The sequence below is a fragment of the Micromonospora sp. NPDC049171 genome (genome assembly GCF_040648275.1).
Lineage (GTDB): Bacteria > Actinomycetota > Actinomycetes > Mycobacteriales > Micromonosporaceae > Micromonospora.
Genome location: NZ_JBEZDJ010000014.1, coordinates 1 through 113,624 on the forward strand (window position 1 = coordinate 1; position 113,624 = coordinate 113,624).

Below are 113,624 nucleotides of genomic sequence, written 5' to 3' on the forward strand. Positions count from 1 at the left end.
CGCCGGTGCGCGCCGCGGTCGTCCGCGCGGGCGCGTGGTTTGTTTCTTTTTTCCCCCCCCCCGCGGGGGGGGGCTCAAAATAACACACACCCAACGGGGGGTGGCCGGGTGGGGTGGGTGGGAGGGGGTTGGGGTGGGGTGGGGGCGGGGGTGGGGGCGTTGTTAGGGGGTTAGGGCTTGGTCTACCAGGTTTTTGGCTTCTTCTTGGATCTGCTTGAGGTGGTCGGGGCCCTGGAAGGATTCGGCGTAGATCTTGTAGACGTCCTCCGTGCCAGACGGGCGCGCGGCGAACCAGCCGGACTTCGTGCTCACCTTCAGGCCGCCGATCGGGGCGTTGTTGCCGGGCGCGGTGGTCAACGTCGCGGTGATCGGCTCGCCGGCCAGCTCGGTCGCCGTCACCTGCTCCGGGGAGAGCTTGGCGAGCACGGCCTTCTGCTCCCGGGTGGCCGGTGCGTCGATCCGGGCGTACGCGGGTGCGCCGAACCGCTCGGCCAGCTCGGCCCAGTGCTCGCTCGGGCTGCGCCCGGTGGTCGCCAGGATCTCGGCGGCGAGCAGGCAGAGCAGCAGACCGTCCTTGTCGGTGGTCCAGGTGGAGCCGTCCCGGCGCAGGAACGACGCCCCCGCGCTCTCCTCACCGCCGAAGCCGACCGCGCCGTCCAGCAGGCCGGGCACGAACCACTTGAAGCCGACCGGCACCTCCAGCAACGGCCGACCCAGGTCAGCGGCGACCCGGTCGATCATCGACGAGGAGACGAGCGTCTTGCCCACGGCGGCGTCCGGACCCCATGCGGTACGCGTCCGGAACAGGTGCCCGATCGCCACCGCCAGGTAGTGGTTGGGGTTCATCAGGCCGGCGTCGGGGGTGACAATGCCGTGCCGGTCGGCGTCCGCGTCGTTGCCGGTGGAGATCTGGTAGTCGGCGCGGGCGGCGATCAGGGACGCCATCGCGTTGGGCGAGGAGCAGTCCATCCGGATCTTGCCGTCGCCGTCCAGCGTCATGAACCGCCAGGTCGGGTCGACGTTCGGGTTGACCACGGTCAGGTCCAGTCGGTGCCGTTCGGCGATCTCCCCCCAGTACGCCACGCTCGCCCCGCCCAGCGGGTCCGCGCCGATCCGGATCCCGGCGTCGCGGATCGCGTCGATGTCGATCGCCGCGGGCAGGTCGTCGACGTAGTGCGCGAGGAAGTCGTACTCCCCGGTGGTGTCCGCGGCCCGGGCCCGCGCGTAGGTGATCCGGCGGACCTCCTTGAGCCCGGCGGCGAGGATCGCGTTGGCGCGGTCCTGGATCCACCGGGTGACGTCGGTGTCGGCCGGCCCGCCGTTCGTGGGGTTGTACTTGAAGCCGCCGTCGTCCGGGGGGTTGTGCGACGGGGTGATGACGATGCCGTCGGCGAGCCCGCTGGTCCGCCCCCGGTTGTGGGTGAGGATCGCGTGCGACAGCGCCGGCGTCGGGGTGTAGCCGTCGCGGCTGTCGACGAGCACGGTGACCCCGTTGGCGGCGAGCACCTCCAGGGCGTCCACGGCGGCCGGGGCGGACAGCGCGTGGGTGTCCCGGGCGAGGAACAGCGGCCCGTCCAGGCCCTGCTCGCGGCGGTAGTCGCAGAGCGCCTGGGTGACCGCCAGGATGTGGTCGGAGTTGAACGCGTTGCGCAGGCTGGAGCCGCGGTGGCCGGAGGTGCCGAAGGAGACCTGCTGCGCCGGGTCCGCTGGGTCCGGATGCTCGGCGTAGTAGGCGGTCACCAGGCGCGGCACGTCGACCAGGTCGGCGGGCTCGGCGAGCTGGCCGGCACGGGGGTGGGTCACTGCGGGAACCTCCTCGGGGAGTGCGGCTCGGTCACGGTACGACCTTCTGGCCCTTGCCGATCACCACGATGCCATTGTCGGACACGGTGTAGCGCTGCCGGTCCTTCTCCAGGTCGACGCCGATCTCGGCGCCCTCCGGGACGAACACGTTCTTGTCCAGGATGGCCCGCCGGACGACCGCGTGCCGGCCGATCTCCACACCCTCCATCAACACGGAGCCCTCGACGTGCGCCCAGGAGTGCACCCGCACCTTTGGTGACACGATCGAGTTCTCGACGAGCGAACCGGAGATCACCACACCCGGGGAGACCATCGAGCCGACCGCCCGGCCGACCCGCTCACCCCACTGGTGGACGAACTTCGCCGGTGGCCACGGCGGCTGCTCGGTGTAGATCGGCCATTCGAAGTTGTACATGTTGAACACGGGGTGCACGTTGATCAGATCCATGTGCGCGTCGTAGAACGAGTCGAGGGTCCCCACGTCGCGCCAGTAGCCGCGGTCGCGGTCGTTGCTGCCCGGCACCTCGTTGTCGCGGAAGTCGTAGACGTTCGCCTCGCCCCGCTCGACGAGCATCGGGATGATGCTGCCGCCCATGTCGTGCTTGCTGGTTTTGTCTTCCGCGTCACGCTCGACCGCCTCGCACAGCGCGCGGGTGGTGAACACGTAGTTGCCCATCGAGGCGTAGATCTCGTCGGGGGCGTCCGGCAGACCGACCGCGTCGGTGGGCTTCTCGCGGAACGCCCGGATCCGCTTGCCGTCCTCGCCGACCTCGATGACGCCGAACTGGTCGGCCATCGACAGCGGCTGGCGGATGCCGGCGACGGTGACCGCGGCGCCGGAGGCGATGTGGTCCTCCACCATCTGCCGCGGGTCCATCCGGTAGATGTGGTCGGCGCCGAAGACGATCACGTAGTCGGGCTGCTCGTCGTGGATCAGGTTGAAGCTCTGGTAGATGGCGTCGGCCGAGCCGGCGAACCACCACGGGCCACGCCGCTGCTGCGCGGGCACCGGGGTGACGTAGTTGCCGAGCAGCGTGGACATCCGCCAGGTCTTGGTGATGTGTCGGTCGAGGGAGTGGGACTTGTACTGGGTCAGCACGACGATCTTGAGATAGCCGGCGTTGGCCAGGTTGGAGAGGACGAAGTCGACCATGCGGTACATCCCGCCGAACGGGACGGCCGGCTTGGCCCGGTCCGTGGTGAGTGGCATCAGGCGCTTGCCCTCCCCACCCGCCAGGACGATCGCGAGCACCTTGGCAGCCATGCCCCGACGCTATCCACCCGCGTCGCACTTCACCACTCGTACGGAGACTCTTCTGCATTAGGGTGCGGGGTCATGACGGAACCCACCCCGCTGCGCGTCGATCTGCTCACCCGCGAGTACCCGCCGGAGGTCTACGGCGGTGCCGGGGTGCACGTCGAGTACCTCGCCCGGGAGTTGCGCCGCCGCGCCGACGTGCGGGTGCACTGCTTCGGTCAGCCGCGCACCGAGCCGGGCGTCACCGCGTACCCCGAACCGCCCGGCCTGACCGGCGCGAACGCCGCGCTGCGCACGATGGGCGTCGACCTGGAGATGGCCGCCGGCGCGGCCGGCGCCGACGTCGTGCACAGCCACACCTGGTACGCCAACCTGGCCGGGCACACCGCGAAGCTGCTACACGGGGTGCCGCACGTGGTGACCGCGCACAGCCTGGAGCCGCTGCGGCCGTGGAAGGCCGAGCAGCTCGGCGGCGGCTACGCGCTCTCCTCCTGGATCGAGCGCACCGCGATGGAGGCCGCCGACGCGGTGATCGCGGTCAGTGGCGGGATGCGCAACGACGTGCTCACCGCCTACCCGCAGATCGACCCGGACCGGGTCCGGGTGGTCTACAACGGCATCGACACCATCCAGTACGCCCCGGACGCCGGCACCGACGTGCTGGACCGGCTCGGCGTCGACCCGTCCCGACCCAGCGTCGTTTACGTGGGAAGGATCACTCGGCAGAAGGGGCTGCCCTACCTGTTGCGGGCCGCCCGGGAGCTGCCGGCCGACACCCAGCTCGTGCTCCTCGCCGGAGCGCCGGACACTCCGGAGATCGCCGCCGAGGTGGCGGACCTGGTGGCCGAGTTGCGGGCCACGCGCTCCGGCGTGGTCTGGGTGGCCGAGATGCTGCCCAAGCCCGAGGTGATCCAGGTGCTCACCCACGCCACCGTCTTCGTCTGCCCCTCGGTGTACGAGCCGATGGGCATCGTCAACCTGGAGGCGATGGCCTGCGAGACGGCGGTGGTGGCGACGGCGACCGGCGGCATCCCGGAGGTGGTGGCCGACGGTGAGACCGGCCTGCTGGTCCCCATCGAGCAGGCCACCGACGGCTCCGGGACTCCGCTGGAGCCGGAGAAGTTCGTCGCCGACCTGGCGGCGGCGATCAACACGCTGCTCGCCGATCCGGCACGTACCGAGCGGTTCGGCCTGGCCGGCCGCCAGCGCGCGGTGGACCACTTCTCCTGGGACGCCATCGCCGGTCAGACCCTCGACGTGTACCGCTCCGTCGGCGCGGGCTCCGCTGGCTTCACGGGCTCCGCGGGCTGAGGCGGCCGGCGACATGCGGTACGACGAACTCGAAGCGGCGATCCTCCGTCTGGTAGTCGCGGCCGGTGAGGACGAGCTGCGCGCCTTCGGCCTCGACACGGTCACCCGGCTGGTCCGCAGCGACCTGCTCGACACCGCCGCGGACGACGAGTTGGACGAGGACGCGTGGGCGGCACTGGCCACCGCCCGGGAAAACGTCCGCACGGCCAGCGCGACGGAGCTACGCGCACAGCTGGAGCGGATCGACGCGGGCGTCCTCGCCGACGGCGACCTGGATCAGGGGCTCCTGATCGTCATCACCGCGCTCGAACACTGGACCACCTACCTGGAGGAGGACCAGCGCGGGGAGCTGTACGAGCTGGCCATCCGCTCCGTCGAGGAGGTCGACTTCCAGGTCTCGGCCGATCTCGACGACTTCCTCGCCACCCCGGAGATGACCGCCGAGTTCGCCCGGATCGAACGCCTGCTCACCACCGGCCTCAGATCGCCGTCCCCGGCGGGGACTTGAGTAACGGAGTCGCCTCGGCGGAGTGACCGCCACGCCCGTCGCGGAGCGCGCTCGCCGCGATGCGGATCAGGTCGATGTTGACCCCGGCCGCGCCGCTCGGATCATGCACCTTCAGCTTCACGTCGAGGCTCACCGCCGTCTCACCCCAGCCCTGCGCCTCGATGTTCAGGTGCGCCACCTTCTGCGACGCGAGGTGCGGTAGGTAGCCGAGCGGAGCGACCTCGACCGTGCCGGCGGTCCGTTGTTCCGTGGCGCTTTGGCCGGCGGAGGGTCGGTCGGCGGCGTGGCCGGCGGGGTGGCCTTCCGACAGGGCGTTGAGCTTGGACTGCTTCTTGGTGTTGGGGTTGTCGACCAGGTTGCGGAAGTCCTCGGTGCCGCCCAGATTGACCTGGTAGGAGCTGACCAGGGTGAGGCCCCGCTCCTGAAGGAGCCGCAGCAGCGCGTTGTGCAGCACCGAGGTGCCGAACTGGCTGGCCAGGTCGTCGCCCAGCAGCGGCAGGCCCGCCTCCTCGAACCTGTGCAGCACGTCCGGATCGCGGGCGACCGGGTCGGACGTGGTGTTGATGAAGGCGACACCCGCTGTGCGCGCTGCTTGCGCGTACGCCCGTGCCGTGTGCGGCCGCCCACTCGGCGCCGAGTAGAGCAGCACTTCCGCCCCGGCCAGCGCCGCCGCTACCCGTTCCACCTCCGTCGCGTCGACAAGGCCCTTCGTGACGGGTACGCCTGCTCTGGGTAGGTCGCAGTTGAGCCGGAGGAAATTGTTGGGCGGCAGGAAGATCGCCTCGGTCAGGTCCCGACCGATCTTCTCCTCGGAGGTGGCGAAGGCCGCCACGACGTCGATGTCCCCCACCCCGAGCCCGTCGATCATCGGCCTGCGGATGCCGACCAGACTGCCGCTCTGGCGGTAGAGAGCAAGCCCCTGCACCAATGCCGACGTGTTGTTACCGACGCCAACGACCGCGACCCGCACCCGTTCGACCATGGCCGGAGGCTACGTCACCTCCGATTCGGTGATCCACTGCGACCGCACCATCAACAGCGCCAAAAATGTCGTACACCTGTGCCAGTCTTCCCATCGTGATCGATGCGTTGGAGCAGGCCGAGGCCGCGGTGGCGGCCTGCTTCGACACGCCCGCCTGGGCCGCCTCCGAGCACGACCTCGTGGCGGCGCTGGACGCCACACACCGCGTCGAGCAACGGCTGGCCGCGGTGAAGCTGACCCTGATCCGGGAGCTGGACGGCCGAGGCACCGCGACCGCGCGGGGCGCCTCCTCCACGGCGGTCTGGCTGCGGGATCGGTTGCGGCTCGGGGTCGGCGCGGCCCGTCGTCTGGTCGAGCTGGCCGCTGCACTCGATGCCGCCCCGGCCGGCGTGCGGGACGCTCTGGCCGGTGGTGCGGTCGACGTGGAGCAGGTCCGGGTCATCGCCGGCACCGTCGAGACAGTCCAGGCCAGCGCCGGCCCGGAGGCCGCGGACAAGGCCGTCGGCGTCCTCGTCGACTGGGCAACACAGTTCGACGCCACCCTGCTGCGCAAACTCGGCACCCGCATCCTCGACCACGTCGCCCCGGAGGTCGCCGACGCCGCAGCCGAGGCCGCGTTGCGGGCACAGGAGTCGCGGGCCGCCCGCGACCGGCACGTCACCATCAGCGAGCAGCCCGACGGTCGGCTGCGCCTCGCCGGCATCCTCGACACCGAGGCCGCCGCCGTGCTGCGCGCCGCCATCGACCCGCTCACCGCACCCACCGGCCCCGACGACACCCGCACCCCAGGCCAACGCCGGCACGACGCCCTCGCCGACGTGTGCCGGCTGGCCCTGCGCACCGGCGAGCTACCCGAGAACGGCGGAGACGTCGCCCAGGTCGTCGTCACCACCAGCTACGACGGGTTGGCCCGGCAGTTGGGCACCGGCGCTCTCGACATCGGCGCACACCTCACCCCCGAGGCCGTGCGTCGGCTCGCCTGCGACGCGGCGGTCCTGCCGGCCGTCCTCGGTGGTTCCGGCCAACCCCTCGACGTCGGCCGGCAACGCCGACTCGTCACCGGGCCGCTACGACGAGCCCTGGTGCTCCGAGACCGGGGCTGCGCGTTCCCCGGCTGCGACCGACCACCGCGCTGGTGCGACGGCCACCACATCCGGCACTGGGCCGACGGCGGCCCGACCAGCCTCGACAATGCTGTGCTGCTCTGCGGCCACCACCACCGACACCTGCACCACAGCGACTGGGTCGTGCGAATGGCAGGCGACGGCCACCCCGAATTCATCCCACCGGCGTGGCTCGACCCCGACCAGCTCCCCCGCCGCAACCTCTACCACCGGCGCAACTAAGGCCTGTTTCATCAGGGCGGTCGTGCCGAGGCGGAGTCCAGGCGGCGATCCGGCAAGGCGCGGTTTCGTCCGGATAAAACACCGGTATCCGGATGAAACCGCAACGCCGGTGTCGTTCAGGCCGGCCTGTGGCGGGCCCGGGCGGCGACCGGCCGCGTTGGAGATTGGTCCGGGTAGAACACCGGGATCCGGCCCACTCTCCGCCTCGGCGGGCCACCCGACGGCCGCGTCCCCCAACTCTGGACGGGACACGGACAGCCGACCGGGTGTCAGCCTGGACTGTCGTTGCGGAGGCGGTCCCGGCAGAAGTCCCGGAAGGATCGTGGCGTACGACCTGTCACATCTTCGACGGTCGACGTCGTCCGGTCCTCCGCGCCTGCCGCGATCGCCGTGTCCAGGCTCGCGAGGAAGCGGGCGAAGTCCGGCGGTATGCCGTTCGCGCTGTGGCGTTCGGCCAGTTCCGCCGGGTCGATCGCCCGGTGCCGGACCGGCCGGCCACCGACCTCGGTGAGGACGGCGGCGACAGCGTCGTAGCTCAGCGCCTCTGGTCCGGTGATGATGTGGTCGGTGTTGTGCGGCGTCGGGTCCGTGAGAGCCCGCACCGCCACCTCGGCGATGTCGGCAGGATCGACGAAGCCGACCCGGGCGGTGCCGGTGGCGCTGACGATCTCGCCATGGTCGCGGGCGCTCACCGCGTACGGCTGCTCACCCACGAAGTTCTCCATGAACCAGGACGGCCGCAGTACCGCCCATTCCGCGAACAGCTCACCGAGGCGTGCGTGCACCAGGCCCAGTCCGTGCTCGGCGGGTGGGACGGCCGAGGAGCTGAGCAGCACCACCCGGCGGACACCGGCGCCGCGTGCCCGCTCCAGGAAGGGCAGCATGATCGGTGCCGGGTCGACCTCGCCGACCGGGGGGATGGCGTAGATCGCGCGCACGCCAACCAGAGCGTCCGGGTGGGTGGTCGGGTCGCGCCAGTCGAAGCGGACCCCTCCGGTGGCGGGGCGTCGGCTGGCGATCCGGGTGGGGTGACCGCGCTCGGCAAGCGTGGCGGCGACGATACGGCCGGTGGTCCCGGTGCCACCGATGACCAGGATCATGAGCGCACCAGGCCGCCACCGAGCAGCTCCTGGGCGGCGATCGGATCCCAGTAGTCGCGATAGTGCGCGAGCCGCCCGTCCCGGATGGTCAGGACGGCGATGTAGCGCACCTCGTACGGTCGACCCGTCGCGACGACGAAGCCGGAGGCGACGAACTCGACGACGATGACCTCGGGGTCCATGGTCTCGTGCACGGTTCGATCGCGGATCTCGCGGACGTCGAGCAGGGCGGGGTAATTGATCAGGTACTCGTGCAGCTCGGCGCGGCCGGCTACCCGACGCGGCTGGCCGGGCGGTGCGAACGGGAGCTCCAGCACCGCATCCTCGGCAAACAGCGCGATGAAGCCGGCCATGTCCTTGGCGAGCAGCAGCTCCATGCCGCGATGGAACACGGCGGTGGGGTGGTCCGACATGATCGTCCTTTCGTCGTCCGGGACGGTCGCGATAAGATTCGGACCGCCGGTCCGCTTAAACTATACGGACCGCTAGTCCGTTTGGCGAGAGGGGTGCCCGGTGCGGGCCGATGCGCTACGCAACAGGGAGTCGGTGCTGGCCGCCGCCGGGCGTCTCTTCGACGCCGCCGCCGACCCCGATCAGGTGTCGATGGACGACATCGCCACCGCCGCCGGCGTCGGCAAGGGCACCCTGTTCCGGCGCTTCGGCGACCGCATCGGGCTCATCCGCGCCCTCTACGAGCAACGGGGACTGCGGTTGCGGGATGCGCTCGCGGTGTCACCCGACCGGCCGGCGGCGGAGCAGGCCGTCGACCTGCTGCGGGCCATGCTGCGCTTCAAGCTCGACAACCGGGTGCTCACGCTGGCGCTGGAGAGCGCCGGGGGCGGCAGTCCGTACCGCAATGAGGCGTACGACCACTGGCACGCCCTGCTGGCCGACCTCGTCGCGGAGGCACGCGGCCCGCAGGCGGCGGACTACCTGGCCCACGCCCTGCTCGCCGCCGTCCGCAGCGACCTGGTCGAGCACCTGCGCGACTGGCCCGAAGCGCGGTGGCACGAGGGACTGACCGCACTTGTCGACTCCGTGCTCGGGGACGACGGCCACCGCGCTGACTGATTCCCCCCGGACCGGGCACGCCACCATCGCGCGCCGGCCAGGTGACGCCCGTCAGGCGACGCCGAGGGTGGTGGCGAGCTGGACGATGCCGGCGGGCGCGTCGGCGGACCGCCACACGACGGCGACCAGCTTTCGTACCGCCGGACGGTCGTGCACCTCGCTGTGGGCGGCGCGTTGCGCGTCGAGAAGCGTCCGGCCAGCCCGGAGCATGTCGCCGGCCAGGGCGTACGCGCGGGCCACATCGAGGAGGTACGCGGCACGGTGCTCGGGCGGCAGCCACCGCCACTCCTCGCCTGCCACCAGCCGCTCGTGTCGAGCGGTGGCCGTGGTGACATCGCCAAGGGCCGCCTCGGCCACCACCCGGCCGGCCTCGACCACCGCCCGGCCAAAACCCACGCCGCCAAAACCCGCGCCACCCAAGCCCGCGCCACCCAAGCCCGCGCCGCCAAAACCCGCGCCGCCGAGGCCCGCGCCGCCAAAACCCGCGCCGCCCAAGCCCGCGCCATCGGTACCGCTATCGCCGCCAGCCCCGTTGCCGTCCGCACCGAGCTTCCCAGCGATCTCCGTGGCCTGGTCGAGCGCGCGACGCGTGCCATGGTGGTCTTTGCCGCCGGCAGCGGCGAGCGCGGCCTGGATCAGTAGCGTGCCCCGAAGCGATGAAACGACCGGCGAGTCGTCGCCGGCCCGGAACGCACCGAGGCGGTCAGCGGCGACGAGCGCCGCGTCCAGGGCGGACCGTCGTCGACCACGGGACCGCAGAGCCTGACTCAGTGACACGGTGGCGACGGCGGCCACCTGCGGAGCGTCAGTCGCCTGGGCGGCGGCCATCGCACGGTCGGCGGCCAGCCAGGCCAACTCCCCCTGGTCGACCTTCACCAGCACCAGCGCCGTGAGCGCGTACACCCGAGCCAGCAGCGCGTCGGTCACGCCGGGGTGGGCGGCCTGCGCTTCGCGCGCGGCGTCGAGCAGGCCGGGCAGCAGTGCCAGCAACGCCGGGTACCGGGCGTGCCGATAACTCTGCTCGGCGTGGTCCAGCCGGGCACGCAACTCCTCAACCAACGGCGGCCTGGTCGTGCCCCGTAGGTGATAGCGCGCCAGCGCCGTCCGGATCCCATCCACCCCGGCGGCGACCGGAGTCGGCCGCAGGGGCCGGGTGGCCAGCAGAACCTCCACGTCGATGCGGAGCGTCTCGGCGACCTCCCGAAGGTTGGACACCCGCTCCAGCCGGCGTACCCCACGCTCGACCTTGTCCACCCAACTCTTCGACTTGCCCAGCCGGTCGGCGAACTGCTGCTGGGTCATGTTGCGCCGTACCCGCCACTGCGCGACCCGGCGACCCACCGGCAGCTCGTTCACCGCCGGCCCGTCCCGCTCACCGCAGCACCCCCACCACAAACAACAGGAGTACGACCACCGCGATCGCGATGCCGTAGGAGTACTGCCGCCGGGTCAGCGGCGCCCGCGTCGGCCGGGGCGGACCGGGCACCCGATCTCCGTCCGGCTGCGGAGGCCGAGCACCGGCAATCGGGTACGCGGGCGGCAGCGGCCCCTCCGGCAGACGCTCGTCCAACTATGCCTCCTAGCGGCGCGACGGAGATGGTCGGTGGGTGGTGGTCGTGGTCGGTCGGTGCTGGGCGATGGAAGGTGCAGGTCGGGGCGGGTCGCACGGGGAAGCCGTTGCATGTCCCCGGCGTGGCCGCTCGGGACACTCCGCTGCTGACGAGAGGATCCCTGTCGCCTCCCAACTTAGAAGGCACTGCCTTCACAGTCAACAGAGCATGCACGGTGTGTCACTCATGGTGCGAAGATCGGTGCGCTGACGAGAGGTGGCACCGCCATGCCGCAGGCACCGCTTTACGAGCAGATCATCACTGACGTTTCGGCTTCGATCCGGGCGAGCACGCTGCAGCCCGGCGACAAGCTGCCGTCCATCGCCGAGATGCGCGAGCAGTACCAGTCAAGTGCCTGGCCAGTGCGTTACGCGCTCCGGATTCTGGAGGAGCGAGGCTGGATCGTCACCCGCCAGGGCAAGGGGTCGTTCGTGGCACCGAACCCGCCCGCCTGACTCCGTTCGCGCCCCTCGCCGGCCTAGATCCACTCGGGTTTCAGGAAACCGCCGCATCCGGGTCGCGTCGATGCCGCGCTTTCATTGAACCCGTGTGGATCTCGACGGCGGTCGGCGCCCATGGCCCCGGCCATGGGCCCGGGGGCGGTCAGTCGCCGGGTGTGGTCAGCGTCAGTGTCGGGAAGTACGTGCGGTATCGCGCCCCATCACGGGTCAGCAGGTTGTAACGGCACACGGCCGCATGCGCGCCGATATAGAAGTCGGCAAGCGGCGACCGCTTCGCGCCGCCCAGCCTCCGATATCGCGCATAGGCCTTGCCTGCGAGGAAGCCTGCCAGGTATGGAAGCTCCTCGCGAAGGAAGTCCCCAGCCGGCAGCGCCTCGTCCAATTCCTCAATGCGGTCGAAGCGGACCGACACCTCGGCGTACACGATCGGGTTGATCACCAGATAGCCCGCGTCACGGGCCTCGGCGAGGGCGGTCCCGGACCACTCCGCCCACTTCGGGTCATCGGTCAGGATGTCCAGCAGCACGTTGGTGTCGACCAGGGTCGTCACCGCCTCGGGCGGACGTGGCGGCACCGCGCGGAGCCGATCACTCACCACGCAGCAACTCCATCAGCTCCTCGGTGGACATGTGCTCGGTCTCCTTGGCGCTCCCCCGGCCCCGCATGTGGCGCACGAGGCGCTCCCCCCGGGTGTCGGCACCGTGCACGCGCACGATGCGGAGGGCCCCGCCCTCCTCCACCACATCGACCTCATCACCCTCATGCAGGTTGTATTGGGCCCGCAACGCTGCCGGAATGGTGACTTGGCCCTTGCTATTCAACCGCATACCCGACCCCCTGTCACGTGTCACATATGATACGCGACACTGATCCCTGTGCATCACACATGATGCGTAGCCATCGCCCGGCCTAGATCCACTCGGGTTTCAGGAAACCGCCGCATCCGGGTCGCCTCGATACCGCGGTTTCAAGGAACGCGTGTGGATCTTCACGCGAGACCCCGGGGTGAGGGGCGGACCGGCGGGCTTGGCCGCGCGCGAACTGATCTCGCGCAGTAGGTTGGCGGGGTGACTGGACGGTTCCCGATCGAAGACGTCTCCCCTGTCGTCTCGTGCGGGCGGTACCCGGCCAAGGCGGTGGTCGACGAGCCGGTCCCGGTGTCGGCCCGCGCCTACCGGGAGGGGCACGACGCGCTGGGCTGCAACGTGGTGTGGGCTGGTCCGGACGGCGCGAGCCGGCCGTTCACCCGGATGCGCCCCGGCGAGCCCGGCCAGGACCGCTGGCACGCCACCATCGCGCCGGACGCGGTGGGCGAGTGGACCTTCGCCGTCGAGGCGTTTCAGGACCCGTACCTGACCTGGCAGAACGCGGTGACCAAGAAGATCGCCGCTGGGCAGGGGCCGGAGGATCTGGCGAACGACCTGGCCGAGGGCGCCCGGGTGCTGACTGCCGCCCGGGGCCTCGTGCCGGCCGCCGACCGGCCCCGGGTCGCCGACGCGCTCACCGCGCTCGTCGACACCGACCTGCCGCTGCCGCAGCGGGTCGGCCCGGCGCTGGCCCTGGCCGACCTGCTCTGGGCGCACCCGGTGCGCGAGTTGGTCACCACCGGTGGCACGTACTCGATCTGGGTGGACCGCAAGCGGGCCCTCTACTCGGCCTGGTACGAGTTCTTCCCCCGCTCCGAGGGGGCGACGCAGGACCGGTCCGGGACCTTCGCCACCGCCACCGAGCGGCTGCCGGGGGTGGCCGCGATGGGCTTCGACGTGCTCTACCTGCCGCCGATCCACCCGATCGGCCGGGTCAACCGCAAGGGCCGCAACAACGCGCTCACCGCCGGGCCGACCGACGTGGGCTCGCCGTGGGCGATCGGCGCCGCCGAGGGCGGCCACGACAGGATCCACCCCGATCTGGGTACGCCGGCAGACTTCCGCGCCTTCGTCCAGGCGGCGGCGGCGCAGGGCCTGGAGGTGGCGATGGACCTGGCGTTGCAGTGCGCGCCGGACCACCCGTGGGTGACCGAGCACCCGGAGTGGTTCACCACCCGGGCCGACGGCAGCATCGCGTACGCGGAGAACCCGCCGAAGAAGTACCAGGACATCTACCCGGTCAACTTCGACAACGACCCGGAGGGCATCCGGGCCGAGGTGCTGCGGGTGGTGCTGCACTGGGTGGGCGAGGGCATCCGGATCTTCCGGGTCGACAACCCGCACACCAAGCCGTTCGACTTCTGGCACTGGCTGATCGCCGAGGTGAAGTCCGTCGACCCGGACGTGCTGTTCCTGGCCGAGGCGTTCACCCGGCCGGCCATCATGCACGGGCTCGGCAAGATCGGCTTCACCCAGTCGTACACCTATTTCACCTGGCGCACGACTGCCGCGCAGATGCGGGAGTACTGCGAGGAACTGGTCGCGTCGGCCGACCACATGCGGCCGAACTTCTGGCCGAACACCCCGGACATCCTGCACGAGTCGTTGCAGCACGGCGGCCCGCCGATGTTCAAGATCCGGGCGGTGCTGGCCGCACTGCTCTCCCCCTCCTGGGGCCTGTACGCGGGCTACGAGCTGTTCGAGCACGTGGCCCGGCCGGGCGCGGAGGAATACCTGGACAACGAGAAGTACGAGCTGCGCCCCCGCGACTGGGCCGGCGCCGAGGCGCAGGGCCGCTCGCTGGCGCCGTTCCTGGCGACCCTCAACCGGGTACGCCGCGACAACCCCGCCCTGCACCAGCTCCGCAACCTGGTCTTCCACGAGATCGACAACCCGGCGCTGCTGTGCTGGTCGAAGCACGACCCGGACACCGGCAACACCGTCATCGTGATCTGCTCGTTCGACCCGCGCATCGTGCAGTGGGGCAACACCACCCTCGACATGCCGGCGCTCGGCTTCGACTGGCACGAGCGGTTCACCGTGCACGACGAGCTGACCGGCACCAGCTACGACTGGGGTCAGCGCAACGCGGTGCGGCTCGACCCGTACCTGCAACCGGCGCACGTGTTGACCGTGCGCCGGCCCACCCCGCCGACCGAGCCACAGCCGACGGGCGTCGAACCGGCGGACCTCACCGTCGCCGAGGTACCGGACGACCTGTCCGGCGGCACCGCGCCGACGACTCCGGCCACCACGGCCCCGGCCCCGGCGACCACGACTCCGGCCCCGGCCACCACGGCCCCGGCCACCACGACCCCGGCCCCGGCCCCGGCCACCACGACTCCGGCCACCACGGCCCCGGCCGCCACGACCCCGGCCACTGTGGCGTCCCGGCTGTCCGCCGCCCGCTCGGCTGCCGCCCGCTCGTCCCGTACCGCACCGACCGACGCCGCCCCGAAGGACGACAGATGGACCAGCTGATCACCGGCGCGACGCACGACCCGCACGCGCTGCTCGGCGCGCACCCCGCCGACTCCTCGACGACGATCCGCACGCTGCGTCGGGGCGCCGGGGACGTGGTGCTGCTCGTCGGCGACGAGCGGTACCCGATGAAGCGGGTGCACGACGTGGGCGTCTTCGAAGCCCAGGTCGACGGCACCGTGCTCGACTACCGGGTGGAGGTCGACGGCACCGCCCACGACGACCCGTACCGCTATCCGCCGACCCTCGGTGAGCTGGACCTGCACCTGATCCGGGAGGGCCGGCACGAGCGGCTGTGGGACGCGCTGGGCGCGCGGGTCTTCGACGAGGGTGTGGCGTTCAGCGTGTGGGCGCCCAACGCCCGCGGGGTGCGGGTGGTCGGCGACTTCACCGGCTGGGCCCCCGACGACGGCTGGCCGATGCGGTCACTCGGCTCCAGTGGCGTGTGGGAGCTGTTCGTCCCCAACGCCCGGGTCGGTGCCCGCTACAAGTACCGGGTGCTGGGTGCCGACGGGCAGTGGCGGGACAAGGCCGACCCCCTGGCCGCGTACGCCGAGGTGCCGCCGGCCACCGCCTCGGTGGTGCACCACTCGACGTACCTGTGGAACGACGCGGACTGGCTGGCCCGGCGGGCCGAGCGGCGCCCGCACCAGGAGCCGATGAGCGTCTACGAGGTGCACCTCGGTTCGTGGCGGCCCGGGTTGGGCTACCGCGAGTTGGCCGAGCAGCTCACCGCGTACGTGACCGAGCTGGGCTTCACGCACGTGGAGTTCCTGCCGGTGATGGAGCACCCATTCGGTGGTTCGTGGGGCTACCAGGTCACCGGCTACTACGCGCCGACGTCCCGGTTCGGTGACCCGGACGACTTCCGGTACCTGGTCGACAGGCTGCACGCCACCGGCGTCGGCGTGCTCCTGGACTGGGTGCCCGCGCACTTCCCGAAGGACGAGTGGGCCCTCGCGCGCTTCGACGGCACCCCGCTCTACGAGCACCCCGATCCGCGCCGCGGCGAGCACCCCGACTGGGGTACGTACGTGTTCGACTTCGGCCGCAACGAGGTGCGCAACTTCCTGGTCGCCAACGCGCTCTACTGGTGCGACCAGTTCCACGTCGACGGGCTGCGGGTGGACGCCGTCGCCTCGATGCTCTACCTGGACTACTCCCGGGAGCACGGGCAGTGGGCCCCGAACCAGTACGGCGGTCGGGAGAACCTGGAGGCCATCGCGCTCATGCAGGAGGTGAACGCGACTGTCTACAAGCACCACGCCGGGGTCGTCATGATCGCCGAGGAGTCCACCGCTTGGCCCGGCGTCACCCGCACGACGGCCGAGGGCGGGCTGGGCTTCGGGTTCAAGTGGAACATGGGCTGGATGCACGACACCCTGCTCTACACCTCGAAGGACCCGATCTACCGCCAGCACCACCACCACCAGCTCACCTTCTCCCTGGCGTACGCCTGGAGCGAGAACTACGTGCTGCCGATCAGCCACGACGAGGTGGTGCACGGCAAGGGCTCACTGGCCGGCAAGATGCCCGGCGACACCTGGCAGCGGTTGGCGAACGTGCGCGCGCTGTTGGCGTACATGTGGGCGCACCCGGGCAAGCAACTGCTCTTCATGGGCTCCGAGCTGGCCGACGACCGGGAGTGGAGCGAGGAACGCGGCCTCGACTGGTATTTGCTGCACGACCCGGCCCGCGCCGGCGTGCAGCGCCTCGTCGCCGACCTGAACCGGGTCTACCGGGACACCCCGGCGCTGTGGGCACAGGACACCGACCCGGCCGGGTTCCGGTGGATCGCCGGCGACGACGTCGCCAACAACACCGTGTCGTTCGTCCGGATCGCCCCGGACGGCTCGACGCTGGTGTGCGTGGCGAACTTCTCCGCCCAGCCGCTGCACGACTACCGGATCGGCCTGCCGGCCGGCGGCACGTGGACGGAGGTGCTCAACACCGACGCCCACCACTACGGCGGCTCCGGGGTGGGCAACCTGGGCCAGGTACGCGCCGAGGACGTGCCGTGGCACGGGATGGTCGCCTCGGCCGCCCTCCAGGTGCCGCCGCTCGGCGCCGTCTGGCTGCGCCAGGGCTAATCCGCTGAAGCCGTCCCCACGAGCGCGTGATCCTGAGCAGCTCAACCCGTTACGCCTCGTCGATCATGGAGTTGTGGTGGGTGGCAAAGCGCCCGCACAGCACCGAATCAGGCACCACAACTCCATGATCGACATGGTTCTCCGCGACACCACGGTACGCACCTCGCGACCGTCGCGGGTCTGGACCGTCACCGCGCAGTGCCACCAGTAGCCGAACCCATCGCCGCTCACCGGACCGACCCGGCGGCACTCGTGGACCGTCGCCTCCACCGGCTGCAGGGCAGGGGTGAACTTGAACACTCCCACGCCCGGGTAGCAGCTCCGCACGGTGTCCAGCGCCAGCATCGAGGCGACGAGGCCGGCCGCGAACTGCGTCAGCCGCCCCCCAGAACGGCCCGCGCCGCTCGTACACGGCGGTCTGTTCGCCCGGTAGGCACGCGGCCTCGTCCATGTCGCCGTCGTTCGGCTCGGCCGGGCGTGCCACGCGTCCACCGTCACGCCCAACTCCTGCCCAGGCGGGTCGGATGGGACCGTAGCCCAGCACGGCAACCCGGGCGGCGGCCAGGATCGGCGGTCAGACCAACACCTCACCCCAACCGTTCGCCGGATTCCTGCTGAACATCACCATCATGAAGCCGAACACGGCCCACAGCAGCAGGCCGCCGAACCACGCACCCCAACTCCTCATCGGCATCAGAGCCCTTCGCGAATAGCCTGCCTGATCCGCCGAACTGTCTCGTCCCGATAGGGAACAGCGTCGCGCGCCTGCCAGACGAAGCCCGGACCCGTGGGGAGGATGGCGCAGAAGGAGACGGTGTCGCCGTACCGGGAACTGATCGTCAACCGCGCGCCGGACGCGGGTTCGGCGGCCGTCACGTCCGGAAGGCTCATCGACTTGGCGCGAACCCAGGCCTCTCCAGGGTTGTGGATTTTCCAGATCCGAGCAGGAGCGAAGAGCAGGCGCCTGGTGGTGAGGACGAGGAGAGCACCGTAGGCGCTGAACACCGTTCCACCAAAGGGAAGGTATCCCCGCTGGGTGAACAGGACGGGATCGTCAGGCGCCAACTGTGGCTGCACGTATCGCACCATCGACCCCCGCTCCGGCCGCCCACGGCGGCTGCTCGGGTGGGACCGTAGCGCAGCGCGGCAACCCCGGCGGCGGTCAGGCCGGGCCGGCGTCGGCGGCTGGCCGTCGCGGCCCGTGACCGGCGGTCAGACCAGGTTGGCGTCGCGCAGCAGTTGCCACAGGCCGGCGCCGTCCGGCGCGGAGAGCCACTTCTGCCCCACCGGCCCCGACGACGGGCGGCCGGCCGGGGCGGGCAGGGTGCCGGCCAGCACGGACTGCGTCGGGGAGAGCCGGCGGATCGCCACCCCGGCGACGTTCTCCGGGTGGGCGGCGGCGAACTCCCGGTAGATCTCCTGGTCGTGCTGGCCGTCGTCGCCGACCAGCAGCCAACGCACGTCGGGGAACTCCCGGGCCAGCCGGGCCAGGGTGACCCGTTTGTGTTCCATTCCGCTGCGGAACCAGCGGTCGGCGGTCGGGCCCCAGTCGGTGAGCAGCAGCGGCCCGGCCGGGTAGAGGTGTCGGGACAGGAACCGGGTCAGGGTGGGCGCCACGTTCCACGCGCCGGTGGAGAGGTAGAAGACCGGGGCGCCGGGGTGCGCGGTGACCAGCCGCTCGTAGAGCACGGCCATGCCGGGCACGGCGTTGCGGGCGTGCTCGTCGAGGACGAACGTGTTCCACGCCGCGAGCAGCGGCCGGGGCAGCGCGGTCACCATCACCGTGTCGTCGATGTCGGAGATGATGCCGAACTTGACCTCCGGGTCGAGGATGCGCACCGGCGCGTCGACCGGCTCGGCGTCCGGGACGCTGAGCCGAACCGTGCCCCAGCCGGGTGGCAGGTCGGCCTCGACGAGCGTGTCGACGAAGCCGCTGCGGTCGGCCTGCGTCTCGTGCCGTACCCCGCCGGCCTCGATGGTCACCGTGACGTGCTTGTTGGGCAGGGTGGTGAAGCTGCGCCAGCCACGGACCTTGTCCAGCCGACCCCGCTGCCGGGTGTCCGGTCGGCCCAGCAACACCCGGCACATCACCCGCACCCAGCCCGGGGCGCCATAACCGGTGTACGCGACGATGTTGACCCGCCAGCCGGTGCGCCGCAGCCGGCGCTGGACGAGCTGGTGCACGGCGTCCTCGATCCGCGCAGCCCGGTGCAGGTTCGGAACGGCCAGCTGGCCGGCGGGAGTGGGTGGCACGCGCCAACCCTGCCACACCTCGGCAGACACGGCCACGCGAGCCGATCCCGGCCGCGCCGATCCGCCCCGGCCAGGCGAGCCGATCCCGGCTGCGCCGATCCGGCCCGGCCCGCCCGCCGTCCGTGAAACACTCCGGTCGGGACGACGACGGGGGCGTTGGTCGTGTCGCATCCAGAGCAGCACCGTGGGCGTTGGCGCCCACGACTCGACCGACCGGCGCTCGTCGCGCTGCTGTTCGGGCTGGCCGGCGTCGGTTATCGGCTGGTTCTGACGCTGTTCACGGTGCCGGCCTCGAACAGCGACGAGGCCACCTTCGGCCTCGCCGCGCTGCACATCGGGCAGGGCCGGGAACGCCCGGTCTTCCTGTACGGCCAGCACTACATGGGGATGTTGGAGTCGTACCTGGCCGCGCCCCTGGTGGCGCTGGCCGGGCCGAGCTGGCCGGTGCTGCGGCTGCCGATGCTCGTGCTGTACGCGCTGTTCCTCTATCTGATCCACCGGCTGACCCGCCGGCTCTGCACACCCTGGTTCGCCACAGCCGTCGTCGGCCTGCTCGCGCTCGGCGGCGAGCGGGTGGTTCGCGACCAGCTCACCGTCGTCGGTGGCCGACCGGAGGTGAAGCCGGCGGTGCTGCTGATGCTGCTGATCACAGTGGGGTTGGCGGCCGGCACGGTGCGCCGTCGGCGGCTCGCCGTCGCGCTGTTCGGCCTGCTCGTCGGGCTGGCCGCCTGGTCGGACTGGCTGATCCTGCCGTACCTGGCGGTGGCCGGGCTCGCCCTGGTGTGGGCGGTGCGGCGGGAACTGCTCGGCTGGTCCGGCCTGCTGCTGGTGGCCGGGGTCGTGGTCGGGATCGCGCCGATGGTCCTCGACAACCTGCGCGCCGGGCCGGGTGAGGACTCGCTGACCGTGTTCCGGGAGGTCAGCACCAAGGCCGGTCCGTCGCCGCCGTGGTCCGACCGGATCCGAGGCGGCCTGCTGGAGGGTGTACCGCTGGCACACGGGCTCTGCCCGGTGGAGGGCTGTGGACGCTGGCAGCAGTGGTTCGGGGTGGCGTACCCGGTGCTGCTGGTGGTCGGCGCGGCGCTCGCGGCACTCGCGTACCGCGGGGCGGCCGCGGGGCCACGCGGGGACCGGGTCGGGCCGGTCGTGCAGCTCGCGCTTGTCGCCGGTGCGGCGTTGACCCTGTTGTCGTACGTGCGCAGTCCGCTCGCCGCGACCAGCCCGCTGGACAACGCCCGTTACCTGTCGGTGCTGCAACTGTCGCTGCCGGCGGTGCTCTGGCCGCTCTGGGTGGCGGCGCTGACCGCCTGGCGGGGCACCAGCAGCGTGCTCGGCCGGGTTGCCGGCGCGCTGTCCGCCGCCGTGCTCGTCGCCCTGGCCGCGACCACGCTGGTGATCACCGTGCTCTTCGCGACCACCGGCACCGCCGCGTCGCGCACCGAGGAGCGCCAGGCCCGGGAGTTGGCCGCCGCGCTGCGCGCCAACGGCCCCCACCAGGTGTACGGGGACTACTGGACCTGCAACCGACTGATCTTCAACACGGACGAGACGGTGATCTGCGCGGTGCTCGACGGTGACCTGTCCCCCGGGCAGAACCGCTACCGCCCGTACTGGCGGCAGGTGGGGCGGGCCGAACGGCCGGGCTACGTGGTGGAGGTCGACTCCCCGATGGACCGGCGGCTGCGCCGACTGCTCGCCGACCGGGCCGACACCACGCCGGTCCGGGAGGTCGGCGGCTATCGCGTGTACCACCCCAAGGCCCCGGTGCGGCCCTGGCGGTAACGGCGGGTCGTACGCTGGCCGGGCCGCCGTCCCGCCCGTCGAGGAGACCCCGATGCTCATCCTGCTGCCGCCCTCGGAGGGCAAGGTCGACGCCGGCACCGGGCGGCGCTGGGCCCCGGAGCGGCTCTCGCTGCCCGAGCTGAACCCGGCCCGCGAGCGGGTGCTGGACGCGCTGGTGACGCTGAGCGCCGGACCGGACGAGGCGACGGCGCGGGCGGCGCTCGGCCTCAGCGAGGGCCAGCGGGGCGAGCTGCGCCGCAACGCCCGGCTGCGGGAGGCGGCCACCGCTCCGGCCGAGCGGCTCTACACCGGGGTGCTCTACGAGGCGCTGGAGCTGGCGTCGTTGCCGGTCGCGGCGCAGCGGGCGGCCCGCCGGTCGATCCTGATCAGCTCCGGGCTGTGGGGCGCGGTGCGGCTGGCGGACCGGATCCCCCCGTACCGCTGTCCGATCGGCGCCCGCCTGCCGGGTGTCGGGGCGTTGTCGGCGTACTGGCGTCGGGAGCTGGCACCGGCGGTGGACGCCGCCGCCGGCCGGGGCCCGGTGCTGGACCTGCGCTCCGGCGCGTACGCGGCCACCTGGACGCCGCGCGGGGAGCTGGCCGAACGGACCGTCACCGTGCGGGTGCTGCACGAACGGGAGGTCGACGGCGTGCCGGTCCGCTCGGTGGTCAGCCACTTCAACAAGGCGACCAAGGGCCGGTTGGTCCGTGACCTGCTCGTCGCCGGTGCCCGGCCGCGCTCCGCCAGGGAGTTGGTCGGCACGCTGCGGGAGTTGAAGCACACAGTCGAGGAGCAGGCCACCGCGCCCGGCCGGGTGCGGCAGGTGGACCTGGTGGTCGCCGACCTGTAGCGGCGGGCGGCAGCCGCAAGATTTGCTCAAGGCTGGGCCGGAGGAGTTCCGTAACGGCGGCAAACCGGCCACGGTAGGGGAACCCAGACTCCGACGAGGGAGCCTTCGTTGACCCGCGAACCCGCCCTGCTCGACCGGCCGCGCTCGGCGGCGCCACCCCCGCTGGACTGGCTGACGCTGGGCGACGCGTTCGAGGCCGCCTGCCTGCTGCGCTGCACACCGTCGCCGACCGCCGCCCGACCGAACGCGGCGCTCCCCGCGCACCTGCCCGGGGTGGAGTTCAACCGGGAGGACGCCGCGCAGCGGATGCGGCAGTTGCTCGCCCGGTTGGACATCCCGGTCACCCACGAGGTCGCCGTCGGGGGTCTGCGCCGCCGCTACGAGCTGCACCGGCTCTGGGTGCCCCAGGAGCAGCGCGGCACGTACACCCGGATGTTGGACGCGGGCTGGTGGCAGGGGCGGCGTGAGCTGCTCGGTGGGCCGCTGCCCGGCGCCTCGCCGGCACGCCGGCGGTTGGTGACCCGACTCGCGGCGGCGGCCTGGCGGTCCGCCCTGCTGGCGGCCGGCCGACACGTCCGCCGGCACATCCTCGGTGTGCGGCTCACCGACCGGGAGTTGGCGGCGGTGCTGATCCGCAGCGCCGCCGTGCTCGACGTTCCGGCCCGGCTGAGCGCGGGCACCGGCTGTTTCCTGGTCAGCGTGGCCGACGGCCCGGACCGGACGCGGATCCTGAGCAACGCGAAGCTGGAGCCGGCCCGCCCGGCCTGCTGACCGGCGCGCGGGCCGCACCCGTCCGGCCCACCGCCCGCACGGAGCTTGCGCGCACCGGTCCGACGGCGCACAGTGCATCGCGTGAGACGTACCTCATTCCGCCGGCCCCGGCGCCACCGGGCGAGGCTGGCGGCCCTGTTGACGGTGCTGCTGACCGCGACCGCGAGCTCCGCCGGTTGCCAGGACGCCCCCACCGAGCCGATGTTGATCCGGATCGCCACCGGCAGCCCCACCGCCGTCTACTACGCGTTCGGGCAGTCGCTGGCGACCATCCTCAACCGGGAACTGCCCGACGTCGACGCTCGCGTGGTGATCACCGCCGCCTCCGCGGAGAACGTCCAACTTGTCGAGTCCGGCCGGGCGGAGCTGGGCTTCACCCAGGCCGACGTCCTGCCCACCAGCACCGCGGGAAGCTCCTCGGTCCAGGCGGTCGCCCGGGTGTACGACGACCAACTGCACCTGGTCACCACGGCTGGAGGGCCGGTGCGCAAGCTCGACGACCTGCGCGGCCGGCGAGTCTCCGTCGGCGCACCCCGATCGGGCACCGAGATCACCGCGACCCGGCTGCTGGAGGTGGCCCGCCTCGACGGCGACACGGTACGCCGTACGCGGCTCGGGCTGGACGACTCGGTGACGGCGCTGCGCTCCGGGCAGATCGACGCGTTCTTCTTCTCCGGTGGGCTGCCGGTGTGGGGCATCGAGAACCTGGCCCGGCAGCGTGCCACCCGGATCGTGGACCTCAGCGAGTGGACCGAGCAGCTGAGCTCGTGCTACGGCCAGGTCTACGTCTCCCGGGACATCCCCCGCTCCGTGTACGGGGTGGACGCGGTGACCACGGTGGCCGACCCGAACTATCTGGTCGTCAGCGCCAGCCTGCCGGAACCGTTGGTCCGGGAGGTGACCCGCCTGCTGATGGACGGGCGGGCCGAGCTGGCCGCCGCGCATCCCGCGGCGGGGCGGATGAGCCCCCGCTCGGCGATCGTCACCGCGCCGCTGACGCTGCACCCCGGCGCCGCCGCCTGGTACCGGGAGGCCAAACCCTGACGGCGGGTGCTACCGCGTCAGGGTGGGCCGCCAGTCGGTGACCGGCACGTCGTCCACCGGCTCCGCCGACAGCGCGGGCTCCGGCTCCGGCTCCGGCGCGGGAAACCACAGGGCGGCCACCAGCCCGCGCGTCTCCCCCGGGCGCATGGTGAGCCGACCGTCGGACGCGTCCACCAGCACGGCGGCGATGGTCAGGCCGAGCCCCGCGCCGTCCACGTTCTGCGCGTCCGGCGCCCGCCAGAACCGCTCGGTCGCCTGGCCGAGCTGACTCCCGGTCATGCCCGGGCCGGAGTCGCGCACCTCCAGGGCCACCCCGTCGTCGCGGCGGGCCACGGTCACCGTCACCGCCCCGCCGGCCCCGCTGAACTTCACCGCGTTGTCGATGAGCGCGTCCAGCGCCTGGTCGACGGCGGTCGGCACGGTCTGGGCGTACGCCGGGGCGTCGGTGGTGGTCAGCCGCAACGCGACGGAACGGTGCCGGGCCAGCGGCGCCCACGCGGCCACCCGGGACGCGGCCACCGCGGCGGCGTCCACGGTGACCCGCTCGTTCTCCTCCCGCTCGGCGCGGGCGAGGGTCAGCAGCGCGTCGAGCACCAACGCCAGCCGGTCGGTCTCCTCCAGGGCCAGCCGGTGCTCGGCCCGGCCCTCCGGGTCGGTGAGGCTGGGGCCCAGTTCCTCCACCCGCAGCCGCAGCGCGGTGAGCGGGTTGCGCAGCTGGTGGCTGGCGTGCGCGACGAAGGCACGCTGCCGGTCCATCACGTCGGAGACCACGTCGGCCATGTGGTTGAAGCTGGCCGCCAGGCGACGGAGCTCCGGCGGGCCCGGACGCTGCTGCACCCGGGCACCCCGGTCGCCCTCGGCGATCTCGTGGGTGACCGCGTCCAGCTCGGTGACCGGGCGCAGCACCCAACCGGCCAACCCGAACGCGGTGAGCACGCAGGCCAGCACGGCGAGCAGGCCGGCCAGGGCGAGCAGCAACCACCAGACGGTGACCGCCCGGCGGATCGGGTCGGCGGGGGTCACGATCACCACCGCGCCGAGCACCTCACCACCGTCGTTGATCGGCACCGCCACCACCACCGGGCCGGTCGTCCACGGCCACACCAACTCGGGGGCGCTGGTCTGCTGCCCGGACAGCGCCATGTCCAGCACCGACGCGGCCCCCACACCGGGCTGCCAGCTCGGCGACGCGACAGATGTGCTCCCGTCCCGGTCGACGATCGCCGCACCGATCGCGTAGAGGTTGTCGTAGCTGGTCAGCTCCGACTCGATCGGGCCCGGCCCACCGTCGCGCAGCGCCGGCCCGGCCAGCGAGGCGAACCGGGTCGCGTCGGCGAGCCGGTCGGCACGGACCTGTTCGGTTTCGCGACTGGCCATGGTGACCGCCAACGGCGTCTCCAACGCGATGAGGACGAGCACCATCAGCAGCAGGTAGCTGATCACCAGTCGACGACGCATGTCCGCCCCTCACGCATCGCGCAGCCGGTAGCCGACGCCACGGACGGTCTCCACCAGCCGGGCGTCGCCGAGTTTGCCGCGCAGGGACCCGACGTGCACCTCGACGGTGTGCCGGTCGGCCCAGGTGGTGCCCCAGGCGTCCAGCAGGATGCGGTCGCGGGGCACCGCCACCCCCGGCTGGCGGGCCAGCGAGAGCAACACGTCGAACTCCTTGCGGGTCAACGTGACGGCCCGGCCGTCCACGGTCACCGTCCGCGCGGCCACGTCGATGTGCACCGACCCGGCCTGGATGAGGTGCCGCTGCGGTGCGGCGTTCGCGGCCCGGCGCAGCACCGCCTCGATCCGGGCCTGCAACTCCACCATCGAGAACGGCTTGACGACGTAGTCGTCCGCGCCGAGACGCAGGCCCAGCACCCGATCGCGTTCCTCACCCCGCGCGGTCACCGCGATGATGCCGAGCTGGCTGCTGCGCCGGCGCAACTCCCGGCACAGGTCGGTGCCGTCGCCGTCGGGCAGGGTCAGGTCGAGCAGCACCAGGTCGCACGGGGCGGCGGAGAGCGCGGCGGCGACGGTGGCGGCATGCTCGACCTCGTACCCCCGGCGGGTGAGGGCGGAGGAGAGCGCGGCGGCCACCCGGCGGTCGTCCTCCACCAGCAGGATCCGCACCCGTGCCCCCGTCCGTCGCAGCGCTGTCCTGCGCATGGTGGCAGAAACGCGCACCCGGCGGAAAGCCGCGTGTCGGGTCGGACCTACAGGCCGAAGACGTCGTCGGCGGTGGCGTCCCGGACGCCGTCGGTGAAACCGCGGAAACCCGGGTCCTCGTGGCTGGCCGGCACGCTGGTGACGGTGACCCCGCCCGCCTGGGTGACCGCGTCGACCAGGGGCGGATAGTCGATCTCGGCGTCGTTGAAGGCGTCGTCGTCCGCCTCGGCCAGGTTGATCACGTGCTGTACGTCATCGGACGGGGTGTCCGGGTCCTCGGCCCACTCACCACCGGCCCGGTAGCACTCGTCGTACAGCGCGCGCTGACTGTCGGTCCAGTCGTCGTCGTAGCTCTGCATCGCCCATCCCTCCGCGGCCCTTGACCTGAGCATGCCCGGCCCGGGGCGACGGGCGCGGCGGTACCGAGGAAAACCGGGCGAGTGTGCCGACGGCACCCCCCCGTAGGCTGCGACGGTGATCTACAAACTGTTGTCGAGCGCGGAATGGGACGACGCCCTCGCCGCCGGCGCCTTTCCCGGCTCCGCCGTGGACCTGCAGGACGGCTTCATCCACCTCTCCGGCGCCGACCAGGTGGTGGAGACGGCGCGACGGCACTTCGCCGGCGCGACCGGGTTGACCCTGCTGAGCGTGGCGGAGGACCGGCTGGGTGACACCCTGCGCTGGGAGCCGTCGCGCGGTGGGCAGCTCTTCCCGCACGTGTACGGCCCGCTGCCGGTCGCGGCGGTCATCGCGGCGCGGGCGTTGCCGGCGGACACGCCGGCCGCCGACGCGGTGGCCGCGCTGCTGGGTTGAGCCGGAAGCGCCCGGCCCGAGAGGTGTCGGGTCGGGCGCGCAACGGGGCTCAGCGGCAGAGCCGCGCAACGGGGCTCAGCGGCAGAGGCGGTCGATCTCCTCCTGGAACCGGTCCATCGGGTTCGCCTCGGCCGGGCCGAGCAGGTAGGTCTTCAGCTCACGGCGGGCCTCGGTCATCGGGTCGTCACCGGCCCGGGTCAGCGCCACGATCTTCTCCAACTCGCCGCAGTCCTTCGAGAGCAGGTACGCGGCCCGAGCCGTCGGGTACTCCCGGCGGAAGTCGTCGTCCGACAGGCCGGCCGGGTTGGCCACCACGTACGGCCGCTGACTCTGCACGAAGTCGGAGACCACACTGGACACATCGCTGATCAGCAGGTCGGTCTGGTTGAAGCAGTCGAACAGCGCCGGCGTACGGCCGGTGACCACCAGGTGCGCGGTGCCGTCCAGGGAGGACGCGTTCGGGTCGCCGCCGGCGGCGCGGATGGCCGCCACGACCCGGTCGTGCACCGCCCTGGCCGCCCTGGACCGCGACCCGGTGAGCGGGTGCGGCTTGTAGATCAGACGCAGCCGGGGCGTCGTGGCGAGCAGCCCCTTGACGATCCGCTCACCCATCAGCACCAGGGAGGTGTGGTACGGGTCGTCGTCGAGCCAGCCCTCCCAGGTGGGGGCGTAGAGCACGGTGAACGGCCGGTCCACGAACTCGGCGCCGAAGGTGTGCACGCCGGCGAGCTGCGGGCGGCCGATCTCGACGATGTCCGAGTCGAGCACCCCCACACCGGCGCGCGCGTAGCGCTCCCGGCCGGCCAGGCCGGCGACCCAGACCTCGTCGTACACCTTGCTGTAGGGGTTGACGCTGGCCTGCTTGTCGCTGTCGCCGTGCCCGACGAAGACGTGCTTCGTGCTCGGCTCACGCAGCATGTGGATGTTCGCGCCGACGTTCGCGGAATAGAGCGCGGCGCGGATGCCGGTGAGGTCGAGGTTCATGAAGTCGACACCGGTCGGCACACAGATCACCGGCAGCCGGGTGTCGGCCAACTCCAGGAACGCGTCCCGGTTGCGCAGCAGCACCACCGCGCGCTGCTGGAGCGCCTCGGTCGGGGCGAGCCACATGTTGGCCTGGTAGACGTCCTTGGCCGGCCCGGCGAAGTAGAGCGCCACCTCGGGCCGGTAGGTGTCCAGCCAGCGCTGCACGGCCGGCAGCAGCGGCCCCTCCCCCGTACTCCGGCCCCGGCCGCGCAGCCAGGTCAGCGCGGTGATGGCGCCCACCAGGCCGGTCGCCACGACCGCCACCGCGGCGGCGCCGAAGAACGGCGTCGGGTCGTGCCGCACCGCGGCGGCCACGGCGGCCGGCACCAGCAGCAGGTTGAGCAGGGGCATCCGGTCACCGGTGACCGCCGCCACCCACGCTGGCAGTTGCGGGGCGGAGCGCAGCTCACCCAGCTCGATGTTGCGCACCATGGCGGAGAGCGGGTTACGACGCTCGATCATGATGGAGAGCGCCCCGGCGAACACCGACACGACCCACACCGCGGCCGGCAGCGCCAGCAGCAGGGTCAGCTCACCGCCGCTGAGCCGCACCTCGGCGGCGACCAGCAACACGGCCGCGAGGTCCCGGGTCAGCTGCCGGTACGACCAGTGCAGACCCACCTTCTCCAACAGCAGCTGCGACATCGGCGACCAGCGGGCGGCGGCGAACTCGCCGATCACGGCGGCCAGTCCGGCGACGGCGAACAGGCCCACCCAGCCGAAGACACCCGCGACGAGCATGACCAGGTAGGCCAGCACCAGCAGCGCGGCGCTGACGGCCACTCCGATGCGACCTGAGAACGTGCCGAACAACGAGTTCGCTCCCTACGATTTCCGTATCGGGCTGGGCTCGGTCTGCGCAGACCACAAGCCGGGACCGCAGCGCCTGGTGGACGCTCGTCACGTCACGGCAGCCCCCGGCTGACGAACGTGACTGCGACCCTAACGCGAGACTGCGTGATGGTATCGAGCGGGTATCCGTGCGGAAAACCGACCAAACCGACCGCCAACCCGACCCGCCTCAGGATCCGCCGGTGGGCGAGCCGGGGCGATAGCAGACCATGGCGCCCGGCGCCTTGCGCGACGCGAAGGGTGCCAGCCCCAGGGCGGGGGTCGCCGCCGCGCTGGCGGTGTTGCTCTTCCACAGGCACACCATGCCCACGCCGACCCTGGCCATAGCCTCGGCGACCGCGGGAACGGAGATGGGTTCCGTGCCGTCGGCGAACCTCGCGAGCAGCAGCCTGTCCTGCGCGAACGGCGTCTCGGGTCCGTAGTCGGTGAGATACAGGTCGCGGGGCAGCACCACGCGGACCTCCGAGGTGACCTGCGGGAGCGCCCGCATCACCGACGACGGTGCGAGGACCAGGCCGGCCGGGTGGTCCAGCTTCTCGATCCAGAAGGAGGCGGCCTTGCGGTTCTCCGGCATCCGCCAGGTCGGCTTCGCCTTGATCACCTGCCCCTCCCACATCGGCTTGCCCTGGGTGAAGAAGAGGAACACCAGGACGACGGGGAGGGCGAAGGCGAGGACCCGGCTCGTCCGGGCCAGCCCGGGCAGGCGGATGACCGCGAGGACACCGACGAGCGCCGGCACGGGCAGGATCCACGGCACCCGCCAGAGCACGGCCGTCAGCCCGCTGAGGTCACCGCCGAACTTCAACAGGCCGGGGACCATGAGCACCGTGACCGCCAGTGCGGCGCCGACGGCCAGTTGCTGCGGCACACCACGACGGAGCAGGAGCGGCGACCACCAGACGGCGAGGCCACCGATGACGCCGAGGACGCCGAGCCACAGCGTCAGCTCGTAGATGGTCCGCAGCGGCAACAGCGGAGAGTACGTCGCGGCGGCCTCCTCCACCCCACCGCGCAGAACCTGGACGAGCACCCCGGACAGCAGGGGGTAGACCGAGAGCACCGCGAAGCACACGATGGCCTCCCGGGTGCGCCGCGTGGCGAGCAGCACCGCGCCGGCCGCCGCGGCGAGCAGCGGCAGCAGGAAGACCGCGGTGGTGGTGTAGCCGACAGCAGCGACGGAGAGCAGGGTGAGCAGGAGCAGGGCCCGCCGCGAGCGGTGCTCCAGGTAGTCGGTGAGGTACACCCAGGCGAGTGGGATCAGCGCGTGGACGAAGACGCTCTTGCCCTGGGTCAGCCGGGGCAGGTGGTAGGTGTTCAGGGCGTCGGCGTAGTACGCCACGAGCAGGATGTAGGCCGCCGCGACGCCGAACGCGACGAGCGGGCGTCGCGGGGCCCAGCGCAGCACGAGCCGCCACAGCGCGAAGACCGCGAAGACGGCCAGCACCGGCAGCAGCAGATACCACAACACCGACGCCGTGTGCACGTGCAGGGCGCGGGCGAGCGCCCCGATGAACACCTCGAAGGAGGGCAGCGGCGGGTTCGCCGAACCGCCCGGCAGCACGCCCTCGGTGAACAGGAAGTCCTTGAACGGGATGTTGTCCCGGTCGGCGACCCAGACCGACTTGCCGACGTAGAAGACGTCGTCGAGCGACACCCGGTCGATCAACGTGGCGAAGTAGGCGGCGGCCAGGGACACGACGATGACCACGTACCCCTGCACGGGGGTGGTCCGCTGGCCGGCCGGCGCGGCGACCGCGTCGGTCGCCCCGCCGCGGCGGGGCAGGGTCAGCCAGGCGGAGACGACCGAGACCAGGCCGAGCCCGGCGGCCAACCACCAGCTCACCGTGCCACGACCGAGGGCGGCGAACAACGCCGCGCCGAGGGCGGCACCGACCGGCAGCGCGTACCGACGCAGCAGCGACGCGCGGTCGGCGGGCACGTCGGTCGGGGCGGGGACGGCCTCGTCGTCGGCCTGCCGCGCCACCGGGTCGTGACGACGCAGCCGCCAGGCCGCGTACGCCGCGACCGGCTGCAGGACGACCCAGATGAGGAAGATGACGGACGGGCGCAGGTCGAGGCCGAGGTTGAGGTGGTAGAGCAGCGTCCAGATGGCGAAGCTCACCACCGCCGCGTCGGTGCACACCACGGGTGCGGCCGCCACCGCGGCGTTGAACCGCCCGATCAGACCGCGGCCCCGTGCGGGTCGAGCACCCGCGCTCGGGGTGTCCTTCTGGCTGCCTGCCGCTGAGGCCACAACAGCGTCTTCGACGTGCGTCACGGGGCGTCCTTGTCGTCCGGCGGCGGGTTGAGGGGCGAGAAGCGGATGTCTGACCGGTGACCGGCCGGGGGTCAGGGGGCAGCGTAGCGGAATCGGACAGCGGGACCGCCGCTGCGGGCGACGGAGTGTCGGAGGCTGGTCAACCCGATATCGGGGCTGTTCGGGGACGGGGTAGGGCGCTGTCGGCGCCGAGCCCGGCGGCCACGGATTCGACCAGGTTGTCGAGGTAGCTGTCGGTGAGAGGGAGACGGGCGATGGCCAGCCGCCAGTAGAGCGGGCCCACGATGAGGTCGACCGCCGCGTCCGGGTCGGTGTCGGCGGGCAGTTCGCCGCGCCGCACGGCGTGGGCGACCAGGCGACCGCCGATCTCCTGCTGACGGGCGTGCAACACCTGACGCAGGGTCGCGTCGATGCTGGGGTTGCGGGCCGCCTCGGCCAGCAGGTCCGGGATGATCTGCGACGCCAACGGGTGGCGCAGCGCGTGCGCCACCGCCTGGAACAGCAGCGTGAGGTCACCGCGCAGGGTGCCGGTGTCCAGTGCCGGCAGCTTGCCGTGCGCCGCCGCGGCGACGATCTCCAACACCAGGTCGAGCTTGGAGTTCCACCGTCGGTAGATCGCCGTCTTGCTGACGCCGGCGCGACGAGCCACCGCCTCGATGGAGAGCCGGCCGTAGCCGACCGCGGCCAACTCCTGCGTCAGCGCGCGCCGGATGGCCGTGGTGATCTCGCCACGAAGCACGGCCGCGCCGGCCGGGGCACGCCTCTTCTCGGTCGTCACCAGGAACTCTTATCGCAGGTCACGGGGCCCAGGGTAGCGCAACGACGGTACGGTTGCGTCCCGACGTGTTTCGGACTACTGTCCTCGCAGCGACGAGGCGGCGCCCCGCGCACATCTCCCACTAGGATCCCATCGTCGTGAGCCACCCGTCTGCACGAAAGATCGGAGCGCCATTTCCATGGCCACCACCGCGCTGGTCGACCCCGACACGGGCCTGACCCAGGCGCAGCTGGCCGCTCGGCACGGGCTACGGGTCGCCGGTGAGCGCCCCAGCGTCGTCGAGTACAGCCGCCAATTGTGGGCCTACCGGCACTTCATCGCCGCGTACGCCAACGCCAAGCTGGTCGCCTCCTACAGCAACGCCAAGCTGGGCCAGCTCTGGCAGGTGCTCACCCCGCTGACCAACGCGGCGGTCTACTACCTGATCTTCGGGGTGGTGCTGGCACAGAACGAGATCCCGAACTTCATCGCCTACCTCACCACCGGGCTGTTCATCTTCAACTTCACCCAGAGCGCGGTCCTGGCCGGCACCCAGTCGATCAGCAGCAACCTGGGGCTGATCCGGGCGCTGCACTTCCCCCGGGCCAGCCTGCCGCTGTCCACGACGTTGACGCAGTTCCAGCAACTGCTGGCGTCGATGGTGGTGCTGATCGGCATCGTGCTTGCCACCGGGGAACCGATCACGCTGGAGTGGCTGCTGCTGGTGCCGGCCCTGTTCCTCCAGGCGGTGTTCAACGCCGGCGTCGTCCTCGTGGTGGCGCGGCTGGGCAGCAAGTCCAGCGACCTGAAGCAGGTCATGCCGTTCATCATGCGCACCTGGATGTACGGCTCCGGCGTCCTCTACAGCGTCAGCCTCTTCGAACGGCTGCCGAGCTGGGCGACGACGCTCGTGCAGTACAACCCGCTGCTCGTCTACATCGAGCTCGCGCGGTACACGCTGCTGGAGGAGGCACCGCTGCTCAACGAGTCGCTGGCCCAGCTCTGGCTGGTCGGCGGTGGGTGGGCACTGCTCGCCGGCTTGGGCGGTTTCATCTACTTCTGGCGCGGCGAACAGGAGTACGGCCGTGGTTGAGCACTTCGAGACCCCCACCGAGGCGACCGCGACAATGACCGCGTCGCAGGAGCGCATCCCGACCGTGGTGGTCGACGACGCGCACATCATCTACCGGGTGCACCAGGGTGCCGCCGGTGGCACCACGCCGGTGGCCGCGCTGCGCCGGCTGGTCAAGCGCACCAACGCACCGAACATCCGGGAGGTGCACGCGGTCAAGGGCATCTCCTTCACCGCGTACCGGGGCGAGGCGATCGGGCTGATCGGCAGCAACGGCTCCGGCAAGTCCACCATCCTGCGGGCCATCGCCGGGCTGCTGCCGGTCAACCGGGGCGCGATCCACACCCAGGGGCAGCCGTCGCTGCTGGGCGTGAACGCCGCCCTGCTCAACGACCTCTCCGGCGAGCGCAACGTCACCCTCGGTTGCCTGGCCATGGGCATGCACCCGGACGACGTGGCCCAACAGGCCGCCGGGATCATCGAGTTCTCCGGGATCAACGAGCGGGGCGACTTCGCCAGCCTGCCGATGCGGACGTACTCCTCGGGCATGGCGGCCCGGCTGCGGTTCTCCATCGCCGCCGCGAAGAAGCACGACGTGCTGCTCATCGACGAGGCGCTCGCCACCGGCGACAAGGGCTTCCGCAAGCGCAGCGAGCAGCGGGTGCGCGAGCTGCGGGAGGGCGCCGGCACGGTGTTCCTCGTCAGCCACCAGCTCTCCTCGGTCCGCGACACCTGCGAACGAACGATCTGGCTGGAATCGGGCGTCCTGCGGATGGACGGGCCCACCGACGAGGTCATCCGGGCCTACGAGGCGTACGCGAACAGCAAGTAGGCCGCCGGCATCGACACGGCACCACGGACCGCGTCGCCCACGTTGGGGCGGCGCGGTCCGCGCGTTAAGGTTCATCCCGTCGCCGCTCGGGCGGAACCTTCCGTTAACGCATCCGAAGAGAGTGAGGATCCGGCAATGACGCAGGACCAGACCACTGGCCCGGACGCCGTGGCGGAGACCCCGACGCCGTGGCGGCCCTCGCGGACGGTGGCCGTGGTTCTGGCCGGAGGCACCGGGACGCGGCTGGGCCTCGGCATCCCGAAGCAGCTGCTGAAGATCGCCGGCAAGCCGATCATCGAGCACACCCTGGCGGTCTTCGAGGCGGCACCGGAGATCGACGAGATCATCGTGCTGATGGCGACCGGCCACGTCGACGACGCCCGGCAGATCGTCGAGAAGGCCGGCCTGCGCAAGGTCACCAAGGTGATCGAGGGTGGCGACACCCGCAACGCCACCACCCGGATCGCACTGGACGCGGTCGGCCCGGTGGACTGCAACATCCTCTTCCACGACGCGGTGCGCCCGCTGCTCAGCGGCCGGATCGTGCGCGAGTGCGTCAACGCGCTGTGGACCTACGACGCCGTGGACGTGGCCATCCCGTCCGCGGACACGATCATCCAGGTGGACGACAACGACTGCATCACCGACATCCCGGTGCGCTCCCGGCTGCGCCGTGGGCAGACCCCGCAGGCGTTCCGCTCCCCGACCATCCGCGAGGCGTACCGAATCGCCGAGGACGACCCGGACTTCGCCGCCACCGACGACTGCGGCGTGGTCCTGCGGTACCTGCCCGGCACCCCGATCAAGGTGATCGACGGCTCCGACGAGAACATCAAGGTCACCCACCCGGTCGACGTGCACCTGGCGGACAAGCTCTTCCAGCTCGCCGCGGCGCAGGCACCCCGACTGACCGACCACCGCAGCTACTCCGAGGAGCTGACCGGCCGCACCATCGTGGTGTTCGGCGGCAGCTACGGCATCGGCCACGAGCTGGCCGAGCTGGCCCGACGCTACGGCGCGCAGGTCTTCCCGTTCAGCCGTTCCAGCACCGGCACCCACGTGGAGCGGGCCGCGGACGTCGAGGCCGCGCTGACCACCGCCTTCGAGGCCACCGGCCGGATCGACCACGTGGTGGTCACCGCCGGGGTCCTGGAGAAGGGCGCCCTCGCCGAGATGGACGAGGAGACGATGGACCGGGTGCTCCAGGTCAACTTCGTCGGCCCGGTGACCATCGCCCGACAGGCCCTGCCCTACCTCCAGCAGACCAAGGGCCAACTGCTGCTCTACACGTCCAGCTCCTACACCCGGGGGCGGGCCCGCTACGCGCTGTACTCGGCCACCAAGGCCGCGCTCGTCAACCTGACCCAGGCGCTCGCCGACGAGTGGGCCGACGTCGGCGTCCGCGTCAACTGCATCAACCCGGAGCGGACCGCCACGCCGATGCGCACGCGGGCCTTCGGCGAGGAGCCGGAGCACACCCTGCTCGCCGCGGAGGCCGTCGCCCAGTCGTCACTGGACGTGCTGATCTCCGACCTGACCGGCCAGGTCATCGACGTACGCCGGGCGCCCGGCGACGGGCCCGCGCCGAGCGTGCCGGCCCAGGCCGGGCCGAGTCAGGTCCAGGCGACGGCCGGCGCGGCGCCGACGAGCTGACCCCGACCGGCGGCGGAACCACGAACGGAGCGACATGCGCGGCGACCTGGTCCGAAAGCTGGCCGCCCGGTGCCTGAGCACTGGGTTGGCGGTGCTGGCCTTTGTCGTGCTGGCCCTCACCGGCGCCACCGGCTGGGGGCTGGCGTTGGCTGTCGCCGCGCTGGCCGCCTCGGCCGCCGAGCAGCGGATCCGACCCACCGCCGACCTCGTCGCGGAGACGACGCTGATCGCCGCCGCGATCCTGGTCGGCTACTCCCGACGGCTGGACGACGGGCTCAGCCTCACCCTTGTCGCCACCGCCCTGGTCCTGCTGGGGCTGGTGCTGCTGGTGGGGCCCCTGCGTACCGCCGGCAACCTGGAGATCCGCGCGGCCAACCTGCCGGTCCGCGCCTGGACGCCGCTGGTCGCCGACCGGCTCGGCACCATCCTGCTCGGGTTGCTCGCCGTCCTGGCGTTCGCCGCCGCGCTCACCCTGCCGGCCGGTGTGGCGTTGGCCGCGAGCCTGCTGGTCGGCGTCGGCACCGGTGTGGTCGCCCTGGACCTGGCCCGGCGGCGCTTGCGGCCGGGAGCCGGTGGCGGGCCGGTGGCTCGGGCGCTGCGCCGCCACCAGCCGGAGTTCCTGCTCTACTTCTCCGCGCCGCCCGGCTCGGAATACCAGGTCACCATGTGGCTGCCGTACCTGCAACGGATCGGCCGGCCGTTCCTGGTCGTGCTGCGCGAGCCGGAGTTCCTGGCCCCGATCGCCGCCGCCACCGACGCCCCGGTGGTCTACTGCCCCACCCTGCGGGCGATGGACGAGGCGCTCGTGCCGAGCCTGCGGGCGGCGTTCTACGTCAACCACGGCGCGAAGAACAGCCACTGCATCCGCTTCACCCAGCTCACCCACGTGCAACTGCACCACGGCGACAGCGACAAGGCGCCGAGCGCCAACCCGGTGTCGGGGATCTTCGACCGGATCTTCGTGGCCGGGCCGGCGGCGATCGACAGGTACGCCCGTGCCGGCGTGCGGATCCCGGCGGACAAGTTCGTGGTGGTGGGCCGCCCGCAGGTCGAGTCGATCCAGGTACGCCCGGAGCCGGCTCGGGGGTTGGCGCATCCGACGGTGCTGTACACACCGACGTGGACCGGGCACCACGCCGACGCCGACTACTGCTCGCTGCCGGTGGCCGAAGGGCTGCTGCGGCGGCTGCTGGAGCGCGGCGCGACGGTGATCCTGCGAGCCCACCCGTACACGGCACAGAACCCGGCCTCGGCCCGTCAGTTGGGCCGGCTGACCGAGCTGCTCGTCGCCGATCGGGCCAGCAGCGGTCGCCCGCACGTGGTCGGTGCGGCGGCCCGTGAGCTGAGCCTGACCGAGTGCGTGAACTCCTCGGACGCGCTGGTCTCCGACGTGTCCGGGGTCATCTCGGACTACCTCTACTCCAGCAAGCCGTACGCGGTCACCGACATGGGTGACGAGGGCGACCGGTTCACCGAACGGTTCCCGCTGGCCGCGTCGGGTTACGTACTGCGTCGGGACATGTCCAACCTGGACGGTGTGTTGACCGCGCTGCTGGACACCGATCCGCTGGCCGCGGAACGCTGGGCCACCCGCCGGCGTTACCTGGGTGACTTCCCCGCCGAGTCGTACGCCGAGGCGTTCCTGACCGCCGCTCGTCGGGAGTTGGCGGCGACGGAGACCCCCGCGGCCGAGCGTTCGCCGCAGCTCTCCCCCCTCGCCTGACCCCCGAGACGCGCCCTGGTACTCCAACGTCACTTGGCTTCGGCGTTGGGCGTGGCGCGGGCATGGGGACGGCCACCGCGTTGATCATCGATGGTGTGTGCGGACAACCGAAGATCGTGCGGTCGCCGTGTGCCACAGCGTAGACCCGAGCGGGTGGCGACGAACATCCCAAGCCCGAGCCCGGCGATCCCACTACCAGCGCAGGCTCGGCCACTTAGCTTGAGACTTACTCGTCTAGGGCTCGAGCGTGGCGGGCATGCTGAAGGCGGCGACGTGACGGGCACCGATGAAGGCGTTGCTCTCTACGATCTTCCCGTTCTCGATCCGGAGTACGTCGACGACCAGCGCCTCATAGTGCGGGCTGCCGGGCCGGCGGAGATAGTTGATCAGTGCCGGGCGCCCGTTGGCCGAGGTGGGGAAGGTACGCCAGTCGAGCGGTCGGCCGAGGAACTCCGCGGCCGCGTCGATCCCGACGACCGGCGGCTCGGGCGGCATCGTGATCCGTACGTCCTCGGCGAGCAGTCCCCGGACCGTCTCCGGGTCCTTCGCGTTGGCGTAGCGGCGCAGGATCTCTTCGTCCTCGCTGGTGAGCTGCGGGCGGCGCCAGTCCTGTGGGTCCGACGGAGCGCGCCGCCGGAGGGTGTGGCGGGCCCGCTGGAGGAGGCTGTTGACGGCCGCTACGGCGGTGTCGAGCGCGCCGGCGATCTCCTGCGGCGTCCAGCCGTAGACGTCGCGCAGCACGAAGGCCGCCCGCTGCCGCGGCGGCAGGTACATGAGCGCTGCGATCAGGGCCAGCTCGACGGTCTCCCGGGCGGCGAGACCGGTCTGCGGATCGTCGGCCAACAGGGCGTCTGGATAGGGACCGAGCTCGGTGGACCACTCCAGCGGGTCACCATACGGAATCGTCCGGTGACCGGCCGCCTTGCGGCTGTCGAGGAAGACGTTCGTGGCGATCCGGTAGAACCAGGTGCGCGCCGACGCCCGACCCTCGAAGCGGTCGCGAGCCCGCCAGGCACGCAGGAAGGCCTCCTGCACCAGGTCGTCCGCGTCGGTGACGTTCCCTGCGAGGCGGTAGCAGTGCACGTGTAGCTCGCGCCGGTGCTCGTCGAAGGCGCGCTGCAGCCAGACCGCCTGCTCGTCAGGCGAGTCGGACATGTGATCTCCCCGGGGCTGAGTGGTCCTCACCACCGTACTGACGACCGCGGACCCCATCCGTCATCGGTCACCGATGACGATCGCCGACTCGGTCGTCTGTACCTGTGACCAATCCCCACCCCACGAAGGAGACAGCCATGACGGCAACCCCCGCGTCCAGCGCGGCCACGCCCCCGGTCGTCGACCGGGAGACCTGGCTGCGCGAGCGCAACGAACTGCTGGTCCGGGAGAAGGCCCATACCCGCGAAGGAGACGCGATCGCAGCCGCTCGTCGCCAGCTGCCGATGACCTTGATGCCGACGGTGACGGTCCAGGGCCCCGGCGGGGACACCCCGCTGGTGGAGGTTTTCGAGGGCCGCCGGATGCTCATCGCCTACTTCCACATGTGGCACGACGGCAAACCGTACGGGGAACAGTGTGAGGGGTGCACCTTCTCGACCTGTCACATGCAGATGCTGGACTACCTGCATGCCCGGGACGTCACCTACGCCGTGTTCTGCAACGGTCCCTACGACGAAAGTGCCCCGTTCGCGGAGTTCATGGGCTACCCGTTCCCGTGGTATTCGGCGAAAGACTCCGACCCGGCTCTGGCCGACGGTCGTGACTTCGGGTTCATCGCCTGCTACCTGCGCGACGGCGACCAGGTCTATGAAACCTACTGGACCACCGGGCGGGGCGTGGAGGCGTTGACGACCAGCTACCACGCCTTGGACCTCACCGTGTACGGCCGGCAAGAGAACTGGGAAAACTCACCCCAAGGTTGGCCGCGGGTCAGTGGTCACCCGTGGCGGCTCAACGGCCGCCCCACCGCCCAATGGTCACGCCCCGGCGTTACGCCGGCGGTGACGTCCTGACGCTCGGCGGGTCGATGGCTATCCACCACATGGCCGCCGGGCCCCGGATCGACCACGGCACCGTCACCGGCCATGACGCGGCGCTCGTGTTGCTACGCGCCGCCACGGCGGCTTACCGCTGCTGGATGGCGGCCGCACTCGTCCGGCTGCGCAATCGACCGATCACGGACCTGCTCCGTTGGGAGCACCTGGCCATGGGGGCAAGCCTCGCGGCCATGATCTTCTTCATGAGCCAGCCGAGTAAGCCAGCCGGCAGATCAAGCGACGTTGGAGTACTAGCGCCTGTTTCATAAGGGCGGTCGAGCCGAGGCGGAGTCCGGGCGGGCGGCGGTCGTCGTCCGGGCCCGCCGCAGGCCGGCCAGTTCTTATGAAACAGGCGCTAGCCCAGGCCGAGCCGTTCCCCCGCGTTCAGCTCGATCCGGACGATCCCGGACGTGCCGGCCGGCGCGTGCCATTCGGCTGTCGCGGGACCGTCGGCCGACTCGGGGAGCGAGAACTCCCACGGTTGGAGTTCGGCGGCGGTGACGACGGTCCGCAGCACCTCCTCGGCGCCCATCAGCGTGGCCCCGAGGTGTGCCACGATCCTCTGCCGCCCGTCGGCGAGGGTCTCGCTACCGACCGACTCAATGTCCTCCTCGTCGATCCCGACGACGTCCCGGACGACGGCTGCGGCGTCCGCGACCGGCCCGACGACGTCGACAGTCAGCACGACCCGTACGGCGTCCCGCAACGCCTCCTCGATCGCGCTGATCAACTCGGCCTCGGCCGGACCGTCCTCGTCCCGGCCCCGCAGCCCCATCTCCCGGGTCTCCACCGGCCGGTCGACCGGCCCGGGGTCGAACGGGTCGATGGCGGTCCGCAGGTACAGCGCCTCGACCGTCGGCGCATCGGCGAGGGGCCGGGTCGCCTCCATCGCCGCCACCATCCAGACGCCGAGCGGTGACCTGCGCAGGCGCCCCGTCAGCAATCCGAACTCGGCGGCCAGAGCGTCCACCCCGGTCCCGAAGGGAGCCTGCGGTGACACCTCGACCAGGGGCAGCACCAGAAGCAGGACTAGACCCCAGACGTCCCCGTCGACCGCCACCGGGTGGAGGTCGACGGACCACACGTCCGCCCGCCCGAGCAGTGGAAGGCAGCGGACCAGGGCGGTGTCGAGATCCGGGGCCGTCAGCCGGGCGTGCACCCGGGCCACCACGTCGTCGTCGGACGCCGCCGCCGGCAGTCGCCTGACCCGTCGCCGGACGGCGAGGACGGATGCGTCGGCGGGCAGCCACTCCGGCGGATCCCACCACTCCTCCGCCGCGTCACCGACCGCGCCGACGGACACGCTCAGCGGCGTCACCCCGTCGGTCGTCCGCTCCGGACCGGCGGCGAACCCCCACGGATGGCCGGCGGCCGTCTCGCCCACGTCGAGATCGCCACGGCCCCACCGGAAGCGCTCCAGCAGCGGAGCGGCGAACTGGCGCACCGCCTCCCCGCCGGACGCCGACGGGGCGGCCGGCGTCAGCGTCAGGCCCAGGTTGACCCCGCTGCGGGGGCCGTCGACCTCGGTGCGGGACGCCGTGACGCTCACCGCGCCGAGCGACGCGACGAGCGGCCGGCAGCGACGTGCCGCGTCGTCGAGTCGGGTGTCGACGACGTGCAGGCTCACGGTGGTGATCAGGGCTTGCTCGACTGTGGACATCAACGCGGGATGGTAGGCGTCCGGGTATGGCGCCACTACCGGTTTACCCCCGCGACGAACCTCAGCGGTACGCGTCCAGCAGCGCCAGGACGGCCGCCGGGTCCTGCACGTGCGCGTTGTGCCCGAGGCCGGGCAGCGTGGCGACCGGTACGCCGTACTCCTTGAGCTGCGCCTCGGTGACCATCGGGTCGTGCTCACCACGCGCCAGCAGCACCGGGGCGTCGGTCGCCGCCAGCAGCGCGCTCAGGTCGGGCTCGCCGACGGCGAAGGCGCGGGGATCCATGGCGAGGCGCCACTTGCCGTCGACCTGACGAAGGCCGGCGTCCACCACCGGGTGGTCCGGCGGGAGCAGGCCGGTCAGCCCGGACACGCGCAGGTAGCGGCGGGCCGCCTCGGTGCGGCTGGCGAACCAGCTCACCGGGCGGGCGGCGAGCTCGGCGGCGCGGTCCAGCTCGGCGGGTGACCAGAGCGCCTTGATGCCGAACCCGACCACGGCGTCCACCGGCATCCCGGCGTCGCGTGCGGCCAACGCGAGGCCGACCACGCCGCCCAGCGAGTGCCCGAGCACGACGAGCCGGTCGTCGGGGGCGAGGGCCTGCGCGATCCGCTGGGCGAGACCGGCGAAGGAGTACGACGGCAGCGGCGGTGCCCAGCCGTGTCCGGCGAGGTCCGGTGCCAGCCACCGGCCGGGCCAGTGTTGTTCCAGGTGCGACGCCCAGGGCAGCCACACGTCACCGGTCGCCCCCATGCCGTGCAACAGCAGCAGGACCGGCCGTCGACCGGCGTGACCACCCGATTCGTCCACCACGGCCGCAGTCTCCCACGGTTCGCTGTCCCGGACGAGAGTCGTCGACGGGGGCGTACCCCGGGCCAGCGGGAGAGACGCCGCGGGCGTCGGCCCCTTGTGGGGGACGACGCCCGCGGCGGTCAGGGTGCCCGGGTCAGGCGGAGTAGCCCCGGCTGGTGATCCAGTTGGCCAGGTCGATGGTGGTGATCCAGTACGACGGGTCGGCCGGGTTCGCCGAGTCGGCGATCCGCACGGTGCGACCGTTGTCCTTGTAACCCACGACGGCGATGTAGTGGCCGCCACCGTAGGAGTGCCAGCTGCCGTCGGTGTCGGTGGCGTCGCCGACGACGTTGGCCACCACGCCCCGGCCGTCGGTGATGGCCCGGACGACGTCGGCCTGGAGCCGGTCCATCTGTGCCGGGCTGGGCGCGCCGGGGAACATCCGGGTCCGGTACGGGGAACCCTTCACCTCGGCGTTGAGCGCCCGGGTGGTGTCCTCGGCCGAGTTGGTGCCCATCTCGGTGGTGCCCAGTTCGGCAGCGAGTTCTTCCTGGGTGCGGTCGATCCCGCTGGCGCTGAGCGCGTTGCGGGTGGCCGCCGGGCCGCAGTTGTAGTACGTGTTCTGCGCCTCGTACTCGTAGTCGAGCACCTTGGTCGCGGGCGGCTTCGGCGGCGTCGGCTTACGGGTCAGATCCGGGTTGCTGCTGGCCTTGGCGGCGGGCGCCGCGGCGCTGGTGGCCGGGGCGGCGCTGGACGGCGCGGTGCTGGCCAGCGGGGACGCGTCGCCCTGGGAGGTGGTGGTGTCGCTGCGCATCTCGGCGACCGTGGTCGCGGTGCGCTGAGCGGCCGGGGCGTCGTCGGCGACGGTGAGCAGGGTGCCGGTGGTGGCGGCGAGCACGAGGGCCGCGGCGGAGGCGGCGACGATCTGGTACGGGCGCTCGGTCGCGATGCGGCGGAGCTGGCGCTGCATGGTGTGCTTCACGGGGTCCTCCACGGATCGGGGGGAGAGCGGCACACCGGGGCGCGACCGGTGTCCGGGCAGGCGCCAGCGCGCGGACGGTGGTCCGCGGGTGGTGAACCGCTCAGGGGAACGCCCGGCTCGGCCGGGCGGGAGAGGCGGTGACCCGGGGGTCAGCTCACCGTCACTGGACGGATGAGCGGGGGCACCGCTGCGCCGTGGAGGCGAGGGAACAGCCGAGGGGTGGAAAGGTGCTGCACGAGTTTGGAACTCCTTCCGACACCGCCTACCGGGTTAGCTGACGGATTCGGGCGGGAAGATCGCCCTACCGCGGGCCGTGGCTCGCGGATTCACCCCGGACTTACTGATGGGTCCCCGGTTCGTTGATCACGATTGAGCGGGTCGGCGCGGCGTCGCCTCTTGCGATCGGTTACCGCACCGGACGGGACGACACTACTGGCCCATCCACACCCTGCCAAGCCGGCTTCACCTGCGTAAACCTCAATGGGTGCCACAATTTCTGCGCGTATTGCCGATGACGTGACTCGATGGGACAACCGGTTACGGCGACGCCTACGGTCGACAACCGGACAGGCCGCCAACAATGCGGCCACAATTCCGGGAAAAATCGAGCTGATCGTGCCGGACGCCCGATTCGCAAATCCCGTGACCGGGCTCACATAACGGATCGGGCGCGAAGGGCACGGGCCGGACGCCAGCGTGCCACGACGGCGGGCCGGGGCACCCCACGCACCAGCCGGCGGACGGGTGCCGGGCTCGGCCGCAACCGGGCAACTGCCGCGGCCGCCTCCGCCGCGAGGGTACGCGCCGAGGAGGCGGCCAGGTCCGCATCCCGCCAGGCGGCCCGCTCCGCCGTGGCCGCGGCCTGGTAGTCGGCCAGCCTCGCGTCCCGGATCACCCGGCTGAGCAGCGCCTCCTGCTCGACCGGGTGTCGCCGGGAATCCCAGCCGCGCCGACGCCCGAAGACGTCACCGAGCTGCGCCATGGTCAGGTCACCCCGCCAGTACGCCGCCGTCGCCGCACGGTGCAGGTAGCGCTCCCGGGACGCGTACTCGGCGGGGGTGCGGGGGGTGCCCGGGGTGGGTAGCGCCCCGGACCCCGCGAAGCGACGCGCGGCGGTGTCCGCCTCGTCGTACCGCGCCCAGGCCCGTTCCACCTGGTCCTGAGCCGTCAGCCAGGCATCCCGTCGCCGCCCGGCCGTCCTGGCCGCGCCGGCCGCGGCGACGGCCACCTCCTCGGCGTACCGGTGCCTGTCGACGGTTTCGGCCGCGGCCAGCTCGCGGGCGGTCGGGACGGGCGGCGACGGGTCGTCGGTGGGCCGGTCCCGTTCGGGCCGGGCGACCAGCACGGCGAGGACGCCGAGCGCCAGCAGGAACAGGGCCGACCAGATGGCGGCGGCCTGCGGCACCTCGGTTACGAACTGGTAGAAGACGACTGTCTCCATGGTCGGCACCTCGCGGAGGAAGCAGAGCGATGGGAGCCCCACCGGCCGCCCGGCCACGGCGGGCCAGGAATCGGCGGGGTGCGGAGCTGGTGGGTCGACAGGGCGCGGCGACGGGACGCGTGTCCCGGGTGGCTCAGCGCGCGGGTGGGCCCCGGGGCGGCCAGCTGCGGAGACCGTCGACGAGCGGCAGCCGGTCGGGCCGGGTCGCGCACACCGGCAGCAGGCCTGTCGCGATGGCCCCCTGGGCGCCGGGGAGAGCCGGTGGCGCGTCGACCGACCAGGTCGGGAAGGTCTCCTCGGCGACACCCGCAGTCGGCGCGGCGCTCACGCTCGGCGCGGCGGTCGGGTGCGACGGTGGCACGGCGGCCGAGGCCGGGCCTGCGCCGAGCGCCAGGGCCGCGACCACGGCGAGGCTGGTCAGCACCCGTGTCGCCCAGCGCGCCACCCACCACAGCGGACAGGTGAACGCGACCGGAAGCACGTCCCCACGCTACCGTCGCGCCGGCGCCTGGCGCATCGACCACGGGCGTGTCGGCGTACGCCGCGCCGACACGCTGACCTGGGTGGACGGTGTCAGCGGGTGTCCGCGTACGTTGATCGACTGTCGGTCTGGTCGGGCCCGCCGGGGTCGGTTCGGGCGCCGGTGCCGCCGGTCTTGTCGGTGCCGGCGGCCTGGGTCGCGGCGGTGCGTTGTCCGGGCACGGACACCTGTCGGGCCGGACGGCGCGGTGCGAGCCGGCGCATCATCGGGGTCTCGACGAAGCGGTGCAGCAGCCCGGCGAGGACCAGGTTCACCAGCAGGAAACCGAGCACCACGGCCGGGCCGCGCCAGCCCGGGAAGCCGGTCCCCCAGTCACCGCTGAAGCGCAGCACGCTCGTCATCACCAGCACGTGGACCAGGTAGAAGGCGAACGAGACCTCGCCGAGCCAGACCAGCGGCCGGGACCGCCACGGCGACCGCCGGCCCCGCACATCCGCGTCCGCCGCGGCGGCGATCACCAGCAGGTACGCGACCGCGAGCAGCGTGGTCCACAGCTCCGCGGGGATCCACTGCGCGGCCGCCGCCCAGATGCCCACGAAGATCACGCTGGCCCAGGTCAGCCCCGGGCCACGCCAGAGACCCCGGCGCATCAGCTCGGCCGCCACCGCGCCCAACCAGAACTCCAGCGACCGTGCCGGCGGGAAGATCTGGGTGAACCACCACCGGCTCACCTCCGGCACCAGGTGCTGGGCCGGCCAGAGCGCGAGGATCAGCAGGGGCAGCGCGACGAGCAGCGCCACGAGCAGCTTCGGCCGGGCCCGGCGCAACAACGGCAGCACCAGCGGCAGACAGAGGTAGAAGAAGAACTCGCAGGACAGCGACCAGCTCACGGTGTTGATGCTGTAGAACCAGCCCGGCCGGGGGTCCCAGGCCTGCAACAGCAGCACGTTCTCCAACGCGGCCGCCGGCAGGACCGGGTCGGCGAACCACCAGGCGACAAGCACCGTCGCCCCGAACAGCACCAGGTGGTTGGGGTAGATCTTGGCAACCCGCCGCCGCCAGAAGGTGCGCCGGGAGTCACCCTCGCGCGCCGACCAGACCAGCACGAACCCGCTGAGGATGAAGAAGAACTGCACCCCGGACAGGCCGAGGCTGAACACCTTGTCGACAACGGCCTTGTAGTCCGGCTCGGCGATGATCCGCATGGTGCCCGCGTGGAAACCGAAGACCAGCAGCGCGGCGATCCAGCGCAGCCCGGTCAGCGAGGGCAGCCGGGCCGGCGCGGGGCCGGGCCGGGCGGTGGGCACCGCGTCGGTGCTCGTCATGCGGGGATACCCAGGCTTGGCAGGGTCACCAGCACGTTCGCATCCTCCTCGGCGCGGCGTGGACGACGCGACGGCGACGCCCGCGACGGCCCGGCAGGGCCGCACCCGGGGCACCCTACCGGGTCACTCCCGGGTGAACCGGACGCGTCCCGCCCGCCGCGGGCCCGGTCCCGCCGGTCGTCGTTAACCTCCCGCTGGGCGGGAGTTCAGCGATTCCACCATCGTCGGCCACGCGCGGTTCCGGGGCCGGTCACCCGGGTCGTCGAACCTGGCGGGCGTGGTCAATGAGCCGACGCACGCACCGCTGCTGAGCATCGTCGTGCCCGTCTACGGCGTCGAGGCGTACCTGTACCAGTGCCTCGAGTCGATCCGGGCCGGTATCCCGGCGGGTGAGTCGGACGCGGTCGAGGTGGTCGCGGTCGACGACGCCTCCCCGGACGGCTGCGGCGACATGCTCCGCTCGTACGCCGCCGGCCACGACGGTGTCCGTGTCGTGCACCTGAGCAGCAACGTGGGTCTGGGGCTGGCCCGCAACGCCGGGCTGGACGTGGCCGCCGGCCGGTACGTCTGGTTCGTCGACAGCGACGACTGGTTGCCGCCCGGCACGATCGCGGCGGTGCTGGACCGGCTGCGTCAGCACCAGCCCGACGTGCTGATGCTGGACCACCTGCGGGTGCACGAGGACGGCCGGCGGGAGGTCGACGCGAGCAGTCACCTGTTGCGCGGCATTCCCGGCGTGACCCGTCTGGCCGACCAGCCGCGGCTGCTGCGGGTGCAGCACACCGCCTGGAACAAGGTGGTCCGCCGGGACTTCCTGGACCAGTTGGAGTTGCGGTTCTTCCCCGGCTGGTACGAGGACATCCCGTTCAGCCACCCGCTGCTGATCGGCGCGGAGAAGATCTCCGTGCTGGACCGGGTCTGCTACCTGTACCGGCAGGGCCGCCAGGGCGCGATCACGTCCACCCGCAGTGGCCGGCACTTCGACGCGTTCGCCCAGTACGAGCGCCTGTTGGGCTGGGTCGCCCGCAAGCACCCGGACGAGCGGTTGCAGGCCGAACTGTTCCAGTTGATGATCAACCACTACCTGGTGGTGGTGGGCAACGACGACCGGCTGCACCCACACCTGCGGCGGGACTTCTTCCACCGGGCCGCCGAGCACTACCGCCGGTACCTGCCCACCGGCGGCTATCCGCTGCCGTCGGGCGTGACCGGGCTCAAGCACCGCCTCGTCGGGCGCGGCGACTGGCTGGCGTACTCGGCACTGCGCCAAGCCCACCGGGTCGCCGGTCGCCTGCGCCGCGGTGGACCAGCGGGTGGCGGCGGCGCGGCCGGTGCGGTAAGCGCCGACGACGACCCGGGGCGAGGGGCGGACGTCGCGACGACGCGCGACGCCGGCACGGTGACGGATCGGCGTGACGCGTTCGCCGGGGGCCGCCTGCCGTGACCGCGCCCACCACACACCACGCCGGGAGCCGGATCGGCTCCCGGCGCACTGGTCTTCCAGGTCGTCCGCCCGCCGGGTGGACGACGACAGCGGCACCACCGCGCGCAGGTGCGGGCAAATCGGAGCAGAGGTCGGAATGACGGCGACAATCAAGATCGGACCGCACCTGGTCGGTGCCGGGGAGCGACCGTTCGTGGTCGCCGAGATGTCCGGCAACCACAACGGCGACCTGGGCCGCGCGCTGGCCATCGTCGACGCGGTGGCCGACAGCGGGGCGCACGCCCTGAAGCTCCAGACGTACCGGCCGGACACCATCACCATCGACGTCGACACCCCGGCGTTCCGGATCTCCAGCGAGCACGAGTTGTGGGGCGGGGAGAACCTCTATCGCCTCTACGAGCGGGCGCACACCCCGTACGAGTGGCACGCCCCGATCTTCGAACGGGCCCGCGAGCGTGGCCTGACCGTCTTCTCGTCACCGTTCGACGCGACGGCCGTGGAGCTGTTGGAGTCGCTGGACGCGCCCGCGTACAAGATCGCTTCTTCGGAGCTTGTCGACCTGCCGCTGATCCGGCTCGTGGCCAGCACCGGCAAGCCGATGGTGATCTCCACGGGGATGGCGACGGTCGCCGAGATCGACGCCGCGGTGCGCACCGCCCGTGCCGGCGGCGCGGCGGGCATCGTCCTGCTGGCCTGCACCGCCTCCTATCCGGCGCCACCGGCCGACAGCAACCTCCGCCGGTTGCCGGTGCTGGCCGGTGCGTTCGACGTGCCGGTCGGGCTGTCCGACCACACGCCCGGCATCGGGGTGGCGGTCGCCTCGGTGGCGCTCGGCGCCTGCTTCATCGAGAAGCACGTCACGCTGGACCGGGCCGACGGCGGCGTGGACTCGGACTTCTCGCTGAACCCGGCGGAGCTGACGGCACTTGTCGACGAGTCCGGCCGGGCGTACGCGGCGCTGGGCGGCACCGCGATCGGCCCGACCCCGGCGGAACGGGAGGGGCTGCGGTTCCGCCGCTCGCTCTTCGTGGTCGAGGACGTCCGCGCCGGCGACCAGGTGACAAGCGACAACGTCCGGTCGATCCGCCCGGCCGGCGGCCTGCCCCCCGTGGAGATCGACCGGGTCCTGGGCCGCACCTTCACCACCGACGTCCCCCGCGGCACCCCGCTGAGCTGGGACCTGGTCTGACTGTGCCGTTGGCCGGGTTGACCCGGAGGTGATGTGCTGCTGGGCCTGAGCAGCAGCGAGCCCCAGCCGCACACCGAGGCTGGGGCCCGCCTACGTCTAGCCAACCTTGAGCGGTTTCCTGGCTGGAGGTTTGCGCCCGGCGGGGGTTGGCCTGGGTGGTGGAGGTGGCACGTAGGTCACCTGCTCGGGCATCAGGAACAGGGAGCGTCGGGCTGTCGCGTCGCCCTTGTCGTCGAGCTGGTAGCAGTCGACCCAGCACCAACCGTCATAGGTGATCCAGTCGAGTTTCCTGATGACTCGGACGGTGATGGGGATCATGAACTGAACGCTTGCCGCCCGGTCAAGCCGTAGCAGGTCACCGGCCTTCATCCGACCTTCCTTGCCCGCCAGGCCTTCAGAGTTCTGCCTGCTTCGCTGAGCCTGGGGCAGAAGCCGACGGGCGTGCAGCTCGGGCACCTTCTGCGGTGGTGAAGGTCAACGACGAACCCCGCCATGATCACGGTGAAAGGCGGTTCGGGTCGATACTCCTCAAGCATCGTGCCGCCCGTCTCGCTGGTTGCGACGCTTGAGCACGTGCCGTCTGCTGCTGACCTCATCCGGCTTCTCCGGTGGCGCGGGAGGAACGCACGCTACGGGCTGATAGGCAGAGCGCTCCACAACGTCGATCGGTTCGGATGGTCGCTGAAACCACTTCCAACAGCGCATGAAGCCGCCTCCCGCAATCATGGCTGCCACTGGGCCAACGAGGCCGTGACAGTCCGTTCCGTCTCTGGCACTCTGCGCGGTCGGGGCCTAACGTTGGAACGAAACTGGCCATCGTGGAGAGACACCGGCGGACCACGTTTCCCCTGGCGGAGGGCCGTAGGGGGGCGGTGGGGACGATTTGGGGGAGGGGTGGGGAATGTGAACATGACTGCGGCTGAGATCCTGCTCGATGAGCTACGCCAAGCGCGTACTACACGAGGGATGAATCAAGACGACTTCGGTCGCTTCATCAGTTACTCCGGCACGCACGTCAGTGCGGTTGAGACTGGTACCCGCGCCCCAACCCACGAATACATGACGGCTGTGGACAACGCCCTGAAGACGGGCGGGTTGTACGGCCGGCTGCTTGAGCGGCTGTCCGCGCTCGACCTGGCCCCTCTGTGGCTGCGTGAGTGGATCACCTACGAGGAACAGGCAACCGCACTCCGTTGGTACGAACCGGCGTTCGTCCCCGGTCTACTACAGACCGAGGCGTACGCGCGGGCGACGCTGCAAGCCGGCGGCCTGCTCACCGCTGAGCAGATTGCACACCGAGTGCGCTCACGTCTCGACCGGCAAGGAATCCTGGATCGGGACGACCCCCCACACCTGGTGGCCGTCCTGGACGTGGCCGTACTGCGGCGGACCGTGGATGACGACCGGGTGATGATGCGTGAGCAGTTGGACCACCTCGCGGCAGCGGCGGAGCTGCCGAACGTGCGAATCCATGTCGTGCCCGACGACACTGGGCTCTACCCTGGCCTGCAAGGTGGGTTCATCCTGGCGAGCATGCCGGACGGCTCCACGCTCGGACACATCGACAATCAGATGCGTTCACAGACAGTCAGCGGCGGGCCGGAGATTGCTACGCTACGGGCGACGTGGGAGACGATCCTCCGAGCCGCTCTGCCTCGAAGGCTGTCTCTGGACATGATCAAGGAAGCGGCAAAAGCATGGACATGACCAACGCTCGGTGGCGCAAGTCCTCACGGTCTGGCACCAACGGCGGTAACTGCGTCGAGGTGGCCGACAACCTCCCTGATGTCGTCGGTGTGCGAGACAGCAAGGACATCACGGGACCGGCTCTGATGTTCGGCCCAGACCAGTGGCAAACTTTCGTTGGCAGCCTCAGGGCTGATGCCCCAAGCTGACCGCGCTCCGAAGAGGCCTGCCCACTCGGGGTCTGATGGGCGCGCGGCGCGACTCTTCTTCATACCGCACAGGGTTGGTGAAGGGGCAGGTCCTACTGTCGCGGCACACCGCCGAATCGGAGTTCCGACGGTCAGCGGCTGCCCCACACAGCAACACCCCGACCGTCGGGAACGAAGCCGACGGTGACCACCAGGTCGGCCATCCGCAGGGTCCGCCAGACCGCGGGCCCGTCGGCCGGCGTACTCAGTCCGTGGCGACGCCACCACGCGGCCACCGGGACGTCGGCCAGCTTGCAGCAGCACTCGGCGCGGGTCCACCGCGCCCAGAAGTCCTCCACGCCGAACCGGCGGGCCAGCGCCGGGGGCACCGGGGCGTCCGCGCGTTCCGCGTCGATGGCCACCCGCCAGCCGGGCGCCGGTGGGCCGTACCAGCCGACGCAGCGCCCGTCGTCGAGGTGACTGCGGGTCACCGCGTCGGCCATCGCGGTCGGTGACCCGATGCGCAGGTGCCGCTCGGCGGCGGCGAGCAGCCCCGGCACCGGACGGGGCACAGCGGCCCCGCCCACCCCCGCCGACAGGGCCGGCCCGACGGGGCCGATCCGCCGCGCCGGTTGCACCGGGAGGGGAACCGGCCGCAGGTCAGATGGAGGCGGCACCGTCCACCACGATGACCTGGCCGTTGATGTTGGTGTGTTCCCGCAGCAGCATCCGCACCACGGGCGTGACCTCCGCCGGCTCGGTCAGGTGGCCGGTCGGGGTGCGGCGCACGATCTGGTCGAGTTGGGTCGGGCCGAGCACGGCGGACATCTCCGAGGCGAAGAAGCCGGGTGCGACCGAGTTGACGAGCATCCGGCCGCCCAACTCGCGGGCGAGCGAGCGGGTGGCGGCGTCCATGCCGCCCTTGGTGGCCGAGTACGCGACCAGACCCGGGAAACCGCGCTGCCCGCAGATCGAGGTGATGTTGACGATCCGCCCGCGCATGCCCTTGCCGAGCATCCGGCGGATCACCAGCCGGGTCAGCTGGAGCGGGGCCGTCAGGTTGGTCTCGATGATCCGGGCGATGTCGTCGGTGGCGGTGTGCGCGTGCAGCGAATCCTGCCCCATGGCGGCGTTGTTGACGATGCCGTCGATCGGGCCCAGGTGTTGCTCCACCTCGCGGACGAAGCTCTGCGCGGCCCGCAGGTCGGTGACGTCCACCGAGCCGACGTGCGCCCGGTCGGGGTGCTCGGCGGCGATCTTCTCCAGCTCCGGGGTGATGGTGCGGGCGAACGCGGCCACGCGTACGCCCGCGTCGAGCAGGTCGGTGACGATGGCCAGGCCCAGCCCCCGGGAGCCGCCGGAGACGAGGACGACGGAGCTGGGCGGGACGAGCTGGGTGTTGGCGGGCTCAGACATCGCTCTTCAGGGTCTCCTTGACGGGAATGTCGGTCAGGACGCGAATGCGGCGTGGCACCGCGTGTTCGGGAAGCCGCTCGGCGCACCAGCGGACCAGCGCGGCCTCGTCCGGCACCCCGGTATCGACCGAGGCCGGACCGGCCGGAGCCGGGTTGGCGGGGGTCAGCACGACCTCGGCGACCACCATCCGGCCGAGCACCGGGGCGCGGCGGCCGGTCACCCGGGCCCAGGCCACCGCCGGATGCCCGGCCAGCACACCGCGGACCACCCCGGCGGAGACCTTGCTGCCGCCGACGTTGATCTCGTCGGCGTCGAGTCGGCCGGTGATCAGCACCCGGTCGTCGTGCACCTGCACCCGGTCCCCGGTGCGGATCGGGCCGGCCAACCCGGCGCCGTGGTGTGGGGAGGTGACCACCAGTTCGTCGTCGCGCACGGACAGCGTCGGCCGGCCGGGGGTTTCCCGGTCCAGCCACTGGACCGGGAACCCGGCCCGCCCGTCGTGCACCACAATGGACGCTCCCACCTCGGAGGAGGCGTAGATCCAGGAGATCCGGGCCGTCGGGAAGACTTCCCGGAGCTGGTCCAGGATGGCCTGGTCCACCGGCTCGCCGCCGAGGGTGAGCTGGCGCAACGGCACCCGGGCGAGCGCGTCGGCATCGCGGTAGAGGGTGCGTCGCCAGAAGGTGGGGGTGCCGGAGGCGGCGTCGACCCCGTGCGCGGCGGCGACGCTGGGCCAGTCGTCCAGCTCGTCGGGCTCGACCACCACGAGGTGCTGGCCGGGCTGGGTCAGCGACAGGGTGACCACCTGCCACCAGGCGTACGTGCCGGGGGCGTACGGGCAGAGCCAGGTCCGCTCGGGCTGCTCGGCCCGCACGGTGGTCAACGTGTCGAGGGTGTGCCCGACCCGCTTGGGACGGCCCGTCGAGCCCGACGTCAGCAGCCAGAGCCGGCCGGGCTCGGCAGCTCGCGGCCGGGTCGGCAGGCCCGGGTGCAGACCGTCGTCGTCGAGGACGCCAACGGTGAACCCGGCCTCCAGCAGCTCCGTACGCATCGCCGCGTCGACCCGACTCGCGGTGCCGAGCAGCAGCTCGGTGCCGTGCACGGCGTGCTGCCGTGCGGCGGTGAGCGCGTGTACGGCGCGGTGGGCGAGCACGGCGGCCGGGTCGGGCAGCGTCGGTGTGGGCAGTGCACGCCAGGTCAGCGCGGCACCGCCGACGACGATCCGGTTGTCGGCACCGGCTGGCTCCGGGGGCGCGGGTACGGTCACTGGTGCTGAAGCTCGACGAGGAAGTCGAGGACGTCTCCGACGGTGGCGATGCGGCGCAGGCCGGGGGCGTCGAAGTTGAGCTCCTCCCCCGTCTCGTCCTCCACCCGCAGGGCCAACTCGGAGAAGTCGAGCGACCGGAAACCAATCTCGCGCAACTGCGCCGTGTCGTCGGTGGGCAGCTCCCTGTCCTGGTTCTTCAGCACCTGAGCCATGAGGTCGCGGATCTGCGCGCGACTCAATTCGTTCATGCGCCGCAGTCTACAACCCGACGAATGCTTATCCGCTTTCCCGGTAGCCCCGGGTAAGGTGCTCCGACCGGACGAGAAGAGCGAGGAAAGCGAGACGCACGTGCTGCGCGAAGCGACGGCGGACGACGTTCACCCGATGTTGTCCTGGCGTAATCAGGAAACCAATCGCCAGGTCAGCAAGACCAGCCACGAGATCACCGCCGAGGAACACGCCAGGTGGTGGTCGGCGGTCCGCGGCGACCCGTCCCGGCGGGTACTGGTGTACGTCCGCGACGACCGGCCCTGCGGCGTGGTCACCTTCTTCGACCTGCGGTTCGACGGCCCTCGCACGGGGGCCTGGGGCTTCTATCTGGACGCCGACGGGCTGGCCGAGCGGGGCGAGACGCTGCCCGCCTGGCTGGGCGTCATGCGGGAGGCCGTCGAGTACGCCTTCGACGGGTTGCACCTGGACCGGCTCGACGGCGAGGTGCTCGGCCACAATACCGTCGTACGACAGATGAACAGGCGTTTCCGATTCGTCGAGGGCACCCCGCGAGAGGAGCTGTCCGACGGTCGGGAAATCACCGTCATCCCGATTTCCCTGGCTCGGGCCGACCGCCGCCAGCGCTGATTGTCGTACCCATTCGGGTAATGGCCCCGAATCATTAACCGATGGTGTTCCCGGTGGACATCCGCCGTTCACGAATGGCGGTGTCCACCGGGGCGGTCAGGCCCGTCGCCAGGCCGCCCAGTGTTGCACCGGGTTGCCGCCGAGCCGGACGAAGCCGTACGCCGTGCCGTCCCAGTCGTCGGGCTGACCGGGCGCCCAGCGGGCGAACACCACCTGCGCGGCGGCCGGCGGCTGCTCGCCGAACCACCGGACGTCGGTCCAGGTCACCTGGTGGCTGAGGTTGAACCGGAGGACGTAGTGCACGCCGGTCGAGGCCCAGACCCGCTCGCCGGGGCGTACGCCGACGTCGGCCACCCGGGGCATCGGCGCGGTGCTCGCGACGGCCGGCCGCACGATGCGGTGCTCGATCACCTGCATGGTGACGAGGTTGGCCACGACGAGCACGCCGAACATCGGCAACCGCAGTCGGGGCACCAGCGCGGCGGCGACGAGCAGCAGACAGCCGGCGATGCCGACGAGCGACCCGAGCACCGGCCGCATCTCCCGCCAGCCCCCGGTCAACGCCACCAGGTCCGGCGCGCTGAAACCGCCGTAGCGCAACCGGTGCCCCTGGCTGGCCACGTACGCGAGGCGGGCGGCGATCAACGCACCGCCGCCGACCAGCAGGGCCACCGCGACGGCCGCCCGGCGCAGCACCACCCGGCGGCCGGCGGTGAGCAGCACCCCGAGCCCGACCAGCAGCCAGAACGGCGCCAGCATCTGCACGTAGCGGCCGTAGATCGCGTCCAGTGGCTTACCGGTGATGCCGGCCAGGATCACCGATGCCCCGCCGGCCACCCCGACGGTCACCACGAGCGCCACGCCCATCGTCCAGCGGGCCGCGTCGCCGTGCCGTGGGCGCCACAGCTCACGCACGGCCGCGGCCCAGGCCACTCCCGCCATCCCGAACGTGATCACCACGAGGTACCAGAGTTGGGTGGTGACGCCCGCGCCGACGCGAACCACACCCCGCACCGAGGCGACCGCCTCGACCGTGCCGCCGCCGGGGGTGCTGCCGAGCAGGTAGACCTTGTCGCCGAGGTGGCGGATGGCGGCGGCGTTGACGAGCGCCATGGCGAGCACCGGCAGCAGCGCCGCGAGCACCGCGGGCGGGCCGATCCGGCGGCGGACCAGCAGCAGCAGGACCAGACCGGCGTGCACCGCCACGATCACCAGGCCGCGAGAGTGCAGCAGGTGGAACGCGCCGACCAGCAGGCCGACGGTGGCGGCGGCGAGCGGGCCGGGCCGCCCGATCCACCGGTGTACGGCGAGCAGCCAGGCGACCACCAGCGGCGCCATCACCGTGTCGATCATGGCGATGCCCGCGTAGAAGGCGGTGGCCGGCAGCGTCGCCGCCGCGACCGCGGCGAGCAGCGCGTACGACCGGCGCAGGCCGAGCAGGCGACGGCCGAGCAGGTACGCCAGCGGCAACAGCGTCGAGTTCGCCATCGCGTTGATCAACTGGACGATCCGGTAGCTGTCGGTGAAGTCCCGGTCGCCGAGGAATGCCGGTGAGATCAGCATCGGGTAGCCGACCCGGCGCAGCAGGTCGTTCTCACTGCTGAACCCGCCCGGCCCGCCGGCCAGCGCGCGGGCGGTGTTCAGGTAGCTGTCCTCGTCGGTGTGCGCGATCGGCAGCACGATGTGCCGGGACAGCCACATCCGCCAGGCGACGCTGAGCGCCCAACCGACGACCAGCAGCACCGGCACCAACCAGCGTCGCGCCGGTGCGGGGTCCGGTGTCCGCGCCAGCGTCGCCGGCCGTTCGATCACGTCGCTACCGGATGCCATCAACGCCTCCAGAACTGCCGGCCGGACCGGTCCCGCGCGCACGACCGGCGGACCCCTCGGCCCGCGCCGGTAACGCGTGGGGTGACCCGCTCGCACCGGGCCGATGCGGATGTCGGGTGCACGCGCGACCGGCCGCGAACCGGGCTGCCGGGTCACTCGCGCCGGTCACTGTAACGGCCCAATGGGGCCAGGTCAGGCCGGTTACGGGTCGGTCGGAAGTGTTTGCCTACGTGGTGCTCGGCATTCACGGGAGCACCGGGCGCGGTTAACCCGCGAGCGTCGGGGAGTTAACCCGCCATGGCTAGCGTCTCACCCCGGTCGGCCGGCCGAGGGCCGCCCGTTCATCCACGACCACGGGAGCACCACATTGAGTGAGTTGAATGGATCGTCCATTCTGATCACCGGGGGAACGGGTTCCTTCGGCAGGACGTTCCTGCGGCACATCCTCACCGAGGCTGACCCCGCCCGGGTGGTGGTGTTCTCCCGCGACGAGCTCAAGCAGTACGAGCTGCGCCAGCAGCTCGGCGACGACCCGCGGCTGCGCTGGTTCATCGGCGACATCCGGGACCGGCACCGCCTCACCCGGGCGATGCACGGCGTGGACCACGTGGTGCACGCCGCCGCGCTCAAGCAGGTGGACACCGCGGAGTACAACCCCTCGGAGTACATCGCCACCAACATCACCGGCTCCCAGCACGTCGTCGACGCCGCGATCGAGGCCGGCGTCAAGAAGGTCATCGCGCTCTCCACCGACAAGGCGTCCAGCCCGATCAACCTGTACGGCGCGACGAAGCTGGTCGGCGACAAGCTGTTCGTCTCGGCCAACCACTACGCCGCCCAGCACCCGACCCGGTTCTCCGTCGTGCGCTACGGCAACGTGGTGGGCAGCCGCGGCTCGGTCGTCCCGCTGTTCCGCCGGCTGGCCGCCGAGGGCAAGAGCCTGCCGATCACCGACAAGCGGATGACCCGTTTCTGGATCACGCTGGACCAGGCCGTGCAGTTCGTCATGGACTCGTTCGACCAGATGCAGGGTGGCGAGTTGTTCGTGCCGCGCATCCCGAGCATGCGCATCCTCGACCTGGTCGAGGCCGTGGCCCCGGACGCCACCACCCACGAGATCGGGATCCGGCCGGGCGAGAAGCTGCACGAGGAGATGATCGCCCCCGACGACAGCCGGCGGACGCTGCGCGCCGACGGCCGGTTCATCGTCCAGCCGACGATCGCCACCTGGGGCTACCAGCCGCCGGTCGACTGCGACCCGGTGCCGGACGGCTTCGCCTACCAGTCGGACACCAACGACGAGTGGCTCACCGTCGAGCACCTGCGCGACATGCTCGGCCTCACCGCATGACGGGGATGCTCCCGTACGGCCGGCACTCCATCACCGAGGACGACATCGCCGCCGTCGCCGACGTGCTGCGCGGCGACTGGCTCACCACCGGTCCGCAGGTCGACGCCTTCGAGGCCGACCTCGCGGCCTGGACCGGCGGGGTCGGTGTCGCCGCCGTCTCCAACGGCACCGCCGCGCTGCACGTGGCGTACGCGGCCGCCGGGGTGGGACCGGGCGACGAGGTGGTGGTCCCGCCGATGACGTTCGTGGCGACCGCCAGCAGCGCGGTCGCCCTCGGCGCGAAGATCGTGTTCGCCGACGTCGACGACGAGACGTTCTGCCTCGACCCGGCCGCGGCGGCCGCCGCCGTCACCTCGCGAACGAAGGTGGTCGCCGCTGTCGACTACGCCGGCCACCCCGCCGACTACGACGCGCTGCGCGGGTCGGTCGCGGGCAGCGAGGCGTTGCTCCTCGCCGACGCGGCGCACTCGATCGGCGGGACGTACCACGGTCGACCGGTCGGCTCGCTCGCCGACCTGACCACGTTCTCGTTCTTCCCGACCAAGAACCTGACCACCGCCGAGGGCGGCGCCGTCGCCGCGCTGGACCCGTGGATCCTGCGGCGGGCCCGCCGCTTCCGCGGCGTCGGGGTGGTCCGCGACCGCGACGAGCTGCGCTTCGCCGACGAGGGTGGCTGGCACCAGGAGGTGCACGAGTTCGGACTGAACTACCGCCTGCCGGATGTGCTCTGCGCCCTGGGCCGCAGCCAACTGCGCCGGCTCGGCGAGTTCAAGGCCCGACGCGCCGCCCTGGTCGCCCGCTACGACGAGGCACTGGCCGACCTGGACGGCGTACTCCGGCCGACCCGCCGGTCCTGGGCGGACCCGGCCTGGCACCTCTACCCGATCCGGGTGCTCGACGGGCGTCGCCGCGAGGTGTACGACCGGATGCGCGCCGCCGGCATCGGCGTCCAGGTCAACTACCTCCCGGTGCACTGGCACCCGGCCTTCGCCGACCTCGGCTACCGGCGCGGGTCCTGCCCGGTGGCCGAGTCGTTCTACTCCCAGCAGCTGTCCCTGCCGCTCTACCCAGGGCTCGGCGACGCCGAGCAGGATCGCGTCATCGACGCGCTGACCGCGGCCCTGCGGGTCGGCTCGGTGCGTTCCGCCGCCTGATGGGAACCTGATGCACCACGCCAACCACTTCTACGGCCACGCGCACGTGCTGGCCCGCTACGCCGGTCTCGGTGACCGGCACCCACCGCGGATCAACGGGTACGTGCAGCACGGCTGGAACATCGGCGACGGGCTGGCACCCGGTCACCCGTACGCCGAGCGCGCCCCGAGCCTGCTCTGGTCCGAACAGACCCGTCGGCGGGCCTGGTCGGTGGGGCGGCGCAACGTGGTCGTCATCGGCGCCCCGTTCGCGTACCTGCTGGCCCTGCGCCCCGAGGACCCGCCGGACGAGGAGCGGGAGGGCACCATCTGGTACCCGTTCCACGGGTGGGAGGGCCAGCACGTCAAGGGCGACCACCGGAAGTTGATCGCCCTGATCCAGGACACCGAACCCGGCCCGGTCACCGTCTGCCTCTACTGGCACGAGTACCGGATGCGCAGCGTCCGCCGGCTCTACGAGCGCGCCGGGTTCCGGGTGATCTGCCACGGCTACCGGGGACACTGGTGGAAGGACACCGACCCGGAGTTCCTCGACAAGCAGTTGACCGAGCTGCGTCGACACCGGCGGGTAGCATCCAACCGGCTGACCAGTGCGATCTTCTACGGCATCGCGGCCGGCTGCGAACCGGCGGTCTACGGCGACCCGATGATCCTGTCCAACGAGGACCCCACCTTCGGCGGCACGGCCCGCATCCGGCGGCAGTGGCCCCAGCTGCACGGCACCGAGGTCGACTTGCCCACCGCCGTCGAGATCGCCCGCGCCGAGCTCGGCACCGACCACCGCTGCACGCCGGCAGAGCTGCGCGAGCTGCTCGGTTGGGCGAACCTCCAGGAGGAAGAGGACCACCGTGACGACTGAGAGGCTGTCGGGGAACCCCGGGGCGAGCGAGGCGGAGTCCAGGCGGCGATCCGGCAAGGCGGCGGGTGGTCCGGATACCGGTGTTGTATCCGGACCACCCGCCAACGCCGCCGGTCGTCGGCTGGGCCCGTCGCAGCCGCTGCGGGGTTCCCCGACAGCCTCTGCGACGGCACGTGCCGGGCGGATCACCCTGCCGGGCGGCGAGATGCTGGCCTGGTCCGACCTGCCGCAGAAGCGGTTGGCCGACGGTGGGCCCCTCGCCGCGCTGGCCGCCCGGCTCGTGCCGCCCGGCGCCCGGGTGCTGGTGGCCGGCCCGCACGACCCGGCCCTGCTCGACCAGCTCGGCCACGCCGAGGTGACCGGCCTGCTGCGCAGCCACCCGGACGCGGTCGCGCTGGCCCAGCGCACCGCACACCTGGTGGTGGGCGGTCCGGCCGGGTTACCCGACGAGACGTACGACGTGGTGATCGCCGCCGCCGGCCTGGACCCGGTGGAGTCGGTGGAGGGCACCCGCCTCGGGTGGGACGGCGTGCTGGCGCGACTGGTCGCCGCCCTGCGACCCGGTGGCACGCTGCTGCTGCGCGTGGACAACCCGCTCGGCCTGCACCGACTCGTCGCCACCACCCCGTGGTACGCCGGCCGGGAGGATTCCGCGTGGACGATCGGCGGCGTCCTCGACCGGACCCACCCGGCCAACCGGGACCAGCTCCGCGAGCGGCTCACCGCGGCGGGGCTGCGGCCGGGCGCGTGCTGGGCCGCGTACCCCGACGCCGGCACCCCGACGGCCCTTGTTGACGCCGACCACCTCGACTCCGACGCCGGCTCCGGCCTCTTCGACGCGGTGCTGCACGGCGCCTGCGCCGGCGGTTTCACCGGCGACACCGTGCTCCAGGACCCGGCCCGACTGGCGGTGGACGCGCTGCACGCCGGCCGCGCCGCCGACCTCGCACCGGGCTGGTTGGTGCTCGCCCACCGGCCCGCCGATACGGCGACTCCCACCGCACCGGCCGTCGACCGGGATCTGCCGGTGGTGCTGGTGCAGACCGGGCGACCCGGGATCGGCGTGCTGGAGGTGCGACACGGTCCGTCGGGCTGGCGCTGGGGGCTCACCGCCACCGCCGGCACGAACCTGCCGGCCGCCGCGCCGTTCGCCAGCCGCGAGGCCGCGTACCGGGACGCGGACGCGCTGTCCGGGCCGGTGCCGTCCGGCCGGCTGCTGCGTACCCTGCTGCTCGACGCGGCCCTGCGCCGCGACCTGGCCGCCCTGCGCACGCTCCTGCACGGGTACGCGGGCTGGCTCGCCGATCAGGCCGACACCGACGGTCGGATCGGTGGCGCTGCGGCGCTGGCCGGCACCGACAACGTGGTCGTCGACGGCGATCGGTACGCGGTGCTCGACCCGAGCTGGCGCGCCACCGACGCCCTGCCCGCCGACGTGGTGCTGGCCCGCGGCCTGTGGCGCTTCGCGGCGGGCCTGCTCACCGGCGGGTACGCCCACCCGTGGTCGTCCACCCTCGACGTCGCCGGCCTGACCGTGGTGCTCGGCGGCCTCGCCGGCCACGACCTGGACCGTGCGACAGTCGCCGAGGCGGTGGAGGCCGAGGCGGCCATCGCCGCCGCCCTGCACGGGCTGGACCCCGACGGCAGGATCCACCTCGCCACCGAGCTGCACGCCGTCGCACCGACCGACCCGCCGGTCGGTGCGCGCAGCTACCAACAGCTGCGCGAGGCGTGGCTGCGCCAACGCGAGGAACTCACCCGACTGGCGGCACTGACCGCCTGGACCGAGGAGCTGCTCACCTCCCGGGAACGGGCGCTGCGCCGGGCCGAGACGACGATCGGCCTGCTCAGCGGATCACTCAGCTACCGGGTGGGCAGGCTCGCCATCACCCCGGCCCGGCTGGCCAAACGGGGTGCCCGCGCTGCCAAGCGCCGAGCCACCGCCGTGCTCAGCCCGAAGGAGGAGGAGCAGCAGTGACCGGCGTACCGGCACCCGGGCTGACCCCGACGAACGGCGCGGCCTCCCGGATCGTCGGCATCGTGCAGGCCCGGATGGGTTCGTCGCGGCTGCCCGGCAAGGTGCTCCGCCCGCTCGCCGGGCGTTCCGTGCTGGGCCGGGTGGTGCGCGCCGCCCGCGACAGCGGTGTCCTGGCCGACCTGGTCGTCGCGACCAGCACGGACACCGCCGACGACGCCGTGGTGGCCGAGTGCGCGCGGCTGGGCGTGCCGTGCCACCGCGGGCCGGTCGACGACGTCCTGGATCGTTTCGTGGGCGCCCTCGCGGCGCACCCGGGGGACGCGGTCATGCGGTTCACCGCCGACTGCCCGCTGCTCGACCCGGAGATCATCACCCTGGTCGCGGCGGTGTACCGGGCGGTCCCCGGGCTGGACTACGCGAGCACGTCGATCGCCCGCACCCTGCCCCGCGGACTGGACGTCGAGATCATCCGAGCGGAGACGCTGCGTACCCTGGGCCAGCTCGCCACCGACCACCACCGGGTGCACGTGACCTCGTACGCGTACACCCATCCGGAGCTGTTCCGGGTGCTCGGCGTGACGCTCACCCCGGACCGGTCCGACCTGCGGCTCACCCTCGACACCGAGCAGGACTGGGCGCTGGTCAGTGCGGTCGTCGACCACTTCGGGGACGTCAGCGTGCCGCTCGCCAAACTCGCCGACTGGCTGCACGGGCAGCCCGAGCTGCGCGCCCTCAACGCCGACGTCCGACAGAAACAGCTGGAGGAGTCCTGAGTACGCCGCGGATCGGGCTGCGCTGCGACGCCGGGCCACGACGCGGCGTCGGCCACCTCGTGCGCTGCTTCGCGCTCGCCGAGGAATTCCTCGCCCGAGGCGCCCACGTCGCCGTGTTCGGCACCGTCGAACAGCTCGCCTGGGCCACCACGGAGCTGGCCGCACGAGGCATCCCCCTGTACCCGGGCCCGGAATCGCCGGCCGAGCTGGTCGAGGCAGCCCACCGCCACGAGCTGGACGTCATGGTTCTCGACTCCTACGAGCTGGACCCGGCCGGGGCGGGCGCCCTGCGCGCCGCCGGCGTGTTCACCCTCGCCATCATCGACGGGGACAGCCGGGGCCAGGCCGCCGACCTCTACCTCGACCAGAACTTCGGCGCGGAGCTGACAAGCCCGGGTCCCGGCGCGGAGCTGACAAGCCCGGGTCCCGGCGCGGAGCCGCCGGGCCGGGATGTCGGGGCGCGGTTGCCGGGCCGGCTGCTCGCCGGGAGCCGGTACGCCCTGCTGCGCGACTCCGTGATCAGCGCCCGGCCACCGGTCGCCCCGCCCGCCACGACGGTGAGCCGCCCCCGGGTGCTGGCCTTCTTCGGCGGCACCGACGCGGTCGGCGCGGCCCCGCTACTGACCCGGGTGCTGGTCGCCACCGGCCATCCGATGGACCTCACGGTCATCGTCGGCCGACCCGAGCTGGAGGCAGAGGTCGAGGACATCGCTCCCGGCCGTGGGCAGATCATCCGGCCGATCCCGCCCACCACCTCGCTACCGACCCTGATCACCGAGGCGGACCTGGTGGTCAGCGCCGCCGGCACGTCCACCTGGGAACTCTGCTGCCTGGGCGCACCCGCCGCACTGGTCTGTGTGGTGGACAACCAACGCGAGTCGTACACCCGGGTGGTGCGGCACGGCCTGGCCGCCGGTCTCGGCGAACTGCCGGAGCTGACCACCGGCGGCGTCGCCGGACGAGCCGCCCGCGCGACGGCGGCGCGGACCCTGCACGGGCTGCTCAGCGCACCGCAGCGCCGCGCCACGCTCGCCGCGCAGGCCTGGTCGACAGTCGACGGGCAGGGCCGGGCCCGGGTCGTGGACGCGGTGTTCGACGCCGTACGCGCCGCCGCCCTTCCCGGCTGATCCCAGCAGGCAAGATCGTGCTCGAAGCTGGAAACAGTCCCCTTGAACGCTCAGAAGGCCACTAGATCCAGCACAACACCGTTGCGTTAGGGCTGTAGCCGGCGGGTCAACCCGGGACAGGAAGTGCCCGATCGGGGAGCGGGTTGGACCCGGCTTGGCGATCATGGAGTTGTGGTGCCGACTTTGGGGTTTTACGGGCGTTCTGTTACCCACCACAACTCCATGATCGGCGAAGCAAGTGCTGGGCGACGAACAGCCGTTCCACCTAACGCAGCGGCGTTGAGATCCAGGATCGAGCACGATCTTCCCGGAAGGCAGCGGGCCGACGCGCTCCACCCCTAGCACGGGTGTACGAAAGTGCTGCTAGGGTGGCCGTATGACGCAGGCCGCCTACCAGCCGTCGATGCTCGACCTGGCCGACGCCGGGCCGACCCTGGGGCCCCTGCCCGGTCTGCTCCGCCGGCACCAGCTCAGCCGGGGCGCCTGGGTCGACCACCTCCCCGGGTGGGTGCACGGCTCCGACGCCGTCCTCGACACCCTGCTCACCGAGGTCCCCTGGCGGGCCGAGCGGCGCACCATGTATGACAGCGAGGTCGACGTGCCCCGCCTGCTCTGCTGGTATTCCGGCGACCGGCAACTGCCCCACCCGGTGCTCACCGAGGCACGGGCCGCACTGACCCGGCACTACGCGCCCGAGCTGGGCGAGCCCTTCGTCACCGCCGGCATGTGCCTCTACCGGTCCGGCCGGGACAGCGTCGCCTGGCACGGCGACACCATCGGCCGCTCCGCACACACCGACACCGTCGTCGCGATCGTCTCCTTCGGCGCGCCCCGACCGCTGCTCCTGCGCCCGCGTGGTGGCGGCGACACCCTGCGCTTCCCGGTGGGCCACGGCGACCTGATCGTGATGGGCGGCTCCTGCCAACGCACCTGGGAGCACGCCATCCCGAAAACCACCCGCCCGGTCGGGCCCCGGGTGAGCGTCCAGTTCCGCCCGGTCGGCGTGGCCTGAGGCGGGCGGCCAGAGAAGCTGCTCAGCTCTCGCCGACGGCGATCAGGCCGGTCTCGTAGGCGCAGATCACCGCCTGGGCGCGATCTCGGAGGCCGAGTTTGGTCAGCACATTGCTGACATGGGTCTTCACGGTGTGCTCACTGACCACCAGCGCCTGGGCGATCTCCGCGTTGGACAGACCTCGGCCCAGCAGGTGCAGAGTCTCCCGTTCGCGGGTGGTGAGCACGCCGAGGCGAGCGTCGGACCCACCGGCCGACCTGGTCGCACCAGGGCGGTGGCGACCGGCGATGTCGGCGATGATCTGCCGAGTGACCGAGGGGGCGAGCAACGAATCGCCGGAGGCCACCACCCGGACGGCGTGGACGAGGTCTTCACGGCGTACGTCCTTGAGCAGGAAGCCACTGGCACCGGCATACAGGGCCTCGTAGATGTAGTCGTCCTGGTCGAAGGTGGTGAGCATGATGACTCGGCTACCGGCGTCGGCACAGATACGACGGGCGGCCTCGATGCCGTCCATCGTCGGCATCCGGATGTCCAGGAGCGCCACCTCCGGCCGGTGCTCCCGAACGGCGGCCACGGCCGCCTCGCCGTCACCGACTTCGGCAAGGACGGTGATGTCCGGTTGGGCGTCAAGGATCATGGCGAATCCGCTGCGCACAAGCTCCTGGTCGTCCGCGATCACCACCCGAATCGTCACGCCGGGAAGGGTAGCCGAACCTCGACGGTGAACCCGCGCCCACCGACTCCCGGCCCAGTTCTCGCCGTACCTCCGCAGGCGATCGCCCGCTCCCGGATGCCGACGAGGCCGTGTCCGCCACCCGGGTCACTGGTTCCCGCACCGTCGTCGGCCACGGTGATCGTGAGGGCTTCGGGGGACCAGCCCAGGTGGACGTCGACAGTGCTGGCCGCCGCGTGCTTGACGGCATTGGTCAGGGCCTCCTGCACGATGCGGTACGCCGCCAACTCCAGGTCTGCCGACACCGGGCGCTGTTCACCTGTCACCCGCAGCCCGGCCGCCGGGACTCCGTCGATCAGCGGCCGCAACTGGGCCAGGGTGGGCTGCGGACTGCGGGGCCCGGCCTCCGAGCGCAGCAGGCCGAGCATGCCGCGCAGCTGCACCATGGCGTCGCGGCCGGCGGCGGCGATGGCGTCGAACGCCGCCTCGGCCCGGTGCGGGGCGGTCCGCACCGCAACCGGCCCGGCCTCGGCCTGCACGATCATGAGGCTCACCGCGTGGGACAACACGTCGTGCATCTCCCTGGCGATCCGCGCCCGCTCACGGATGGCGGCCCGATCGGCCTCGAACTCACGCTCACGCTCAGCCCGAAGCGCCCGGTCCTCCAGCGCTGTCGCGCGCTCCTGGCGAGCGTGGCTGAGTCGACCCAGGACGTACGCGGTGAAGAAGACCAGGAAGGTGTAGAAGTATTCACTGACGCGGTTGGTGTTGAACGCCACCCCTGCCGCCACACCCGGGAAGGTCGCGGCGAGTGCCCCCCAGCGCTGCCGACGACCCCCCAGCGCGGCGACCGTGTAGAGCGCGACCAGCCCGCCGTACGCGAGGGGCTGCCCTGGCGCGTCCACGGCCTTGCCCCCGATCGTGGCCAGTGCGACCACCACCAACACGGTGAACGGCACCCGTCTGCGCCAGATCAGCGGGATCGCCGTACCCGCGCTGAGCAGGTATGCCAGCGGCCCCGGTGCGCCGCCCCGCTGGGGAAGCACGAACGGCAGCGACACCGCGACGAGGACGAACACGGCGATCGCCGCATCCACCACGTACGGATTGGCGGTGCGCACGAGCCGGGCGAACGACATCGCGACAGTGTGCATCAGCTCGGACCCTCCTCCCCATCGGCAGCCGATCCCCCGGCCCCGGGGGGATTGGTTCGGACTCGCCGCTCAGGCGAGGGCGGGCACCGGGCTCGCCGGGGTGGCGGCGGTGCCGCGGCGGGCCAGCGGAAGGAAGGAGACCAGCAACAAGATCGATCCCAGCGGAATCAGGTCCTTGTCGATGAACGGCGTGGCAAGGTCGGCAAGCACCAGGACCGGCGTCCACACCTTGACCCGGCGCCGCACCGCGAGCAGGACGACCAACGCGAGCTGGCCGAGGTAGAAGGCGTAGGGCCCGAAGTCGTAGGCCAACTGCGAGATTCCCGGCAGGGTACGCACCTGGTGAGTGATCATGCTCATGCCGTAGTTGTCGGTGGCCAGCAGGCCGGCCACCAGGTCGATCGAGAACTGGGTGATCAACGACAGCGCGCCGAAGGTGCCGGCCGTGGCGAACACCGTCGCCAGGACCCGGCCGCCAGTCATGCGGCGCATCTGCCAGAACACCGAGATGAACGCGACGAGGGCGCCGATGAATGCGAGGTGCCCGATGGTCCAGGCCGGGCCGGGACCACGCTCGCCGTCCAGCCCGTCGACGAGACGGATGATGCCGTAGCTCATCACCAGGACCGGGGCGGCGACGAAGGCGGAACGAAACTCCATTGTGGTGTCTCCTCGGGGTGCTGACGTCGTGTGTTCGACGTGGTCAAGCCTCCCGTTTCGCCGCCCCGACGGCATCGCGCCGCCGGGCGATCTTGCCAGTGCCCGCCACCTCCCCCGCACGCATGAGAGCCTCGCTCGCACGCATGAGTCCCACGTGGCCTGGCGACACGCGCATGTGTCGACGTCGACCTGGTGCGGTCAGTCGCGTTCGATCACGTGGCCCACCACCGTTGGGCCGAGCATCACCGCGAAGCCGGAGCCGTCGCGGCGCGGATCCGCCGTGGGCAACTCCACCGGGTCGCCGGTGCCGGTCGCGCCGACCGGGCGCGGACCCACCCAGGCGACGACCACGTCCGTCTCACCCTTGAGGAACCGGTGCGCCCGCACGCCGCCGGTCGCCCGGCCCTTCGCGGGGTACGCCTTGAACGGCGTCACCTTCACCGTCGCCCCGGTGGAGGTGACCACCATCGGCTCACCATGCCCCGGGTCGTCGGTGCGGACCGCGCCGAAGAACGCCACCCGCGCCCCCTCCGGCAGGTTGATGCCGGCCATCCCGCCGCCCTTGAGGCCCTGTGGACGGACCAGCCCGGCGGGGAAGCGCAACAGCGACGCCTCCGAGGTGACGAACGTCAGCGATTCGGTGCCGTCGGACAACCAGGTCGCACCGACCACCTCGTCACCGTCCCGAAGGCCGATCACCTCGAACTCGTCGGAGCGCACCGGCCACTCCGGCGCGCAGATCTTCACCACGCCCTGCCGGGTGCCCAGCGCCAGGCCGGGCGAGCCGTCCGCCTGCCCACCCAACGGGGCAAGACCGACGACCGTCTCCCCCGCGGCCAACGGCACCAGCTCGGCCGCGGACATGCCACCGCGCAGCGACACCGTGCCGGCCTGCTCGGGCAACACCGGCAGCGGCAGCACGTCGACCTTGAAGGCCCGACCCGCACTCGTCAGCAGCAGCACCCGACCACGGGCGGTGGAGTGCACGATCGCGCGTACCGTGTCGTGCTTGACCCGGCCGTTGCGCCGGCGCCCCTCGGCGCTCTCCTCCGACTCGGCCGCGGTCCGGGCGACCAGCCCGGTCGCAGACAGGATCACCTGGCACGGGTCGTCGGCAACCTCCAGCGGGCCGGCCGGCACGGACGCCGCCAGCACCTCCTTGAGATCGCCGTCGACAAGCGTCGTCCGCCGTTCGGTGCCGAACTGCTTGACCACCGCCGCCAACTCGTCGGAGACCAGCTTCTTGAGCACCCGCTCGTCGTCGAGGATCTTGCTCAGCTCGGCGATCTCGGCACGCAGCCGCTCCTGCTCGGCCTCCAACTCGATCCGGTCGAACTTGGTCAACCGGCGCAGCGGAGTGTCCAGGATGTAGGTCGCCTGGATGTCGGACAGGCCGAACCGGCTCATCAGCCCGTCCTTCGCGGCCTGCGCGTCGTCGCTGCCCCGGATCAGCCGGACCACCTCGTCGATGTCCAGCAGCGCGATCAGCAGACCGTCGACCAGGTGCAGCCGCTCCTGGCGCTTACGCCGACGGTACGAGGTACGCCGGGTGATCACCTCGTACCGGTGGGCCAGGAACACCTCCAGCAGCGCCTTCAGCCCCAGCGTGCGCGGCTGCCCGTCGACCAGGACCAGGTTGTTGACGCCGAAGGACTGCTCCAGCGGGGTCAGCCGGTAGAGGTCGGCGAGCAGCGCCTGCGGGTTGACCCCGACCTTGCACTCGACGACGAGGCGGGTGCCGCTCTCCCGATCGGTGAGGTCCTTGACGTCGGCGATGCCGGTGAGCCGCTTGGTCTTGGTGACCTCGTTGGTGATCGCCGCGATGACCTTCTCCGCGCCGACGCCGTAGGGCAGCTCGACCACGGTGATCGCCTGGCGACCCCGGCTGCCCTCGATCGGGCCGATCTCCACCTTGCCGCGCATCCGCACCACGCCACGCCCGGTCTCGTACGCCCGGCGCACCTCGTCCAGACCCAGCAGCACCCCGCCGGTGGGCAGGTCGGGGCCGGGAACGAACTCCATGAGCTTGTCCAGGGTGGCGTCCGGGTGGTTGATCAGCCAGCGGGCCGCGGAGACGACCTCGGCGAGGTTGTGCGGGATCATGTTGGTGGCCATGCCGACCGCGATCCCGGACGCGCCGTTGACCAGCAGGTTGGGGAACGCGGCGGGCAGCACGGTCGGCTGGGTCAGCGACCCGTCGTAGTTGGGCTCGACGTCGACGGTGTCCTCGCCCAGCTCACCGACGAGCAGCATGGCCTCCCGGGACATTCGTGCTTCCGTGTAACGCGAGGCAGCCGGGCCATCGTCTGGAGACCCAAAATTTCCATGCCCGTCGATGAGTGGCACGTTGAGCGAGAAGTCCTGTGCGAGGCGGACCATCGCGTCATAAATGGCCGTATCACCATGTGGATGGTACTTTCCCATCGCATCCCCGACAATTCGGGCAGACTTCACGTGGCCGCGATCCGGGCGGTAGCCCTGCTCGTACATCGACCAGAGGATGCGCCGGTGCACGGGCTTGAGGCCGTCGCGCGCGTCGGGCAGGGCGCGGGAGTGGATGACCGAGAACGCGTACTCCAGGTAGGAGTCGGACACCTCGGTGACCAGCGGGTTGTCGAAGACCCGCGCGCCGGCCTGGTCGAACGAGGAGAGGTCGACCTTGTTTTCCTTACGGCGTGCCATGACTCAGCTCTCCACGGGAACTGGAACTGGAACGGAACGGGCGCTCATGCCGTCGCTTCGCGACGGCATGAAACCCCATCGCGCTGTATCGAAATTCGCTCGCTGTCGCTCGCTCACGCGTCGATCGCATCCCGGTCGACGCGGTCGGCGGAGTCGATGAGCCAGTTGCGGCGCGGCTCGACCTTCTCCCCCATCAGCAGTTCGAGGATGCGTTCGGCGGCGTCGACGTCGTCGAGGGTGATCCGGCGGACGGCGCGGGTGGCCGGGTTCATCGTGGTGTCCCACAACTCGTCGGCGTCCATCTCACCGAGACCCTTGAAGCGTGGGATGGGTGTGACGATCTGCTTGCCGGCCTTTTCCAGCTTGCGGACCGTCGTCTCCATCTCGGCCTGGGTGTAGGTGTAGGTGGTCTGCGGGTTGCGCCCCCTGGTGGTGATCTTGTGCAGGGGCGGCATCGCGGCGTAGAGCCGACCGGCCTCGATCAGCGGGCGCATGTACCGGGCGAAGAGGGTGATCAGCAGCGTCCGGATGTGGGCGCCGTCCACGTCAGCGTCGGCCATGATCAGCACGCGGCCGTAGCGCAGCGCGGACAGGTCGAACGTGCGCCCCGAGCCGGCACCGAGGACCTGCACGATCGCGGCGCACTCGGCATTGTCCAGAACCTGCTGGAGGTTGGCCTTCTGGACGTTGAGGATCTTGCCGCGGATCGGCAGCAGCGCCTGGTATTCCGAGGATCGCGCCATCCGGCTCGTGCCGAGCGCGCTGTCGCCCTCCACGATGAACAGCTCGCTGCGGTCGATGCCGGTGGCCCGGCAGTCGACGAGCTTCGGCGGCATGGACGCGCCCTCCAGGGCGGTCTTGCGCCGGGCGGCGTCCTTCTGTTGCTTCTGGGTGAGCCGCACCCGGGCCGCGTCGACGATCTTCTGCAGGACCGTGCGGGCCTCGGCCTTGGTGCGCCGGTCCTCCAGCCAGGCCTTCACGTGCGCGTCGACCAGACCCTGGAGCACCTTGGTGATCCCCGGGGTGGACAGCTCGTCCTTGGTCTGCGAGGTGAACTGGGGCTCGGGGATGCGCACGTGCACCACCGCGGTCATCCCCTCCAGGACGTCGTCCAGGGTGGGCGGCTCCTCCTTGGCCTTGAGCAGGCCGCGGGTGTTGCGGACCGCGTCGGCGAGGGCGCGGACGAGGGCCCGCTCGAAGCCCTTGCGGTGGGTGCCGCCGTGTGCGTTGCGGATGGTGTTGGTGAAGCACTCGACGGTGCGGTCGTAGCCGGTGCCCCACCGGAACGCCACCTCGACCTCGGCGCGCCGCTGCACGTTGGACTGCATGACGCCGTTGGCGTCGGCGGCGTTCTCCCGGTAGGTGCCCTCGCCGTTGACCAGCAGGGTGCCGGAGACGGGCCGGTCGCCGGCCGGTGCGAGAAACTCCACCATGTCGCTGAGCCCGTTGGGGTAGTGGAACCGCTCCTCGGCGGGTGCCTCGCCGGTCAGGTCACGCAGCAGGTAGGTCACGCCGGGGACCAGGAAGGCGGTGTTGCGCAGCTTGGTGCGGACGGCGTCCACGTCGAGTGCGGCGCCGGTCTCGAAGTAGCGGGCGTCGTGCCACCAGCGGATCGAGGTGCCGGTGCGTTGGCCGCGCTTCATCGCACCGGTGACCTGGAGCCCGGGGCCGGCGGTGAAGGGCGCGTCCGGCCCGGCACCGTCGAAGATGCCCGGGACGCCGTGCCGGAAGGACATCGTGTGGATCTTGCCGGCTCGGCGGACTGTCACGTCGAAGCGGCGGGACAGCGCGTTGACCGCCGAGGCGCCGACGCCGTGCAGGCCGCCGGAGGTCTTGTAGCCGGAGCCGCCGAACTTGCCGCCGGCGTGCAGCCGGGTCAGCACCAGCTCGACGCCGGAGATGCCGGATTTGGCGTGCACGTCGGTGGGGATGCCCCGGCCGTCGTCGTCGACCTGCACCGAGCCGTCGGCGTGCAGGATCACCTCGACGTGGTCGGCGTGACCGGCGACACCCTCGTCGGTGGAGTTGTCGAGGATCTCGTTGACGAGGTGACCCACGCCACGGCTGTCGGTGGAGCCGATGTACATGCCGGGCCGCTTGCGGACAGCGTCCAGCCCCTCAAGGTGGGTGAGGTCATCGGCCCCGTACAGGGTGTCAGGCTCTGCGGTCAACTGGTCGTACTCCCCGGTCTCGGCGGTGTGCTGCCGGTCACCGGCGACATCAGCCGGCGTGGCGCGCCGCAGCGAGCCTAGCCCGAGGCTAGGACAACTCCCGGAGGACCTACGCGACCCGCCGCGCGGTGGCCCTCGGACGTGAGCCAGCGAACAGTCAGCCGGTGAGCACGGGAGCACGCACCGCAAAGCACGATCACGGCCGGTTGGGGCGCACGGCTTCGGAAAGTGACCGGAGTGTGCCACATGTCTTTCATCGAACGAATCTGTTACGGGCCATTGACGCCCGTTGCACAGGGGTGATCTGATCGCGCTCTCAGAGAATCTTTCATCTTTCGATGGATGGGGGCCCCATGCCCAGGTTCCGGCGTACCGCGCTCGCCGCGGGACTAACGATCGCCATGGCCGCGTTGTCGACCGCCGTCGCGCTGCCCGCACCCGCGTCCGCCGCGCTGCCCACCGCCGCGGTGGCACTCGGCGACAGCTTCATCAGCGGCGAGGGCGCCGGGGCGTACACCCCGGTGGTCGACGTCAACGGTGTCGCCCAGGGCTTCCCCGGTTGGACCGCGGCGAACAACAACGCGTTCTTCTGCCACCGTTCGGCAAACGCCTCGCTGCACCAGGCCAACCTGCCGGGCATCCAGAACCGGTTCAACCTGGCCTGCTCCGGCGGCCAGCCGCACGACATCGCCAACGCCTCGCAGGCGCGGACGAACGGCCGGACCGTGGCCGCGCAGCTGGACCAGCTCCGCGCCGTCGCGCAGACCCAGGACATCGACCTGGTGCTGGTCGGCCTGGGCTCCAACAACAGCTCGTTCACCTTCGGCAGCGTCGCGGAGAAGTGCGCCAACCGGTTCATCGCCGACGCCTGGACCGGCTGGTGGGAGTTCTGGGCGTACCTCGGCGGGCCGGTGGAGCAGAAGCCGTGCAGCGACGCCGACCTGGCCACCGCGGCACAGCTCAGCGCCGCGACCGCGGAGACCACCGCCGCCGTACGCCAGATCCTGACCACCCTGGACCAGATCGACGCGGACGGACAGCACCGGGTGGTGTTCCAGGACTACACGAACCCGCTGCCGCTGGACCTGAACCCGCAGTTCCACGAGGAGGACAGCCGCGACGACACCCGGGACAAGTTCCGTGACCTGGGTGCCGAGCGGTACGCGGCGGGTTGCCCGATCCACCGGGCCAGCCTGGCGCCCGGACACCGGTTCTCGCAGGGCCTGGGCACCATCGTGAAGTCCGCCCGGGACACCCTCGCGGCCGAGTTCCCCGCCGACGAACTGGTCTACCTGAACGTGCAGCAGGCCTTCAACGGCGCTCGGCTGTGCGAGCAGACCAGCAGCCCGACGGGCTCGCTGGCCACGCCGATCCGGCTGCAGGACGGCGCGAGCGGCACCTTCGTCACCAGCCTGTCCGGCAAGGACAAGATCGCCATCCAGCGCATCGCCAACACCTGCGTCAGCTACTTCCAGACCTGCCAGGAGTCCTGGCACCCGAACGCCACGGGTCACCAGGTGCTCGGTCAGTGCCTGAGTGGAGCCGCCACCACCAGCGCCCGCTCGGTCGCCTGCGTCCGCGCCGGCAACGGGACGATCTCGGTCTCCTGACCGCGTCGCCAACCGGAGGGCCCCGCTGCGGCGGGGCCCTCCGTCGCGTCGGCGCACCGTCGGCTACCCGCCGGTAACGCCGGGACCGTAGGCTGAGCCGGTGGATCAAGATCCGGAGTACGCGCAGGAGTTCGTCGACGTCGACGGCGGCCGGTTGGGTGTGCAGGTCTACCCCGAACCGCCCGACACCACGGGTGCGCCGGTGGTCGTGATCTGGCCCGCGATGGGTGTGCGGGCCCGCTACTACCGCCCCTTCGCGGCCACGCTACGCGCCGCCGGGTTGGCCGTGGTCGTCGCCGACCTGCGCGGAACCGGGGCGAGCACTCCGACGCCGAGCCGGGCCGACCGCTACGGCTACGCCGAGTTGGCCGACGACGTCGGGGCCGTTCTCGCCGCCCTCAAGCCACGACTGGACGGGCGTAACCGCCTGTTGCTGGGGCACTCGCTCGGCGGTCAGGCCGCGCTGCTGCACCTCGCCCTGCACGGCGGCGACGAGGTGGACGCGTTGGCACTGATCGCGGTCGGCATCCCGTACTGGCGACACTACCCGGGCCTGCGCGGCCTCGGCGTCCTGCCGTACACCCAGGGGATCGCCGCCACCGCGGCCCTGCTGCGGGTCTGGCCGGGCTGGGGCTTCGGCGGCCGGCAGGCGCGCGGCGTGATCCGCGACTGGGCCCACACCGCGCGCACCGGCCGTTTTCCCCGGCTGAACGGCACGGACACCGAGGCTGCGGTACGCGCGGTGCGCACACCGACGCTGGCGGTCAGTGTGGACGACGACCAGTACACCCCGCACGAGACGATGGACGCCCTCTGCGCGAAGCTCGCCGCGGCCCCGCTCACCCGGGAGCGCTACCCGGTGGCGCAGGCCGATGCGGCTCTGGACCACTTCACGTGGGTCCGCGCGAGCACCCCGTTGGCGCGGCGGATCGCCAGTTTCGCCGGCGACCTGCCGCCCCGCTGAGCCGGGTCGGGCCGTTCACTCGTCCTGGTCCAGCGGCACCAGCTCGCCGTCGCGCTCCACCTGAATCTTGGCGTGGTCCTTGCGCGGCGCGACCTCCGCGGTGTTCTTGTGTGGGTCGTTGTCCGGGTGCATGAGCACCGCGTCGGTTTTCGGGGTCTTCTCCCGACTCTCGTCCGGCTGCGACATCCCGTTCCCCTCTCGGTCAGCGTCGCTCGGGATCTACCCGCCACCGCGCGAACGACTCCTGCCGGCGGTGGTGCGGCACCTCGAAACCCGTATGTCGCGGTCCTGCCGGTGCGGTGCCGATCGGCCGCCGGGTGACGGGGTTAGCCGCCCGGGCGGCGGGTAAGCCGCAGCGCCCAACACGGCGGAAGGGGATCACATGTCCGAACGGCATACCGCACTGCGCTCGATGCACGATCTGGGCCTCGCGGCCTGGTTCGGCGGCTCCCTCATGGGTGCCTTCGGCGTCAACGGCGCGGCAGGGAAGATCAGCGACTCGACCCAGCGACTCTCGGTCGCGTCGGCCGGATGGTCCAGATGGACCCCGGTCAACGCCGCCGCCATCGGCGCGCACCTGGCCGGTGCGGTCGGCGAGTTGGTGACGGAGAGCCCACGCGTGGCGGCTCAGTCCGGGGTGGGCCGTACCAGCGCCATCAAGACGGCGTTGACGATCGGCGCGCTGGCCGTGACCGGCTACAGCCGGTTGGTCGGCATGCGCCTGGAGAAGGCCGGTGCCTCGCCGGTGAGCGGGACCACCGAGCCGAACCACCAGACCCCGGCGAGCGTGGCCTCCTCGCAGCGGCAGATGAAGCTGCTCCAGTGGGCCATTCCGGCGTTGACCGGGGCCCTGGTGGTGGTCACCGCGTACATGGGTGAGCAGCAGAAGCCCGGCCAGGTGTTCAAGGGGATTCTCGGCCGGGGCAGCAGCATGAAGGGTGCCTCGAAGGGCATGATCAAGATGGCCGGCATGAGCAACGGCAAACGGCCGATGGCGATGGCCGGACGCTGAACGCCGGGCCGGCCCGCGTCCCGCCGCCCTCTCGACGGCGGGGCGCTGGCCGGTCCCGTGCGCTCCCCGACGCGGCGACGACGCTCCTGCGACGGCACCGGCGCGGGCGGGCGCGACCCGAGAACGGCACACCGTCCGCCGGCAGCGGCGGACCGACGAGCGGGGTGGCCATGACGGTGCACAAGGGACGCAGTGGTGACAACGACCGGCAGGAGCCGGAGGCGACCCAGCCGTGGGGCGGCGGCGACGGCTTCGACGCCGACGCGCCCTGGGGTGCCGACGCGGACTCGCCGATGGACGAGGGCAGCGAGGAGACCGCGGTGCCCGAGGGACGACGCGGGGAACGGCGTGCGGGTGCCCCGTCGGGCCGGACCGACCCGGCGGGACGGCACGGCTTCGGCTCGGTGGAGCCAACCCGGACGACGATGGCCGGCCCCGGCGCCCCACCGGACCCGGCGCCCAGCGGCCGGACCTTCCCGGACGACGCCGACATCGGCGATTCGACACAGGACGCGCTGCGCAGCCGGGGTCGACGCTCCTGATCCCACCGTGGCCGGTCAGCCGCTCGATCCGGCCGCAACGCTCCGGTCGGCGACCATGGTCTCGGTGAGCAGTTGCGCCAGCCGGGTCGCGTCGCGTTGGGCCTGACCGGCGCAGCAGTTGTTGAACAACACGTGCAGGTCGTCGGTCGGACCGGCGAGCTCGGCCAACCGCCCGGCCCAGTGCGCGAGCTCGGCCTCGTCGTACGCGTACCGGAACTTCTCTTGCTTGTCGCCGTCGCCCCAGGCCCGGCTGTGGCCGTGGAACCGGACGATCGCCGGCTCCGCGGTCGTGGTCAGGATCGGCGGCACCGACGACGGGTGCCCCTGCGGCATGTCGACGCAGACCAGGGACAGGTCGTGCGCGCGCAGCAGGTCCAGCGTGTCCGACGCGGCCGGGCCGTCGAACCAGGAGCCGTGCCGCAGCTCCACACCCACCCGCCACGGCCGGCAGCGCTGCGCCAGCTCGACGATCCGGCGTTCGGCCGCCGCGCCGCGCACCAGCCACGGCGGGAACTGCAACAGCACCGCACCCAGCTTGCCGGCCGCCGCGATCGGGTCGAGGGCCGCGCGGAACCGGGCCCACAGCTCGTCGTACGCCCGCTCCGGCAGGTCCCGGCGGCGGATCCGGCTCGGGCCGGCGGTCGGACGCAGGTCCCGGGGTAGCGCGGCGACCGGCGTCGGATGGCCGGTGAAGAGACTGAACGCCTTGACGTCGAAGGTGAAGTCGTCAGGTGTGGCGTCGACCCAGCCCTGCGTGGTCTCCGGTACGGGTACGGCGTAGTAGGACGTGTCCACCTCGACCAGCGGGAACCGGCCGGCGTAGAAACCGAGCCGACGGGCCGGCGTGTTGGCCGAGCGCGGGTACCACCCCGAGCGCAGCAGCGACTGGTCGGCCCAGGACGACGTACCCACCTTGATCACACCCATGTCATTCAGTGGACCGCCACCGACGCGGATCGGCAACCGCTGGCGGCTCGTACGTCGCACGTCGTGTCCGACACCGGAAGTGTCGGTGCCGGGGCCTACGGTGGCACCGAGTGAACATCGACGAAGGGTGGCAGCATGACCAGCACGGAGCAGCTCACCGGTGAGCGGGCCGATCTACTGCAGACGCTGCGCCGGCACCGGGGTTTCCTGCTGCACACGGTGGACGGGCTCACCGACGAGCAGGCCGCCACCCGCCCGACGGTGAGCGAGCTGAGCCTCGGCGGCCTGGTCAAGCACGTGGCCGGCGTCGAGCACCGGTGGATGCTCTTCGCCGTGGGCGGCGCGGAGGCGATGCAGCGTGAGGAGATCGACTGGGTCGGTCAGTTCCAGCTGGCACCGGGCGAGACCCTCGCCGGTCTGGTCGAGCGGTTCCAGGCGGTTGCCGACCAGACCGACGCGCTGGTCGCCACCCTCGACCTGGACGCGGCGCACCCGCTGCCGCAGGCTCCCTGGTTCGAGCCGGGGGCGAGTTGGACGGTCCGCCGGGTGTTGCTGCACCTGATCGCCGAGACGTCCCAGCACGCCGGGCACGCCGACATCCTGCGGGAGTCGATCGACGGCGCGAAGACGATGGGCTGACCGACGGGTCCTATCGGCCGCTGTTGGCGGGCGCCTCGGCCTCGATCAGGCCGCGCACGTAGGCGGCCTGGCCGACGTGTTGCAGGTCGTCGTCGGCGATGCTGACCAGGCGGACGCCGAGGGTGACCGGTGGGTCCCACGACTCGTCGACCACCCGGTCCAGGTCCGCCGGGTGCAGACCGGCCAGGAACGAGCCGGTCCGCGACGCCACCGCCTCGTAGTAGTCGACGAGTGCCTGCGCGCTCTCCGGCCGCACCGCCTCGACCTGGGCAGCCGAATGACCGTAGCCGGTGTCGTCCGGGTCGGCTTTGAGCCCGAACCGGCCCGCCCAGTCGCCGCTGACCCAGATCTGCTCGGTGTCGAGCAGGTCGGCGACGTGGTGGTCCTGCACGCGGGTCAGGTGCCAGACCAGCCAGCCGATCGTGTTGGCGCCCTCGACGGGTGCCTGGTGCAGTTGCTCCGGGCTGAGGCCGTCGACCGCCGCGCGGACGAGGTCGGGCAGCCGGTCGTACGTCTCGGTCAGCAGGTCACTCACGTCCACCGGGCACACCTCCAGGTTGGTTTCCGATCAGGTACCGCCGACAGCGGGCGCGCAAACCTCGGTCGCTACGGTGATCGAATGGTCGCCGCGGTGGAGCTGTATCTGGACCCGGACGCCACCCGCAGGATCCGGGTGCTGTGGGACGCGCTGGAGGCCGAGGGCGTGCAGAGCATGCGCTCGCTGTTGGAGCAGCGCCACCGTCCGCACGTCTCGCTCGCGGTGGCGCCCCGCCTTGACCCCGCGCAGGTCGCCGAAGCGCTGCACGGGACGGTCGTGGCGGCCCCGCTGCGACTGGACTTCCAGCACGCCGGGCAGTTCGTCGGCCGGGTGCTCTGGCTCGGCCCGGTGCCCACCCCGGAGATGCTGGCCCACCAACGGATGGTGTCCGACCGGCTCACCGCCGCCGGCGTCGCCCTGAGCGAGCACTACCGGCCGGGCCGCTGGGTGCCGCACTGCACGCTGTCCATGCGGGTGCCGAACGCGCTGATGGCCGCGGCGGTGCGCCGCTGTCTCGAGGTGTTGCCGCTGGCCGCGACGGTGGTCGGCGCGGCGCTCACCGACCATGCCCGCGGCATCGCCCACCCGTTGCCCTGAACCACACGGGTCCGGCGCGGCCGCGCCGGTCAGGAGGCCCGGCGGCGGCGTTGTGGACCAGGACGTCGCGTCGACCGAGCCGACGCAGCGCCGCCCATGGTCCTGCCGAGACTCAGGCGCCCGGTGGTGATCCACTCGGGTTTGGTGAAGACGCGGTATCCGGGACGCCGGGATGCCCCGATATTCGTGAAACCGAGTGGATCAATTACCGCGGCGGGCACCAGGAAGATCGCGCTCGATCCAGAAACGAGTGTCCCTCGATGCGCGCACGAGGCCACTACAACCAGGATCGAGCACGATCATGCGAAGGCGAAGGCGAAGGCGAGAATGTCCGGTTTGGCGGGTCACAGTCGGAAACCCGAAAACAAGCGGTGCGGATGCGGCCGGGCGTGGGAAGGTTCGAGGTGGCTGTCGTACCGGTGGCGCGCTGACGCCGCGCCACCGACGGCGGCTTCGACGAGGAGAGGCGGGGCCCATGGAGGCTCAGCGCAGGCCAGCGCGTGCGGAGCGAAGCCAGGCCCGGGACGACCGGACCGGCGGCGGCATGACCGGGGCGGCGACACCACTGACGATCTGGGCCGCCGCCGTCCTGCTCGGCCGGATCGCTGCCGGCGACGACGACATCGAGGACGAGCGGCACATCCTGCGCGGCATCGAGTGATCCCCGGCCGCGCGGTTCACAGCCAGCCGCGCCGTTTGAAGATCACGTAGAGGGTGCCGCACACCATCAGCATGAGCAGCAACGCGAACAGGTAGCCGAAGCGCCAGTTCAACTCCGGCATGTGGACGAAGTTCATCCCGTACACGGTGCCGATGAGCGTCGGGGCGAACAGGATCGCCGCCCAGGACGAGACCTTCTTCAGCTCCTCGTTCTGGGCGTAGCTGGCCGCGTTGAGGCTGCGCATCTCCTCGTTCTGCTGCTGCGAGACGAGCGTGGCGTTGACGGTCAGGATGTTCTGCAACAGGTGCCGAAAACCGTCCACCCGCTCCACCACCTGGGTCAGGTGGTCGGTCACGTCGCGCAGGTAGCGCCGCAGTTCCTCGTCCGTGTTGGCGCTGCCGGCGCCGTCGGCCAGCGCGTCGAGCACGGTGAGCAGTGGCCGGGCGGCGCGCTGGAACTGGATGACCTCGCGGCTGAGGCCGTAGATGCGGCGGCTCGCGTTCGGGTCGCCGCCGAACACCTGGGTCTCAATCTCGTCGATGTCGTTCTCCAGCCCGGCCACCACCGGCGCGTACCCGTCGACGACCTGGTCGAGGATCGCGTACAGGACCGCCTGCGGGCCCCGGGCCAGCATCTGCGCGTCGGTCTCCATCCGCCGCCGCACCGCGGCCAGGTCGGGGGCCTCGCCGTGCCGGACGGTGACCACGAAGCCCGGCCCGATGAACAGGTGCAGCTCGGAGAACTCGACCTCCTCCCGCTGGTCGTCGTAGCGGGCGGCACGCAGCACCACGAACAGGGTGTGCCCGTACCGTTCCAGCTTGGGTCGCTGGTGGGCGTTGATCGCGTCCTCGACTGCCAGGTCGTGTAGCCGGAACTCCCGGGCCAGCGAGGTGATCTGGTCGATGCCGGGTCGGTACAACCCGATCCAGGCCATCGCGGCGTCCTGCTCCTGCAGACAGCGGTACGTCTCGGCGAGGCCGGACGGCGACGCGAAGCGGTGCCCGCGGACGTAGACCGCGCTGTCCACCAGACCACCGCTGGGCGGCTCGGTCGACTCCGTGGGCGGGGGCACACCCTCCGTCGTCTCGTACTCGTCCAGTTGGCGACCGAAGCCACCACCGGGGCGGAAGCGACGGCCACCGACCATGCCCTGTCCCCTCCCCCGGTGCCGTCCGGCCCCGCGCACTTCCGCCAACCCGGGGGCGCTGCATCCCCCGTGTCCCCGACCCGAAACCCGTCCCGCGGCCGGGTGGGTTCCGCGCACCGGCGGACGCGCGCACCCCCACCGGCGGATACTGACCGTGACCGTGGGCGGATGACGGGGGACGCGCCGATGGAGGTCGACAGGCGCGCCGGACGGCTGCGGGGGTGGTTGCTCGACGCGGGCTCGGACCAGGCCGTGCGGCACCCGGGGCCGCACGGACGTCCGCCGGAGGACCGGCACCACCCGTGGTGGAAGGTGATGTGCCTGACCGGCGTCGACTACTTCTCCACGCTGGGCTACCAGCCGGGCATCGCGGCGCTGGCCGCCGGGGCGCTGTCGCCGGTGGCGACCCTGGTGCTGGTGCTGGTGACGCTGCTGGGCGCGCTGCCGGTCTACCGGCGGGTGGCGGTGGAGAGCCCGCACGGCGAGGGCTCCATCGCGATGCTGGTACGCCTGCTGAGCTACTGGCCCGGCAAGCTGCTGGTGCTGGTGCTGCTGGGTTTCGCGGCCACCGACTTCATCATCACCATCACCCTCTCGGCCGCCGACGCGACCGCGCACATCGACGAGAACCCGTTCTGGCCGGACGGGCTCAAGGGGCACGAGGTGCTGCTCACGCTGCTGCTCGTGGCGCTGTTGGGCGCGGTGTTCCTCAAGGGATTCACCGAGGCCATCGGGATCGCCGTCGTGCTGGTCGCGGTCTACCTGACGCTGAACGCGGTGGTGGTGGTCGACGCGCTGTGGCGGGTGGTGACGCACCCGAGCACGGTCGAGGACTGGACCACCGCGCTGACCACCGCGCATGGTGATCCCTGGCTGGTGGTCGGGCTGTCGCTGCTGGTCTTCCCGAAACTGGCGCTGGGCCTGTCCGGCTTCGAGACCGGGGTGGCCGTGATGCCGAGCATCCGGGGCGACCCGCGGGACTCGGAGGCGCGCCCGCTGGGCCGGATCCGCGGTGCGCGCCGACTGCTCACCGCCGCTGCGGTGATCATGAGCGTTTTCCTGATCACCAGCAGCGTGACGACCACGGTGCTGATCCCGGCGGAGGATTTCCGGCCGGGCGGGCCGGCGAACGGACGGGCGCTGGCCTACCTGGCGCACGAGCACCTCGGGGAGGTGTTCGGCACCGTCTACGACCTGTCCACCATCGGGATCCTCTGGTTCGCGGGGGCGTCGGCGATGGCCGGTCTGCTCAACCTCGTCCCCCGCTACCTGCCCCGCTACGGCATGGCACCGGCCTGGGCGCGGGCCGTCCGGCCGCTGGTGCTGGTCTTCACCTCGGTGGCCTTCCTGATCACGGTCCTCTTCGAGGCCAGCGTGGACGCGCAGGGCGGCGCGTACGCCACCGGGGTGCTGGTGTTGATCACCTCGGCGGCGACGGCCGTGACGCTCGCGGCGGTCCGGCGGCGGCAGCGCGGTCGCGGCATCGCGTTCGGAGTCATCGCGGTGGCCTTTGTCTACACCACAGTGGCGAACGTGGTGGAACGCCCCGACGGCGTCAAGATCGCGGCCTGCTTCATCGGCGGGATCATCGTGGTGTCGCTGCTCTCCCGGCTGTCACGGGCCTACGAGCTGCGCGTCGACCGGGTCGAGTTGGACCCGGTCGCGACCCGGATGATCGACGAGCGGGCCGGACGGCGGATCCGGCTCATCGCCCACGAGCCCGACCGGCGCGACGCGGCCGAGTACCGCGCCAAGTTGGACCAGACGATGGCGGACAACGACTTTCCCGACGACAGCGACGTGATCTTCGTCGAGGTGCACGTCACCGACCCGTCGGACTTCGAGACCGAGTTGCTGGTGCGCGGCAGCATGGTGGACGACAGCTTTCCGGTGCTCGGCCTGACCGCCTCCTCGGTGCCCACCGCGCTCGCCGCCCTGCTGCTGGAGATCCGCGACCGGAGCCGGCGACGCCCCCACATCTACTTCGAGTGGAGCGAGGGCGGCCCGGCCCGCAACATCCTGCGGTACCTGGCCTTCGGGCAGGGGGCGATCGCCTCGGTAACCCGGGAGATCCTGCGTCGCCAGGAGCCCGACCCGTGCCGCCGGCCGCACGTGCACGCCGGTTGACCTGCGGCCGGGCACCCGGTCCGGCACGGTGAGCGTGGTCATAACGACTGGACGATCCACCCGGACGTGCTGCTAACCTCGCCGCAGGTCATGAGTGCCAGCGCGAAGCCCCGGCTCGCTGGCCGGCAACCCTCCTCCGCGGTGGGGTGCCCCGGGTGAAGACCAGGCACCGGCACGACGCCGGTGCAAGCGTGGCCTGGCACCCAGGTCAGCACCAGACCCGGGAGACCGTATGCGCATCCTCAGCTCCACCCCACCGGCCGACGTCGCGGATCTGCGCGCCGACCGGCTCGCGCCGGCACTGACCCGGCGACGGCACGTGGACATGATGCGAATGTGCAGCGCGGCGTGTCGCCGCCGCACCGCGCACTGACGCGTCCCTCTTCCCACACCCATGTCCAGCGGTACGCCCATCGGGCGCACCGTCGGCGGCACACGTCCGTGCCCGCCGAGACGCGACCTCTTTCGGAGACACCCGTGCGACTTCTTCCTGCCCTGACCCGTGCCGCCGCCCTCGGCGCGGCCACCATCCTGGCCGCCACCGCGCTCACTGCCTGCGGCGACGACAGCTCGTCCGACACCACCGCCAACCCGTACGGCCTGGCCCAGCCGGGCGTGCTGCGGGCCGGCACCCTGACCGACGCCCCGCCGAACGTCTTCCTCAAGGACGGCAGGTTCACCGGCTTCGACAACGACCTGCTGACCGCCGTTGCCGGCAGGCTCGGCCTCACCGTGGAATTCGTCGGCACCGACTTCTCCGCGCTGCTCTCCCAGGTCAACAACCACAAGTTCGACGTCGGCAGCTCCTCGATCACCATCACCGAGGCGCGGAAGAAGACAGTCGACTTCGGCAACGGCTACGACTTCGGCTACTTCGGCCTGGACGTCCCGGCCGGCTCACCGATCACCGGCTTCGACCAGCTCACCGGCAAGCGGGTCGTGGTGGTGCAGGGCACCGTGCAGGACGACTACGCCACCGGAAAGCAGCTCGACCCGGTGCGGGTGCCGGACTACAACGGCGCGATCAACCAGCTCAAGGCCGGCACCGCCGACGCGTGGATCGCCCCGGCCGAGATCGGCGAGAAGTCGGCCGCCGACAGCAACGGCAAGATCACCGTGGCGGCCAAGCAGCTCAGCCCGGCCCCGACCGCGTACGCCGTGGCCAAGGGCAGCGACAAACTGCGCGAGGCGCTGAACAAGGGCCTCGACGAGGTCATCGCGGACGGCACCTGGAGCCGGTTGCAGACGCAGTACTACCCGGGCCGGCCGATCCCGGCGGACTTCACGCCGGGCAGCGGCACGGTGCCGGCACCGACCGGGTCCGTCGCGCCGTCCGCGTCCGGCACGCCCGTCACGCCGACCGCGTCCGCGTCGGCCGCGTCCTGAGCCGGTGACGAGCGAGCGGGGCGGTAGGAGCCGACGTGTTCCGGGGGCTGCCGGCGGCGGCGACGATCCTGCTGATCGGCGTCGGGCTCGCCCCGCTGGGCATGCAGGTCTGGGGACCGGACCCCTACCCGCTGGGAATCCTGGCGCTGTCGCTCATCGCGGCCGCGTACATCGGGGAGATCTTCCGCTCCGGCATCCAGTCGGTGGAGGCCGCCCAGTTGGAGGGCGCCCGCGCCCTCGGCTTCTCCTGGGCCGACGCGATGCGGCTGGTGATCATCCCGCAGGGCATCCGGCGGGTGCTGCCGGCCTGGGTGAACCAGCTCATCGCCCTGATCAAGGACTCCAGCCTGGTCTACTTCCTCGGCCTGGTGGCCAGTCAGCGGGAGCTGTTCCGGATCGGGCAGGACTACGCGGCCACCACCGGCAACGAGTCGGCGCTGCTGCTGGCGGGGCTGTGCTACCTGGCACTGACCGTACCGCTGACGCACGTCGTCAACTGGATCGACCGGCGGCTGCGCAACGGCCGCCCGGCAACCGCACCGTCCGCCGAGGACGAGGACGACGACACCCCATCGGCGTACGCCACGACGGAAGGACACCGGCGATGACCACCGTGACGACCACCTCGGTCAGCCTCGACGTCCGCGATGTGCACCTCGCCTTCGGACCGAACCGGGTGCTACGCGGCGTCGACCTCACTGTGGCGCGCGGCGCGACGGCCTGCGTGATCGGCCCGTCCGGGTCGGGCAAGTCCACCCTGCTGCGCACCATCAACCGGCTGATCGAGCCGGACCGCGGCGACGTACTGCTGGACGGGCGCAGCGTGCGGGGCGACGACCCGGACGCGCTGCGTCAGCGGGTGGGCATGGTCTTCCAGCACTTCAACCTCTTTCCGCACCTGAGCGTGCTGCGCAACGTCACCCTCGCGCTGCGCCGGCTCCGCAAGCTCGGCGCGGACGAGGCGGAAAGCATCGCGCGGACCCACCTGGAGCTGGTGGGGTTGGCCGGCAAGGCCGACGCGCGGCCGGCGCAGCTCTCCGGTGGTCAGCAGCAACGGGTGGCGATCGCCCGGGCGCTGGCGTTGCGGCCCGAGGTGATGCTCTTCGACGAGGCCACCTCGGCGCTCGACCCGGAGTTGGTCAAGGGTGTTCTCGCGGTGATGGCCGACCTGTCCGCCGCCGGCATGACCATGGTGGTGGTCACCCACGAGATGGGCTTCGCCCGGCAGGTCGCCGACACCGTCGCCTTCATGGACCGGGGCGTGGTGTTGGAGGCCGGCCCACCCGAGGCGATCTTCGAGCGGGCCGAGCATCCTCGGCTGCGCCGGTTCCTCGCGCAGGTGCTCTGACCCGCGGGTCACTCGTTGGGTCCGCGCCCCAGCAGCCGGATCTCCTCGTTGTCCAGCGCGGCCTGGAGCTCCTGGAGCACCAGGTCGTCGATCTCCCGGTTGTCGCGCAGTCGGGTGACCTCGCGCCTCTTGTGGGCGAGGACCCCGAGGCGCAGCTTGTGTTCCAGCCGGCGCTCCTCGGCGGTGTTCCCGCCGCTCTCGCTGAGGTCCGTCAGGTGCCGCTGATACTCGGCCTGCAACCGGCGTACCGAATCCTCCTGGGCGCCGACCTCGGCGGCGACCTGCGGCAGGGCGGCCAGGCCCACCTCGGTGGCCCGCCGCCGGGCGTTGCGGGTCTCGTCGACGCGTTCCGGGTCGCCGGACAGCCCGGCCCAGCGCACGACCAACGGCAGGGTGGTGCCCTGCAGCAGCATGATCAGCACGATCACCAACGCGGTGACGAAGATGATCAGGTCTCGTTCGACGACCGGTCGACCGGCGACAGTCATCGTCGGGACGGCCAGGGCGGCGGCGAGCGACACCGCGCCCCGGAACCCGGACCAGCCGGCGACGGTCCCGACCCGCCAACTGGGCGGACCTTGGCCGTCGTCCATCATCCGGCGACGCCGCAGCCGCGCCGTCTGGGCGGTGAGGTAGATGAAGACCAGCCGGGTGGCCACGACGACCACCGTGACCACCAGCACGATCACCAGAGCCCGCTCGGGCGACGTGCTGGTGATGCCCCGCACCGCCCGGGGTATCTGCGTGCCGAGCAGGACGAACAGCCCGCCGTTGATCAGGAACGTGGTCAGGTCCCAGAACGCCAGCGCGAGCACCCGGGACCGGGCGCGGATCACCCGTGGGCCGGCATAGGACAGCATGAGCCCGGCGACCACCACCGCCAGCACCCCGCTGGCGTGCACCGCGTCGGCGAGCAGGAAGGCGCCGAACGGTGTCAGCACGCTCAGCGCGCCCTCGCGCAGCGGATCGTCGAGCCGCTTGCGGATCAGCACCACGGCGGCCCCCACCAGCAGGCCGGCGACCACGCCGCCGACGCTGGCGCCGACGAACTCCTCGCTGATGCCCAGCACGCCCGGCTTGGCGCTCTGACTGAGCAGACCCACGGCCACCGCGAAGACCACAAGCGCGGTGCCGTCGTTGATCAGGCTTTCCGCGTGCAGGGTGGTGAGGAGCTTGCGGGGCAGCCGTTTGGCCAGGCCGGTGACCGCGGCGGCGTCGGTCGGCGCGAGAACCGCGCCGAGCACCCAGGCGGCGGCGGGGTTCACCCCGAACGCCTGCGCCGCGAACGACACGGTGACCATGGTGAGCACCACCAGCACCACGGCGAGCAGACCGATCACCGGCAGGTTGGCCCGGATCTCCCGCAGGCTGATGGTGAGGCTCTCCCGGTACAGGATCGCCGGCAGGAAGATCAGCAGCACCAGGTCCGGTTTCAGGGTCACCTCGGACAGCGGCGGCGTGAGCCCCAGCAGCACGCCGAACGCGATGAGCAACACCGGCGGAGCGACCCGGTATCGACCGCCGAGAGTGGTGCCGACGAGGACGGTGGCGCCGAGCACCACGATCAGGATGAGCGCCTCCACGCCGTACCCCCCTCGGCCCATGCCCGACGGCGGACGCGCCGGTGGTTACATCTGACCGCACCGGTCGGCTCATTCCGGCGGAAACCGGCAAGTCGCCGGATCGCCTGCGAGCGGGCTAGCCCCTGGTCGCTGCGGTTCTGGTGGGCATCGCCGTGAGAGGTGCTGAATCCTGCCCGGTCAGTCCGCCAGGTCGGGGCGGTTCTTGGCGATCCAGGCTCGCACGGGTTTGCCCTCCCAGACGCGGCCCATCTTCAACGTGGCGAGAGGGTCAGGGAACCCCTTGCGGCCAACGATGATCGTGGCGCGCTGCTTGCTGATCCCGCCAAGCAAATCACGGATCTCATCCAACCCAAGCAGCTCCACAGGCTCACGCGTCGAACTGGCCCGACTTGACCCCCTGGACGAAAGCGACCCACTGACCCGCGCCGAACGCCAGCGCCGGCCCCTGCCGATCCTTCGAGTCCCGAACCTGGGTGGTGCGGTCCATGTACCGAGCCTCAACACACGCGCCGTTGCCGCCGCTGCGGGTGCTGGTCCGCCACTGGTTATCGAGCGCCTTCATGGCGTCTCCTTGTCACGAAGCTTCTTGATCAATGTGGTCGAGGCCGTGGGTGACAGTGCGGCTGCCCGCAGGTTGCTGAACACTCGTGCGCACCGGTCGACGTCCTCGCCCTCAGCGTAGAGGTCACCGGTCAGTCCCTCGATGTAGACCACTCCGGGTCCTTCCTCAAAGCCAAGGATGTGGAAGCTGGACACCATCGAGGCGTAGGCGCCCTCTCGGAACGGGATGACCTGGATGGTGATGTTCCAGCGTTTCTGTGCTTCGAGCAGAGTCGCGAGCTGTGCCGCCATGACCTCCGGTCCACCGATCTGGCGGTGGAGTACCGCCTCGTCGATGACCGCAACGAGCTTCAGTTGACCATCGGTCAGTAGCTTCTGCCGTTCCGTTCGTGCGGCTACCCGCTGGGCCACGCCATCCGGAGTTGGTTGTGAGGCGTCGGCGCGGATGATCGCTTGGGCGTACTCGGCGGTCTGAAGGAGGCCGGGCACTACCAGCGTTTCGAAGTTGTGGATCTCCGACGCTGCGGATTCCAGGCCGATGTACTGCCGGTAGGAGTTCGGCAGGTCGCCGTACTTCGCCCACCAGCCGCGCTGCTTGCCACTGCGGGCCATGGACAACAACGTCTCCCGCAGCTCGGCATCGGTGACGCTGTAAAGATCAAGCAGCGCGTTGAGTGCGGGACCCTTCAAGCCGACGCGGCCCTGCTCGATTCGGCGCAAGGTGCTCGGTGAAACCTCGATCAGCGCGGCGGCTTGTTCGACGGTCACGCCCGCTTCTTCGCGTGCTCGCTTGAGCTGTGCGCCGAGTTGGAACCGCAGGAACGTGGGGCTCTCCATGGTCGTCATCATGCCCTCAGCTTCCTCATCTTTGTGCAACCACACGCCGCGCACCATCGACAACCCTAGGTCATTGACCCCATAAAAATGCGCGCGCAAAATGGGAGTGTGAAAGACACCACGCAAACGCGAGGGAGCGAACATGTCTCGACATGTGCCCTACGGCGAGTACATCGCGGCAGTAGCCATGACCCTTGCTCGTAGGCATAAGCCGGTGTGGTCGTGGGTCAGGTGGCGCAACGTCTGCAAGTGCGGGAACGAGCTGCCGTGTCGTGCCAGACACCAGGTCCCGATCAACCGGGGTCACTGGCCAGGTGAGAGCTGATGACCACGCACGGACCGGTCCTGCCGCTCTGGCTGTGCGAGGGATGCGACCGGCCGTGACCCTGTGTCACACGCCGCGCGGAACTGCTGGCCGAACACGAGCGGGTGCCGCTGGCGTACTACCTGAGCCTGTGCCTGATCTCCGCCGGACAGGACATGAGCTGGGCACCCCGGGACGCGCTCCGACGCAGGTTCATCGGTTGGCTGCCGTGAAGGCCGGAGACGTCGTGTTCATCGGCCCGGACTGCTCCGTGCAGTTCACCGGGGACCGGGCGCTGATCATGCGGGTGGCTTCCATCGGCGAGGTCGACCCGTACAACGGGTGGGTGTGGGTCGCGGGGTACGTCCTCGACGCCCGAGGGATCGCCACGGCCAAGCGTGAGCTGTACGTGGTCAGAGCCGGGCTGCGCGTCGCCCCGACGCCAGCAGTGGTCAGCAAACCGGGGCGCGGGGACCGCGTCACCCGTACGGGTTGTACACGTCAGTCTTCGTCGAGATAGGGCGCTACGACCTCGCGGGTGTCGGCGCTGGGCACCACCGGAACGATCTCGAAGGTGACGCCCGTGCCGCGCCACCCGAGCACCCACTGCTGAAGAAATCGCAGGTCGTCGCATCGCATGAGCTGGAAGCAGCGACCGAAGGTCGGCTCGACCCAGCTGTCCACGTACTCCAGTCCGTCCGGGAGCTGCCGGCCGCGGTCGCGGACCGCCTGGTACACCGGCACCATGTCGTTGTCGCGGAACCGCTCGATGACCATGAAGAGCATCGGGCATGGTAACCGGCGTCGACAGCCGAGGTGCCGGCCAGAGCGGCGCGCTGCGTCACCGGCACTACAGCCAGCTGTACCTCATCTCCGGTGGTAGGAGGTATCGGCCCAGGCTGCCGCCGTTCCTAGCATCGACGGTATGAGATCAAACGGGGACCCGTCGAGAGAGCGCGTCCCGCATGCCGCGACCGGCACGCTGTGCACTCGCGCGACGCCGACATCAGGGCCATCGTCGTACGCGGTGCGCTTGGAGTCGGTGTCGAAGGAGTACGGGTCCGGGAAGAACGCGGTACGGGCTCTCGACGCGGTGACAGCCGCATTCCCGCGCGGTACGTTCACCGCCGTCATGGGCCCGTCCGGGTCGGGCAAGAGCACATTTCTGAACTGCGCGGCCGGCCTCGATCGGCCGACGTCGGGCCGGGTCATGCTGGGTGACACGGAGCTGTCCGGCCGGTCGGAGAGCGAGTTGACCGAGCTGCGGCGCGACCGCATCGGCTTCGTCTTCCAGGCGTACAACCTGTTGGGGGCGCTGACCGTCGAGGACAACGTCACGCTGCCGTTGCGGCTGGCGGACCGGAAGACCGAGCAGGCGTTCCTGCGAGAAGTGCTCACCGCGGTCGGCCTCGGCGAGCACGTCAAGCGGCGGCCGGGCGAACTGTCCGGCGGTCAGCAGCAGCGAGTCGCTGTCGCCCGCGCGCTGATCACCCGCCCGGAGGTGGTGGTCGCGGACGAGCCGACCGGCGCTCTGGATACCCGGTCCAGCAAGCAGGTTCTGGAACTGCTGCGACACGTCGTGGACGACCTGGGGCAGACGGTGCTGATGGTCACCCACGACCCGGTCGCCGCCTCCTTCGCCGACTCGATCGTGTTCCTCGCCGACGGCAGGATCGCGGGCGAGCTGACCCGGCCCACTCCCGAGCAGGTCGCGTCGCGCATGACGCACCTGGGCGAGTGGTGATCCGCCGCATCCGGCGGGTCGTCCGCCTCGTGGTGCCGTACCGAAAAGATCTGTCGCTGGCCTGGAGCACGATCAAGGGGCGCAAGGGCGGTTTTGTCGGCTCCTTCGTCGCGATCGCTGCGGGCTCGGCGGTGATCACCGCCTGCGGGACGCTGCTGGTGTCCGGACTCGGCACCGGCGTGACCCCCGAGCGCTACTCGGGCACGGCGGTGGTCCTCGGCGCTCAGCAGTCGTTCCGGCTGGACGAGACCTCGGAGGTCCGCTACGGCGAACGCGTCACGCTGCCCGCCGACAAGGTCGCCGCCGTCGCCGCGGTGCCCGGTGTTCAGTCGGCCATCGGAGACGTCACCATCGAGGTAGGCGTGCTGGCCTCGGACGGCGACGCGGTGGCCGGCCCGGACGGCTTCCCGGTGTTCGGGCACGGCTGGTCCGCTGCGGCGCTCGCGCCATTCCGGGTACGCGAGGGCCGGGCGCCCGCCGCGCCCGACGAGGTCGTGCTCGACGCCGATCTCGCCGCACGCGGCGACGTGTCGCTCGACGCGACGGTGCGGCTCGTTTCCGGCTCGGTCCCGGCGTCCTACCGCGTGGTGGGTATCGCCACCGCGCCGGGAGACGGGTTGGACCGGCAGTCCGCCGTGTTCGTCACCGACGACCAGGCGACCAAGCTGTCCGGCCGTCCGGACCGGGTGGACGCCATCGGTGTGCTCGCCGCCCCCGGTGTCACACCTGAGCAGTTGGCCGAGCGCATCACGGCCGCCGTGCCGGGCCTGGTGGCCCACACCGGAACGGGACGCGGCGACGTGGAGTTCCTGGACGTGGGCGACGCCCGCAGCCTGGTAGTCGAGACGGCGGCGTCGTTCGGCGGCACCATGGTGCTGATCGTGGTGTTCGTGGTGGCGAGCACCCTCGCCCTGTCGGTGCGGCAGCGCAGACGAGAACTGGCCCTGCTGCGTGCCATCGGCGCGACACCCAAGCAGATCCAGTGGATGATCGGCGCCGAGATGACCCTCGTGTCGTCGGTCGGCGCCGTGGTCGGCGCACTGCCCGGCGTGGCGCTCGCGTACGTGATGCGCAGCGTGTTCGTCGTCGCGGACGCGATGCCCCCGGACTTCCAGATGCGGGTGGGGTCGTTGCCCGTCCTGGCCTCGCTGGTGCTGTGCATGACCAGCGCCCGGCTTGCCGGCTGGTTGGTCGCGCGGCGGGTGGCCAAGATCAGTCCGGTCGAGGCGCTCGGAGACGCCCATGTCGAGCCGAAGAAACTCGGCTGGGTCCGGTTGACCATCGGCGTCCTCCTCATCCCGCTCGGGCTGCTGCTGGCCCTGGGCAACGTCGCGTCGCCGGGCGACTCGGCCGCCGACACCGCGGGGAGCGCGGTGCTGTTGTTCGTCGTGGCGCTCGGGTGTCTTGGACCCCTGCTGCTTCGGGGCGCCGTCGTGCTGTTCGGCTCGCGCCTGAACCGGCAGTCCACGGCCAGCGGCTTTCTCGCCCAGGCCAACGCGCGGGCCAACTCGCGGCGGCTCAGTTCGGCCATTACACCGCTGGCCATGGGCGTGGCCCTGGCCGCCGTGCAGGTGTTCGGCGCCGCCACGACGATCGCGGCGGCGCGGCACCAACTCGAGGACGGCCTGCGGGCCGACCACGTGCTGACCGCGTCGTCCGGTGCCGGTGTCTCCCCGGAGGTCGTGGACGCCGTGCGCGGCGTGCCCGGCGTCGCAGTGACGACGCCGGTGGCACGGATGCGGGTGCTGGTGACCTTTCCGTCCGAGGACAGCACCGCGACCAGGGTCTTCGCCGCCCAGGGCGTGGCGCCCGAACGGCTCTCCGAAACCATGGATCTCGCAGTGGACCAGGGCGACATCGCGGAACTGCGTGGCGAGGCGGTGGCGCTGAGCCGGGTCGTCGCGCAGACCGTCCGAGCGAGAGTCGGCGCGACGATCGAGCTCCGACTCGGCGACGGCACGCTGGCCAGGCCACGGGTGGTGGCGATCTACGAGAACGGCCTGGGCTTCGGGGAGGTCACCCTGCCCAACGACCTCGTCGTTGCCCACACCACCGCGCGGGTGGACACCGCGGTGCTGATCAGATCGGTGGACGGGACCGACCCGGAGGCGCTCGCCGGCGCGCTGCGTGGCGCCGTCGCACGCTACCCGACGGTCCGGGTCGGCGACCGGCAGACGTTCCTGGCCGCACCTGGGCCCGGCGGCTCGGGTGACTGGGCACTGAACCTGCTGTTTCAGACGGTACTGCTGGGCTACATCGCCATCGCCGTGGTGAACACCCTCGTGATGGCCACGACGGCACGGGTTCGCGAGTTCGCGATGCTGCAACTCATCGGTGCCAGCCGAGACCAGCTCCGCGCGATGATGAACGGCGAGGCCAGAATCGTGGTCTTCGCGGCGCTGCTGTTCGGTTTGCTGGCGACGATCCCGCCGCTGATCGGCATCAGCCTCGGGCTGACGAAGTCGCCAGTTCCCACCATCTCCCTGACCGGGCTCATCGCGATCGTGACGCTCACCATCGCACTGTCCTGGGGCGCGATCAGGGTGGCCACCCGGTACGGGTTGCGACCCGCGCCGGTCGACGCGATCGGCGGGCGCGAGTGATCGACGACGGAAACCGGGGCGGATCAGCTACCGCTCATCCGGCCCGCGGCGTTGAGGTAGGCAAGCACGGCGAGGACGCGGCGATGGCCGCTGTCGGCCACGGCGAGGCCGAGCTTGGCGAAGATGTTGCCGATGTGCTTGTGGACAGCGTTGTCGGTGATAACCAGCTGCGCAGCGATCGCGGTGTTGTCGTGACCCTGTGCCATCAATGCGAGCACCTCACGTTCGCGTGGGGTGAGGGCGGCGATCGGGTCGCCAGCACGTTGAACGAGCTGCGCGATGACCTCGGCATCCATCGCGGTACCACCGGCGGCGACGCGGCGCAGCGCGTCAACGAACCCGTCCACCCGGCTGACCCGGTCCTTCAGGAGATAGCCGACGCCACCCCCGGTGGTGGAGAGCAGTTCGGCGGCGTACTGCTGCTCGACGTACTGCGACAGCACCAGGACCGGCAGGCCGGGGTGCTCCCGGCGGGCTTGGAGGGCGGCTCGGATTCCTTCGTCGCGAAACGACGGCGGCAACCGGACATCGACGATTGTGACGTCGGGCCGGTGCTGCCGTACGGCGGCGAGGAAACCCGCCGCGTCGTCGGTGATGGCGGCGATCTGGAAGCCCGCTCGGCCCAGCAGCAGTTCCAGCCCGGTGGACAGCAATACGTTGTCCTCGGCGATCACGACCCGCATGGCAGCTCCACGGTGATGCCTGTCGGCCCGCCGGCCGGGCTGTCGACCTCGACGGTGCCGTCGAGCGCGAGTACTCGGCGACGGATCCCGGCTAGGCCGGTGCCCTGCCGATCGTCGGCGCCGCCGGTGCCGTTGTCAGTGATCAGCACCGACAGCCGGTCCGCCGTGCGGCTGACCCGTACGCCGGCCGCTGTCGCCCGGCTGTGTTTGGTGACGTTGGTCAGCGCCTCGGCGACGGCGAAGTAGACGACGGTCTCCACCGCTGCCGGTACCCGCCCGAGGTCGCCGATGTCCAGCCGGGTCGGGACACCGCAGCGGGTGGAAACGGCGGTCAGGGCACCGTCGAGACCTCGGTCGGCGAGAATCGGCGGATAGACGGTCCGGATCACCTCGCGCAGTTCGGTCATCGCCTCTTCGGCCCCTTCGTGTGCGTCCCGAAGAAGTCCTTCCACGAACTGCTCGTCCCGCGGATTGTCGGCGAACGCCTGCCGGGCCACGGCCAGCCGCATCGCGATGGCCACCAGCCGGGCCTGCGTGCCGTCGTGCAGGTCGCGTTCGATTCGGCGCAGCTCCGCGCCGTGCGCGTCGAGCACGTCCGCTCGGGTGCGGGTCAACACGGCGACCCGTTCGGCGAGTTGGTCGTTCGTCGAGTACGACAGCACCACCAGGCATATTCGGGCGTGTGCCCAGGCGATCGGTGCGAAGCCCACATACGCCAGCGCGGTGAGGAGGACGATCTGCAGTGGACCGAGGGTGAGGGCTGTCGCCCAGCCGGTCACCGGAACGTCGATGAACAGCCGCGGCCGGCTCTCCGGCCGGAACGCCCACCACAGCGGTGTGGCGATCATGGCGACGACGATGTTGCCCGCGCACAGCAGCGCGGGCAGGCCGAACACCACTCCGGTCACCGCGTTCACCGGCAGCCACAGCAGGGCACGCGAGGTACGGACCGTTGCCGGATCGGCCCATGCCCGGCGTCCTGTCGCGCGCAGAGCAGGACGCGACGCCAACGGCGCACCGAGCAGTCGGCTGGCGCGCTCTCGGTGCCAGTTCGCCCAGAGCCGGGCGAGCCACGGGATCCACAGCAGCGGCAGCGCGAGCACCGTGACGACCCCGGAGAGTAGCGAGCCCAGCAGGTAGACACCGCTCCGCCGCCACTGCACCCACCGTCGACCCGACGTCACGGGATGTTGTTGCCCGGTAACCGCCGAGGAAGCTTGCCTTGCCGACACGGCGTCGAGTCTGCCCGGTGGCCGGCGCCGGCGCCATGACGGCACGGCCAGCACGCGCCCGCCGGCGCTCAGCTTCGCTCGTCGGCGCGGACGCGGGCGGTGAGCACCCGCGCGGTACAGCAGATGACCCTGGACGAACGGGTCAGTAGTCGCGGCGTGTATCAGAACCCCTGGATGGTCACCGAGCCGGCTGCTCCAGCTCGGCGCGGATCTGACCGAACACACCCTGCGGGTCGTCCGTCTTCGCGAAGCCGACGAAGGTCACCATGCCGAGCGTCTGATGATCACTCCAGGCGCAGATGTCGACGGGGATGCCCGTCTTGGCTGGTACGGTGCCGCAGCCGGCCAGGCCACCCAGAGGACCCGGTTGGATCGGCGCCACGTTGGTCACCTTCGGCAGCCCGGCGAAGGTCCTGTCCAGCGCCGCGGTCGGGTCGGTGATCGTTCCGGACACCGCGCTGATCAGGATGACCCGCTGGTCGTCGCCTGGAATGTGGAGCCCGCGCTCGCGGGAGTACACCTCTTTGGCCTGGACGTAGGCGGTGCCCATCGCGCTTGTGGGTTCAGCGCTGAGCAGCTTCTTGAAGGTGCCCATGTCCTGCTCGGCGTGGTCATGGAAACCCCGATCCACGGACTCGGTCCAGGTGCCCAGAAGCTTGTCTGGCTTGTCGATGCGCATCCTCGTGGCGGAGGGCGGTGACGGCGCGGTCGTAGCCGGCGCGGGGCCGCCGGCCCGCCCCGCACACCCGGTCGTGGCCAGCAGGATCGCCGACGTCAGCGCACCGATGACTGCTGTGGCAGCCGGCTTCGCGCGTGTCATGAGTTCCATCCCCCTGTCGTGTTTCGCGCGTAAGGTATCGCAGCTGGGGCAGGCGTACAGGTGGCGCTCAGGTGGGGTCGTCCGTGGTGAGCGCGCGGGCGGTACGGCGGTGCGCGGCGGCTTCCTCGTCGCGGCCCAGAGCGGTGGCCAGGTCGGCGAGGTGTCCGGCCACCGGGCCGGCGGTGACCAGCCCGCTACCGGCGGCCAGTTCGGCGGCGGCCGGGCGGAGCGCGGCGAAGACGCGTTCCATGGTGGGCCGGTCGTCGACGGCGAGCGCCGCCCGAGCGGTGAGGCACAGCCGCACCTCCCGCAGCAGGTCGTGCGGCCCGTCCGGGAGGGCCCGCAGCGCCAGCAGAGTGGCAGCCCGGTCGCCGGCGTCGGCGAGCAACAGTGGCCGGGCCCAGGGCTCGTGCGGGCCCCAGTCCAGCCGCGCCCAGTCCTCGTCGTCCGGCCCCGGAATCGGGCGCTGACGCCCGGGGACCGGCGGGGCCTCGCTGGCGGCGTCGGCCAGTCGCAGGCCGAGCAGGGCGAGCGGCAGCAGCCCCCGGGCCAGGCCCGGCATGGCGTCGGCGGGCAGGAGTTGCGCGGCGGCCCGGTACGCGGTCACCGCGGCGGCCCGGTCGCCGCCCAGCGCCAGGCGCAGTGCGGCGTACCAGCCGGTGAAGACCCCGACCAGCGGCAGCTCGTAGCGCTGCGCGAGACGGTCGGCGGCGTTGGCGTGCGCGTCCGCGCCGGCCCGGTCGGCTCGCGCACAGCAGGCCTGGACCAGGACGAGGCGACCCAGTACCTCGAAGGTCACCAACTGTTGCGGGGTGGCCAGGTCGACAAGCTCCGCGCCGATCCGGGCCCGCTCGTCGGCCAGCCCGACACGGTGGAAGGCGTGCATGAAACGCGCGTTGAGCGCGAACGCCAGCAGCCCGGGGTCCGCGACGGTCCGGGCGATCCGCTCGGCCTCGGCGGCGGCCCGGCGGCCACGGTCGCCGGTGCTGCCCCGCAGCTCCAGCGCGAGCGTGCTCAGCAGCCGGCTGCGTTGCGCCGAGCCGGTCGGGCCGAGACCGGTCAGGGCCTGCTCGGCAAGGTGCACGATCCGCTCGGAGAGTGCGTCGTCGTCGTTGCGGGTCCAGATGGCGGGCACCTCGAAACCGGCAAGCACCTCCGTGGTCAGCCGGGGGTCACCGACCGCCTCGGCGTCGGTGATCGCGGCGGCGCGGTACCGCCGCGCCTCGGCCAACCGGCCCGTCACCGCCAGCCCGCGCCCGAGGCCGAGCACCGCGCCGAGCCGCTCGCGCCGCTCGTTCTGCCCGGCCCGGTCGTACGCGTCGAGGACCTGCGCCCACAGCCGGGCCGCCTCGTGCGGGTTGCCGTCCCGTTCGGCCTGTTCGGCGGCGGTGCGGGCGTAGCCGACGGCGCGGTGGGCGGCCTCCCGTCCTCCGGCGTGCAGCAGGTGGTAGGCGAGCGCGGCCGGGTCGACGGGCTGCTGCCGCTGCATCGCCTCGGCCACGGCGCCGTGCCAGGCCGCCCGACGCGGCGCGGACAGGTCGGCGTAGAGCGTGTCGCGGACCAGGATGTGGGTGAACCGTAGCCGCCCCTCGGGCTCCTGCTCGGTCAGGAACCCGGCCTGCAATCCACGGTCCACGGCGTCCAGCAGCGCCGCCGGGTCGCCGGCCAGCGCGCCGAGCACCTCGGGGTCGAGGTCCCGACCGAGCACCGCCGCCTGCCGCAGGACGGTACGGGTCGGGGCGGGTAGCTGTGCGAGGCGGTGCCGGATCACGTCGCGCACCCCCGGTGGCACCGCCGCCAGCGCCGCCTGCCCCGCGCTCGCGGACAACTGGGCCAGCTCCCGGACGAAGAACGGGTTGCCGCCGCTGCGGTGGTGGATCAGTCGGACGGTGGGCGGGTCCAGCTCCGACCCCGCGACGGCACGGGCCAACTCGCCGGTCGCCTCGGCGGACAGCCCGCCGAGGTATTCCCGCACCGGTTCGAGGCCGGCCACGCGGGCCAGCGTGGCGGTCAGCTCCGGGCTGATCTCGGTGGCCCGGTAGGTGCCGAGGACCAGCACCGGGCCCGTGGCCGGCTGCGGGCCGGTGAGCAGGCCGGTGAGCAGGTCCAACGTGTCGCCGTCGGCACGGTGCAGGTCGTCCAGGACCAGCAGCAGGGGTGCCCGGTCGGCGACGGCGGAGACCAGCGCCGCCACCGCGCGGTGCCGACGGAACCGGGCCACGGCGGGATCACTCGGGCCGTCGGTCACCGCCGGCTCGCCCGGCCCACCGGCCGCCAACCCGGCCGGCCCGCCGCTCACCGGCTCGGCCGGCCCGCCGCCCACCGACCCGCCCGGCGCGGTGAGCGCGTCGGTGATCTGCGTCCAGGGCCAGGCGGCCGGGGCGCCGTCGTACTCGGGGCTGCGACCCCAGGCCGTGTTCCAGCCCTCGGCGACGAGCTGTCGGCTCAGCTCCTCGGCCAGGGCGGACTTGCCGGCGCCCGGGTCCCCGCTGAGCAGGGCGAGCGTTGGCCGACCCGCCCGGGTGGCGGCCTCGGCGGCGTCCCGCAGGCGCGCCAACTCCGGGTCCCGCCCGACGAACGGCCGCCCCGGCGGCGATTCCGACCCGGCACCTCGTACGGGCCCGGCCGCGACGGGGGTGGGGGTGAGGTGTGCCGCCTGGGCCAGGATGTCGGCCTCCAGCCGGCGCAGCTCGGGCCCCGGGTCCACCCCCAGCGCGGACACCACGGCGTCGCGGGCTTCCCGCAGCGCGGCCAGCGCGTCGCCCTGCCGGCCGGCGCGGTAACGGGCCAACGCGAGCAGCCGCCAGGCGTCCTCCCGCAGTGGATGGCCGGCGAGGTGGGCGGGCAGGTCGGCGGCGGCCTCGTCCGGCCGCCCCAGGGCGAGCAGCGCCTCGGCCCGCCGTTCGACGGCGAGCATCCGCAGCTCGTCCAGCCGGTTGATCTCCGCGACGGCCCAGAGGTCGCCCGCGCAGTCCGCGTACGCGGGTCCGCGCCAGAGCCCGAGCGCCGTGTCCAGCGCGGTCAGGGCTGGTGCGGGCAGGTCGGCGGTCAGCAGTCGTCCCGCCTCGCCGACGGCCGCCTCGAAGCGTCCGGCGTCCACCGCGTCCGGGGCGGTCCGCAGCGCGTACCCCGGGGGTTCGGTGACCAGGAGGCGGGGTGGCTGCCGGGGCGGCCGGTCGGGCTCCAACGCCCGGCGCAGGTCGGCGACGAAGGTCCGGATCGCGCCCACCGCGCCGTCCGACGGGGTCTCCCACAGGTCGTCGACGAGGCGGTCCACCGGCACCACCCGGCCGTGGGCGATCAACAGCCGGGCCAGCACCAGTCGCTGCCGGTGCCCCCGCAGCGGGACCGGGCCGCTCTCGGTGGCGGCGGTCACCGGCCCGAGGACGCCGAACGTCACCCCCACCGGTGGCGTTTGATGCCTGGTCATGACACCAATCTAGGCGGCGGTGCCGGCCGGCACTGATGCGGTGCTGACCGTCTGCTGATCACCTCCGGCCAGGCTCGACACCGTACGACGGCGACGGGTCACCGCCCGGGCCGGCCCTGCTCACCAGGAAGGTTCCCCGTGGAGCCGAGGATCAACGGATTCGACTACCAGCGTGTCACCGTCGCCGACGGCGTGACGCTCAGCGCCGCCGTGGGTGGCTCCGGGCCACCGGTCGTGCTGTTGCACGGTTTCCCGCAGACCCATCTCATCTGGCGGCACGTCGCCGCCGACCTGGCCGCCGACCACACGGTCATCTGCCCCGACCTGCGTGGCTACGGCGACAGCGACAAGCCGGTGGACGTGGACGGCACCGGGTACGCCAAGCGGACCATGGCCGCCGACGTGGTGGCACTGGCCGGTGCGCTCGGTCACGAGCGCTTCGTCCTGGCCGGGCACGACCGGGGCGCCCTTGTCGCGTTCCGCGCCGGCCTCGACCACCCGGCGGCGATCAGCCACCTCGCCCTGCTCGACGTGCTGCCCACCCTGGACATGTGGGACGTGCTGCACGGCGTCAACGCCGCGGTCGCCTTCCACCTGTACCTGATGGCACAGCCACCCGGCCTGCCCGAGGAGCTGATCGGCGGCAGCCCGGACGTGTTCTTCGGTCACTTCCTGGACGTCTGGACCCGCGACCCGGGGGCGCTGCCGCCCGAGGTGCGCGCCACCTACCTGCGCGCGTCCCGCGAGGCGATCACCTCGATCGTCGCCGACTACCGGGCGTCCGCCGGGATCGACGTCACCCACGACACCGCCGACCGGGCGGCGGGCAACCACCTGCGGATGCCGGTGACAGTGCTCCAGCAGGACTGGGGCGCGGCGCTCGGCTACGACGCGGCCGGGGTGTGGCGGGCCTGGGCCCCGGACCTCGACCACCAGACGGTGACCTGCGGGCACTTCATGGCGGAGGAGGCTCCCGCGACTGTGGTCGGGGCGCTGCGCGCCCTGCTTCAGCGGTGATCGGCCGCCGCTCGTCGGAGCGCCTGTCCGAGGACCGGTGACGGGTCGCCTCACCCGCCGTCCGGGGGGCGCAGCCGGCCGGCGAGTTCCCGCAGCGCCGCCCGGAACGCGGGCTCCGACTCGTCCGGGTGGTGCCCGCGTACCGGGGGCGGTCGACGCTCCCCCGGTGCCGGCAGCAGGCCGCGCGGGTCCCGCAGCCGCCGGTCGACCCCGCTGGCCGGGTCGGCGGCGTCCGGCGGCGGATCACCGGGCCGGTGCGCGGCGAAGATCCAACCACCGACCGGGTCCGTGTCCCGCCACAGGTTGAGCCACCGCCACCCGACCCGCTCCCCCACCTCGCGCAGCACCCCCCGATTGAGGTACGCCGGAAAGAGCCGGGCGTAGAGGCGGTCCAGCGGTGAGCCGTAGGTGAGCAGCGCGACCCGTCGGCGGGTGTGCGGAGGCAGCCGCAGCACCGCGAGGGCCAGCAACGCCGAGCCGTGGCTGTGCCCGCACAGCACCACCCCGGCGTGCCGCTCGGTCAGTTGGGTGATCCGGTCGGCCAGCTCCGGCACCGCGCGGTCGGCGTAGCTCGGCGGTGCGAACGGGTGCGCGGCGCGGGGCCAGAAGGTGCCGAGGTCCCACAGGATGCCGACGTGCCGGCGGAACCACGCCGTCCGGTACGCGAACACACCACCCGAGAGCAGGACCAGGACCACGGCGGCGACGATGTAGGTGCCCGCCGCGAGTGCCATCCCGACGAACCCGGCCGGCAGCCCGAGGAACCGCCACGTCAGGTCCTCCGGTCCGCGCCCGGTCGCCCCGAGCAGGCTCGTGGCCAGCCCGATCACCGCGAGCGCCGCGTACGTGGTGGCCAGCACGCCCAGCCACTCGGTGAACCGGGCACGGGCGACGGCCTTCGTGGCGAGCCGCAGCCGCCCGGTCGCCTCCGGCGGCACGACGGGAAAGTCGCGGGCGGTGATGTCCGCCGCCGCACGGCACCGGCGACGCCGCGACCGGAGGGTGATCGCGGCGCACGCCAGCACCGCCGCCACCACGTGCAGGAACACCGCGAGGATCGTCCAGCGGTACGGCAGAGGCGGCCCACCGTCACCGCGGAAGCCGCCGAGCAGATCCCCCGCCTGATAGACGAGACCGGCGGAGAACGCACCGGCCAGGCCGACGGCGATGGCCGCGATGACAGTCGCGCCCAGTCCGCCCGGCAGCCCGGACCGGGCCCGGGCGCGACCGTGGCGCCACAGCACCAGCCCGCTGAGCAGCACCAGCAGTGTCATCTGGCCGAGCAACGCCCCGCCCGCGATCGCGCCGTAGCCGGGGAGCCCGGCCGACGACGGCCAGTCCCGCCCGTCGCCCGCGACGGCGACGAGGGTCGCCACGCTCAGAGCGACCGCCACCACGCCCACCGCGCGGGCGAACCAGGTCGAGATCCCCGCGGTCGACGCACGGTCGATCAGGCCGGGCGCGGCGAGCAGACCAACGCAGACCAGCAGGACCGCCGCACTGAGCGTCCACAGCAGCGTCGTCGCGGGGGTCGCGCCGCCGGCGCGACGGGCGGTGAGCAACAGGAGATCGAGTACGGCGAAGGCGGCGGCGACGTGGATCGCCCGTAGCCGCGCCACCAGCGGCTCCACCGCCCACAGTGGGTTGCCGGCCGGGCGGGACCGGCGGGTCCCGAGCAGCCGCAGGAGCACGATCGCGGCGATCGGCAGCAGCGTCAGCACGGCCAACCGCTGCCCCACGGGCCGATCGTCGAGCCCGGCGAGCGTGTCGAAGGGCGCACGGCAACGGGCCGCGCCGAGACACCGCCAGGCGAGCAGGTCGAGGGCGACCCCGGCGATGGACACCACGTACACCACTGTGAGGTTGAGCGCGAGGAGCCGGCACAGGATGGTGACCCCGGCGGCGCGGCGGCCGGCGGGCCGCATCCACACCGCCAGGTTGCTGAGCATGAACGGCAGCAGGAAGACCATGGACAGGGTCCGGGCCACGGTGCCCGAGGGCAGGTCGGCCCAGCGGTACGCCTCGAGCGTCAGCCCGTCCGGGTCGGTGTCGTCCGACCCGGCGCGGCGGTGGAATCCGCCGCTGTCGTCGCCGGCGACCTGCCGCACCCTCGCCTCGTGCAGGACGGCCGAGGGTCGTGCCCCCGACACGCCGTGCACCCGCAACTCGACCACGTCGCCGCGGCGCGGGTGGTCGCCGTGCTGCGGTGGCCTGCGCGGCATCGGGCGGCTACCCGTGTCGTCGCTGGTCGGGCGCGTCGCTCGCGCCGTCCGGTGGCGCCGGCCGCCACATTCCGGGCATCGCGTCGACCACGACGATCAGCAGCAACACCCCGGCGACGACGGCGCTGCCGGCCAGGTGCGGAAGCCGCATGGTCGCCGCCCCGAACAGGATGATGGCCGGCACCCCGATCAGGCGGGCCCAGGGCAGGCTGGTGTCGACCACCGCCGAGAGCAGGATCCGGGCGGTCAGGAACAGCGCCGGGCCGAGAACGCCCACGGCCAACTGTCCCGCGTCGCGGTAGCCCGGATCCTCGATCGTCAGCTCCATCGCGACGCTTGTGGCCAGGACCCCGGCGATCATGACGACGTGCAGGTAGCCGGCCAGGAGGGCCAGTTTGCTGCCGGGCGGGCCGGCCGCCACGATGGTGGCGCCCAGTCGCGTGCCCGCCGGCACCAGGTAGAGCCGGGCGAGGGCCACCGCCGTCACGAACGCCAGGGCGAAGGCCAGGGTGCTCTCCCGGTTCATCCCGGAGCCGCTGTAGGCGATGCCGGAGAACAGGATCAGCTCGCCCAGCGCGATGATGAAGATCTGTTGGTAGCGCTCGGAGAGGTGCTCACCGTTCACCTGAAGGTCCGGCCAGGAGCTGCGCCCGAGCCACGGGAACGGCCAGCGCAGCCGGGCGAGGGAGTATTCCAGCACCAGGGCGAGCGCCCAGAGCGCCTCCCGGGCCGGGGCGACGAGCGCCCCGACCACCCACAGCACGCCGGAGATCGCGAACCAGATCGCCACCCGCAGGCTCCGCAGTTGCAGCGGGTGCCCGCGCAGCGCCGGGATCAGCAGCGCGCCTCGACCAAGGTGGATGGCCACGTAGGCGCCGGCGAACAACCCGGCGTGCGAGTCGAACGCGGTGGGCACGGCGGCGGCCATCAGCAGGCCGCCGAACATCACCCAGAGCAGGAGTACGACGATCAGCGGCGCGCGCGGGTCGAACCAGTCCGCCGACCAGGCGGTCACGAACCACACCCACCACAGCGCCGCCAGCAGCACCAGCACCTGGAAACCGCCGGTGAGGCTGTGGTCGTCCAGCAGTGCCCGGGACAGCCGGGTCAGCGCGAAGATGAAGGCCAGGTCGAAGAAGAGCTCCAGGAACGACGTCCGACGGGGGTTCTCCCGCTTCTGGAGCAGCCGCTCGGGGAGCCAGCTCGCCATCGCCCCCCTTTCTCGACACCACCTGCCGCCACAGTCGTACCACCCGGACGACCGGGCTCGGGCCGGTTCCGCCAGGCCCGGCGGCTTCGACCGGCGGGCGCGGGTTCCCGTTCTTCCCGTTGGTGGCCGCGCGGCCGGTGGGCCGCTCCTACGATGGGCTGGTGAGCACGGCCGGTCCGCTCGGCGAGTACCTGCGTGCCCGGCGCGAGCTGATCGGGCCGGGCGACGTCGGTCTGCCCGCGCACGACTGTTCCCGGTCGCGGCGCGGCGTCAGACGCGCCGAGCGGGAATGGTCGCACGGCCGTCGGCGGGTGCCCGGCCTGCGGCTCAACCAGGCCGGCTAGCGGTCGACCGTTCGGCCACCACCACCGAGATCCCGTCGAGCACGCGTTGCAGGCCGAACTCGAAGGCGTACTCCGGGGCGTAGGGGGCACCGTGCTGCTGGCCGGCCGCCGTGCCGACCCGGGAGGCGGTCGGGTAGGCCCCGGGCGTCAGGAACGTCTCCAGCCAGGGCGCGTGCGACTGCCACCACTGGCCCTCGGTCATGCCGGTCTCCCGTTCCAGGTCGACCACCTCGGACGCGGCGCGGGCGGAACTCTTCACGTGCCCGAGGACGAGCGTGAGCACCGCGTCCATCTCGACGTCGGTGAGCCCGAGGTCGGCGACGGCGCCCAGCTCGTAGTCGTACTTGGCCAGCAGGTGCGGACCGAGCACGGGTCGGGTCGTCTCGGCCCGGAGCATCCACGGGTGCCGCTGGTAGAGCGCGAGGTTGTCGCGGGCGATCCGCTCCAGCCGAGCCCGCCAGTCGCCCTCGACGGCGGGGCGCGGCATCTCGCCGTACGCGGTGTCGATCATGACGGCGACGAGTTCGGCCTTGCCGGGCACGTAGGTGTAGACCGACATCGTGCCGACACCCAACGCCTCGCCGACCCGGCGCATGGTCAGCGCGTCGAGGCCCTCGGCGTCGGCGACGTCGATCGCGGCCCGCACGATCCGGTCGACGCTGAGCCCCGGCCCGGCGCTGCGGCTGGTCGGCTCCCGGGTGCGCCACAGGATGGCCAGGCTGCGGGCCGGGTCCGCGGTCGCCTTGCGCTCACTCGCCATGGTGCGGCCATCCTAACAACGCGGGCGTACGGCGTACGTCGCCCGCCGGCCCGCGCGGTCAGACCTCTTCGCGGTCGTCGGAGAGCGTCGGGCCGGCGGCGGCGGGCACCAGGTGGCTCACCTCCGGTTCCGCGTCGGTCAGCTCCCGGGCCCGCTGCTCGGCCGCACGGTCCTCGCCCGTCAACCGGCCGCCGTGCTGGCGCAGGTGCTCGTCCCACGACGGCACCAGGTACACCTCGACGAACCGGTCCGTCGTCTCGGCCGGCCGGAACAGCCCCCAGCGCATCGCGCCGGTTCGCTGCCGTGCCCCGCGCACCAGGTCCATCGCCGCCAGGAACGACCGGGTCCGCTCCGGCCGGACGGTGTACTGCACCGTGACCAGCACCGGCCCCACCCCCGGGTCCGGCTCGTGCGCCAGGTGCAGTTGCGGCCAGTAGGCCGCCGGTTCCCGGTTCACCGACCGCAGGTCCGGCAACGGCCAGAGCCGACTCGTCGCGGTGCCGACAAGCATCAGCGCCGCCGCCGCGAGATAGGCGAGGAGCAGCCCGGCCATCTCGGCCACCAACCCCCAGACCAGCGCACCGGCCGCCTGCCCGCCGGCGAAACACACCTGGTAGACGGCCAGGCCCCGGGCCCGCACCCAACTGGGCAGGAAGAGCTGCATCTCGGCGTTGACGTTGGCCAGCACCGTCACCCAGGCCATCCCGGCGGGCAACAGGGCGAGAAGCACCAGGGGTACGACCCGCACGGTGCCGACCACCGTCAACGCCACGGTGAACAGCGCCCCGGCGATCAGCAGGAGCTGGTTGGCCGACAGCCGGGTGCGGATCACGGCCAGCAGCACACCGCCGGCGATGGCGCCCACGCCGAGGGCGGCCAGCAGCAGCCCGTACCCGCCGGAGCCCAGCCCCAGCCGCCGGGCGGCCACCAGCGGCAGCAACGCCCACAGCGCGCTGGCCGGGACCACGAAGACCAGCGCCCGGCGCAACAGCCGACGGACGGTCGGCGAGTGGCGCACGTACCGGCTGCCGGCGCGCAACGCGGCGGTGAACCGCTCGGGCACCTCGACCGCGCGGGCGTTGCCGGGCCGCCAGCGCCACAGCGCGTAGGTGAAGACGGCGAACGCGACGGCGTTGAAGCCGAAGACCGGGGCGACGCCGGTGCGGGCGATCAGTACGCCGGCCACCGCCGGCCCGACCGCCCGGGCCACGTTCACGCTTATCGAGCCGAGCGCGGACGCCGACCGTAGCTGGTCGGGCGGCACCAGCTCCGGGATCACCGCCGCCCACGCCGGCAGGGTGAGCGCCTGCCCGACCCCGAACGCGAAGGTGAGGGTGAGCAGCAGCGCCGGCGGCATCCGGTTGGTCTGGGTGAGCAGCGTCAACGCCACCGCCACCGCGACCAGGAACAACTGCACGGCGATCAGCAGGTGCCGGCGGTCGAAGTTGTCGGCCAACACTCCGGCGGGCAACGCCAGCAGCAGCACCGGCAGCAGGCTCGCGGTCTGGACCAGCGCGACCAGGGTGGAGGCGTGGGAGTGGTGGATCAGCAGCCACTGCGCACCGACCGTCTGCATCCAGGTGCCGATGTTGGCGACGAGCAGGGCCAGCCACAGGTTGCGGTAGACCGCGGTCCGCAGCGGCGCCCACGCCGAGGCCGGACGGTCGTCGGGTCCGGCTGCGGCCGTCACCACCGCCCGTCCGCGCGCAGCACGCGCTCACCGGAGACGTAGAGGTCGTCGGGTTCGAGCAGCAGGAGCCGGACGACCTCGGTGGCGACCTGTTCCGGCATGGCGTACACCTCGTCCAGGAACTCGGCACCCACCCGTTCCTGCAACCGCGTCGGCATCGGCCCGGGATGCAGCTGCATCACCTTGATCCGGTTGCTGTGCTGCGCCTCGGCCAACGAGTCGACAAGGCTGCTGCCGTAGCTCTTGGTGGCCCGGTAGACGGGGATGCCGGGCCGGGGGGCCGCCAGCGCCAGCGCGCCGATGTACACCACGTTCCCGTGGCCCTGCCGGTGCAGGTGCCCCACCACCTCCCGCAGCAGGTACGTGAGGCCCAGAACGTTGACCTCCACGGCCCGGCGGATGTGCTCCACCGACAGGTCCGCCAGCTCACCGCCCGCCCACATCGAGGCGCAGGCCGCCACCCCGTCGATCGTGCCGTGGCGCCGCACCACCTCGGCGAAGCCCGCCCGGACCTGCTCGTCGGAGGAGACGTCGCAGACCGCGCCGTCGCACCCCAGCTCGTCGGCCGTGGCCGCGACCTCGACCGGCTCGTTGCCGAACACCACGACCTGGTGCTCGTCGACCAACTGCCGGGCCACCGCGAGGCCGAGCCCGCTGGTACCGCCGACCACCACGAACGTTCTGGCACCCATGTCTCTCCAGCCGCCGTCCGGACAGGTCACGCGCGCCGCGTTCTTCCCGTTTCCAGACCCCGCACACCCGTTCGGCCGGTAGTGCTGGACCTACCCCGAAAAGTGGATCTGGACGGCTGGGGCGCCCGGTCGTCCCCGATTAGCGTCTGCGGCATGACCCCGGAATCCCCAACTCGGCTGGCCGAGGCGCTGCGTCGCCGCGACTGGCTGATCTCCGTCTGGCCCTGGCGGGCACTTGCCTACGCGATCAGCACCGTGCCGATCGCGGGTCTGCTCGCCATCGGGCTGCTCATCGTCGGCGCACCGCTGCTGGCCGCCGCCAACGGGTTGCTGCTGGACGGTCGGCCGCCCGGCGTCGCGCTCCTGCTGTTCCTGGCGGTCAGCAGCCTCGGCCTGCTGGCGCTGGCGCCGATCGTGAGCTACCCGGTGGCCGTCATCGAGCGGTGGCGGCTCCGGCTCGTGGACAACCGTCCGCTGCCCGCGCCGTCGTGGCCGGGTCTGGTCGCCCGCTACCGCAGCGCCGGCGCCTGGCGGGAGGTGGTCTACCTGTTCTGCCTGGGCGGGTTCGTGCCGGTCGTGTACTGGGTGTTCCTGCTGCTGGTGCTGCTCGACCTCGGGATGATCACCAGCCCCTGGCTGGCCGGCGACGCCGAGCCGGTCGTCATCTGGCAGCCGATCGAGTCCACCGGCGAAGCCATCCCGTACGCCATCGTGGCGGTGCTGCTCCTGCCGGTCTTCTGTTACGCGGCCGGTCTGGTGGCCGCCGCACAGGCGGAGGTGACCCGCTGGGCACTGGCCTGGCCGGTCGACGCGGTGGCACTGCGCGAGGTCGCCCGTTCGCGTACCCGGCTGGTCGGCGCGTACGAGGCGGAACGGCGCCGGATCGAACGGGACCTGCACGACGGCGCACAGCCACGGCTGACCAGTCTCACCCTTCAGCTGGGCCTGGCCCAGTTGGACGTACCCGAGGACTCCCCCGCCGCCCGACCCCTCGCCGTGGCACACGACCAGGCGCGGGGCCTGATGGTGATGTTGCGGCAGTTGGTGCACGGCATCCGTCCGCAGAGCCTCACCGACCTCGGTCTGGCCGGTGCCGCCAGCGAGCTGGCCGACGTCGCCACCATCCCGGTCACCGTGCACGCCGACCTGCGTGGCGAGCTGCCGGAAATCGTGGAGACGACCGCCTACTTCGTGGTGTCCGAGGCACTGAGCAACGTCGCCCGACACGCCCGGGCGACCCACGCCGAGGTACGCCTCACCCGGGTCGACGGGGACCTCGTCGTCGAGGTGTCCGACAACGGGCGTGGCGGTGCCGACCCCACCCGGGGGACCGGCCTGACCGGTCTCGCCGACCGGGTCGCCGCCGTGGACGGCCGGCTGCTGCTGTCCAGCCCGGCCGGCGGGCCTACCCTGGTGCGGGTGGAGCTGCCGTGCCGTCGATGACCCGCGTGGTGCTCGCCGAGGACGAGGTGCTGCTGCGGGAGGGCCTGGTCGCGCTGCTGACCCGCTTCGAGTTCACGGTGTGCGCCGCCGTCGGCTCCGCACCCGAGCTACTGGCTGCCGCCCGCGAGCACACACCGGACCTGGTGCTGACCGACATCCGGATGCCGCCGGGCCGCCGCGACGACGGGCTCCGCGCGGCCGTCGCGTTACGCGCCGAGCGGCCCCACCTGCCGGTGGTGGTGCTCAGCCAGTACGTGCAGACCGGGTACGCGGCGGCGCTGCTGGACAGCGGCGACGGTCAACGGGTCGGCTACCTGCTCAAGGACCGGGTGGCCGAGGTCACCGAGTTCGTCGACACGCTGCGCCGGGTCACGGCGGGCGGCACCGCCATCGACCCGGACGTGGTGCGGCAACTGCTGCACCGCCCGCGCGATCCGCTGGCCGCGCTCTCCGGCCGCGAACGCGAGGTGCTGGCGCTGCTGGCCGAGGGCCGGTCGAACGCCTCGATCGCCGGTCGACTGCACGTCACCGAGGCGGCGGTCGGCAAGCACGTCGGCAACATCCTGCTGAAGCTCGACCTGCCGCCCAGCGACGACACCAACCGCCGGGTGCTCGCGGTGCTCACCTACCTGCGCAGCGACCCGGTGGGCTGACCAGCACCGGGCCGAGATCGGGGCGTAGATTCGGCAGGCGGTGCCGCTGCCGGCGAAGGGCGCGGACCGGCGAGACGGGGGTACGGCATGGCGGAGGCGCTGCGGGTTGGTCTGCTGGGGTATGGGCTGGCGGGTCGGGTGTTCCACGCCCCGCTGATCGCCGCGACCCCGGGGCTGCGGCTCGACGCGATCGTGACCCGCGATCCGCAGCGACGCGAGCAGGCCCGACAGCACTTCCCGGACGCCCGCCTGGTCGACGACGCCGACGAGCTGTGGCGTACCCCGGACGCTCTGGACCTAGTCGTGGTGGCGACGCCGAACCGGCAGCACGTGCCGATGGCCCGCGCGGCCCTCGCCGCCGGGCTGCCGGTCGTCGTCGACAAGCCCCTCTCCCCGACCGGCGCCGAGGGCCGCGCGCTGATCGGCGAGGCGACCGAGCGTGGGGTGCCGCTGACGGTCTTCCAGAACCGGCGCTGGGATGGCGACTTCCTCACCGCCCGCCGGCTGGTGGAGCAGGGCGAGTTGGGGCGCGTGCTGCGCTTCGAGTCCCGGTTCGAGCGGTTCCGTCCGTCCATCAAGCCGGGCTGGCGGGAGCTTGCCGGTCCGGAGGAGGCCGGCGGCGCCCTCTTCGACCTCGGCGCCCACCTCGTCGACCAGGCGGTGCAGCTGTTCGGCCGGGTCGACCGCGTCTACGCGGAGGTGGACCGCCGCCGTGCGGGTGCGGCGGTCGACGACGACGCCTTCGTGGCGTTGACCCACGCCAACGGGGTGCACTCGCACCTGTGGATGGGCGCGGTGACCGCCCAGCTCGGGCCCCGACTGCGGGTGCTGGGCGACCGGGCCGGCTACACGACGTACGGCCTCGACGTGCAGGAGGCGGCGCTGCACGAGGGCGGCCGACCGGGCCAGCCGGGTTGGGGCGAGGTCCCGCCGGAGCGCTACGGCATGCTCGGCGTCGACGGTGACCTGCGGCCGGTGCCGACCGAGCCCGGCGCGTACCAGAGCTTCTACGCGCAGGTCGCGACGGCGCTGCGCGACGGCACGCCGATGCCGGTGGACCCTCGGGACTCGGTCGCCACGGTCGAGCTGATCGAGCTGGCGCACCGGTCGGCGGCCGAAGGAGCGGTGCTGCCGGTCCCGACCGCCTGACCGACGCCGGCTGTGCCGCGACCGGGCTCTGCCCGTCGCTCCGGCTCCGCCGTGGCCGGGCAGGCTCGTTGTTCCGGTTCTGCCGTGGCCGGGCAGGCTCGTTGTTCCGGTTCTGCCGTGGCCGGGCAGGCTCGTTGGTCCGGTGCTGCCGTGGCCGGGCAACGCCCGTCGCTCCGGCCGCGCCGCGGGCGGGCAGGCTCGTTGTTCCGGCCGCGCCGCGGGCGGGCTACGCCCGTTGCTCCGGCTCGACGGCGCCGGCGGGGCGGGTCGTCCGGCGCAGGCTCCGCCGTAGTGCCCAGGCGGTGGCGACGGTGGCCAGCGTGCCGCCCGCGCCGGCGACCAGCAGCGTGGTCGGGGCCGAGGTGACGTCGAGCAACACGGCACCGCCCAGGTAGGAGAGCGCGGCGGCGATTCCGATCGCGCCGTACAGGTTGCCGAAGACCCGGCCGAGCATCGCCTCGGGGACGACCCGTTGCAGCAACGTGCTGGAGGCGACGTCCATGGCCGCGATCCCCAGTCCGCGGACCGCCTGCATGACGATGGCGGCGCCGACCGCCCAGGCCAGCCCGGTCAGCAGGTTGCCGACACTGCTGATGGCGAACCCCGCGATCAACAGCCCGACGGTGGACGCCCGCACCCCGTACCGACCCAGCAACAGGTAGCCGACGAACAACCCGAGCCCGACCGCGCCCAGCAGCAACCCGACGGTCGAGCCGCCAGCGTCGAACGTCTCGGTGGCCAGCAGGACCAGGGCCACGTCGTCGACGCCGTTGAACGCCACGACGGCACAGAACCCCAGCGCGACCACCCGGACCACCGGGGTCGACCAGAGGTAGCCCAGGCCCACCCGCGCGTCGCGCAGCAGCGAACCCCGGCCGGCATCGCCGTCGACGGGCACCGACATCCTCGGCAGCGACGCCAGCAGGACCGCCGAGAGCAGGAACGACACGGCGTCCACAAGCAGCACCCCGCGTACGCCCACCAGCGGGAACAGCGCCGCCGCGAGCAGGGGACCGATCACCTCGCCGCCGTTGGTGCCGAACCCGACAGTGGAGTTCGCGGACTCCAGGTCCCGGTCGCGTACCAGGGCCGGCACCGCCGCCCGGGAGGCGGGCTGGAACACCTGCCCGGCGATCGCCCGGACCGCCACCAGGGCCAGCAGCACCGGCAACGACGGCAGCAGTACGGCGATCAGCAGCAGCACACCACCCTGGACCAACTCCGCGCCGATCATGACCCGGCGCAGGTCGAAACGGTCGCTGAGCGCCCCGGTGAGCGGGCCGAGCAGCGCCGGCGCGAAGTCACCGACGAGCAGCAGCAGTGCGATCGCGAACGCCCGACCGGTGCTGTCCTCCACGTGCAACATCAACGCGACCAGGCTCAGCGAGTCGCCCGCGTACGAGATGACGCGAGCCGACCACAGCGCCCGGAAGGCCGGGTTGTGTCGCAGCAGACGCATCCCGCCGCCGGTGGGCTCGTCGGCGCCGGTGGGACCTGTCACGTCAGCTCCGCTCCTCGCGCCTGCGCCCGGACGTACGCACCGTAGTGAGCCGACAACTTTCGATCAACGCGATTTCCATCGAGGGGATGAGCGGGTGGTCCCGGCGCTCTCGATGCGCCGAAAACCGGTGGAGGGGCAGCGGTTCGCGCGCCTACCGTGCTGCGGAACCAGGTCGTCTAGGCAAGGACGTGCCGTTGTACACCCTGTGAGTCTTCCCGAGCGCTGATGTGTCGCGCGTCGCGCCTGTGCGCCGCGCCCCTTTTTGCTGCGGACCTCTCACGGAACCGGTGTACCTCTGTGCGCACTCACTGGGCCGTCGTGCCCACCTGCCTGCCGCTCGTTCGCCGCCGCTGCCATGCGTGCGCGTCCGAGCGCTTCCGGCCAAGCGGTAAATTCCGCGTCAACGCCAACCACAAGCTCATCGACGTCTGGCTCCTCGTGCTCTGCACCCGTTGCGGGGACACGGCCAAGCTCGCGGTCCTGGAGCGGGTGACCGTACGCTCGATCCGACCCGAGCTGCTGGACCGGCTGCACCACAACGACCCGACACTGACCGCCGACCTGCTCCAGGCCCCGGTCGTGCAACGCCGTAACCGCGTCGCCCTCGACTGGGACGACGCCTGGCGTCTCGACACCGGCGGATCGGAGCACCCGGACGGCGAGACGGTCGACGTCTCGGTCCGCTTCGCGGCGCGGATCCCGGTCCGGCCGGTACGACTGATCGCTGACGGTTTCGGTCTGTCGCGAGCCGAGGTCGACAGACTGATCATGGAGGGGAAGCTCGTCTCGGCGGTCCGGTTGCGCGGCAGGCTTTCCGGGGACTTCACCTTCACGCTCAAACGCTGAGCTCTCCTTCGCCGACCGTGGGCCTGCTCGGCCAGATCCGCCGGGCAGGCCCACCCCACGACTCCACCCCGGCACGACCAGCGCGAGTCCAGGTGCTGACGGGCCACCGGTCAGAAGCCGCGCACTTCCCGGTGCCGACGGCCATGATCCACTCGCCTTCATGAATATCGCGGCATCCCGGCGTCCGGGATACCGCGTTATCACCAAACCCGAGTGGATCAAGGGGGCAAGGTCGGTGGGCGGTGACGGGCCGGCTAGTCGGCGTCCTGCTCGGACGGGCTGTCATCGGGCACGCGGGCGTCGTCGTCGGTCAGCGCGTCGTCCGATGAGGTGGTGAGGTCGGCCAGCCGGCGCTCGGCTTCCCGGACCTCCTCGTCGAGCCGGGGGTTCTCCTCGTCCGGGCTCTGCGACATGGGGCGACCTCCATCGGGCACGGCTGGCCGACCTCCGTGTACCCGGCCTGACGGCGAGGACACGGGCCGCACGCGCTGTTCCTCGATCACTTGATGAGGAGTGGTCACATCCGACGCCGCAGACGACTTACTGATCAAGGAACCGCACAGGCCATGACCTGAACGTCGTTGGTGAGCTGAGCCGAGCGCCGGGCCGGCCGGGGAGCGCACCGGGCTGGAGCCCAGGAGCGTTGCCGGCCCGGCCCGGTGCCGGATCAGCGCTGCTTCAGCTCGCGCCAGGATGGGTGGGTGCCGCGCCACGCGTCGGCGAGGATGGCCGCCGAGGCCCGGCTTGGGCACTGCTGCACCCGCTCACGACCCGACGCCCCACCGATCTGGGCGCGGACCTCCCAACCCTGCCCGTCAGTACGGATATACACGTCCCGGCGTCCGCGCGGGGTCGTGTCTCCGTTCCACCAATGCTCCTCGACCTTCATTCGCCGACCGTATAGCAATTTTTGCGTCGAGGGTACGTCGCAGGTAGGCATATACCAGGGCGATAGCCGTAATTCCGGCGCATTTCGGCCCATGCGTCGACGGGGAGGACCCGCAACGGCGGATCCTCCCCGTCCTGAGCGACGGATCAGGGGGGCGGGTCACATGCCGTTGAGCACACCGGCCAGGGTGTTCGCCAACGCGTCCTGGCCCGCGGGGCTGGGATGCGGCGAGCCGCCCTCGGCCGTGATCTGGATGTCACCGGGCGTGAACGGTGGCGGGAACGCCACCCGGACGGCCGGGTCGAACGGCACACCGAGCTGGACCGCCCAGTTGAGATCGTTGATCACGGTTCGCACGGTGCCCACCCAGAGCGGGTCGATCAGCGGTTGCAGCGTCGACACCGGGGCCGCCGGCAGGTAGGACTGCAACCCGGTGGGCAGCAGCGACCTGAGCTTCGCCCAGGAATACTGGCCGATGTCGACGTTGGCCGGCGTGATGTCGTAGTAGAGCATCCAGACGACCTTGTCCGCGCCGGCGGCCAGCAGCGAGTTGACAATGGTGGTGGCGTCGGCGGTGATGCCGGCGTACTGAGCCGGGCCGTCGTAACGCGGCACCCCGATGTTGATGTAGTAGTCCTCGCCGGCCGGCAGGTCGAGCCAGAAGTTGCAGCCACCGCCGTTGGTGACGATGCCCTGCTTGCCGCCGACGGCCGCCCACTCGAAGCGGAACAGACCTGTGGGGTTCAGGCTCTCCCCCGCGAACTCCAGCGCGCGACACATGGCCAGCCGGATCAGCACGGTGTTCCAGTTGGTGTTGTTCACACCGCCGGTGGTGGCGTGGTACGCGTTGTGGCCGTCCGCCTTCGCCTTCGCGATCCGGGCGGTGGCGAGGCCGAGCGGGCTGGCCACCCGACCCCAGGCGTTGCCGCACGCGTCGGGGCCCGCGCGGCCGGCGATGATGTCGCCGGTGCCGTAG

At 71.8% G+C, this 113,624-nt stretch carries 107 protein-coding genes, 1 pseudogene and 2 riboswitches (1 of these 110 running past the window's edge); of the genes and pseudogenes, 50 read left to right on the forward strand and 58 right to left on the reverse strand.

The window, feature by feature from the left end; genetic code table 11:
• Positions 1-162: 162 nt before the first annotated feature.
• Both pgm and glgC read right to left on the reverse strand, forming a co-directional pair.
• Positions 163-1,803 carry a phosphoglucomutase (alpha-D-glucose-1,6-bisphosphate-dependent) gene (gene pgm, locus AB0B14_RS18670; protein WP_357523195.1) on the reverse strand — a complete coding sequence of 547 codons (1,641 nt, stop codon included), beginning with the start codon at positions 1,801-1,803 and terminating at the stop codon, positions 163-165.
• A 31-nt stretch (positions 1,804-1,834) separates the two neighbouring features.
• Positions 1,835-3,067, reverse strand: coding sequence for a glucose-1-phosphate adenylyltransferase (gene glgC, locus AB0B14_RS18675; RefSeq protein ID WP_357523197.1), 1,233 nt, complete (start codon positions 3,065-3,067; stop codon positions 1,835-1,837).
• 72 nt (positions 3,068-3,139) lie between these two features.
• Between glgC and glgA the strand changes: the two genes are divergently transcribed.
• Positions 3,140-4,372, forward strand: coding sequence for a glycogen synthase (gene glgA, locus AB0B14_RS18680; protein WP_357523199.1), 1,233 nt, complete (start codon positions 3,140-3,142; stop codon positions 4,370-4,372).
• Positions 4,373-4,385: 13 nt separating this feature from the next.
• Positions 4,386-4,880, forward strand: coding sequence for a hypothetical protein (locus tag AB0B14_RS18685; RefSeq protein WP_357523201.1), 495 nt, complete (start codon positions 4,386-4,388; stop codon positions 4,878-4,880).
• Here AB0B14_RS18685 and AB0B14_RS18690 read toward each other — a convergent pair.
• Positions 4,852-5,862, reverse strand: coding sequence for an inositol-3-phosphate synthase (locus tag AB0B14_RS18690; RefSeq protein ID WP_357077487.1), 1,011 nt, complete (start codon positions 5,860-5,862; stop codon positions 4,852-4,854). The genes AB0B14_RS18685 and AB0B14_RS18690 overlap by 29 nt on opposite strands.
• Before the next feature lie 95 nt (positions 5,863-5,957).
• On the opposite strand from AB0B14_RS18690, the gene AB0B14_RS18695 reads away from it, so the two are divergent.
• On the forward strand, positions 5,958-7,208 hold the full coding sequence (locus AB0B14_RS18695; RefSeq protein ID WP_357523203.1) for a DUF222 domain-containing protein: 1,251 nt from the start codon (positions 5,958-5,960) through the stop codon (positions 7,206-7,208).
• Positions 7,209-7,477: 269 nt separating this feature from the next.
• Here AB0B14_RS18695 and AB0B14_RS18700 read toward each other — a convergent pair whose 3' ends face one another.
• Both AB0B14_RS18700 and AB0B14_RS18705 read right to left on the reverse strand, forming a co-directional pair.
• Complete coding sequence (locus tag AB0B14_RS18700) at positions 7,478-8,308, reverse strand: NAD-dependent epimerase/dehydratase family protein (RefSeq protein WP_357523205.1); 831 nt, start codon at positions 8,306-8,308, stop codon at positions 7,478-7,480.
• A complete protein-coding gene (locus AB0B14_RS18705; RefSeq protein ID WP_357523207.1) occupies positions 8,305-8,721 on the reverse strand; it encodes a nuclear transport factor 2 family protein in 417 nt (138 codons plus the stop codon). The genes AB0B14_RS18700 and AB0B14_RS18705 overlap by 4 nt, the downstream gene beginning before the upstream one ends.
• A 100-nt stretch (positions 8,722-8,821) precedes the next feature.
• On the opposite strand from AB0B14_RS18705, the gene AB0B14_RS18710 reads away from it, so the two are divergent.
• Positions 8,822-9,379 carry a helix-turn-helix domain-containing protein gene (locus tag AB0B14_RS18710; RefSeq protein WP_357523209.1) on the forward strand — a complete coding sequence of 186 codons (558 nt, stop codon included), beginning with the start codon at positions 8,822-8,824 and terminating at the stop codon, positions 9,377-9,379.
• 51 nt (positions 9,380-9,430) lie between these two features.
• Here AB0B14_RS18710 and AB0B14_RS18715 read toward each other — a convergent pair whose 3' ends face one another.
• Together AB0B14_RS18715 and AB0B14_RS18720 are read right to left on the reverse strand one after the other, a co-directional pair.
• Positions 9,431-10,735 carry a helix-turn-helix domain-containing protein gene (locus AB0B14_RS18715; RefSeq protein ID WP_357523210.1) on the reverse strand — a complete coding sequence of 435 codons (1,305 nt, stop codon included), beginning with the start codon at positions 10,733-10,735 and terminating at the stop codon, positions 9,431-9,433.
• A gap of 16 nt (positions 10,736-10,751) precedes the next feature.
• The gene (locus tag AB0B14_RS18720) at positions 10,752-10,949 is read right to left on the reverse strand and encodes a hypothetical protein (protein WP_357065549.1); all 198 of its coding nucleotides are present in this window, start codon (positions 10,947-10,949) and stop codon (positions 10,752-10,754) included.
• A gap of 267 nt (positions 10,950-11,216) precedes the next feature.
• Here AB0B14_RS18720 and AB0B14_RS18725 point away from each other — a divergent pair, with 267 nt between their 5' ends.
• A complete protein-coding gene (locus AB0B14_RS18725) occupies positions 11,217-11,444 on the forward strand; it encodes a winged helix-turn-helix domain-containing protein (protein WP_357065546.1) in 228 nt (75 codons plus the stop codon).
• Positions 11,445-11,592: 148 nt separating this feature from the next.
• Here the strand turns inward: AB0B14_RS18725 and AB0B14_RS18730 are convergent, their stop codons facing one another.
• Together AB0B14_RS18730 and AB0B14_RS18735 are read right to left on the reverse strand one after the other, a co-directional pair.
• Positions 11,593-12,045, reverse strand: coding sequence for a type II toxin-antitoxin system VapC family toxin (locus AB0B14_RS18730; RefSeq protein WP_357065543.1), 453 nt, complete (start codon positions 12,043-12,045; stop codon positions 11,593-11,595).
• Positions 12,038-12,277: an AbrB/MazE/SpoVT family DNA-binding domain-containing protein gene (locus AB0B14_RS18735; RefSeq protein WP_357065541.1), complete on the reverse strand. Its 240-nt coding sequence runs from the start codon at positions 12,275-12,277 to the stop codon at positions 12,038-12,040. The genes AB0B14_RS18730 and AB0B14_RS18735 overlap by 8 nt, the downstream gene beginning before the upstream one ends.
• 240 nt (positions 12,278-12,517) lie before the next feature.
• Here AB0B14_RS18735 and AB0B14_RS18740 point away from each other — a divergent pair.
• Together AB0B14_RS18740 and glgB are read left to right on the forward strand one after the other, a co-directional pair.
• Positions 12,518-14,566 (forward strand): annotated as a pseudogene (locus tag AB0B14_RS18740) (maltotransferase domain-containing protein); the annotation flags it as partial.
• A 218-nt stretch (positions 14,567-14,784) separates the two neighbouring features.
• Positions 14,785-16,887 carry a 1,4-alpha-glucan branching protein GlgB gene (gene glgB / locus AB0B14_RS18745; RefSeq protein WP_357523212.1) on the forward strand — a complete coding sequence of 701 codons (2,103 nt, stop codon included), beginning with the start codon at positions 14,785-14,787 and terminating at the stop codon, positions 16,885-16,887.
• Positions 16,888-16,950: 63 nt separating this feature from the next.
• Here glgB and AB0B14_RS18750 read toward each other — a convergent pair whose 3' ends face one another.
• From AB0B14_RS18750 to AB0B14_RS18760, 3 genes are all read right to left on the reverse strand, one after another.
• Positions 16,951-17,478: a DUF6346 domain-containing protein gene (locus AB0B14_RS18750; protein WP_357523214.1), complete on the reverse strand. Its 528-nt coding sequence runs from the start codon at positions 17,476-17,478 to the stop codon at positions 16,951-16,953.
• Positions 17,479-17,580: 102 nt separating this feature from the next.
• Positions 17,581-17,964, reverse strand: coding sequence for a hypothetical protein (locus AB0B14_RS18755; protein ID WP_357523216.1), 384 nt, complete (start codon positions 17,962-17,964; stop codon positions 17,581-17,583).
• Positions 17,965-18,099: 135 nt separating this feature from the next.
• Complete coding sequence (locus tag AB0B14_RS18760; protein WP_357065533.1) at positions 18,100-19,140, reverse strand: phosphatase domain-containing protein; 1,041 nt, start codon at positions 19,138-19,140, stop codon at positions 18,100-18,102.
• A 162-nt stretch (positions 19,141-19,302) separates the two neighbouring features.
• On the opposite strand from AB0B14_RS18760, the gene AB0B14_RS18765 reads away from it, so the two are divergent.
• The 4 genes from AB0B14_RS18765 (at position 19,303) to AB0B14_RS18780 (ending at position 23,587) form a co-directional block, all read left to right on the forward strand.
• On the forward strand, positions 19,303-20,922 hold the full coding sequence (locus AB0B14_RS18765) for a hypothetical protein (protein ID WP_357523218.1): 1,620 nt from the start codon (positions 19,303-19,305) through the stop codon (positions 20,920-20,922).
• A gap of 52 nt (positions 20,923-20,974) precedes the next feature.
• On the forward strand, positions 20,975-21,772 hold the full coding sequence (yaaA, locus tag AB0B14_RS18770; RefSeq protein WP_357523220.1) for a peroxide stress protein YaaA: 798 nt from the start codon (positions 20,975-20,977) through the stop codon (positions 21,770-21,772).
• A gap of 108 nt (positions 21,773-21,880) precedes the next feature.
• Positions 21,881-22,543, forward strand: coding sequence for a hypothetical protein (locus tag AB0B14_RS18775; RefSeq protein WP_357065528.1), 663 nt, complete (start codon positions 21,881-21,883; stop codon positions 22,541-22,543).
• 126 nt (positions 22,544-22,669) lie between these two features.
• Complete coding sequence (locus AB0B14_RS18780) at positions 22,670-23,587, forward strand: TAXI family TRAP transporter solute-binding subunit (protein ID WP_357065616.1); 918 nt, start codon at positions 22,670-22,672, stop codon at positions 23,585-23,587.
• A gap of 9 nt (positions 23,588-23,596) precedes the next feature.
• Here the strand turns inward: AB0B14_RS18780 and AB0B14_RS18785 are convergent, their stop codons facing one another.
• From AB0B14_RS18785 to AB0B14_RS18795, 3 genes are all read right to left on the reverse strand, one after another.
• Complete coding sequence (locus AB0B14_RS18785) at positions 23,597-25,045, reverse strand: ATP-binding protein (RefSeq protein WP_357523222.1); 1,449 nt, start codon at positions 25,043-25,045, stop codon at positions 23,597-23,599.
• Between the two features lie 9 nt (positions 25,046-25,054).
• Positions 25,055-25,711: a response regulator transcription factor gene (locus tag AB0B14_RS18790; RefSeq protein ID WP_357065524.1), complete on the reverse strand. Its 657-nt coding sequence runs from the start codon at positions 25,709-25,711 to the stop codon at positions 25,055-25,057.
• A gap of 83 nt (positions 25,712-25,794) precedes the next feature.
• Entirely contained in the window at positions 25,795-26,106 is a 312-nt protein-coding gene (locus AB0B14_RS18795) for a hypothetical protein (RefSeq protein ID WP_357065523.1), read from the reverse strand.
• Between the two features lie 115 nt (positions 26,107-26,221).
• Between AB0B14_RS18795 and AB0B14_RS18800 the strand changes: the two genes are divergently transcribed.
• The gene (locus AB0B14_RS18800) at positions 26,222-26,560 is read left to right on the forward strand and encodes a DUF952 domain-containing protein (protein WP_357523224.1); all 339 of its coding nucleotides are present in this window, start codon (positions 26,222-26,224) and stop codon (positions 26,558-26,560) included.
• Positions 26,561-26,635: 75 nt separating this feature from the next.
• On the opposite strand, the gene AB0B14_RS18805 is transcribed toward AB0B14_RS18800, so the two are convergent.
• From AB0B14_RS18805 to AB0B14_RS18815, 3 genes are all read right to left on the reverse strand, one after another.
• Positions 26,636-28,327 carry a CDP-glycerol glycerophosphotransferase family protein gene (locus tag AB0B14_RS18805; RefSeq protein WP_357065613.1) on the reverse strand — a complete coding sequence of 564 codons (1,692 nt, stop codon included), beginning with the start codon at positions 28,325-28,327 and terminating at the stop codon, positions 26,636-26,638.
• A gap of 280 nt (positions 28,328-28,607) precedes the next feature.
• Positions 28,608-30,716, reverse strand: coding sequence for a DUF6077 domain-containing protein (locus tag AB0B14_RS18810; protein WP_357523226.1), 2,109 nt, complete (start codon positions 30,714-30,716; stop codon positions 28,608-28,610).
• Positions 30,717-30,855: 139 nt separating this feature from the next.
• Positions 30,856-31,494: a TetR/AcrR family transcriptional regulator gene (locus AB0B14_RS18815; protein WP_357065518.1), complete on the reverse strand. Its 639-nt coding sequence runs from the start codon at positions 31,492-31,494 to the stop codon at positions 30,856-30,858.
• A 178-nt stretch (positions 31,495-31,672) separates the two neighbouring features.
• On the opposite strand from AB0B14_RS18815, the gene AB0B14_RS18820 reads away from it, so the two are divergent.
• The 4 genes from AB0B14_RS18820 (at position 31,673) to AB0B14_RS18835 (ending at position 36,753) form a co-directional block, all read left to right on the forward strand.
• Positions 31,673-32,566 (forward strand): ABC transporter permease, encoded by an 894-nt coding sequence (locus AB0B14_RS18820; RefSeq protein ID WP_357065516.1) that lies wholly within the window; start codon positions 31,673-31,675, stop codon positions 32,564-32,566.
• Positions 32,567-32,600: 34 nt separating this feature from the next.
• Positions 32,601-33,377, forward strand: a complete 777-nt coding sequence (locus AB0B14_RS18825; protein WP_357065610.1) for an ABC transporter ATP-binding protein — start codon at positions 32,601-32,603, stop codon at positions 33,375-33,377.
• A 135-nt stretch (positions 33,378-33,512) separates the two neighbouring features.
• Positions 33,513-35,030, forward strand: a complete 1,518-nt coding sequence (locus tag AB0B14_RS18830; RefSeq protein WP_357523228.1) for a bifunctional cytidylyltransferase/SDR family oxidoreductase — start codon at positions 33,513-33,515, stop codon at positions 35,028-35,030.
• Between the two features lie 34 nt (positions 35,031-35,064).
• The gene (locus AB0B14_RS18835) at positions 35,065-36,753 is read left to right on the forward strand and encodes a CDP-glycerol glycerophosphotransferase family protein (protein WP_357523230.1); all 1,689 of its coding nucleotides are present in this window, start codon (positions 35,065-35,067) and stop codon (positions 36,751-36,753) included.
• 234 nt (positions 36,754-36,987) lie between these two features.
• Here the strand turns inward: AB0B14_RS18835 and AB0B14_RS18840 are convergent, their stop codons facing one another.
• Positions 36,988-37,908 (reverse strand): RNA polymerase subunit sigma-70, encoded by a 921-nt coding sequence (locus AB0B14_RS18840; RefSeq protein ID WP_357523232.1) that lies wholly within the window; start codon positions 37,906-37,908, stop codon positions 36,988-36,990.
• Positions 37,909-38,045: 137 nt separating this feature from the next.
• Here AB0B14_RS18840 and AB0B14_RS18845 point away from each other — a divergent pair, with 137 nt between their 5' ends.
• Positions 38,046-38,762: a DUF899 family protein gene (locus AB0B14_RS18845; protein ID WP_357523234.1), complete on the forward strand. Its 717-nt coding sequence runs from the start codon at positions 38,046-38,048 to the stop codon at positions 38,760-38,762.
• Positions 38,763-39,141: 379 nt separating this feature from the next.
• Here the strand turns inward: AB0B14_RS18845 and AB0B14_RS18850 are convergent, their stop codons facing one another.
• The 6 genes from AB0B14_RS18850 to AB0B14_RS18875 form a co-directional block, all read right to left on the reverse strand.
• Positions 39,142-40,446 carry a hypothetical protein gene (locus AB0B14_RS18850; RefSeq protein ID WP_357523236.1) on the reverse strand — a complete coding sequence of 435 codons (1,305 nt, stop codon included), beginning with the start codon at positions 40,444-40,446 and terminating at the stop codon, positions 39,142-39,144.
• Positions 40,447-40,507: 61 nt separating this feature from the next.
• Positions 40,508-41,254 (reverse strand): alpha/beta fold hydrolase, encoded by a 747-nt coding sequence (locus tag AB0B14_RS18855; RefSeq protein WP_357065506.1) that lies wholly within the window; start codon positions 41,252-41,254, stop codon positions 40,508-40,510.
• A gap of 133 nt (positions 41,255-41,387) precedes the next feature.
• Positions 41,388-42,227 (reverse strand): C39 family peptidase, encoded by an 840-nt coding sequence (locus AB0B14_RS18860; RefSeq protein WP_357065504.1) that lies wholly within the window; start codon positions 42,225-42,227, stop codon positions 41,388-41,390.
• A 232-nt stretch (positions 42,228-42,459) separates the two neighbouring features.
• Positions 42,460-42,601, reverse strand: a riboswitch (cyclic di-AMP (ydaO/yuaA leader).
• 266 nt (positions 42,602-42,867) lie between these two features.
• Positions 42,868-43,656, reverse strand: coding sequence for a hypothetical protein (locus tag AB0B14_RS18865; RefSeq protein ID WP_357523238.1), 789 nt, complete (start codon positions 43,654-43,656; stop codon positions 42,868-42,870).
• A 133-nt stretch (positions 43,657-43,789) separates the two neighbouring features.
• A complete protein-coding gene (locus AB0B14_RS18870; RefSeq protein ID WP_357523240.1) occupies positions 43,790-44,137 on the reverse strand; it encodes a hypothetical protein in 348 nt (115 codons plus the stop codon).
• 92 nt (positions 44,138-44,229) lie between these two features.
• Entirely contained in the window at positions 44,230-45,462 is a 1,233-nt protein-coding gene (locus tag AB0B14_RS18875; RefSeq protein ID WP_357523242.1) for an acyltransferase, read from the reverse strand.
• A 277-nt stretch (positions 45,463-45,739) separates the two neighbouring features.
• Here AB0B14_RS18875 and AB0B14_RS18880 point away from each other — a divergent pair, with 277 nt between their 5' ends.
• Together AB0B14_RS18880 and pseI are read left to right on the forward strand one after the other, a co-directional pair.
• Positions 45,740-46,906, forward strand: a complete 1,167-nt coding sequence (locus tag AB0B14_RS18880; protein ID WP_357523244.1) for a glycosyltransferase — start codon at positions 45,740-45,742, stop codon at positions 46,904-46,906.
• 136 nt (positions 46,907-47,042) lie between these two features.
• Positions 47,043-48,095, forward strand: a complete 1,053-nt coding sequence (gene pseI, locus AB0B14_RS18885) for a pseudaminic acid synthase (protein ID WP_357523246.1) — start codon at positions 47,043-47,045, stop codon at positions 48,093-48,095.
• Positions 48,096-48,191: 96 nt separating this feature from the next.
• Here pseI and AB0B14_RS18890 read toward each other — a convergent pair whose 3' ends face one another.
• Entirely contained in the window at positions 48,192-48,464 is a 273-nt protein-coding gene (locus AB0B14_RS18890) for a hypothetical protein (RefSeq protein WP_357523248.1), read from the reverse strand.
• Positions 48,465-49,004: 540 nt separating this feature from the next.
• Between AB0B14_RS18890 and AB0B14_RS18895 the strand changes: the two genes are divergently transcribed.
• Positions 49,005-49,802: a helix-turn-helix transcriptional regulator gene (locus AB0B14_RS18895; RefSeq protein ID WP_357523398.1), complete on the forward strand. Its 798-nt coding sequence runs from the start codon at positions 49,005-49,007 to the stop codon at positions 49,800-49,802.
• On the forward strand, positions 49,793-49,990 hold the full coding sequence (locus AB0B14_RS18900) for a DUF397 domain-containing protein (protein ID WP_357065491.1): 198 nt from the start codon (positions 49,793-49,795) through the stop codon (positions 49,988-49,990). Before AB0B14_RS18895 ends, AB0B14_RS18900 begins: the two co-directional genes overlap by 10 nt.
• A gap of 131 nt (positions 49,991-50,121) precedes the next feature.
• Here the strand turns inward: AB0B14_RS18900 and AB0B14_RS18905 are convergent, their stop codons facing one another.
• From AB0B14_RS18905 to AB0B14_RS18920, 4 genes are all read right to left on the reverse strand, one after another.
• On the reverse strand, positions 50,122-50,541 hold the full coding sequence (locus AB0B14_RS18905; RefSeq protein ID WP_357065490.1) for a hypothetical protein: 420 nt from the start codon (positions 50,539-50,541) through the stop codon (positions 50,122-50,124).
• An 88-nt stretch (positions 50,542-50,629) separates the two neighbouring features.
• Positions 50,630-51,385, reverse strand: coding sequence for an SDR family NAD(P)-dependent oxidoreductase (locus tag AB0B14_RS18910; protein WP_357523250.1), 756 nt, complete (start codon positions 51,383-51,385; stop codon positions 50,630-50,632).
• Complete coding sequence (locus AB0B14_RS18915) at positions 51,378-52,652, reverse strand: AMP-binding protein (RefSeq protein ID WP_357523252.1); 1,275 nt, start codon at positions 52,650-52,652, stop codon at positions 51,378-51,380. The genes AB0B14_RS18910 and AB0B14_RS18915 overlap by 8 nt, the downstream gene beginning before the upstream one ends.
• Positions 52,649-52,900, reverse strand: coding sequence for an acyl carrier protein (locus tag AB0B14_RS18920; RefSeq protein ID WP_357523254.1), 252 nt, complete (start codon positions 52,898-52,900; stop codon positions 52,649-52,651). Before AB0B14_RS18920 ends, AB0B14_RS18915 begins: the two co-directional genes overlap by 4 nt.
• 58 nt (positions 52,901-52,958) lie before the next feature.
• Here AB0B14_RS18920 and AB0B14_RS18925 point away from each other — a divergent pair, with 58 nt between their 5' ends.
• A complete protein-coding gene (locus AB0B14_RS18925; RefSeq protein WP_357523256.1) occupies positions 52,959-53,510 on the forward strand; it encodes a GNAT family N-acetyltransferase in 552 nt (183 codons plus the stop codon).
• Between the two features lie 96 nt (positions 53,511-53,606).
• On the opposite strand, the gene AB0B14_RS18930 is transcribed toward AB0B14_RS18925, so the two are convergent.
• Positions 53,607-55,340: a hypothetical protein gene (locus tag AB0B14_RS18930; RefSeq protein ID WP_357523258.1), complete on the reverse strand. Its 1,734-nt coding sequence runs from the start codon at positions 55,338-55,340 to the stop codon at positions 53,607-53,609.
• A 367-nt stretch (positions 55,341-55,707) separates the two neighbouring features.
• Between AB0B14_RS18930 and pseB the strand changes: the two genes are divergently transcribed.
• The 7 genes from pseB to AB0B14_RS18965 all read left to right on the forward strand — a co-directional run bounded on the left by pseB (position 55,708) and on the right by AB0B14_RS18965 (position 63,594).
• Positions 55,708-56,691: a UDP-N-acetylglucosamine 4,6-dehydratase (inverting) gene (gene pseB / locus AB0B14_RS18935; RefSeq protein WP_357065478.1), complete on the forward strand. Its 984-nt coding sequence runs from the start codon at positions 55,708-55,710 to the stop codon at positions 56,689-56,691.
• Positions 56,688-57,845: an aminotransferase class I/II-fold pyridoxal phosphate-dependent enzyme gene (locus AB0B14_RS18940; protein WP_357523260.1), complete on the forward strand. Its 1,158-nt coding sequence runs from the start codon at positions 56,688-56,690 to the stop codon at positions 57,843-57,845. Before pseB ends, AB0B14_RS18940 begins: the two co-directional genes overlap by 4 nt.
• A gap of 10 nt (positions 57,846-57,855) precedes the next feature.
• Positions 57,856-58,704, forward strand: a complete 849-nt coding sequence (locus AB0B14_RS18945) for a hypothetical protein (protein WP_357065474.1) — start codon at positions 57,856-57,858, stop codon at positions 58,702-58,704.
• Between the two features lie 205 nt (positions 58,705-58,909).
• Positions 58,910-60,682, forward strand: coding sequence for a class I SAM-dependent methyltransferase (locus tag AB0B14_RS18950; protein ID WP_357065607.1), 1,773 nt, complete (start codon positions 58,910-58,912; stop codon positions 60,680-60,682).
• A 20-nt stretch (positions 60,683-60,702) separates the two neighbouring features.
• Entirely contained in the window at positions 60,703-61,455 is a 753-nt protein-coding gene (locus tag AB0B14_RS18955; protein WP_357523400.1) for a glycosyltransferase family protein, read from the forward strand.
• A complete protein-coding gene (locus AB0B14_RS18960; protein ID WP_357523402.1) occupies positions 61,452-62,582 on the forward strand; it encodes a spore coat protein in 1,131 nt (376 codons plus the stop codon). Before AB0B14_RS18955 ends, AB0B14_RS18960 begins: the two co-directional genes overlap by 4 nt.
• Positions 62,583-62,958: 376 nt before the next feature.
• Positions 62,959-63,594 (forward strand): alpha-ketoglutarate-dependent dioxygenase AlkB, encoded by a 636-nt coding sequence (locus tag AB0B14_RS18965; RefSeq protein ID WP_357523262.1) that lies wholly within the window; start codon positions 62,959-62,961, stop codon positions 63,592-63,594.
• 22 nt (positions 63,595-63,616) lie between these two features.
• On the opposite strand, the gene AB0B14_RS18970 is transcribed toward AB0B14_RS18965, so the two are convergent.
• The 5 genes from AB0B14_RS18970 to AB0B14_RS18990 form a co-directional block, all read right to left on the reverse strand.
• Positions 63,617-64,291: a response regulator transcription factor gene (locus AB0B14_RS18970; RefSeq protein WP_357065470.1), complete on the reverse strand. Its 675-nt coding sequence runs from the start codon at positions 64,289-64,291 to the stop codon at positions 63,617-63,619.
• The gene (locus AB0B14_RS18975) at positions 64,288-65,424 is read right to left on the reverse strand and encodes a histidine kinase (protein ID WP_357523264.1); all 1,137 of its coding nucleotides are present in this window, start codon (positions 65,422-65,424) and stop codon (positions 64,288-64,290) included. Before AB0B14_RS18975 ends, AB0B14_RS18970 begins: the two co-directional genes overlap by 4 nt.
• A gap of 69 nt (positions 65,425-65,493) precedes the next feature.
• The gene (locus AB0B14_RS18980; protein WP_357065466.1) at positions 65,494-66,084 is read right to left on the reverse strand and encodes a hypothetical protein; all 591 of its coding nucleotides are present in this window, start codon (positions 66,082-66,084) and stop codon (positions 65,494-65,496) included.
• 198 nt (positions 66,085-66,282) lie between these two features.
• Positions 66,283-68,766, reverse strand: coding sequence for a DNA topoisomerase IV subunit A (locus AB0B14_RS18985; RefSeq protein WP_357065464.1), 2,484 nt, complete (start codon positions 68,764-68,766; stop codon positions 66,283-66,285).
• Between the two features lie 113 nt (positions 68,767-68,879).
• Entirely contained in the window at positions 68,880-71,009 is a 2,130-nt protein-coding gene (locus AB0B14_RS18990; protein ID WP_357065599.1) for a DNA topoisomerase IV subunit B, read from the reverse strand.
• Between the two features lie 281 nt (positions 71,010-71,290).
• Here AB0B14_RS18990 and AB0B14_RS18995 point away from each other — a divergent pair, with 281 nt between their 5' ends.
• A complete protein-coding gene (locus AB0B14_RS18995) occupies positions 71,291-72,547 on the forward strand; it encodes a hypothetical protein (protein WP_357065462.1) in 1,257 nt (418 codons plus the stop codon).
• A 100-nt stretch (positions 72,548-72,647) separates the two neighbouring features.
• A complete protein-coding gene (locus AB0B14_RS19000; RefSeq protein WP_357523266.1) occupies positions 72,648-73,511 on the forward strand; it encodes an alpha/beta fold hydrolase in 864 nt (287 codons plus the stop codon).
• Between the two features lie 15 nt (positions 73,512-73,526).
• Here AB0B14_RS19000 and AB0B14_RS19005 read toward each other — a convergent pair whose 3' ends face one another.
• Positions 73,527-73,697, reverse strand: coding sequence for a hypothetical protein (locus AB0B14_RS19005; RefSeq protein ID WP_357065458.1), 171 nt, complete (start codon positions 73,695-73,697; stop codon positions 73,527-73,529).
• 196 nt (positions 73,698-73,893) lie between these two features.
• Here AB0B14_RS19005 and AB0B14_RS19010 point away from each other — a divergent pair, with 196 nt between their 5' ends.
• Both AB0B14_RS19010 and AB0B14_RS19015 read left to right on the forward strand, forming a co-directional pair.
• Positions 73,894-74,523 (forward strand): hypothetical protein, encoded by a 630-nt coding sequence (locus AB0B14_RS19010; RefSeq protein WP_357376189.1) that lies wholly within the window; start codon positions 73,894-73,896, stop codon positions 74,521-74,523.
• 170 nt (positions 74,524-74,693) lie between these two features.
• Complete coding sequence (locus AB0B14_RS19015) at positions 74,694-75,065, forward strand: hypothetical protein (protein ID WP_357065455.1); 372 nt, start codon at positions 74,694-74,696, stop codon at positions 75,063-75,065.
• Positions 75,066-75,080: 15 nt separating this feature from the next.
• Here the strand turns inward: AB0B14_RS19015 and AB0B14_RS19020 are convergent, their stop codons facing one another.
• Positions 75,081-75,992 (reverse strand): DUF72 domain-containing protein, encoded by a 912-nt coding sequence (locus AB0B14_RS19020; RefSeq protein ID WP_357523268.1) that lies wholly within the window; start codon positions 75,990-75,992, stop codon positions 75,081-75,083.
• A gap of 135 nt (positions 75,993-76,127) precedes the next feature.
• Here AB0B14_RS19020 and AB0B14_RS19025 point away from each other — a divergent pair, with 135 nt between their 5' ends.
• Positions 76,128-76,631, forward strand: a complete 504-nt coding sequence (locus AB0B14_RS19025; protein ID WP_357523270.1) for a DinB family protein — start codon at positions 76,128-76,130, stop codon at positions 76,629-76,631.
• Positions 76,632-76,641: 10 nt separating this feature from the next.
• Here the strand turns inward: AB0B14_RS19025 and AB0B14_RS19030 are convergent, their stop codons facing one another.
• Positions 76,642-77,172: a DUF664 domain-containing protein gene (locus tag AB0B14_RS19030; RefSeq protein ID WP_357523272.1), complete on the reverse strand. Its 531-nt coding sequence runs from the start codon at positions 77,170-77,172 to the stop codon at positions 76,642-76,644.
• Between the two features lie 78 nt (positions 77,173-77,250).
• Here AB0B14_RS19030 and AB0B14_RS19035 point away from each other — a divergent pair, with 78 nt between their 5' ends.
• On the forward strand, positions 77,251-77,766 hold the full coding sequence (locus AB0B14_RS19035) for a 2'-5' RNA ligase family protein (protein ID WP_357065449.1): 516 nt from the start codon (positions 77,251-77,253) through the stop codon (positions 77,764-77,766).
• Between the two features lie 475 nt (positions 77,767-78,241).
• Positions 78,242-78,427 (forward strand): hypothetical protein, encoded by a 186-nt coding sequence (locus tag AB0B14_RS19040; protein WP_357065447.1) that lies wholly within the window; start codon positions 78,242-78,244, stop codon positions 78,425-78,427.
• Positions 78,428-78,443: 16 nt separating this feature from the next.
• Here the strand turns inward: AB0B14_RS19040 and corA are convergent, their stop codons facing one another.
• On the reverse strand, positions 78,444-79,574 hold the full coding sequence (gene corA, locus AB0B14_RS19045) for a magnesium/cobalt transporter CorA (RefSeq protein ID WP_357523274.1): 1,131 nt from the start codon (positions 79,572-79,574) through the stop codon (positions 78,444-78,446).
• Positions 79,575-79,742: 168 nt separating this feature from the next.
• On the opposite strand from corA, the gene AB0B14_RS19050 reads away from it, so the two are divergent.
• From AB0B14_RS19050 to AB0B14_RS19070, 5 genes are all read left to right on the forward strand, one after another.
• Positions 79,743-81,701: an amino acid transporter gene (locus AB0B14_RS19050; RefSeq protein WP_357523276.1), complete on the forward strand. Its 1,959-nt coding sequence runs from the start codon at positions 79,743-79,745 to the stop codon at positions 81,699-81,701.
• An 86-nt stretch (positions 81,702-81,787) separates the two neighbouring features.
• Positions 81,788-81,899: riboswitch (SAM riboswitch) on the forward strand.
• 34 nt (positions 81,900-81,933) lie between these two features.
• A complete protein-coding gene (locus tag AB0B14_RS19055) occupies positions 81,934-82,074 on the forward strand; it encodes a hypothetical protein (RefSeq protein WP_357523278.1) in 141 nt (46 codons plus the stop codon).
• Positions 82,075-82,178: 104 nt separating this feature from the next.
• On the forward strand, positions 82,179-83,087 hold the full coding sequence (locus AB0B14_RS19060) for an ABC transporter substrate-binding protein (protein WP_357523280.1): 909 nt from the start codon (positions 82,179-82,181) through the stop codon (positions 83,085-83,087).
• Positions 83,088-83,122: 35 nt separating this feature from the next.
• Positions 83,123-83,695 (forward strand): amino acid ABC transporter permease, encoded by a 573-nt coding sequence (locus tag AB0B14_RS19065; protein ID WP_357523282.1) that lies wholly within the window; start codon positions 83,123-83,125, stop codon positions 83,693-83,695.
• The gene (locus tag AB0B14_RS19070) at positions 83,692-84,435 is read left to right on the forward strand and encodes an amino acid ABC transporter ATP-binding protein (RefSeq protein WP_357065436.1); all 744 of its coding nucleotides are present in this window, start codon (positions 83,692-83,694) and stop codon (positions 84,433-84,435) included. The genes AB0B14_RS19065 and AB0B14_RS19070 overlap by 4 nt, the downstream gene beginning before the upstream one ends.
• Before the next feature lie 8 nt (positions 84,436-84,443).
• Here the strand turns inward: AB0B14_RS19070 and AB0B14_RS19075 are convergent, their stop codons facing one another.
• From AB0B14_RS19075 to AB0B14_RS19090, 4 genes are all read right to left on the reverse strand, one after another.
• The gene (locus AB0B14_RS19075; protein WP_357065434.1) at positions 84,444-86,018 is read right to left on the reverse strand and encodes a Na+/H+ antiporter; all 1,575 of its coding nucleotides are present in this window, start codon (positions 86,016-86,018) and stop codon (positions 84,444-84,446) included.
• 177 nt (positions 86,019-86,195) lie between these two features.
• Positions 86,196-86,366: a hypothetical protein gene (locus AB0B14_RS19080; RefSeq protein WP_357523283.1), complete on the reverse strand. Its 171-nt coding sequence runs from the start codon at positions 86,364-86,366 to the stop codon at positions 86,196-86,198.
• Positions 86,367-86,385: 19 nt separating this feature from the next.
• Positions 86,386-86,580 carry a DUF397 domain-containing protein gene (locus AB0B14_RS19085; RefSeq protein ID WP_357523285.1) on the reverse strand — a complete coding sequence of 65 codons (195 nt, stop codon included), beginning with the start codon at positions 86,578-86,580 and terminating at the stop codon, positions 86,386-86,388.
• Positions 86,577-87,515 (reverse strand): helix-turn-helix transcriptional regulator, encoded by a 939-nt coding sequence (locus AB0B14_RS19090; protein WP_357523287.1) that lies wholly within the window; start codon positions 87,513-87,515, stop codon positions 86,577-86,579. Before AB0B14_RS19090 ends, AB0B14_RS19085 begins: the two co-directional genes overlap by 4 nt.
• A 434-nt stretch (positions 87,516-87,949) precedes the next feature.
• Between AB0B14_RS19090 and AB0B14_RS19095 the strand changes: the two genes are divergently transcribed.
• Positions 87,950-88,240: a hypothetical protein gene (locus AB0B14_RS19095; protein WP_357523404.1), complete on the forward strand. Its 291-nt coding sequence runs from the start codon at positions 87,950-87,952 to the stop codon at positions 88,238-88,240.
• Here the strand turns inward: AB0B14_RS19095 and AB0B14_RS19100 are convergent.
• A complete protein-coding gene (locus AB0B14_RS19100) occupies positions 88,222-88,506 on the reverse strand; it encodes a DUF3303 family protein (protein WP_357523289.1) in 285 nt (94 codons plus the stop codon). The two genes, AB0B14_RS19095 and AB0B14_RS19100, sit on opposite strands and share 19 nt — an antisense overlap.
• 241 nt (positions 88,507-88,747) lie before the next feature.
• Here AB0B14_RS19100 and AB0B14_RS19105 point away from each other — a divergent pair, with 241 nt between their 5' ends.
• A complete protein-coding gene (locus AB0B14_RS19105; RefSeq protein WP_357523291.1) occupies positions 88,748-89,464 on the forward strand; it encodes an ABC transporter ATP-binding protein in 717 nt (238 codons plus the stop codon).
• The gene (locus AB0B14_RS19110; protein ID WP_357523293.1) at positions 89,461-92,067 is read left to right on the forward strand and encodes an FtsX-like permease family protein; all 2,607 of its coding nucleotides are present in this window, start codon (positions 89,461-89,463) and stop codon (positions 92,065-92,067) included. Before AB0B14_RS19105 ends, AB0B14_RS19110 begins: the two co-directional genes overlap by 4 nt.
• 23 nt (positions 92,068-92,090) lie before the next feature.
• Here the strand turns inward: AB0B14_RS19110 and AB0B14_RS19115 are convergent, their stop codons facing one another.
• From AB0B14_RS19115 to AB0B14_RS19130, 4 genes are all read right to left on the reverse strand, one after another.
• Complete coding sequence (locus AB0B14_RS19115) at positions 92,091-92,750, reverse strand: response regulator transcription factor (RefSeq protein ID WP_357065428.1); 660 nt, start codon at positions 92,748-92,750, stop codon at positions 92,091-92,093.
• On the reverse strand, positions 92,738-93,934 hold the full coding sequence (locus AB0B14_RS19120; RefSeq protein ID WP_357523295.1) for a histidine kinase: 1,197 nt from the start codon (positions 93,932-93,934) through the stop codon (positions 92,738-92,740). The genes AB0B14_RS19115 and AB0B14_RS19120 overlap by 13 nt, the downstream gene beginning before the upstream one ends.
• 226 nt (positions 93,935-94,160) lie before the next feature.
• Positions 94,161-94,802 (reverse strand): hypothetical protein, encoded by a 642-nt coding sequence (locus AB0B14_RS19125; RefSeq protein WP_357523297.1) that lies wholly within the window; start codon positions 94,800-94,802, stop codon positions 94,161-94,163.
• A gap of 67 nt (positions 94,803-94,869) precedes the next feature.
• Positions 94,870-98,232, reverse strand: coding sequence for a BTAD domain-containing putative transcriptional regulator (locus tag AB0B14_RS19130; protein WP_357523299.1), 3,363 nt, complete (start codon positions 98,230-98,232; stop codon positions 94,870-94,872).
• Positions 98,233-98,370: 138 nt separating this feature from the next.
• Between AB0B14_RS19130 and AB0B14_RS19135 the strand changes: the two genes are divergently transcribed.
• Positions 98,371-99,249, forward strand: coding sequence for an alpha/beta hydrolase (locus AB0B14_RS19135; protein WP_357065420.1), 879 nt, complete (start codon positions 98,371-98,373; stop codon positions 99,247-99,249).
• Between the two features lie 50 nt (positions 99,250-99,299).
• Here AB0B14_RS19135 and AB0B14_RS19140 read toward each other — a convergent pair whose 3' ends face one another.
• Both AB0B14_RS19140 and AB0B14_RS19145 read right to left on the reverse strand, forming a co-directional pair.
• A complete protein-coding gene (locus AB0B14_RS19140; protein ID WP_357523301.1) occupies positions 99,300-101,471 on the reverse strand; it encodes a hypothetical protein in 2,172 nt (723 codons plus the stop codon).
• A gap of 7 nt (positions 101,472-101,478) precedes the next feature.
• A complete protein-coding gene (locus tag AB0B14_RS19145; protein WP_357065417.1) occupies positions 101,479-102,681 on the reverse strand; it encodes a low temperature requirement protein A in 1,203 nt (400 codons plus the stop codon).
• Positions 102,682-102,842: 161 nt separating this feature from the next.
• Here AB0B14_RS19145 and AB0B14_RS19150 point away from each other — a divergent pair, with 161 nt between their 5' ends.
• Positions 102,843-103,025, forward strand: coding sequence for a hypothetical protein (locus AB0B14_RS19150; protein ID WP_357065415.1), 183 nt, complete (start codon positions 102,843-102,845; stop codon positions 103,023-103,025).
• Here AB0B14_RS19150 and AB0B14_RS19155 read toward each other — a convergent pair.
• Genes AB0B14_RS19155 through AB0B14_RS19165 form a run of 3 tightly spaced genes read right to left on the reverse strand, consistent with a single transcriptional unit; the run spans position 103,009 to position 106,167 of the window.
• Positions 103,009-103,785, reverse strand: a complete 777-nt coding sequence (locus AB0B14_RS19155) for a TetR/AcrR family transcriptional regulator (RefSeq protein ID WP_357065414.1) — start codon at positions 103,783-103,785, stop codon at positions 103,009-103,011. The genes AB0B14_RS19150 and AB0B14_RS19155 overlap by 17 nt on opposite strands.
• Positions 103,786-103,843: 58 nt before the next feature.
• Complete coding sequence (locus AB0B14_RS19160) at positions 103,844-105,475, reverse strand: MFS transporter (RefSeq protein WP_357523302.1); 1,632 nt, start codon at positions 105,473-105,475, stop codon at positions 103,844-103,846.
• Positions 105,472-106,167 (reverse strand): SDR family oxidoreductase, encoded by a 696-nt coding sequence (locus AB0B14_RS19165; protein ID WP_357523304.1) that lies wholly within the window; start codon positions 106,165-106,167, stop codon positions 105,472-105,474. The genes AB0B14_RS19160 and AB0B14_RS19165 overlap by 4 nt, the downstream gene beginning before the upstream one ends.
• 153 nt (positions 106,168-106,320) lie before the next feature.
• Between AB0B14_RS19165 and AB0B14_RS19170 the strand changes: the two genes are divergently transcribed.
• From AB0B14_RS19170 to AB0B14_RS19180, 3 genes are all read left to right on the forward strand, one after another.
• Entirely contained in the window at positions 106,321-107,610 is a 1,290-nt protein-coding gene (locus AB0B14_RS19170) for a histidine kinase (RefSeq protein WP_357523306.1), read from the forward strand.
• A complete protein-coding gene (locus AB0B14_RS19175; protein WP_357065406.1) occupies positions 107,598-108,263 on the forward strand; it encodes a response regulator transcription factor in 666 nt (221 codons plus the stop codon). Before AB0B14_RS19170 ends, AB0B14_RS19175 begins: the two co-directional genes overlap by 13 nt.
• A gap of 87 nt (positions 108,264-108,350) precedes the next feature.
• Positions 108,351-109,412, forward strand: a complete 1,062-nt coding sequence (locus AB0B14_RS19180; protein WP_357065404.1) for a Gfo/Idh/MocA family oxidoreductase — start codon at positions 108,351-108,353, stop codon at positions 109,410-109,412.
• 226 nt (positions 109,413-109,638) lie between these two features.
• Here AB0B14_RS19180 and AB0B14_RS19185 read toward each other — a convergent pair whose 3' ends face one another.
• Positions 109,639-110,913, reverse strand: a complete 1,275-nt coding sequence (locus tag AB0B14_RS19185) for an MFS transporter (protein ID WP_357523308.1) — start codon at positions 110,911-110,913, stop codon at positions 109,639-109,641.
• A gap of 297 nt (positions 110,914-111,210) precedes the next feature.
• On the opposite strand from AB0B14_RS19185, the gene AB0B14_RS19190 reads away from it, so the two are divergent.
• Positions 111,211-111,759 (forward strand): DUF1062 domain-containing protein, encoded by a 549-nt coding sequence (locus tag AB0B14_RS19190; RefSeq protein WP_357523311.1) that lies wholly within the window; start codon positions 111,211-111,213, stop codon positions 111,757-111,759.
• 254 nt (positions 111,760-112,013) lie between these two features.
• On the opposite strand, the gene AB0B14_RS19195 is transcribed toward AB0B14_RS19190, so the two are convergent.
• From AB0B14_RS19195 to AB0B14_RS19205, 3 genes are all read right to left on the reverse strand, one after another.
• On the reverse strand, positions 112,014-112,172 hold the full coding sequence (locus tag AB0B14_RS19195) for a hypothetical protein (protein WP_357065399.1): 159 nt from the start codon (positions 112,170-112,172) through the stop codon (positions 112,014-112,016).
• Between the two features lie 254 nt (positions 112,173-112,426).
• Positions 112,427-112,648, reverse strand: a complete 222-nt coding sequence (locus AB0B14_RS19200) for a hypothetical protein (RefSeq protein WP_030335934.1) — start codon at positions 112,646-112,648, stop codon at positions 112,427-112,429.
• Between the two features lie 159 nt (positions 112,649-112,807).
• Positions 112,808-113,624: the 3' portion of a hypothetical protein gene (locus AB0B14_RS19205; RefSeq protein ID WP_357065397.1), read on the reverse strand. 215 nt of this gene lie beyond the right edge of the window; the window shows 817 of its 1,032 coding nt (coding positions 216-1,032); its start codon lies beyond the right edge, outside the window; its stop codon occupies positions 112,808-112,810.

What these genes read in the sequence shown, in the direction of transcription:
- AB0B14_RS19085 (WP_357523285.1), bottom strand. Translation starts at nt 86,580, where the DNA reads ATGAAGGCGCTCGATAACCAGTGGCGGACCAGCACCCGCAGCGGCGGC.
- AB0B14_RS18835 (WP_357523230.1), top strand. Translation starts at nt 35,065, where the DNA reads ATGCGCGGCGACCTGGTCCGAAAGCTGGCCGCCCGGTGCCTGAGCACT.
- AB0B14_RS19070 (WP_357065436.1), top strand. Translation starts at nt 83,692, where the DNA reads ATGACCACCGTGACGACCACCTCGGTCAGCCTCGACGTCCGCGATGTG.
- AB0B14_RS19035 (WP_357065449.1), top strand. Translation starts at nt 77,251, where the DNA reads ATGGTCGCCGCGGTGGAGCTGTATCTGGACCCGGACGCCACCCGCAGG.
- AB0B14_RS19005 (WP_357065458.1), bottom strand. Translation starts at nt 73,697, where the DNA reads ATGTCGCAGCCGGACGAGAGTCGGGAGAAGACCCCGAAAACCGACGCG.
- AB0B14_RS18965 (WP_357523262.1), top strand. Translation starts at nt 62,959, where the DNA reads ATGACGCAGGCCGCCTACCAGCCGTCGATGCTCGACCTGGCCGACGCC.
- glgC (WP_357523197.1), bottom strand. Translation starts at nt 3,067, where the DNA reads ATGGCTGCCAAGGTGCTCGCGATCGTCCTGGCGGGTGGGGAGGGCAAG.
- AB0B14_RS19165 (WP_357523304.1), bottom strand. Translation starts at nt 106,167, where the DNA reads ATGGGTGCCAGAACGTTCGTGGTGGTCGGCGGTACCAGCGGGCTCGGC.
- glgA (WP_357523199.1), top strand. Translation starts at nt 3,140, where the DNA reads ATGACGGAACCCACCCCGCTGCGCGTCGATCTGCTCACCCGCGAGTAC.
- AB0B14_RS18845 (WP_357523234.1), top strand. Translation starts at nt 38,046, where the DNA reads ATGACGGCAACCCCCGCGTCCAGCGCGGCCACGCCCCCGGTCGTCGAC.
- AB0B14_RS18995 (WP_357065462.1), top strand. Translation starts at nt 71,291, where the DNA reads ATGCCCAGGTTCCGGCGTACCGCGCTCGCCGCGGGACTAACGATCGCC.
- AB0B14_RS19055 (WP_357523278.1), top strand. Translation starts at nt 81,934, where the DNA reads ATGCGCATCCTCAGCTCCACCCCACCGGCCGACGTCGCGGATCTGCGC.
- pseI (WP_357523246.1), top strand. Translation starts at nt 47,043, where the DNA reads ATGACGGCGACAATCAAGATCGGACCGCACCTGGTCGGTGCCGGGGAG.
- AB0B14_RS19050 (WP_357523276.1), top strand. Translation starts at nt 79,743, where the DNA reads ATGACGGGGGACGCGCCGATGGAGGTCGACAGGCGCGCCGGACGGCTG.
- AB0B14_RS18865 (WP_357523238.1), bottom strand. Translation starts at nt 43,656, where the DNA reads ATGGAGACAGTCGTCTTCTACCAGTTCGTAACCGAGGTGCCGCAGGCC.
- AB0B14_RS19100 (WP_357523289.1), bottom strand. Translation starts at nt 88,506, where the DNA reads ATGCTCTTCATGGTCATCGAGCGGTTCCGCGACAACGACATGGTGCCG.
- AB0B14_RS18875 (WP_357523242.1), bottom strand. Translation starts at nt 45,462, where the DNA reads ATGACGAGCACCGACGCGGTGCCCACCGCCCGGCCCGGCCCCGCGCCG.
- yaaA (WP_357523220.1), top strand. Translation starts at nt 20,975, where the DNA reads ATGCTCATCCTGCTGCCGCCCTCGGAGGGCAAGGTCGACGCCGGCACC.
- AB0B14_RS18910 (WP_357523250.1), bottom strand. Translation starts at nt 51,385, where the DNA reads ATGTCTGAGCCCGCCAACACCCAGCTCGTCCCGCCCAGCTCCGTCGTC.
- AB0B14_RS18690 (WP_357077487.1), bottom strand. Translation starts at nt 5,862, where the DNA reads ATGGTCGAACGGGTGCGGGTCGCGGTCGTTGGCGTCGGTAACAACACG.
- AB0B14_RS18945 (WP_357065474.1), top strand. Translation starts at nt 57,856, where the DNA reads ATGCACCACGCCAACCACTTCTACGGCCACGCGCACGTGCTGGCCCGC.
- AB0B14_RS18685 (WP_357523201.1), top strand. Translation starts at nt 4,386, where the DNA reads ATGCGGTACGACGAACTCGAAGCGGCGATCCTCCGTCTGGTAGTCGCG.
- AB0B14_RS18985 (WP_357065464.1), bottom strand. Translation starts at nt 68,766, where the DNA reads ATGGCACGCCGTAAGGAAAACAAGGTCGACCTCTCCTCGTTCGACCAG.
- AB0B14_RS19195 (WP_357065399.1), bottom strand. Translation starts at nt 112,172, where the DNA reads ATGTCGCAGAGCCCGGACGAGGAGAACCCCCGGCTCGACGAGGAGGTC.
- AB0B14_RS19145 (WP_357065417.1), bottom strand. Translation starts at nt 102,681, where the DNA reads ATGGCGAGCTGGCTCCCCGAGCGGCTGCTCCAGAAGCGGGAGAACCCC.
- AB0B14_RS19200 (WP_030335934.1), bottom strand. Translation starts at nt 112,648, where the DNA reads ATGAAGGTCGAGGAGCATTGGTGGAACGGAGACACGACCCCGCGCGGA.
- AB0B14_RS19020 (WP_357523268.1), bottom strand. Translation starts at nt 75,992, where the DNA reads ATGGGTGTGATCAAGGTGGGTACGTCGTCCTGGGCCGACCAGTCGCTG.
- AB0B14_RS18980 (WP_357065466.1), bottom strand. Translation starts at nt 66,084, where the DNA reads ATGGAGTTTCGTTCCGCCTTCGTCGCCGCCCCGGTCCTGGTGATGAGC.
- AB0B14_RS18725 (WP_357065546.1), top strand. Translation starts at nt 11,217, where the DNA reads ATGCCGCAGGCACCGCTTTACGAGCAGATCATCACTGACGTTTCGGCT.
- AB0B14_RS18795 (WP_357065523.1), bottom strand. Translation starts at nt 26,106, where the DNA reads ATGCAGAGCTACGACGACGACTGGACCGACAGTCAGCGCGCGCTGTAC.
- corA (WP_357523274.1), bottom strand. Translation starts at nt 79,574, where the DNA reads ATGGTCGGTGGCCGTCGCTTCCGCCCCGGTGGTGGCTTCGGTCGCCAA.
- AB0B14_RS19040 (WP_357065447.1), top strand. Translation starts at nt 78,242, where the DNA reads ATGGAGGCTCAGCGCAGGCCAGCGCGTGCGGAGCGAAGCCAGGCCCGG.
- AB0B14_RS18890 (WP_357523248.1), bottom strand. Translation starts at nt 48,464, where the DNA reads ATGAAGGCCGGTGACCTGCTACGGCTTGACCGGGCGGCAAGCGTTCAG.
- AB0B14_RS19180 (WP_357065404.1), top strand. Translation starts at nt 108,351, where the DNA reads ATGGCGGAGGCGCTGCGGGTTGGTCTGCTGGGGTATGGGCTGGCGGGT.
- AB0B14_RS18950 (WP_357065607.1), top strand. Translation starts at nt 58,910, where the DNA reads ATGCTGGCCTGGTCCGACCTGCCGCAGAAGCGGTTGGCCGACGGTGGG.
- AB0B14_RS18930 (WP_357523258.1), bottom strand. Translation starts at nt 55,340, where the DNA reads ATGGCATCCGGTAGCGACGTGATCGAACGGCCGGCGACGCTGGCGCGG.
- AB0B14_RS19015 (WP_357065455.1), top strand. Translation starts at nt 74,694, where the DNA reads ATGACGGTGCACAAGGGACGCAGTGGTGACAACGACCGGCAGGAGCCG.
- AB0B14_RS18940 (WP_357523260.1), top strand. Translation starts at nt 56,688, where the DNA reads ATGACGGGGATGCTCCCGTACGGCCGGCACTCCATCACCGAGGACGAC.
- AB0B14_RS18700 (WP_357523205.1), bottom strand. Translation starts at nt 8,308, where the DNA reads ATGATCCTGGTCATCGGTGGCACCGGGACCACCGGCCGTATCGTCGCC.
- AB0B14_RS19125 (WP_357523297.1), bottom strand. Translation starts at nt 94,802, where the DNA reads ATGACACGCGCGAAGCCGGCTGCCACAGCAGTCATCGGTGCGCTGACG.
- AB0B14_RS19170 (WP_357523306.1), top strand. Translation starts at nt 106,321, where the DNA reads ATGACCCCGGAATCCCCAACTCGGCTGGCCGAGGCGCTGCGTCGCCGC.
- glgB (WP_357523212.1), top strand. Translation starts at nt 14,785, where the DNA reads ATGGACCAGCTGATCACCGGCGCGACGCACGACCCGCACGCGCTGCTC.
- AB0B14_RS19115 (WP_357065428.1), bottom strand. Translation starts at nt 92,750, where the DNA reads ATGCGGGTCGTGATCGCCGAGGACAACGTATTGCTGTCCACCGGGCTG.
- AB0B14_RS19140 (WP_357523301.1), bottom strand. Translation starts at nt 101,471, where the DNA reads ATGCCGCGCAGGCCACCGCAGCACGGCGACCACCCGCGCCGCGGCGAC.
- AB0B14_RS18975 (WP_357523264.1), bottom strand. Translation starts at nt 65,424, where the DNA reads ATGCACACTGTCGCGATGTCGTTCGCCCGGCTCGTGCGCACCGCCAAT.
- AB0B14_RS18840 (WP_357523232.1), bottom strand. Translation starts at nt 37,908, where the DNA reads ATGTCCGACTCGCCTGACGAGCAGGCGGTCTGGCTGCAGCGCGCCTTC.
- AB0B14_RS18895 (WP_357523398.1), top strand. Translation starts at nt 49,005, where the DNA reads ATGACTGCGGCTGAGATCCTGCTCGATGAGCTACGCCAAGCGCGTACT.
- AB0B14_RS18820 (WP_357065516.1), top strand. Translation starts at nt 31,673, where the DNA reads ATGGCCACCACCGCGCTGGTCGACCCCGACACGGGCCTGACCCAGGCG.
- AB0B14_RS19010 (WP_357376189.1), top strand. Translation starts at nt 73,894, where the DNA reads ATGTCCGAACGGCATACCGCACTGCGCTCGATGCACGATCTGGGCCTC.
- AB0B14_RS18825 (WP_357065610.1), top strand. Translation starts at nt 32,601, where the DNA reads ATGACCGCGTCGCAGGAGCGCATCCCGACCGTGGTGGTCGACGACGCG.
- AB0B14_RS19155 (WP_357065414.1), bottom strand. Translation starts at nt 103,785, where the DNA reads ATGGCGAGTGAGCGCAAGGCGACCGCGGACCCGGCCCGCAGCCTGGCC.
- AB0B14_RS19025 (WP_357523270.1), top strand. Translation starts at nt 76,128, where the DNA reads ATGACCAGCACGGAGCAGCTCACCGGTGAGCGGGCCGATCTACTGCAG.
- AB0B14_RS18900 (WP_357065491.1), top strand. Translation starts at nt 49,793, where the DNA reads ATGGACATGACCAACGCTCGGTGGCGCAAGTCCTCACGGTCTGGCACC.
- AB0B14_RS18830 (WP_357523228.1), top strand. Translation starts at nt 33,513, where the DNA reads ATGACGCAGGACCAGACCACTGGCCCGGACGCCGTGGCGGAGACCCCG.
- AB0B14_RS18805 (WP_357065613.1), bottom strand. Translation starts at nt 28,327, where the DNA reads ATGCTCGTCGCGGGTGTCTTCGGCTGGGTGGGCCTGTTCGCCGTCGCC.
- AB0B14_RS18850 (WP_357523236.1), bottom strand. Translation starts at nt 40,446, where the DNA reads ATGTCCACAGTCGAGCAAGCCCTGATCACCACCGTGAGCCTGCACGTC.
- AB0B14_RS19130 (WP_357523299.1), bottom strand. Translation starts at nt 98,232, where the DNA reads ATGACCAGGCATCAAACGCCACCGGTGGGGGTGACGTTCGGCGTCCTC.
- AB0B14_RS18705 (WP_357523207.1), bottom strand. Translation starts at nt 8,721, where the DNA reads ATGTCGGACCACCCCACCGCCGTGTTCCATCGCGGCATGGAGCTGCTG.
- AB0B14_RS18920 (WP_357523254.1), bottom strand. Translation starts at nt 52,900, where the DNA reads ATGAACGAATTGAGTCGCGCGCAGATCCGCGACCTCATGGCTCAGGTG.
- AB0B14_RS18735 (WP_357065541.1), bottom strand. Translation starts at nt 12,277, where the DNA reads ATGCGGTTGAATAGCAAGGGCCAAGTCACCATTCCGGCAGCGTTGCGG.
- AB0B14_RS18785 (WP_357523222.1), bottom strand. Translation starts at nt 25,045, where the DNA reads ATGCGTCGTCGACTGGTGATCAGCTACCTGCTGCTGATGGTGCTCGTC.